Genomic DNA, 115,343 nt, shown 5'->3' on the forward strand with positions numbered 1-115,343 from the left:
AGCGGCGCGACAGTCGGATTTGTCTGTTTGTCGATGATCGTCTGAACCCGGTCTTCCAGCTCCGCTTCGCCAATACCGTAAAACTTCAATACTCTGGATGCGATTACGTCATTCGTTCCCAGCGCGCCAAGCAGAAAAGGGATTGCTTCCTTTTCAAACATTGGTTTCATCTCGTGCGGCGGCCCGGGCAGCAATAGGTAACGTATACCGTCCTTCTCCATTGCCATACCAGGGGCCATGCCGTGCCTGTTCGGCAATACATGAGACCCATCCAGCACAAGCGCCTGCTTTTTATTGTTTTCCGTCATATGGCGGCCCGTGCGTTTGAAATACGCTTGAATTTCAGTAAGAGCTTCCTCATTGCTGACTAGGGACACACCTAACCTTGCGGCGATTGTTTCTTTTGTTAAGTCATCCTTTGTCGGGCCAAGTCCCCCGGTGAAAATGATCGTATTTGCACGTTGCTGGGCTATGACTATCGCCTCGTCCAACCGCTTTGGATTGTCGCCTACGACCGTGTGATAATGAATGTCGACTCCAATTTCCGCTAGCTTTTGTGAAATAAAAGCCCCGTTTGTATTTGTAATTTGACCTAGGAGCAATTCAGATCCGACTGCAATAATTTCTGCTTTCATCACTCATCCGCTCCCATTTACATCGAATCCAAGAGGACCCGTCTATTTTTATAGAAATAGTCAGCACCTGACCAAATGGTGAAAACAAGGGCAATATAGAGCATGATTGTTCCAAATGGAACATTGATGGCTTCAAAGAAGATGTTGTTCAGCAAAAGGGATGCGATCCCGACAAGCTGAGTCGCCGTTTTTATTTTTCCAAGTTGGTTTGCTGCAACTACTTCACCGCCGCCTGCCAAGATTAAACGTAATCCGGTCACGGCAAATTCACGGCTAATAATGATGATGACAACCCAGGAGGGAGCCAAGCCCATTTCAACAAGAATAATCAAAGCCGCCGAAACAAGCAGCTTGTCTGCAAGAGGGTCAAGAAATTTCCCCATATTGGTGACCAAATTATGCTTGCGGGCCAGATGCCCGTCAAACCAGTCAGTTGCCGCAGCGATAATAAAGATAAGAGCACCGATCAATTGTTCAACAGACAGCTCGGTTCCGCCTACTGCCACATTTCCCATGCCGAAATCGACCAGCATGAATATCATGAAAATCGGGATGAGCACGATTCGCGCAACAGTAATCTTATTAGGTAAATTCACAGCTCTCACCTGTCCTTTACAACATTTATGTATTGAAAGAAAATAGTCATCCGCAAAGATGACTATTTTTATTTCTTGTATTCAATAATGATATTCTGCGTCACACGATCAGAAGGATATTTGAGAAGTTCTCCATTTACATAAATCTCAGTATTGATAGTCCTTCCAACCCGGATGCGCACAGATTCTGTATCAGAAACATCTACTTCCAATACTTCGCCCGCTTTTCTAATATCCGCCTTCGGTGTCCGTTCCTGTTGGGCGCTATCTGTAACTGCAATCCAGGAATCACCGCTTGTCTTAATTTCAAGGTTGAACTTTTCAGCATTCGTCAAGGTATAGGTTGAGGTCTCACCTGCCGTATTCACAAAGGCGAGTTCCTGTACTACCGTTTCATCAGCGGGCGGTTCTTCGGTCGCCGCTCCATCCTCTTCAGAAGTGCTGTCATTACCTTTTTCTGCATCTCCATCCGCTTTGCCAGGCTTGGAGCTATCCTCTACAGGCGGTTTGCTCTCCATCGTGACGCCTGCTCCTGAGTCTGGTTCTACAAACGGTTTCTCCGGTCTCTTTTGATATAGAGTCCAGATGACGACGATAATAACAAGAATGAATAACGCCACAATAATCTTTGGAGCCATTTCATTAAACCGGTTGCTTGTACGGAAACTGCGCTTTCTCGACATAGGAGGAGAAGCGACTTGTCCTTCGTCTTCCGGCTTAACATGTGGAGCGGAATCTTTGTAAAGCGCAAGCATTTCATCCGCATCTAATCCGACTGCTTCAGCATATTGCTTAATGAAAGCACGGACATAAAAAGATCCTGGCATCATGCTGTAATCTTCATTCTCAATACCGGAAAGGTACCGTTTCTGAATTTTAGTTAATGATTGCAAGTCATCCAATGAATATCCCTTAGCTGTTCTCGCCTCTTTGAGACGATCACCTAATCCGGTCACTCATATCACCTACCTAAACATTAGAAATTAAACATTCCAAATCCGCCCATCGGTCCACTGTCGGACATCATATGGTTCTTTTCCATCATTTCATATGTAATTTCTTGATCTGGATCTGTTCGTAATTCGATGATGTAGTCAAAATCCTCCATGTCGTACTCGGAATGTTGTACGAACATGTCAGGATGTTCAACAACCTTGATGGAAGGCATCCGCATCATCTCTCGGACTAGCTGCATATGTCGTTCATCACCGGATTTTCGGGTTACAATACCGTCTAGGATGAAGATATTATCTTTGGAAAACTCATCCCCGGCCAAATTGCTGCGTACAGTCTGTTTAATCATAGTAGACGATAAAAATATCCATTTTTTATTCGCACAAACACTGGCCGCCACTACAGATTCCGTTTTGCCCACGCGCGGCATTCCTCGGATTCCGATTAGCTTATGGCCTTCCTGCTTGAATAATTCAGCCATGAAATCAACGAGAACGCCGAGTTCACTTCGGAGGAAACGGAACGTCTTACGGTCATCCACATCCCGCTGGATATACCTGCCGTGTCTCACAGCTAAAATGTCACGCAGCTTCGGTTCGCGTATTTTTTTCACTTGGATCGTTTCCATTGTGGATGCAATCAATTCAAAGCGTTTGATCTGATCATCGTTTTCAGTTCGAACGAGCATTCCACGGTGCCCGCCATCCACTCCGTTAATCGTTATGATATTGACGCGCAACATCCCTAATAGGGAAGCGATATCGCCGAGAAGTCCTGGCCGGTTAACTTGAATTTCGTATTCCACATACCATTCACCCATTCAACTTCCCTCCATCCTTCATAGCAGCCTTCAATAGGACGCATTAGATGCAACATAGTTCTATCATAGCGGATTCCCAACATGAATTAAAGCAAAAATGAAAAGAGGATTCATCCTGCATCTTTCTTCCTTTATATGTACCAACCGCCATTTAATTTTAAAATTTCACCTGTCATATAATCGGCTTTGCCGCTGATCAGAAAATCTGCCAGATCTGCCACTTGCTCGGGGGTGCCTGTTTGCCGAAGAGGAATCTGGTCGATTACCATTTGCTTCTCTTCTTCTGAAAGGGCGCCGTTCATCTCGGTTTCAATCCATCCAGGTGCAATGGCATTGACGGTAATACCTGAATAGGCGGCTTCTTTGGCATATGCTTTTACAAAGGCGTGCTGTGCCCCCTTTACAGCAGAGTACATCACTTCACCTGCTGCTCCAGTATTTCCCCAAATGGACCCAATGAAAACAATATAAGAATGATCAAAACTCCTCAGTTGAGGAGACAGCAAGCTTATTAAGGCAGCGGGATTTTTAACATGGACATTCCACAGCGCATCCATTTCAGGCAAGGATGTATCAGTCAGCAATTTCATGACGGTCTGGCCGCTGGAAACGATAACGGCTTGTACATGACCGACCTGCCGAGATAGGATATCTGCTCCGCCATTTTGGGAAAGGTCTGCATGGACCGGAATAAATTCACTCTCCGGATACTTGGCTAGAAGTTCCCTTTGAAGAGAAACGACTGCCGATTTGCCTGTATGATAATGCAGAAACAGCGACCAGCCGGAAGATGCGAGCTTCCGGCTGATCGCCCTGCCGATGCCTCCCGAAGCACCTAAAATGACCGCATGTTTCATCGCGTCATTTCGCTTGGCCAGCAGGGGTAATTTTAAAAACAGTATGGCTCTTTGGATCTGCTATCGTTCCAAATGCCTCTTTCAGGTCGTTTCCATCCAATTGTTCAAGTACCGGCAGGATATCAAATAAATTCATGTCATTGAAAAGATAATGGGTAAACTGATTGGCAATATATTCAATGGAATTCAACGAGCGCATCAATTGACCGATCCGCTTCTTCCGTGCTCTTTCCAAATCTTCGTCGCTGATAGACCAATTGCCTGCAGTCGACTGAATTGTCGTTTTGATCAACTGCTCCAGTTCATCCATGTGCTCGGTATCTGAATTAATGACCGCAAAGCCGAAGCTTTTTTCTAAATTAAATTCATACCCATACGATTCATCGATCCATCCTTCGGCATAAGCTTTCGAATAAAAATCTGACGATCTGCCGAAAAGGATATCCATTGCTAAACTGACTGCCAGCTCTTGCCGAAGCAATTCGTCGCCAGACAAATTCGTCCGGTCACATTTCATGCCGTAGCTGAATTTCGGTTTGGTGACGTCCATGTTGATCGTTTTAGCCGGGATGCCGGCCTCGGACGGTTCCTCATGTTTATCACGCACCACTTCTTCCGGTTCAGAAAAAGTTTTAGCGGATTGATCTTTCTTGACGAATTCGATCATCTCTTCCGGATCGACCGCTCCAATAGCAAAAAAGACCATATTGGACGGATGATAAAATGTTTCGTAGCATTCATATAAATGATCTGCTGTGATTTTATCGATCGATTCATACGTTCCAAGTATATCTATATGGATCGGATGCTGCTTATACAGGTTTTGAATCGTCCCTAAATAGAGGCGCCAGTCTGGATTATCTTCGTACATCGTAATCTCCTGGCCAATGATCCCTTTCTCTTTTTCGACTGTCTGTTCAGTAAAGTATGGCTGCTGAACAAAGTCCAACAAGACTTTCGTATTGTCATACAATTTTTCAGTCGTCGAAAATAAATAAGATGTGCGTGTATAGGAAGTGAACGCATTTGCTGAAGCTCCATTTTCCCCGAACTTCTGAAAAACGTCCCCCTCTTCCTTTTCAAACATCTTATGCTCAAGGAAATGCGCGATTCCATCAGGCACCCGTACCATTTCTTCTTTACCGCGAGGTACGAATACACTGTCAATCGAACCGTATTTCGTCGTAAAGGTTACATATGTCTTGGAAAAGCCTCTTTTAGGCAGTACGTAGACATCCAATCCATTTTCCAATTTCTCATGGTAGAGAGTTTCCTGCAAGTTTTCAAATGTAATTTTTTCCATCATTCAGTCGCCTCTCTTCCCGATAACAAGTAAACCAATTCCATCTTAATATTGGAAGCCATTTTTGTGACATCTTCTTTTGTAACAGTTGCCCATTTGGAAATTAAATTGTCTGCATTAAAATGCTCGTCTAATTGTTTATATTGATCAAACACTTCGATTTGTCCTTTTGCGGAATCGAATGAGCTTCGGATGCTATTGGAAAGAAGCGCAACCGTTTGAGTGATTTCTAAATCAGAAATTTCCCCATTGCGCATTGCCTCGAGTTGCTCTTCAATTAACTTCACCGCTTTTTCTTCCAGCTCCGCATCAATTCCGGCCAGCACATAAATAATCCCATAATGTGCGGCGTAGGCGCTGTTGACGTAGTAAGCCATACTTTCCTTTTCACGTACATTCATAAATAGCTTGCTGTGTGCAAAGCCTCCGAGTACCCCGTTGGCAACTTGCATTTTAATGAAGTCAGGATGAGTAAAAGTAATCGGTGTCTGATAGCCGACTTGCAATTTCCCTTGCTTCATTTCTTGCTTTTCACGTACGTTGCGCACTTCTTTTACATCAGGAGCTGACACTTCCTCGACTGCCCGGTCAATTGTACGGGCTTTTAATCCTATTAAAGAAGATATTTTTTGGATCAACTCGTCTTCATTGATATCCCCAACCACATAGATATCGACTTCATCTGACGCAAGCATATCATTGTAAGCGTTTGTAAGTGACTCCGCAGAAATTTGATCTACAGCCGATTCATTTCCGTAAGCAGAAATGGAAGCGGGCTGATCAGGTCTCATCAATTCCAGCATCCTTTTTTGTGCATATCTCGTCTTGTCATCATAGACTGAGCGGATTCTTTCTTTGACAACACGTTTTTCCCGTTGCACCACGTCTTCAGCGAATGAACCATTTTCAAAATTAGGCTCGAACAGGACAACGCGCATCAAATTAAGAACCTCTTCAAACACACCCTGCTCCTTCAAATATTCGTCGTTGACGCATTCCGTGTTGACCGACAGGATATGTACGTCTCCCCGCTTCGATACGTCCGTATAATAGACGGTTCCATAAAGAGTATCGAGTGCTCTTTGGAATTCGCTTTGAGACCGGTACACCGCATTAGAGTCCTGCATGACATTTGCTAAGACTGCACGGTTTGCGTTTTTATCCACATTTAAATCGGATTTGAACTTAATTGATAAATTGATTGTTTTAAACTGCTTCGTATTTCGGACATACAGTGTAACGCCTTCTTGCAGAACTGTTTTCCTAAACATATGAACACCTCTTGTTTTCCTAATATTCCAAGTACCCTATTTCACTATACATTCTTATGATCCTGCGTTGCAAAGTAAACGCATCCTGATTGCATAATGTTAGTGTATCCGAAATACAATAGAAAAACCGTCTGGATGAAGTAGAATCTTTCCAGACGGTTTTCTATTTAGCAGCATAATGCCGAAGTGTAGGATGTAAAACTCAAACTTGAGACAGCATATGCATTTTTATTATCTGCTGCCTTTAATATATGGAGTACCGCTCGCTTTCGGTGCGTTCGCTTTACCGATAAAGCCAGCCAATGCCAAAATTGTAAGAGCATACGGCAAGATCAGGAAGACGACGGATGGAATCTTTTGAATGAATTCTACGTCGATCGAACCCGCACTGATTGCAAGGGCTTGGGCAAAACCGAAGAATAATGCCGCAGCCATCGCCCCGATTGGATGCCATTTACCAAATATCATTGCCGCTAACGCCATGAACCCTTGTCCATTGATCGTCGCGTGGCCGAAATCGCCCGTCATCGTTTGCGAATAAACCGCCCCACCAATACCAGCTAATCCACCTGAGATAATAACAGCGACGTAACGGATTTTCGAAACATTGATCCCCATCGTATCAGCCGCCATCGGATGTTCCCCAACAGAGCGGAGACGCAAGCCGAATGGCGTCTTATAAATGACAAACCAAGCGAGAATTGCTACAGCAATTGCAAGGATGGAAGAACCGTAAACTGATTTGAAGAACATAGGACCGAGAACCGGGATATCCTGTAAGAAAGGGATATTAATACGCGGAATCTTTTCTTGAATGAAATCTGTCTGTCCCTTGCCAAAAATCATTTTCACTGTAAATAAAGCAATCGCGATCCCCAGCATGTTGATCGCCACCCCTGATACAACCTGATCCGCACGGAAGGAGATCGATGCTACTGCGTGCATGAGGGAAAATAATGCCGAAACAACCATTGCTACGAGCAAGGCGACCCAAGGTGTCCAACTTCCAAAGGTATCTACAAAAAATAGATTGAACACGATACCGATAAACGCACCCATGACCATGAGACCTTCCAAACCGATGTTAACAACACCGGAACGTTCGGAGAATACTCCTCCAATAGCCGTAAAGATCAATGGAGCCGCATATGCGATGGTCGTTGGAATGATGAAATAGAGAACTTCCAAGAAGCTCATATCATTTCGCCTCCTTTTTCTTTGCCAACCGTTGTAAACCAACACGGATGATGTAACCCGAGGCTACGAAGAAAATGATGAGTGCTATGACTATCGAAACAATCTCCAAAGGAATATTTGCTGCATTCGGCATATTATTCGCACCGTATTTCAAGGAGCCGAATAAGGATGCGCCGAAAATAACGCCAAGCGGTGAATTTGCACCTAGCAAGGCAACGGCAATTCCGTCAAAACCGATTCCGGTAAATCCGCCTCGGTTTGTCATGTTTCCAAAAGTACCTAAAGCTTCCATGGCTCCGCCAAGACCTGCGAATGCACCTGATATAACCATCGCAAGAATGATGTTTTTATTGACGTTCATCCCTGCATATTGTGACGCATGATCGTTAAAACCAACAGACTTCAACTCATAGCCCGTCTTCGTTTTCTCAAGAATGAACCACGTTACAATGACCATCGCCAGCGCAACGAAAATTCCATAATGCAATGTTGAGAAATCAGTTAACTGGGATAAGAAGTCCGAACGCAAGGAAGCGGTCGGTTGAATCTTTTCAGTTTTGTAGCCTCCGCCGGACACCGCTTTGATTAAGGCGTTGACTGTATGGAGGGCTATGTAGTTCATCATGATCGTTACAATAACTTCATGCACACGTAAAGTAGCTTTTAAAATTCCGGGAATGAGTCCCCAAAGAGCACCTGCTACAGCTGCTGCGAGCAATGACAATGGCAAATGAATGATCATCGGCAGCTCAAAAGCAGAACCGACATACGCTGCAGCGAACCAACCGACCATCAATTGCCCTTCTACCCCGATGTTGAACAAGCCTGTTCGGAAAGCGAACGCCACAGCAAGTCCAGCCAAAATATATGGACTGATTTGACGGATCGTTTCACCGATTGCATACGCATCACCGAAGATACCGTTCCATAAAGCAATATAACCAGCTACTGGATCATAGCCGCTCACCAGCATGACGATTGCCCCAACAATAAGGCCTAATATGATCGAAATGACAGGAACGAGTATATTCACAACCTTATTTGACATCATCGTCACCTTCTTTCACAACGGCATTTTCCCCGTCTGTCACGATTTTGTCTCTTGAATGGCCCGCCATAAGCAAACCTAGTTCCTGTTCAGACGTTTCGGCTGGTGTCACCGTATCTATTATGTGTCCATCGTGGATAACTGCTATCCGGTCTGATACATTCATGACTTCGTCCAATTCAAACGAAATGAGGAAGACTGCTTTTCCATTGTCTCTTTGTTCGATTAACCGCTTATGGATGAATTCAATCGCCCCAACATCCAAGCCGCGCGTCGGCAATGCCGCAATGAGAAGATCCGGATTACGCTTCACTTCCCTGCCGATGATCAGCTTCTGCTGGTTCCCTCCTGACAAGGCTCTAGCCAGTTCGTGCTCACCCTGTGTACGGACGTCAAATTCTTCAATGATTTGGTTCGCATGAGAGGAAATGACTTTATAGTTCATTATGCCATTTTTAGAATATGGTTTATGGTAGTACTCCTGCAAAGCGGCGTTGTATCCGACCGAAAAGTCAAGAACCAAGCCGTGCTTATGACGGTCCTGCGGGATATGCCCTACACCTGTTTCGGTAATTTCACGAGGTTTTTTTCCAGTAATATCCTTGCCATTTAGGCTGATCTTACCGCTCTTCACCTTGCGCAGGCCGGTAATGGCCTCAATCAGCTCCGACTGTCCGTTCCCGTCAATCCCCGCTAGGCCGACAATTTCACCAGCCCGTATCGACAAGTTCAAGCCTTTTACCTTTTCAATCCCGCGGTTGTCAGCAACAACCAGCTCCTCGACATGCAGAACTTCTTCTTTCGGATGCGAAGGCCCTTTTTCGGTTTTAAATGTCACTTGCCGGCCAACCATTAACGTGGCGAGCTCTTCGGGATTCGTCTCCGCTGTAATGACGGTTCCGATTCCTTTCCCTTTTCGGATAACAGTGACTCGATCAGAAACATCCATGATTTCTTGAAGCTTATGCGTAATCAGTATTATTGATTTACCTTCAGCTATCAATTTCTTCATGATGGCGATCAATTCTTCGATTTCCTGTGGTGTCAAGGAAGCGGTTGGCTCATCAAAAATGAGAATTTCTGCACCGCGATAAAGCGTTTTCAGAATTTCCACACGTTGTTGCATTCCTACTGAAATGTCCTCAATTTTCGCATACGGATCCACATTCAACCCGTATAACTTCGAAATTTCGGCAACTTTTTTTGCTGCATCTTTAATATTAACAGTTCCCATTTTGGTAGGCTCACTGCCTAGAATAATGTTTTCAGTAACCGTCAGATTTTCAACGAGCATAAAGTGCTGGTGGACCATCCCAATTCCAAGGTCATTTGCTATGTTAGGATTCGATATATTTACCTTCTTGCCCTTGACCCGGATCTCGCCTTCTTCTGGCTGATACAAGCCAAAGAGCACGTTCATCAATGTTGACTTGCCCGCACCATTCTCTCCTAAGAGTGCATGAATTTCTCCTTGCCTCAATTGAAGAGTGATGTTGTCATTCGCGAAGAAATTACCGAACTGCTTTGAAATATTCAGCATTTCAATGACGTATTCCAATCGTTTCACTTCCTCATGTGATTTATTTAAGATTGTTTCAGTTAATTGACACAATAAAAGATTTTTAAGAAAAAATCTTTTACTCTATCAATTCAGTATTCCCAAATGATAAAGGCCGGACTTAACCGGCCAATACCATTCGTACATCAATTACTTTGTGAATTCAGGTACTTCGATTTCACCATCAGCAATTTTCTTTGCATAATCGTCAACTTGCTTTAAGACATCTTCAGGAATTGCGCCACGGGAGTCAGCTAGGGTTACACCATCATCATGCAAACCGTAAACTTTTGTTTCTCCACCTGGGAATTTCCCTTCTTTAGCCAAGTTGGAAATGTCTTGAACTGCTACGTCAACACGTTTCAACATAGATGTCAATGTAACGTTGTCGTCACCGACTTTACCTTCTTCGTACTGGTCGGAGTCAACACCGATTACCCAAACATAAGCATCTTTGTCTGCTTTTTTACGTTCTTTTGCTTCCGTGAATACACCATTACCAGAACCGCCTGCAGCGTGGAAAATAATATCTACGCCTGAAGAATACATACGGCCTGCAGCTGCTTTACCAAGTTCCGCTTTGTCAAATGCACCTGTGTATTGAACATCAACCTTGATGTCAGGTTTTACAGCAGCGACACCAGCTTCAAAGCCAGCTTGGAAACGTTCGATAACTGGAATTTCCATTCCGCCGACAAATCCGATCTTGTCAGACTTTGTCATCAATGCAGCAGCAACACCAGCCAAGAAAGCTCCTTCTTGCTCTTTGAACAGGATGCTTGCTACGTTCGGTTGATCGACTACACCGTCAATAATGGCATAGTTTGTTTCAGTTTGTTGGGATGCAATGGTATCAATCGCATCTTCCATTAAAAAGCCTACGCCGAATACTAGATTAAAATCACGGCGAGTAAGCGCGTTCAAATTGGACGTATAGTCAGATTCATCTTTCGATTGAAGATAATCGAAACCACCGTCACCTTTAGTCATCTCGTTGTCCTTGCCGAACTGTTGGATTCCTTCCCAAGCAGATTGGTTGAACGATTTGTCATCAACGCCGCCTACGTCAGTAACCATGGCTACGGAGAATTCGGATTGATTTCCACCGCTTGAAGATGTGTTGTTGTCTTTCTCTTTGTCTTTGTCCGTTCCGCAAGCCCCTAAAATTGTACCGGCAGCAAGAACCAATGATAACGCAAGACCGTATTTACGTTTGCTCACTGTGTGGACCTCCCTGTTTTTTATAATTTGGTATTTATGCGACGTGCTAAACGTCTTGCAAAGTGTATCCGGCATTAATCCGGACCCCACCTTATACCCGTTTCCTTACAACATGAAAGCTGAATTTATCCGCTCTGAAATAGTTTTTCGAGAACAGGACCATTTCACCTTCTTCGCTGTAATGATGTTGCAGCAGAACTAGCAATGGTACATCGACACCACAGCGTAAGATGCTTGAAGCCTCGTCATCATAGCCGACTGGTTCAATATTCGCTATTGCTTGGACAATTCGGATGTCACCTGATTGCTCAATTGCATTAAAAATGGATTCATTGGCAAGTACATCTTGTCCATTCGGAAGATGTTTAGCCAAGACATGATCGATGCAATATACGACTGGATCTCCATCAGCGGTGCGTACCCGTTTGATTGTGACGAGATTGTCTCCTGCGCCACAGTCAAACTTGTTCATCATTTCGTCATTTGGCAACACATTATCCACTTCTTTGAATATTGTCCCAGGCTCCATGCCAGCATCCGATATCATAGAAGATACGCTAGATAACTGTTCGATGCCTGATGTGAATAACGGCTTGGAGTTGACGAATGTACCAACCCCGTGCTTCCTGACAATGATTTTCTCTTCTTCCAGGACACGCAGCGCTTCTCGAAGCGTAGCTCTGCTAACGCCAAGGGACCGGGAGAGTTCAAATTCAGAAGGGAATTTTTCATTCTCTTTGAAGATTCCATCCTCGATATCCTGTTTTAGCCGCTCAATCACTTGAACATATAAATGTCTTGGATCCGCTTTTATCATCACTGCATTTCCTCCCTCCAGAAGAGGTTAGACCTCTGATGTGTGACATCGTGACTAATCATCCATACTATATCATTTTCACCATACAAAATAAACACCCGATTTTGAAAGCAGAAGAAAAAGAAAAGACTGATAACTATTTCCATTTATGAATGAATATCGGCTTCGCTTCTATCTATTAGGACTTGACGGGGTTTACTGCCTTCGGAAGGCCCAACAACACCGCGCATTTCCATCTGATCAACGATTCTTGCGGCTCTTGAATATCCGATCCGGAATCTTCGCTGAAGCATGGAAACAGAAGCTGTCTGCATTTCCAAAATCAAGTTCACGGCTTCGTCATAAAGTTCATCTGTTTCTTCGTGCGGGGAGATTTCCTCAATTTCCGTCGGGATCATATCCTCCTGATACTGTGCCTTCTGCTGTTCGATGACAAAATCAACGACCGCCTCGACTTCTTGATCGGAAACGAAAGCTCCTTGGATCCTTACAGGCTTCGAGGCACCCGCAGGAAGGAATAGCATATCTCCGCGTCCAAGAAGCTTTTCTGCGCCGACTCCATCCAAGATGGTCCTTGAATCGACGGCAGAGGAAACGGCAAAAGCAATTCTGGATGGGATATTTGCTTTAATAATACCTGTAATAACATCCACACTTGGCCGCTGGGTGGCAATGATCAGATGGATGCCTGCAGCTCTGGCCATTTGGGCGAGCCTAGTAATGGAATCTTCCACATCATTAGAAGCGACCATCATCAAATCTGCCAACTCATCGACAATGACAACGATATACGGCATCTTCGGATGTTTCTCCTCGTTTTCTTCATTCCATTGCTCAATATGTTCATTGTAACCTTCAATATTACGAGTGCCCGTGTGGGAAAAGAGTTCGTAACGGCGCTCCATCTCAGATACGACTTTTTTCAGTGCCTGTGATGCCTTTCTTGGATCGGTTACTACAGGAGCCAATAGATGAGGTATCCCATTATAGACATTTAATTCTACCATTTTCGGATCGATCATCATCATTTTTACTTCATGCGGTTTAGCCCGCAATAAAATACTGATGATGATCCCATTTATGCAGACACTCTTCCCGCTGCCCGTTGAACCGGCAACGAGAACATGCGGCATTTTATTCAGCTCTGCCAGCATCGCTTGACCAGTAACATCTCTTCCAAGGGCAATCATCAGCTTGGAACCAGGCCGGTTATTTTCTTTTGCCTCAATTACTTCACGTAGACTGACGACAGCCACTGCATTATTCGGAACTTCAATGCCAACAGCTGATTTACCTGGGATTGGCGCTTCAATCCGAATATCCCTAGCTGCAAGCGCAAGTGCAATATCATCCGACAGGCTAACGATCCGGCTGACTTTTACACCTGTATCCGGAAGCACTTCGTATTTTGTAACGGCTGGACCAAGATGGACTTCTGTCACTCTGGCCTTGACACCAAAACTTAAAAACGTACGCTCTAGTTTTTGGGCATTGGCTTGAATGGAATTCAATTCCCCTGATTGGTCGTTCTCCGGAGTTTCCTTTAGGAGCCCAGAGGACGGCAATATATAAGAAGTATTCTCCTCTTCTCCGGCAACTCCGTCATAAGGGTTTGCAGGCTCGTCTTGCCGTTCCTCTGCAGCAGGTTTTTCATGATGTTGTGAAACCGGACGACTTTCTTCTTCAGGCGTTTCCGTCCGCCGTTCGTTGAATGCAGAGATAATCGGCTGCGAAACAACCTCTTCTGCTTCAAACGTGGCCAGTGTTTCCTCAGGTTGTTTTTCAATATTCTCGCTGATCTGTTTTCTGGACCTTGACATTCGTGTATCCGCATTCTTCTTACCGGTAGGGACAGGCTTCGGTTTCTTAGCGAAGCGCTCACGCATGGAGGCCCATGCTTTCGGGTATGCCTCAACTAAAATCGGAACGAGCGCTTTGCCTGTAAGCAGCACGATACCGATCAACAATAAGAGGATACCTGCGACCGTAGCACCGGCCGAATCGAACAATGAGTGGAACATAGCGAAAAGGATGGCACCCGCCATGCCGCCGCCTAATGCCCCGGTTCTCGACTGAATCCCTTCATTCGTGATTAATACTTTCCAAGTTTCTTTTAAGGCTGAGTTTGATAGCAGTGTATGACTATTGTGCAGTTCCTTAAATAAGTGAATATGACTGAACAGCAGCAGACTGGCCAGAACGAATAGGCTGCCTGCAACAATCCGGTTTTTCCAGCCGCCTGCCTTCCGTTTGATCATGAATAGCAACGCCTGCACAATTAATAAGAAAGGAACAGCACTATGCCAATTTCCGAAGAGGAATCTTGCAAATGATGCCAGCCCTCTGCCCACAATGCCGAATTCGAAAATGATAATGATGGCGAGTCCAATCATCGTCAAGCCCGACACTTCATAAATCAGTGGGTGCAGTCCGTCCTCTTTTTTCTTTTTAGAAGACGCGCCTTTCTTTTTCTTCTTCGTTTTCTTGGACATGTTCCTCCTCCTTTCAAAAAAGGATTTCCCGCCGCTCGGGTCGGCACGGAAATCCTTTTCAGCATATCATCAGTCGCTATGACAGTTCTGTTCGGTTTTCGCCGGCAAAAATTAATATTCCATAATAATTGGGATAATCATCGGGCGTCTCTTCGTTTGTTGGAACAAATAAGAACTTAGCGTGTCACGTATCTCTTGTTTTATGTTTGTCCATTCAAACGTATCTTTATTCACATATTTCTCGACAATGCCTCTGACGAGCTTCTTGGACTCTTCCAGTAATTCCTCTGATTCTCGGACATAGACGAAACCTCTCGAGACGATTTCAGGTCCTGCCGCAATCCTTTTCTGCTTCCGGCTCAGTGTAATGACAACAGTGAAAATGCCATCTTGGGACAGCAACTTGCGGTCGCGCAATACGATATTGCCTACATCTCCCACACCGATTCCGTCAATGAGGACGTTGCCTGCTTGAACACGGCCGCTCATGCGCATCTTATTATTTTTATATTCTACAATATCCCCTTTATCCGCTATGAATATTTGGGATTTTGCAAGACCGACTTGCTGCGCCAGCTTGGAATGGGCGATCAGCATCTTATACTCGCCTTGAATTGGAATGAAATATTTCGGACGCATTAAGTTAATCATCATCTTTAAGTCTTCTTGGCTTCCATGTCCAGAAACATGGACTTTCTTTATTGATGTAAGAACATTAGCTCCCGCTTTCGAAATTTCATTCATCATTTGGAACATTGAAATTTCCATGCCGGGTGAAGGCGTGAATGTGATAAGTACTGTATCAGAACTCTTCATTTTAATTTCACGGTGATGGTTGCGCACGATTTTTTCAAGCGCATCGAGTGGCTCTCCTTTATTGCCGGTCACGATAATGACGATATCCTTGTCCTCATACTTGCCGATTTCCTTTATCGGAATGACCATCTCTTCATCCACCTGCAAGTAACCTAAGCGCATACCTACTTCGAAATAGCTTTCCAAACTCTTGCCTACGACGGCAACTTTTTTTCCGGTCTCCGCTGCTTTGTCGAAGACTTGCTGAATCCGTATGAAGTTTGATGCATAAAGTGCTACAAGCAATCTTCCATCTGCGGCGTGGAAAGTGCTAGAGAGCTGTTCTTCAATGACCGATTCGGAAGTCGTGTAGCCAGGACGCTCCGCTTCATTGGAATCAGACATCAAAATGAAAACGCCGTCCTCGCCAAGGTTCGCCATCCGTGAAAGGTCTGGACGATATTTACCTTTGGCAGACTGGTCGAATTTGAACTCCCCTGTATGCACGATTGCGCCTTCACTTGTATGGAAGACGATTCCTAACGAATCTGGAATGCTGTGAGTTGTATGGAAAAACGTCACATGCGTGCGTTTAAAATTCATCCGGCTTTTATTTGTCACTTCAAAGAATTTGACTGGCGCAGGAGCCGGCATTTCTTTTAAATGTTCTTTGGCAAGCGCTAACGTAAGCTTCGAGCCGTAAACTGGCGCTTGTACTTTTTGAAGGAGATAGGCAATAGAACCGATCGCATCTTCATGCCCGTGTGTCAGGAAAATACCTTTGACCCGTTCTTTGTTTTCCTCAATGTAGGACATATCTGGAATGACGATATCAATGCCGAGCATCTCACCTTCCGGAAACATCAGTCCTGCATCAACGATGAATAATTCTTCATCTATTTCTACAACATACATCGCTTTCCCTATCTCACCGACTCCACCGAGCGGGATGATTCTAATCAATTCATTTTTTGTCTTTGTCACAATGTTTCCTCCTATTGTAAATTCCCGTCCATTACGACTATGTATCATTATACGTGACGAAACCCCTTAAGCACAAACAAAAAAAGCCGGTTGCAAAGACCGGCTCTGATTCGGCTCTTATGATATTTCACCATATAGCTTATTAAACAGCTAAGCCACTTTACTAAACGAATAGTTTCTGACTTTGCTTAAATTCATCCCAGATAATGTCGAATTGTCTGGCATCTTCACCGAACTCCCTAAGCGGCAGCCGGACGCCTCCAGTTTCAATGCCTATTTTTTGCAAGGCATACTTCACAGGCACCGGATTTGGTGCAGAAAACAAGGCTGAGAAAAGTGGAACGAGCGCACGATGCATCGCTCCCGCCTGGTCCTGTTTTCCTTGCTTAAACGAGTTGATCATTAATTGCATCTCCGGCCCAACTACATGGGACGCGACGGATATAATCCCTTTCCCGCCAATTGCGAGCACCGGCAGCGTCAGTGCATCATCCCCGCTATAAACGGAGAAGCCAGCGTCCGTCCCGGAAATGATTTCGGCCATTTGATCAAGACTTCCACTTGCCTCTTTGACAGCACGGATATTTTTTATTTTTGATAACTCAATGACCGTTGTGGCATGCATATTGACAGCAGACCGTCCCGGAATGTTGTACAGCATGATCGGAAGAGATGTTTCGGTTGCAATGTAGGAAAAGTGTGCGAACATTCCTTTTTGATCCGGTTTATTATAGTAAGGGGCGACGAGCATGATGCCATCTGCCCCCAATTGTTCCGCCTGTTTCGTCAAATACACGGTTTCAGCGGTATTGAACGTTCCCGTTCCCGCAATGACAGGAATCCTCTTTTTTACAATATCAATCGAAAATTTCAGTAGATTTGCCTTTTCCGCATGTGTTAATGTAGGCGATTCACCCGTTGTCCCACAAACGACCAGGGAATCTGTGCCGTTTTGGATTAAGTGCTCGATCAATTTTTCAGTTCTTTCGTAATCGATGTCCCCTGCTTGTGAAAAAGGAGTGACCATCGCTGTTCCAATTTGTCCAAGTTCCATTCTGACCATCCCTTTATTCGTAATACCCTGGTTATCCATCTTGTTACGAATAGGCTGCAGATAATGGAAAACTGATTGCTTAGCGCTCCAATAACTTTTCGGCGATTTGAACGGAATTTAATGCGGCACCCTTCAGCAAGTTATCAGAGACAATCCACATATGAAAACCTTTTGCTTCGTTCGGATCTTTTCTTACTCGGCCGACGAAAACATCATCCTCATCTTCCGCAAATAGAGGCATCGGATAAAACTGAGTGGACGGGTCATCCTGCAAAGTAACTCCAGGGGCGCCAGCCATTGCCTGGTGAAGATCTTCTACAGTAACCCCTTCTTTTTCAACTTCGATATAAACTGATTCTGAGTGGCCAGAGACGACCGGAAGCCGGACGCAAGTGGCAGACACGGCAATGGAATCGTCACCAAAAATCTTTTTCGTTTCGTTCATCATTTTCCATTCTTCCAGTGTATATCCAGCCTCGCCGAACATGTCAATTTGAGGAATGGCATTAAACGCGATTGGATAATGCTTCTCCGCAGAGGCGGATGGCAATATAGCCGCTTCAATGTTTTTTCTATCGCTAAATTGACGACTTTGTTCCTGTAACTCATCGATCGCTTCCGCACCTGCACCGGAAACCGCTTGGTATGTCGAGACAATAATTCGCTTTAACCCAAATTTTTCTCGAATTGGTTGAAGCGCAGCGACCATTTGGATCGTCGAGCAGTTCGGATTGGCAATAATGCCTTGATGCTTTTGCAGTGTATGCGGGTTTACTTCTGGAACGACGAGAGGCGTCTCCGGGTCCATACGGAATGCACTCGTGTTATCGATAACAATCGCCCCGCGGGCAACCGCTTCTTTAGCGAATTTTTGAGAGACAGATCCGCCTGCACTGAAAAATGCAATGTCCACCGACTCGAAAGACTCGGGTACCGTTTCCTCTACGATATATGTTTGGTCTCCTACTTTGATCTCAGTGCCTGCAGATCTTGCGGAAGCCAATAGTTTAACGGACTGCATAGGAAAGTTCCGTTCCACCAGCTTTTCAAGAATTTTTGTTCCAACCGCTCCCGTTGCTCCGACTATTGCAATATTCTTCATTATCATCTCTATCTCCCTTTCGAAAAAAGGATGGGGATTAGGGTTGCTTGCATCCTATATACAAAAATAACCAATAGGAATGTCCGCACCCGCTTACATCCATTTATCCTTATCAATTCATTGGAGGAATTATATCATATTTAAAATATTTCGGTAGTGAATTTTTATATTTTCTCGTGAATAATTAATAATGGCTGCAGCTGTCTTTTTTCAAGTGCTGCAGCTGCGGCGGGAACCATGAGAGTGAAATCGGAGATTAACGAGTTCGGTTTCTTATGCGGGTCATCCTGTCCGAACGGGATAAAATAGATATTTTTTGTATTGAGCAGCTTCATAATATTCATTCCGTTTAATCCGAGCGCATCATTCGTTGAAATCCCGAGCAATACGGGAGATCCATTGCGCAATGTTGCTTTAGCTGCCATTAAGACCGGTGAGTCGGTGGCAGCATTGGCCAGCTTGCTAATTGAGTTTCCAGTCATCGGAGCAATAATCATGCAGTCGACCGGTGACGAGGGACCGAATGGTTCGGCTCCCACTATAGTCGATATTACTTTCTCACCGGTCGCCTCTTCAATTCGCTGTATCCATTCCTCACCCGTCCCAAATCGGGTGGCGGCAGTCAATACCGAGTGAGTGATCACCGGAACGACTGACGCCCCAGCATCTTGCAATTCCTTTATGACCGGCAGGATTTGATCATAGGTGCAGTGCGAAGCGGTAATCCCTAAACCGATCCTTTTACCTTCCAGCATCCAATTCCCCTTTCGTCCGCTATTCCATCCTTAGAAGTGCTTCTGCCAATACTTGTGCGGCATCATCCGGGAAATGTTTCCCGGGCAACCCAAGGTGTATTGTATAGTATTCAGCAAAAGAACCGGGCTTTAGGCACCCCGGAGCGGACGCTAAGTCATAGACACGAAGAGGTGAATGGTTTTGCAGGAAAAGCCATTGTGCGGGAATGGTATTCACTAGAACTGAATCCTCTTCACTTAAGTCCTGATGGATGGATTGAATGGTATACCCTAACGAGATAGCTTCGCTTAATTGGGCCTCGGACCTTGCAATTACAGTCACTTTTCCTCCTAAGGCTTGAATCGCTTTGGCTGTCATCTTTCCGACTTTGCCAAACCCTGTGACAAAAAAGTGTTTTCCTTGGACGCAACGGTTGGAGTCCTTGTAAAACTCACGAAGAAACCCTTCAGCAGTCAGAATCGCATTTTCCCAGATGAACCGCTCCTCATGCAAATATCTGACGACCTGGTAACCACTCGATTGATAAATATCGATCCATTGGTTCGTTGCCACACCAACATATAGCTTCGTGCCGTTTGCCAACAATTCCGGAGGTATGTTCCCTTGCATCTCTAATATGGGAAAAACGATATGTCCGGGTTGAAACGATGTGATCAGTTGGCCTAATTCTTCACTATATGCATTCGAATTGAAATAGGCGGATGGAATGCCCATCCCCTCAAAAAGGGTGCTACAAATTTCCAATCTCCGGTCGCTGCCAATAAACAGCCATTTCTCTTCATGCATAGTCTTCAATATCGAAGTCCCCCAGATGATGCGTTTTTCCAAAAAGAATCCGATTTTCGCCAATTAACACGATTTCACTCCAAGGAATGAATTCAGCTGGTTGTTGATCCCGATTTTTGAAGGGATTTCTGCCAAACTTCTTCCTAATTTCAAAACCAAGGATTTCTCCCGTCTTTTTATTAAAAATCATATCGGTCTCCGCTAAAAAGCCGTATCTAATTCCTTCCTCTACCTGGATCAATTCTTTCTGGGCGAGCTCTGACAATAACATTTTCTCTCCCCTTTCCGCATATTCCCTCTATCATATGAGTCGACCTAGAAAAAACTGCCGGGAAAAGGGATTTTCTATAAAATTATCGGCTTTCTAAAATCAGTTGCGGTCCGAGAATGGATACGGCTCTTTCACGCTTAAGCAGCTTCATTGCCATAGCGTTCACCTTTTCCACTGTCACCTCATCAATTAATCTGACGACTTCATCAATCGACTTATGGTCCTCCAGAATGAGTTCCTGCTTCCCATTCCGATGCATAATTGCCTCAGTACTTTCCAGTCCGAGCAAGAAGCTGCCCTTTAATTGCTCTTTTGCATTCAGCAGTTCCCGTTCGGAGATGCCGTTTTCGGCGATATCACTCAGGATATCCTCGACTGTCTCCATCGCTTCTTGCAGTCGTTCGGGTGAGGTACCACCGTATATGACAAAAGCGCCTGCCGATTCGTAGGCGGAATAATAGGAATAAACCGAGTACGCCAACCCTCGCTCTTCCCTGATTTCTTGAAAAAGCCTGGATGACATCGTTCCTCCAACGATGCTGTCCAACAAAATGAGATCGTGGAGATGTGGATCTCGGATCGTCAAACCTGGAAAACCGATGCAAAAATGCGCTTGTTCAATATCTTTCACTTTCTTTCTGCCAGCGGATTGAAAGAGCGGTGTTTCCGTCATGGCGGAAACGACAGTTCTATGCCTACTTGTATAGGATCCGAAAAGTTGAATAACTGTCTGCAGCAAACCATCATCATAATTTCCTGCTATTGAAATGACAATATTCTCGGGCACGTAATGAGCATTCAAGAACTTTTGGATTTTTTCCTTTGTAAACGTCCGGATCGTCTCTTCCTTGCCGCCGACAGTCCGGCCGATAGGATGCCCGGCAAACATATCAGACCATAATAGTTCGTCGACATCCTCCTCAGGCGTGTCTTCGACTGATGCGATTTCCTCGTAAATGACCATTTTCTCCTTCTCAATCTCTTCCGTATCAAAGGAGGAATTGAAAAACATATCCGCAAGGACCATTACTGCCTTTTCGGCGTGATGTCCTAATACCGTTGTAAAATAGCAAGTCATCTCTTTGGATGTGAAGGCATTGATGTCCCCGCCCATCATATCAAATTGTTCCGCGATGTCCCGAGCACTGCGTTGCGCAGTTCCTTTAAACAGCATATGTTCAATAAAATGTGCCAATCCTGCTTCCGATTCCCCTTCATGCATGGACCCGGCCTTCACCCAGATACCAATTGCAGCAGAACGGACATGTGGCAGCTTCTCGTGAACGATGCGAACCCCATTCGAGCAAGTATATTTTTCGAGCATAAGTACCTCCTGTGACAGAACAAAAAGCCGCCATCTCACACTATGCAAAATGGGGCTTTCCGTATTGTATTATTATGATTCAGTTGTAGGGTTCTGTGCAGCTTCCCGCTCTTTCTCTTCTTTCAAAACGACTTTGCGGGACAGGTTAACCCTGCCTTGGTTGTCAATTTCAATTACTTTGACGAGCAATTCATCACCAAGCTTTAGAACGTCCTCTACTGCTTTTGTTCTCTCTTCTTGAATCTCTGAGATATGCAGCAGGCCATCTTTGCCAGAGAAAATTTCTAGGAAAGCACCGAACTTTTCAATCCGTTTCACTTTACCCATGTAATATTCTCCGACTTTTGCTTCTCTGACGATATCCTCGATCATTTTCTTCGCTTTCTCATTCATTTCTGAGTCAGGGGAAGAAATATAGATAGTTCCATCCTGTTCCGTATCAATCTTGACGTGAGTCTCTTCAATGATTTTGTTAATGACTTTTCCGCCAGGTCCGATGACATCACGGATTTTATCCGGATTAATGCGGATCATGATGATTTTCGGTGCATATCTGGAAAGCTCTCCACGTGGTACAGAAATCGTCGATAGCATATGGTTTAAAATCGCATTACGGCCAATTTTGGCTTGTGCCAATGCTTCCTCCAAAATCTGTTTGGAAAGGCCTTCAATTTTAATGTCCATCTGTAAGGCAGTAATACCTTTTTCGGTTCCTGCTACTTTAAAGTCCATATCCCCAAGATGGTCTTCCATTCCTTGGATGTCGGATAATATCGAGTAGTTGTCATCCTTCTTAACCAATCCCATGGCAATACCGGCAACAGGTGCTTTAATCGGAATGCCTGCATCCATCATGGCCATTGTCGATGCACAAATGGATGCCTGAGAAGAGGAACCATTCGATTCAAGGACTTCCGCAACTAAACGGATTGTATATGGGAATTTTTTTTCGTCTGGAATAACCGCTTCCAGTGCCCGTTCACCAAGCGCTCCGTGTCCGATTTCCCGGCGGCCTGGTCCGCGGATTGGTCCTGTTTCCCCTACACTGAAGTTAGGGAAGTTGTAATGATGCATGAAACGCTTCGATTCTTCGAGGCCAAGCCCGTCTATAATCTGTACTTCGCCAAGTGCGCCAAGCGTACAAACACTCAATGCCTGTGTCTGTCCTCGTGTGAATAGCCCAGAGCCATGCGTTCTTTGAAGAATGCCGACTTCTGAAGACAACGGACGGATTTCATCCAGTTTCCGGCCGTCCGGACGAATTTTTTCATCAGTAATGAGACGGCGTACTTCGTCCTTTATGAGCTTTTCCAAAACATTTTTCACTTGTTTTAGTGTGTCATCATCCGCTTCATTTTCCGTATACTCGTCAATGACACGAGCTTTCACTTCGTTAATGGCATCTTCTCTAGCGTGTTTCTCTTCCGTTTGGATCGCGCTGATTAGATCTTTTTCACATTTTTCTTTAATGACAGCCATCAATTGTTCGTCTAGCTCAAATAGTTCAATCTCCATCTTTTGCTTGCCGACTTCAGCCACAATCTTTTCTTGGAATTCGATCAATTTCTTAATTTCTTCGTGACCGAACATGATCGCTTCTAAGATGATATCTTCCGAAACTTCTTTCGCTCCGGCTTCTACCATGTTGATGGCATCTTTTGTCCCTGCAACGACCAGATCCAGCTCACTTGCTTCCAGCTGTTCAGGTGTTGGGTTAATGATGAGTTCCCCATTGAGTCGTCCAATATGGACACCAGCGATTGGGCCTTCAAACGGAATGTCCGAAATGGACAATGCGAGCGAGGAGCCTAGCATAGCAGCCATTTCTGAGGAACAATTTTGATCAACTGACATGACAAGGGAGATAACTTGTACATCGTTACGGAATCCATCCGCAAATAACGGACGAATCGGACGGTCAATCAGACGGCTTGTCAAAACCGCTTTTTCAGACGGACGCCCTTCCCGCTTGATAAAACCTCCTGGAATTTTACCGACCGCATATAAACGTTCTTCGTAATTGACAGTCAATGGGAAGAAATCAAGTGCTTTTGGATTTTTAGATGCTGTTGCTGTCGATAGTACAGTTGTTTCACCGTATCTGACGAGCACTGCACCATTCGCCTGCTTTGCTAGCTGGCCGGTTTCGATCGTGAGCGGTCTTCCCGCCCAATCGAGGGTGTATACCTTTTTCTGTTCTGTCATGAATGGAACCCCTTTCTAATGTAACAATAAAAGTTCATACGTAGTATGTATTAAGTAGTAGTGTATCAAAAAAGGAAACGTTATGCGAAGTATTTAAAATAATATTGTAAAAGCAGGGGGATGCAGACTAGACTGGATAACGGGTATCACAATCTGTCCGCCTCCATGGAAGTTTATTTTTCATAGAAAAAAGCGGGCAAGGCCCGCTTTTCGTATTTGTCTTATTAACGGCGAAGGCCGAGTTTTGCAATAAGATCACGGTACCGTTGAACTTCAGTTTCGCGTAGATACTTAAGAAGTCTACGGCGTGTACCGACCATTTTGTAAAGGCCACGACGAGAGTGGTGATCCTTTTTATGCGTACGCAAATGGCTGTTCAAGTTGTTGATCTCTTCTGTAAGGATAGCGATCTGTACTTCAGCAGATCCTGTGTCGTTTTCATGAACTTTGTATTCATTGATCAATTCATGTTTACGTTCTTGTGTAATTGCCATCCTTTTCACCTCCTAATTAATAAAAATATCCCCAAATCCCGAGCAATCGTTGGTGATTCGATTTGCCAAGGAACGGTTTGTGCTCTTTGCACTGATTCATCATATCATGGCGCCTGCATATATGCAACTTTCAACTAGTTGAGCACGGTACACGAGATTATTTAACAATTTCTCTTCAACGGAATAAATGCTAGCAAAAGTTTATTGAGCAATAGATTATGAAATGTTGTTTCCCAATATCTTGCGTGCCGTTTCCTTATCCCGCCCGATTTGCGCAACGAGTTCATCGACAGAAGCAAATTTTTGTTCATCCCGAATCGAAGCAATCCAGTCGACCGTGGCAACTTGATCATATAAATCGCCCTCATAATCCAACACATGCACTTCAATAAGCGGTTTCATTTCACCAGGATTTTTAAAGGTGGGTTTAATGCCGACATTGCAAACGCCAAGGTGTTTTTCTGAGTGAGCAGTAAAAAACACAGCATACACACCGTTTTTAGGCAGAATCGTTTCTTCGTCTGTTTCAATATTGGCAGTCGGGAAACCTAGAAGCCTTCCCCTCTTTTCTCCATGAATCACTTTCCCAGTAGTACGGAAAGGGCGTCCGAGCAATTCTGCTGTCTTTTCGACATTTCCTTCCGCTAGCAGTGTTCGTATACGGGTAGAGGAAATTTTCTCGTTCGCATCTTCCACTCTTTCGATTACTGTAGTGCCGTATGAGTCTTTAGAGAGAATCGCCATATGCTCCATGGTTCCTGCGCCTTTTGAGCCGAATGTGAAATCAAATCCGGCCGTGACATGTTTGACATGTAAACCTTTTATGAAAATAGTTACAAATTGCTCAGGTGATAAGGATGCCAATTCCCAATCAAATCGTACGATGAATAGAGTGTCCACTCCCAAATTTTCCAGCACTTTCACTTTTTCTTCATAAGGTGTGATGTAACCGACTTTATCTTTCCCTTTGCCAAAAAGATGGGATGGATGTGGATTGAATGTCATGACTGCAGAACGGATGCCTAGTTCCTTTGCTTTTTGAACCGCACTCTCAATGACCTGCTGATGCCCTTTGTGCAGACCGTCAAAAAAACCAATGGCTAAGGAGTATTCATCCTGCCCGTCTACTGCTGTATTGTTAGGATAGTCCAATTCATAGATTTCCATTTCAATCCTCCTTTCTGGATAGGTATTACGAATGAATAGGAAACATCTTTTCCGGTTTCATCATGCCAGCTTTATCCGGATGATTTTTATAAACGGCTAAAGCTTTTCCATCATGCATAAAAACAACCCTCTTATGATCTTGAAGCAATTTCACACTCTGTAATACTTGCCCGTTCATAATGTTGCCGAGCAGTCCGGCATCCAGTTCAACGGTAGGAAACTCTGCCAAAGCCTCTTCAAGAGGCCTTATGAATGAATGCAGCGTCCCTTTGAGGAATTGTTCTCTTGTCTCTTCCAACGTCAGACATTCAGACTTAGTAAAGGTCCCCGACATGGTACGCACGAGTGAAGACATATGTGCGGGGTATCCGAGCAGCTCGCCAATCTGCACAGCCAGCGTTCGAATATACGTCCCTTTCCCGCAAGCAACCTTGATCATGAATGTAATCTCTTCCCCGTCAAATTGCTCACGCTCATCCAGCAATTCAATGTCATAAATCATGACTCTCCGATGAGGACGTTCCACTTCAATCCCTTTTCGGGCATATTCATATAACCTGCGGCCATTCACCTTGACTGCTGAATACATTGGAGGCACCTGGGTAATCTCACCTGTCAGTTGCTGCAAGGCATGCTCTAGGGATGCTCTAGAAACAGATTTAAAAGAGCTATCAATTGCTACTTTTTCTCCGTCAGCGTCCTCTGTTTCGGTAGAAGAGCCGATACTAACCTCGGCAATATATTCCTTCCCGGCATCTGTAATGTATTCCGCCACTTTCGTAGCCTGTCCAAGACAAATAGGAAGGACGCCTTCCACATTCGGATCCAGTGTCCCCGTATGGCCAATCCGCTTCATGCCCAGTATTTTGCGCAATTTAAATACGCAGTCATGAGACGTCATCCCTTTTTCTTTCCACAATGGAAGAATTCCATCCATGACGTTCCTCCTCGCCAACAGCTTGTATGTAGTAAATAGAGGAAGCCGAAAGCCTCAATGGCGACGACTTCCTCCACTATTATTGTTCGTCATCCCGCACTTGGCGGAGCAATGATTCAATTCGATTTCCGTATTCGACAGAATCGTCAAATGCAAATTCGATTTCAGGTGTTTTCCGTAGCCGGATCCTCTGTCCAATTTCAGAACGAATGAATCCTTTTGCTTTGGAAAGACCTTTTAACGTTTCTTCCTTTTTATAATCGCTGCCTAGTACAGAGATGAAGACAGTCGCTTGTTGAAGATCACCAGTTACATCGACGTCTGTGACAGTCACAAATCCGATTCTCGGATCCTTCAATTTTTGGCCGATGATTTCGCCAAGCTCCTTTTTCATCTGCTCAGCAACTCGGTTCGATCGCATTGTCATGCACGCTCACCCCGATTCTAAATTCAATAGTATTCCAGTTGAAGATCTGTCAGTTCCCATTCCGGATTGGATTCCAAAAAACGTATGGCTCTCCTGACTTCTCCTTCTGCAGGTTCTTTTGCTGAAGCGACACAAACGAGTGCAATGACAGTCCGTTGCCATAGATCTTGATAATCTATTTCGGCAACAGATACATTGAAATCATTTTTCACACGCTCCATCATGCGTTGCAGGACAGAGCGCTTTCCCTTCAGCGAGTTGATGTCAGGAATGAAGAATGAACATTCCGCATAGACAATCATACCCGTTTGACTTCCTCCATTACGTAGGCTTCGATGATGTCGCCTTCTTTAATGTCATTAAAGTTCTTGATTGTAATACCGCATTCGTAGCCTTTCGCCACGTCCTTCACATCGTCCTTGAAGCGTTTTAATGTGTCCAATTCGCCTTCAAAGACAACGATGTTGTCACGGATAATACGCACACCGGAATCTCTTGTGATCTTGCCGTCAATGACATAGCTGCCGGCAATCGTACCGATTTTCGATACTTTGAAAGTCTCACGCACTTCTGCCTGGCCAATGACTTTTTCCACATATTCCGGATCCAACATACCTTTCATGGCTGCTTCAATTTCCTCAATCACTTTATAAATGACGCGGTGCAATCGAATATCGACGCCTTCTTCTTCCGCAGCACGTTTCGCATTGACATCAGGACGAACATTGAATCCGATGACGATGGCATTGGATGCAGCAGCCAATGAAATGTCTGATTCGTTAATAGCGCCTGCTCCCGTGTGGATAATCTTAACGTTAACCCCTTCTACATCGATTTTCATCAATGAAGCTGCCATTGCTTCGACCGTACCTTGAACGTCCGCTTTGACAATTAGGTTAAGCTCTTTCATTTCGCCTTGTTTCATTTGGTCGAATAAGTTATCGAGTGTAACACGCGTTTTTTCAACACGCTGCTCTTGAAGCGCATCTCCCGCTCTCGACTCACCGATTTGACGGGCTGTCTTCTCGTCTTCGAAGACGACAAAACGGTCACCTGCCTGCGGAACATCGTTCAAGCCAGTAATTTCGACTGGAGTCGATGGACCCGCTTCTTTCACCCGGCGTCCTACATCATTGATCATCGCACGAACACGGCCGAATGTATTCCCGACAACGATTGGATCTCCTACATGCAACGTACCATTCTGCACAAGCAAGGTAGCAACAGAACCGCGTCCACGATCCAATTGAGCTTCGATGACTGTACCACGAGCACGGATTCCAGGATTCGCTTTCAACTCTGCCACCTCAGAGACAAGGAGGACCATTTCAAGCAACTGTTCAATCCCTTCGCCTTTTAACGCAGAAATTGGGACGAAGATTGTGTCGCCTCCCCAGTCTTCCGCAACGAGGCCATGCTCGGTAAGCTCTTGCATTACTCGATCTGGGTTGGCACTTGGCTTATCCATTTTATTTACTGCGACGATGATTGGAACTTCCGCAGCTTTAGCATGGTTGATCGCCTCAATAGTTTGAGGCATAACGCCGTCATCCGCTGCAACAACAAGGATGGTAATATCCGTCACGCTGGCACCGCGTGCACGCATCGTTGTGAAAGCTTCGTGACCAGGAGTATCAAGGAATGTGATTTTCTTCCCAGCCTCCTCGATTTGATAAGCACCAATATGCTGCGTGATGCCTCCCGCTTCTCCCTGTGTCACTTTAGTATCACGGATGGAGTCCAACAATGTTGTTTTACCATGGTCGACGTGACCCATGATTGTAACGACAGGAGGGCGTTCCGTTTCACCGGATTCCACTTCCTCATTCTCATCAAAATAAATTTCAAGATCAGTCACATCGATGCGGATTTCTTCCTCAACCTCCACACCATAGTCTGCGCAGATCAATTCAATTGCATCCTTATCCAGCTCTTGGTTAATTGTTGCCATAACCCCAAGCATGAATAATTTCTTAATGATTTCAGATGGTTCCTTGCCTAATTTTTGAGCTAGTTCGCCAACAGAAAGCGATTCATAGAACGTAATTTTTTCCGGCAACGGTTTTTCAACCTTAGGCATTGGAGTCGTTGGACGGTATCTCCGTCTTCCTTGGTTGATCCCTTTTGCTGGTGGACGGCCGCCTCTGCCACCTTGGCGATTGCCACCCTGGCCGCCTTGCGACTGGTTACGGTTGCCGCCTTGACCTTGTGTACGATTGGCGCCGCCTTGGTTATTCGGACGCTGTTGGCCGGATTGCGGACGATTGCCGCCTTGGCTACCCTGGCCGCCTGGTCTAGCTTGGCCTTGGCTTTGTTTATTACCGTTGCCCTGGCCGGCCGGGCGTTGTGGACCGCCTTGGCCTTGACGAGGTTTATTTTGGTTTTGATTTTGATTTTGATTTTGATTTTGGTTTTGGTTTTGATTTTGGCCTTGGTTTGGTCTTCCTTGGCCATTCGAACCGGAACGTTGGCCTGACCGGTTCTCATTTGAGTTTCGGCCTTGCTTTTGATCGCCTCGGTTTGCAGGACGCGGTGCGTTCGGCTGCTTATTTCTTGCAGGAGCACCATTTGCAGGCTGTCCTTCGTTCTTTCTGCCGAACTTTGCATCCAATTTAGCTGTCGCATCATGATCCAGCATAGACATGTGATTGGAAACATTCACATTAATTTTTCCTAATTCCTCAATGACTTCTTTACTCGTCCGATTCACTTTCTTCGCGTATTCGTGTACACGTATCTTCGTCATTAGCCCACCCCCGGTTAGATTCGTTGAGGAGCCCGGATAGTTTCCCGGCAAAACCGGCATCCGTTAACGCGAGAACGACCCGCGACTCTTTACCGATAGCATGCCCGAGTTCTTCTCTGGAACCTAGGACATGCTTCTCAACGTTATAAGAATTACATTTATCCGTAATTTTTTTCATTGTATTTTTTGAAGCATCGTTCGACACAATCACCAGTTTGGCTTTGCCGTTTCTGATTTCACGAACGACCAGCTCTTCGCCTGTGACAATTTTCCTGGCCCGTGCCGCCATGCCTAGTGTTTGATAGATGGCCACTGAGTGACTCATTTGAGAGCCTCTCGGCGAATGGCATGCAGTAAATCCTCAAATACCTGCTCAGGGACTGCCACGCCCAATTGCTTTTCAATTGAATGGTTACGGCGTGCCGCCTCAACAGCGGATTCCGTCTTCGACACATAGGTGCCTCTACCTGATTTCTTTCCGGTCAAATCGACCGAGACTTCGCCTTCCTTCGTACGTACGATCCGTATCATTTCCTTTTTCGGGAACATTTCTCCAGTCGCCGCACATTTGCGCAAAGGCACTTTACGATTATTCGTCATGAGAAGTCAGCCTCCCACATCAATTGTCATCATTTGTATCTGCGTATAGATCGATCGCTTCGTCTGCTTCCGGCTCTTCCATGCTGTATGGATCGTCGTTATACACATCGTCGCCAACTTCTTCCGCGCTATATACGTCCACTTCTTCTTGGAACAAGATGTTTTGGCCGGCAGAAGGATAGATTCCCATTTCGCGAGCATCTGTTTCACTCTTGATATCAATTTTCCAGCCAGTCAGCTTAGCTGCAAGGCGGGCATTTTGGCCTCTTTTCCCGATTGCAAGAGACAATTGATAGTCAGGAACGACAACAGTTGTGGATTTCTCTTCTTCATTTACTTGGACATCCAGCACTTTAGAAGGGCTCAATGCATTCGCAACGAAAACAACAGGGTCTTCAGACCACTCAACAATATCGACTTTCTCGCCGTTCAATTCGTTTGAGATGGATTGCACGCGGGCGCCTCTTGAGCCTACGCATGAGCCGACAGGATCGACTTCTTCGTTATTCGTATGGACCGAAATTTTCGACCGGTCTCCTGCTTCGCGCGCGATGGATTTGATTTCAACCGTGCCGTCATAGATTTCAGGCACTTCCATTTCAAAAAGTCTGCGAAGCAATCCAGGATGTGTACGGGATACGAATACTTGCGGCCCCCGTGAAGTGCGTTCCACCTTTGTGATGTAGACTTTGATCCTGTCATGGGGCTGGTAGGATTCCGATTGAATCTGCTCTGCTACAGGTAGGACAGCCTCCACTTTCCCAAGCCCAACATAAATATTGCGCTGATCGAGCCGTTCTACAATCCCGTTGACAATATCATCTTCCCGGTCCACATACTCATCATAGATTAACCCGCGTTCCGCTTCACGGACACGCTGCGTGACAACTTGTTTCGCTGTTTGCGCTGCAATTCGCCCGAAATCACGCGGTGTCACTTCTTCCTCGACAATATCGCCGATTTCGTAAGCAGGATTGATCATATGTGCATCTTCCAGCGCAATTTCAAGTCTTTCGTCTTCGACTTCTTCCACCACATCTTTGCGGGCGTAGACTTTCATCGTCCCTTTTTCAAGGTTCAAATCAACCCGGACATTTTGCGCTTGGTTAAAATTACGTTTATAAGCAGTCACAAGTGCCGCTTCAATTGCTTCCACTAATACATCCCTTGAAATGCCCTTCTGTTTCTCAAGAGCTGTCAGTGCATCGAGTAGATCACTACTCATTGTTCTTCACTCCCCTAAATTCAATTATGCGGAAAAATCGATCGCCAGACGTGCGAATGCAATCTTTTCCTTTTCAATTTCCACTGTTACTTTTCTAGTTTTTATTCGCATTTGGATCTCCACTTTTTCGGGAGTGTATGAAAGCAGATAGCCTTCAAACTCTTTCATGCCATTCACAGGCTCGTATGTTTTGACGAACACATATTGGCCGACAGCTCGTTGAAAATCCTCTTCTTTTTTGAGAGGACGCTCAGCCCCGGGTGAAGAAACTTCAAGGAAATAGTTTTGTGGGATTGGATCGGTCCGGTCCAACTCTTCGCTCAGCCTTTCACTGACGAGCGCACATTGTTCGATATCGATATTCCCTTCTGGGGTATCAATATAGACACGTAAAAACCAGTCTTTTCCTTCTTTCACAAACTCGACATCGATCAGCTCCAAGTTGAAATCTTCTACAATCGGCTTGACAAGCTGTTCGACTTCTTCTGTTATTTTACTCATTTTAAACCTCCCGAACGTGAATTCTAATCGCTATGCCCCGGCGCACCTGCCGACTCTCCGGCTTTTGTACCTGATACATGGATAGGTCAAATTCAGCCGAGCGAGGTAAAATAAGTATAGACAACAGAAAAGAGCGGGAAACCCCACTCTTTTTACGCGAGACTTATAGCAAAAGTTGCTACAATTATACCACCTGGTGCACTTCTATGCAAATAATGTGCATGGCTGGTGAATTGTAACGCGCTTTCCTGTCTGCAAATTAGAACAGTGACAGTTGGTTCGTATCTGGCATTCCTTCCAAACAACCAAGGGTATCCATATATTCAACGACTGTCTTCGAAACTCTGCCCCGCTGCTGTAAATCCTCTTTCGATAGGAAAATCCCGTCTTTTCGGGCTTCTACAATCATTTTGGCGACGTTCGTCCCGAGTGAAGGAATCGAGTTGAACGGCGGGATGAGCTTATTATCCTCAATAATGAAATCCGTGGCGTCTGACTTGTACAGGTCTGGTTTCGCGATGGAAAATCCTCTTTCACACATCTCGAGTGAAATTTCCAACACGGTCAATAAGCTTTTCTCTTTCGGTGAGGCATCCAATCCCTTGTCGTTGATCTCTTTAATTTTCGCACGTATAGAAGCCGGTCCCTTGGTCATGGTGACCAGGTCATAATCAGTGGCACGAACAGTAAAGTACGCCGCATAATACATGATCGGGTGATGCACCTTGAAATAGGCGATGCGCAATGCCATGAGAACGTAGGCGGCCGCATGGGCTTTCGGAAACATGTACTTGATTTTCTTACAAGAATCGATATACCAATCCGGCACGTTATTCGCTTTCATTTCGGCTTCAAATTCAGGAGTCAGCCCTTTCCCCTTACGCACTGATTCCATGATCTTAAAGGCGATGGACGGTTCCAGCCCTTGGTAAATCAGGTACACCATAATATCATCACGACAGCCGATTACATCAGACAACTCACAAATTTTATTTTGAATTAATTCTTGTGCATTGCCGAGCCATACATCCGTCCCATGCGACAGGCCGGAAATTTGAATGAGCTCTGAAAATGTAGATGGCTTCGTCTCTTCCAACATTTGACGTACAAATCGGGTTCCGAACTCCGGCACGCCAAGTGTCCCTGTCTTGCAGTCGATCTGCTCCTCTGTGACCCCAAGTGACGAAGTGCCGCTGAAGAGTGCCATAACCCCATCGTCATCCGGCGGTATTGTTTTCGGGTCGATGCCTGACAAATCTTCCAGCATCTTGATCATGGTCGGATCATCGTGTCCCAGAATATCCAGTTTCAATAAGTTGTTATCAATGGAGTGGAAGTCAAAATGTGTTGTCCGCCAACTTGAGCCGGTATCATCAGCTGGATACTGGATTGGCGTGAAATCGAAAATCTCCATATGGTCTGGCACAACTATAATTCCGCCCGGATGCTGCCCTGTATTACGTTTTACACCTGTACAGCCTTGAACTAGGCGATCGATCTCGGCACCGCGGAGGTGAAGATTATTGTCGTTCATATACCCTCTGACATACCCATAAGCAGTTTTTTCGGCAACCGTTCCGATTGTACCGGCACGATACACGAAATCCTCACCAAATAGCACCTTCGTATAATTATGGGCGTGCGCTTGGTATTCTCCACTAAAGTTCAAATCAATGTCGGGAACTTTGTCGCCGTTGAATCCTAGGAACGTTTCAAACGGAATATCCTGGCCATCTTTTTTGAACATCGTTCCACATGACGGGCAGGCCTTATCCGGCAAGTCAAAACCGGACCCGACCGATCCGTCATCAAAGAACTCGGAAGTTTTACATGACGGACAAATATAGTGCGGAGGCATTGGATTCACTTCTGTGATTTCCATCATGGTCGCTACTAGGGAAGAACCGACTGATCCACGGGAACCGACCAGATACCCGTCATCCAAAGATTTCTTAACTAGTTTATGAGAAATAAGATAAATAACCGCAAATCCATTACCGATAATCGAAGTCAATTCCTTCTCAATTCTCGCCTCAATAATTTCAGGAAGCTCTTCTCCATATATTTTATGGGCCATATCATATGTCAGCTGGCGAACTTCCTCATCTGCCCCTTCGATAGCAGGCGGATAGAGATCGTCTTTAATAACCTTCACGTCCCCTATGCGTTCCATAATGGCCTTTGGATTATCAATAACGATCTGCTGTGCTATCTCATCACCCAGGAAAGAAAACTCATCGAGCATTTCATTCGTCGTTCTGAAGTGGACGGACGGCAAGGAGTGGCGGTTTAATGGATTGGCACCGCCTTGGGAACGAACAAGAACCTGCCGATACATCCCATCATTTTCGTCAATGTAATGCACATTTCCTGTCGCACAAACCGGAAGGCCTGTCTTCTTGCCCAGTTTGATCATTTTCCGCATAATGTCTTCCATATTCCATTCATCGCGTATCAATTCCAGTTCAATCAAATGGGAATAGACCGGCTTCGGATGTAGCTCAAGGTAATCATAAAACTTGGCAATTTCCTCTACTTCTTCAAGCGATTTCTGCATCAGCCCTTCAAAAACTTCACCTTTATCACAGCCGGATCCAACCAGCAGCCCTTCACGGTGTTTCATCAATAATGAGCGGGGAATCCGAGGCACCCGATAGAAATAGTTAAGGTGCGAGTAGGATACGAGTTTGAACAAATTTTTCAAGCCCGTATCATTTGCAACTAACAACGTGCAATGAGATGGCCGAGATCGTTTATAAGCATCTCCTTCGCCGATGTTTTTATTGAAGTCGTCGAGCCACTCAATTCCTTTTTCAGCAGCATCCTTCATAAGTTTCACGAATAAGTATGCTGTTGCTTCCGTGTCGTAGATCGCACGGTGATGCTGTGTCAATTCAATATCAAATTTCTTGGCCAATGTGTTGAGCCGATGATTTCTTAACTCGGGGTATAGGAAGCGAGCAAGTTCCAGCGTATCGATGACTGGATAATTTTTGTCATGGACGCCAGTCTTTTTGCTAGCTTCGTAAAAGAATCCCATATCAAAAGATGCGTTATGCGCAACGAGTATGGAATCCCCGATAAACGTTTTAAAGTCACGGATAACTTCCTCGACTTCCGGCGCATCTTTCACCATGTCATCTGTAATTCCCGTCAATTCCGTTGTCGTCGAAGACAACGGATGATGCGGATTGGCAAACCGTTCAAAACGTTCGGTGATTTCCCCGTTTTGCACTTTTACTGCAGCGAGTTCGATGATTGTGTCATATACAGCAGAAAGACCTGTTGTTTCCACGTCAAAAACAACATATGTATCGTCTTCCAGCTTACGATGCTGTTCATCGTATACGATTGGAACCCCATCATCGACCAGATTGGCCTCCAAACCGAAAAGGACTTTAATGCCATGCTTTTTCCCGGCTGAATAGGCTTCTGGGAATGATTGGACATTGGCGTGATCCGTTATGGCAACAGCAGGATGGCCCCATTTCGCAGCCTGCGCTACGAGTGCAGACGCGGATGTCACTCCATCCATCTGGCTCATATTCGTATGGGCATGCAATTCAATCCGTTTTCGATCGTCAGGCGCTTTGTCCTTTCTGACAATCGGCGGAACTTCCATGATATCTTGCGCCATCATAATTAGATCCCGCACAAACGTATCGTTTTGAATACTCCCTCTCGCCCGGACCCACGCGCCTTTCTTCATTGTTTTCATCAATTCGGCATCTTCGTTGTCCCTGGAGAACATTTTGACAAGGATGGAATCGGTATAATCTGTTACTTTGATTGTCAGCAATGAACGTCCGCTTCGAAGTTCCCTCACTTCTGCATCAAATACGTATCCTTCGATCGTTACACGGCGTTCTTCGTCTTGTATTGTTTTAATATCAAGGATCGGTTCATCCGGTTTGATTGGTACACCAAGGACAAACGGCCTGTTGTTTTCAGGGCTGTCCTTTTTGGTCGTGTCACGCTCTTGCATAGAAGCCAGTGCTTTCAGGGCATAAGCCTCTTCCTCTGCTTGCCGAGCTGCCATGAATGCGAGGCGCGCTTCTTCTTCCTCCTTGTTTTCTTCTTGCAAATGAAAATCGAATAACAGGGAAGGAAACCCGAACGTGCCATAGACCTCCGCTAGCAATTTTGCATATTTATTCTTCAATGTCTGCATTTCAAACTCGGTACCCGAACCGAGCATGAGCTTTTCCCCTTTGACTTCTGGACGCTGATTGCTGAGGCGCTCACGAATCGGAGGAGACATATCTTGTATTTCTTCCAAAATCAACGGCCAATAGCTGGTGATCAGCTCTTGATCCATCCTTCTCTCTCGGCATGTAACGTGGAGCTGAATGGTCGCAATCGATGCAAAAGCATCCAAAACACGCTGTTTGAGGGTTTTATAGACAGCAATCGGCAATGGCTGGTCATTGACAATTTCAAACCGCCAAATCCTCGATTTTTTATGAATCGCCAGCCGCTCTAACGTGGCATTCTCAAAGTGCACGACAAACTGATCGTCGGTCATATTAATTTGTTGCAACAAAGTCATCAATTTCATTTTTCCGTCCATGGGACATCCTCCTTTCTGCCTGCGATCTTGTTATGCCCGAAGCAAAACAAAAAAGGAAACCACCAGCAAATTGACATTCTTGATGTGTCTGTCCAAGACATGGACTGACCCATCATGCTGTTACGTTTCTGCAGCTTTTCAATTTCCACAGGATCTAATTCTATCTACTCGCTATTATGTAGAAAGCACATTCAGAAACACGAATTATTTGGTCAGGGAAAAACAAGGGAAGCGCTGTTTCGCAGCCTTCCCTTGAGTCAAATCAAACATGGAAGAACGACTGCAATTTTTCGGTCACTTCTTCCTTTTGCCATTCTACTGTTTCTCCTGTCTCCCGGAATTTGATTTCTATTATTCCGTCCGTTGCTCTTTTTCCAACGGTTAGACGAATTGGCACACCGATCAGGTCGGCATCAGCAAATTTCACACCGGGCCGTTCTTGCCGATCATCATACAAAACTTCATATCGATAGGTTCTCAAGAGATAATAAAGTTCTTCAGACAATTGATGCTGTGTCTCATCATCATCATTTACGGTGAGTAAGTGGATGTCAAATGGAGCAAGCTGTTTTGGCCATTTGATTCCATTCTCATCATGGAATTGTTCGACGAGCGCAGCGAGCAAGCGCGATACACCAATGTGATAGGTGCCCAACAGATAAGGCTGATATTCACCTTCGCTGTTTTGAAACTCCGCTTTGGCCGGTTGGCTGATTGCTGTCCCCTTATTGGAGATACTGCCAATTTTTATTCCTTTGGCAAATCGGATGGTTCCTAATCCATCAGGAGAGGGATCGCCTTCTTGGACAAAACGCAAATCCAAGTACGAATCGACCGCAAAGTCCCTCTCCGGATTTGCATGCATGAAATGAAAGCCTGTCTCATTGGCTCCACAAACACCATTGACGACGGAGCCGACTGCCAGATCTGCGATAACTTTCACACCGACCGGCAATTTGATTGGACCAATTGATCCCGCTTCAGCCGAAAAGAGATGTTGAACTTCATCCGGCGTGGCCAGACTGACTCGCATGGCCTTCATATAATGTTTCAATTTCCGTTCGTTGATTTCATGATCTCCTCTACATAGCACGGCTACCATTTCATCATCAATTGTATAAAGTAATGTTTTAATAATTTGGGATGGTAGAACTTGCAGGAAATCCGCCACTTCACTTACTGTATGCACATTCGGCGTGGCGACTTTTTCCATCCCCATCATCCGAATCTCACCCGTCTGTTCTTCAGGCTTCGTTTCCGCCCAATCTAAACTGGCAGCATAAGAAGAGGAATCGCTGTAAGCAATAATATCGTCTCCTATAGAAGACATCGCAATGAATTCAAGAGATCTGCCCATATCCGCTTCCATCCCTATTTGAGCATTTACTTCTCTGTAGTTCAATCCCAATCTAGTGAAAATGTTTGAGTATGCCTGATTAAATTGCTCCTGCATGTCATGAAGACTAGTATGTTCCGCATGAAAGGAGTAAGCGTCCAACGAGATAAATTCCCGGCTTTGCAGCAACCCGAATCTTGGGCGCTGAATATCGCGAAACTTCTTTTGAATTTGATAAAGTGTTACAGGAAGCTGCTTGTAGGAGGCTATATGATCCTGTATGAGAGCAGTCATTGAATTTGCGTCAGATGGACAAAGAGCGTACCCTCTCCCTTGGTGATCATGCAAAGTAAAAGCCTCATCACCAAAGGCTTCGCCAGGATGTTGCAGTATGGGCATAACCGCTTCTGCTGCTTCTATCTTTTCCATTTCTTCATGAATTACATTTTCGATTTTGCGTAATACCTTTTGGGCTAAAGGCAGAAATGTAAAAACACCACTTGCATTCGTACGGATATAGCCTGCTTTTACTAACAGCTGATGTGAAGTGGCATCGATGTCAGCAGGTGTTTGCCTCATTGTCGGTATGAACGTTCGTGATTGTTTCATTATACCCCACCTTTTCACCAATAACTTTGAGTTGTTTTGTTCCAATAAATCGCTTGTTTGGTCAATAAATGCAAGTTGCTCTTTAAGCGACTAATGGAGTCCCGGAAATCCGAGACTCCACCACTTTCGATATCAGTTGAAGAAAAATTTCTGGATATCGTTCCAAGTTACAACGAGCATGAGAACCATCAGAAGCATGATGCCGACAAAATGAACCATGCCTTCCTTCTGTTTATCAACTGGTTTGCCACGCAACCCTTCGAACAGGAAGAACAGCAGCCGCCCGCCGTCTAGAGCCGGCAAAGGAAGCAAGTTCATGATGCCGAGATTGATGCTCAAAATTGCTGCAAAATTCATTAGGCTATAGATCCCGAATTGTGCAACAGTCTCGGTTGTTTTATAAATACCGACTGGTCCTGATAACGCATCGATACTAAATTTACCCGTTACAAGCTGACCTAACAGTTCGAATATCCGCTTAATCCAGTAAAACGTCTGCTCTGCCCCGTATACAAAGGACTTGCCGACACTTTTTTCATAAACAGGCTCCGTACTCACTCCGAGCTGGCCAAACTCCATCCCGGAATCTTCAATGACGGAAGGCGTAACACGCAAAGTCTCTTGCTGACCATTCCGCAGTACAGTGAGCTCGAGCTCCTTGCCAGGATTCTTTTGAACAATATCGGTAAACGCTGTCCATTTCTCAATCTTTTTTCCATTAATGCCGATCACCAGGTCTCCGGCTTGCATTCCGCCACTTGCTGCTGCGGAATTCGGTACGACTTCATTGATGCGTGGTTCGTTTGTCGGAACCCCAATCAGCAAAGCGATCGCAATGAACAGGAAGAAAGAAAGGATAAAGTTGAACAAAGGACCTGCAAAAATAGTCATCGCCCGGCTGCCGAGCGGCTTCGATTCGAATTGCCGATCATATGGGGCAATTAACGTTTCCTGCCCTTTCTCCAGTATGACAGCATTGCGGGCAATCGGGAATCGGACCAGTTCCTCAGAATCATTATATCCTTCAATATAAAGCTTCTTTGACAAGTCGGCTGATTCCGTTTCAAGGAACATAATATTCGGATCCGAAACATTCCGGTTCAAATAAATCTTCTCTACTTCATCTTTGTCATTTAGAAGCAGTCCGACACGGTAGCCCGGCTGGAGTTCAACAGTGTCAAAATCCTGGCCCGCCATCCGCACATAGCCGCCAAGCGGCAACAGACGGATCGTATATAATGTTTCACCTTTTTTTGAATAAAAGATTTTAGGACCAAAACCGATTGCAAATTCCCGGACCATGATGCCCGATTTTTTCGCAAATAAAAAGTGCCCCAATTCATGAAAAAAGACGAGCGATCCAAAAATAACGATAAACGCAATAACGGTTTCCATGTAAAACCACCTTACTGGCCTAACCGGCCTTGTAATCTGCGGGCAAACTCTTCAAAGCTATGACAGCTCCCGCTTGTATTCCTACAGAAACGTAAAAGCTTACTGTAGTCTCGTAACTATATCATACACCATTTTTCGGGAGGCGGCATCTGTCTGGAGTATCGTCTCTAAATCAGGATGAGAGATTTTCTGATGCTTCTCCATGACAGTTTCGACCAGCTCCTCGATTTGAAGGAAGGAGATCCGGCCTTCCATAAATAATTGGACCGCTACTTCGTTCGCCGCATTCATCGCAGCCGGCATAGTGCCGCCTTCTCTCCCTGCATCATATGCGAGGGACAGTGCTTTAAAACGTTCAAAATCCATTTTTTCAAAATGTAGAAGCCCAAATTCCTCAAGACGAAGCCGTTTTGCATTTTGCATCGGTATTCTGTCCGGATACGTCATGGCATATTGAATTGGGACTCTCATATCAGGAGAGCCAAGCTGCGCCATAATGCTTGTATCCTCGAATTCGACCATCGAATGAATGATGCTCTCTTTATGAAGCAGGCAATCGATTTGATCGAACGGCATGTTAAACAGATGATGGGCCTCAATTACTTCCAGCCCCTTATTCATCATAGTGGCCGAATCGATCGTCAGCTTGTTCCCCATCGACCAGTTCGGGTGAGCCAGTGCCTGCTCCACCGTAACGCCCGCTAATTCGTCACGCGAGCGATCTCGGAAACTGCCTCCTGAAGCCGTTAGGATCAAACGAGTGATCCGCTTCGGATTTTCGCCGTTCAAGGATTGGAACAATGCGGAGTGCTCGCTGTCGACAGGCAAGATCGGAACATTGCGCTCCGCAGCCTCTCTCATGACGATTTCACCAGCCGCAACAAGTGTTTCCTTATTCGCAATGGCAATTGGAATATGAGATTGAATCGCTTTCAAAGTAGGCTCTAGCCCCACACTGCCGATGACAGCGTTGACTAATAAATCCGGGCCCGCTTCGCATGCAACGGCCATCAGCCCTTCTTTTCCGTGCATGACACGGATTTCCGGAAAATCACGCTGCAATGATTCGGCGTCTTCCGCCCGCAGGACGGACACAATTTCGGGCTGGTGGTTTCGTGCAATTTCCCTAACTTTCGTAATGTTTGTCCCAGCAGAAAATGAGACCAGCTGGAACTTGTCCCTATTTGATTCAATGATATCTAATGTTTGGACACCGATGGAACCCGTTGCCCCGAGTAAACTAATACGTTTTACCATGTCACTAATGTCATCCTTTCAGTTAACCGACTAGATGTAGGAAATGCAGGAGCGGCAACACGAACAGGAGACTGTCAAACCGGTCCAAAATCCCCCCATGTCCCGGGAGAATTTTTCCTGAGTCTTTTACTTGATAATGCCGCTTCAATGCGGATTCAACTAAATCCCCCAACTGCCCTACGATAGACGCCACAAGGGTGATGAGGATCAGAGATATATAAGACGGAGCTATTGGATATATCGCTTGTAATATGCAGGCGAAAACGATGGCGCAGATGATTCCGCCAATAAAACCTTCGACGGTTTTATTCGGGGAAATTTTTGGCCATAATTTCCGCTTGCCTATTTTTCTGCCGATAAAATAAGCCCCCGAATCAGTGGACCAGATGACGAGCAATGCATACATGACATACTCCAGTCCAAAAAAGCTGGTTTCAATCAGATAATAAAAGCCAATTCCAACGTACAACGCACCGAGTACGGAAAAAGAGGCATCGTCAAAAGTATAACGATTTTTAGCAATGACTGTGTAAATCAACAATAGCAGAACGAGAGCAAAGGTCATTTCCGTTTTTGTCAAACCTACTGCGTGTTCCACGTCCGCGGCCCACTCCGACGGTATAATCAATATGGCCATCGCAAGCCATGTTATCAGGCCTTCGACCGAAAATACGTTCATCTCTTTCATTTTAAATAGCTCATATAGCCCTACAGACGCAATCACATAAATTGCGATGGTAAATGGGAATCCCCCAATTAGCACGAGAGGAACGAATAGGGCTAACGCAACGATGGCTGTTACTATTCTCTGTTTCACTTTTCCCGTTCTCCTTCCACACTTCCAAAACGGCGGTTTCTCATTTGAAATTCTTCGATGGAGTGCAGCATGCATGATTCATCGAAATCCGGCCAAAGCACATCGGTGAAGGAGAATTCAGCATAAGCCAGCTGCCAAAGCATGAAGTTGGATAATCGCACTTCGCCACTCGTCCGGATTAGCAGATCTGGCTCCGGCAAATGTGCCGTCATTAAATGGGAGTTGATCATCGAATCATTGATGTCATCAATTCCTACCTTATCATTCTTAATTAAATCGGCAATTTCCTTCACCGCGTTGACGAGTTCCAATCTACTGCCATAATTCATTGCAAAATTAAGTATAAGACCTGTATTATTCGAGGTTTTTTCGACAGCTGTCATAATCGCTTTCTTCGTATGATCCGGCAGAGCATCAAAGTTGCCGATCATCTCCACTTTCACATTTTGTTCGATTAGCTCAGGTAAATATGTACTCAAAAATTCGCCTGGCAGCTTCATCAAAAAATCGATTTCCATCTTGGGACGTTTCCAATTTTCTGTTGAAAATGCATAAAGGGTCAGTACTTTTATTCCGATTTCGTTTGCAATACGGGTGATCTTCCGGACTGTCTTCATTCCTTCATGATGGCCCGCAATACGCGGTAGATTTCGTTGCTTTGCCCATCTCCCGTTGCCGTCCATGATGATTGCGACATGCGCAGGTATCTGCCTGCTTCTTATGGCTTGCAATCGATCTGTAAGCGAAGCATCCATCTCAACCGTTTTCTTTCGCAATAATTTATCAAGCATCTCGTTTCCTCCACTCGGCAACTTTTTGAGCAAGTACACATTCTATCGTATCAAACTGGATAGGAAAATTCATTTATTAAAACTGATTGTGCCACCGTTTTTGATCACAATATACTTCTGCCGCATCCTCACAGCAGAGATGCAGCCATTTTTAGACGCAATAATCCATTTTTAAATATGTATTTCAAGTTCTAGCTCTCTGATCGGTACTCTTATCGTATGCGCAAAATCATAATAATAGGAGCAGTGAATATGCAACTTCTAAGGCAGTTTTGCTTTCTTATTCCGTCTCCACTCTGCATGGTCCACGGGAGTATAAACATGTGAAAGGGACGTCCTGAAAGTAGGACGTCCCGGAATATAGAAAGTTCTTCTATCAGATTTCCATAATTTCATTTTCTTTATCTTTTGCAATGCTGTCGATCTTTTCGATAAATGAATCAGTCAATTTTTGGATTTCATCACTTTCACGGCGAAGTTCGTCTTCAGTGATATCACCGGCTTTTTCAAGTTTCTTCAATTCGTCGTTACCATCACGGCGAATATTTCGGATTGCGACTTTGGAATCTTCTCCTTCTTTTTTAACCAATTTCACTAGTTCTTTACGTCGCTCTTCTGTTAAAGCAGGGACAGCAAGACGAATGATCGATCCGTCGTTTGATGGTGTAATTCCAATATCCGACTTCATGATCGCTTTCTCGATGTCGCCAAGGATTGACTTGTCATACGGCTGAATGACGAGCAATCTAGGTTCCGGCGTCGAAATTCCCGCCATTTGGTTCAACGGTGTTGGGGCTCCATAGTAATCGACTGTAATTCTGTCTAACAAAGATGCGTTCGCACGTCCTGCACGAATGGATGCCAGCTCTCTAGTCAGAGCGGCGATCGCCTTATCCATGCGGTCCTTCGTTTGATCCAAAACTGCTTTAGACATTACCCTTTCCTCCTGACAACCGTACCAATCGGTTCACCCAGTACGGCTTTTTTAATATTTCCATTATCCATAATCGAGAATACTACGAGAGGGATATCATTGTCCATACATAGGGTCGACGCAGTGGAATCCATGACTTCCAGTCCTTGGCTAATCACTTCCAAGTAGGAGAGTTCGGTATACTTAACAGCTGTCTCATCTTTCATCGGGTCAGCTGAATAGACACCATCCACATTATTTTTCGCCATTAAAATGACGTCTGCCTCTATTTCGGCCGCACGCAATGCAGCGGTCGTGTCCGTAGAAAAATACGGGTTCCCCGTACCTGCCGCAAAAATGACGACACGCTTTTTCTCCAGATGTCGGATCGCCTTGCGCCGGATATATGGTTCAGCTACCTGTCTCATATCGATTGAAGAAGAAACACGTGTTTCAACTCCCAACTTTTCCAACGAGTCTTGAAGCGCCAATGAATTCATGACTGTCGCGAGCATACCCATATAATCAGCAGTGGTCCGATCCATTCCCATTTCGCTACCGACCTTGCCTCGCCAATAATTGCCGCCGCCAACAACAACTGCAACTTCAACACCTAGATCGACGACTTCTTTCACTTGTGATGCAACAGATTTCACGATTTCTGGGGAAAGACCGTAGCCTTTATCTCCCGCGAGTGCCTCTCCGCTAAGTTTCAAGACAATCCGTTTATATTTTGGGACGTTCATATGTACCCTCCATCTACTCAGTTTTCTCGAAAAATAGGGAACACATCGAAGTGTTCCCTACTCCATATAGTATATTGCGTTTCAAAGGATTTTTAGACAGCTTAGTTGCCTTTTACTTGGCTCATTACTTCATCTGCAAAGTTATCTTCGCGTTTTTCGATTCCTTCACCAACTGCGTAGCGGATGAATTCTTTCAATGTGCCGCCAGTTGATTTTACGAAATCGCCAACTTTTTGGTCTGAGTTTTTAACAAACGCTTGGTCAAGGACACAGATTTCTTCGAAATACTTGCCAAGACGGCCTTCTACCATTTTCGCAACGATGTTTTCAGGCTTGCCTTCGTTCAAAGCTTGTTCTGTCAAGATTTTGCGTTCATGCTCAACTTCTTCTTCAGAAACTTGGTCGCGGGAAATGTATTTAGGGTTCAATGCAGCGATATGCATAGCAACGTCTTTTGCCGCTTCTGCATCTGTAGTTCCTTCAAGAACTGTAAGAACTGCAATCCGTCCGCCCATGTGAAGGTATGGACCGAAAGCATCGCTGTCTGTTTTAGTGCGCACTTCAAAACGGCGAAGTGTGATTTTTTCTCCGATTTTTGCAACCGCATTAGAAATGTGGTCTGCTACAGATGAGCCATTGGACATTTTTGATTCGATTGCTTCTTCAATGGATGCAGGTTTTGCAGCCAATAGGTGCTCAGCAAGTTCTTTAACAAGTGTTTGGAAAGCTTCGTTTTTCGCAACGAAGTCAGTTTCTGCATTCACTTCAAGAATGACAGCGTCGTTACCGTCTACTAGGATATATGTTGTACCTTCAGCAGCGATACGGTCTGCTTTCTTAGCAGCGCTAGAAAGACCTTTTTCACGAAGGAAGTCTACTGCCGCATCCATGTCACCATTCACTTCAGTAAGTGCTTTTTTGCAGTCCATCATACCTGCGCCTGTTTTTTCACGCAATTCTTTTACCATTTGAGCTGTAATTGCCATTTTCCATTCCTCCTGATAGTAAGATTATTTTGCAGTTGCTCTTTAAAAAAGACGATAAGTGGATTGGCCGCTTATCGTCTCTTCATTTGAACTATTACTCTGCAGCTACTGTTTCTGCTTCTTCTTCTGCCGTTACTTCTTCGTCTGCGCCTTGTCTTGATTCGATCAACGCGTCAGCCATTTTGCTTGTAAGAAGACGAACTGCACGGATTGCATCGTCGTTTGCAGGGATGACATAATCGATTTCATCAGGATCGCAGTTTGTATCGACAATACCAACTAGCGGAATGTTCAATTTGATCGCTTCAGCAACCGCGATGCGCTCTTTGCGTGGGTCTACAACAAAGATGACATCCGGTAAAGATTTCATGTCACGGATACCGCCAAGGAATTTAACAAGGCGTTCGTGTTCTTTTCTAAGTTGAGAAACTTCTTTTTTAGGAAGTACTGCGAATGTGCCGTCTTCTTCCATAGCTTCGATTTTCTTCATGCGAGCAACCCGCTTTTGGATTGTGCCGAAGTTTGTAAGTGTACCACCAAGCCAGCGTTGGTTGATGTAGTACATGCCAGCGCGTTCTGCTTCTTCTTTAATCGCTTCTTGCGCTTGTTTTTTCGTACCGACGAATAGGACTTTCCCTCCGTCAGCACCAACTTGACGCATAAAGTCATATGCTTCCTCAAGTTTCTTTACAGTTTTTTGCAAGTCGATGATATAAATACCGTTACGCTCTTGGAAAATGAATTTCTTCATTTTTGGGTTCCAACGGCGTGTTTGGTGTCCGAAATGTACACCTGCTTCAAGCAATTGCTTCATTGAAATAACAGACATTTGTTCTTCCTCCTATTTGGTTAGTTTCCTCCGCATGTTTCATCCAGCGAAGCTACCTTCCGGCACCCTCTTCGCCATCCACATACGTGTGTAGTAACACCATTTGATAATATACCATAAGCTTTTGTCGAATGCAACTCGGTTCACTTGAATTTTAAGATCAATTCAATTTCCGTTTTCCCTTTCCCAAGCTCACGGGCGATTTCTTCCACAGACCAGCCATTTTTTTGGAGCTTCAACGCTCTTGACCGATCGTCTTCTTCCTCTTGGTTGTCTGCAACAGATGGTTTTGAGAAGGATTTATATGACTGAAGAGCCACTTGAACCGGAATGACTGGCTTTTGGTTTTGCCCCTTTTCCGATGGTGCAGGAGCCATGTGCAACTTTTCTTTCTGGCTATCCTTTTCAGCCGGCTCCACCTCGTCATCCAATCGTTTTTCCAACAGGCGGATCAACCGATCATTCTCATCCTTTAATTCAGTTAAATAGGCTGCTATGGCATCATCCATTTCGGACATCAGTTTTTGTTGCTTCGTTTCAAGTTTGTCGAATTTAGCCATGCGCATGTAAAGGAGGGCAATAAAATAAAAAGTGATAAGCTGTAATATGAATAAGATAATTAAAAAGATGACCATGTTTGATTACCCCGTAAAGTCGACGAAAGCACCTTTGTATGGATGCGCCATCTCACTTTCTTTGTTGTTTTTCTTCTGCCGGGACTGTTCCCTTGGTGTTTGTTCTGAGTCCCCGTTTTTGGAATCGGAGTCGGTTTTGGCGGAGCGATCTGATTTTATTACCGTTTCCCGAATTTTGGCTTGTTCTTTTTCCGTCAATACACCTGCATGGTCTTGTCCCGCTTGGATCATCTGCTGCTTTTGCTCTGCCATTTTGCCAGCGTCGAAGGTCTTAGGAATCGCGATTTGAAGTTCTATGCCTTTGAGGCTCATAGGATCCCCCCGTCAATAATTTCTGGCGACAGCAATTTCCGCAGTTTAAATAATGCCTTGGAATGGATTTGAGAAATTCGTGAAGTCGAGAGATTAAGAATTTCACCTATTTCTGTCAAGGTCATCTCTTCGGTATAAAACAAACTTAAGACGAGTTGCTCATTTTTGTTCAGCTGCTTGATTTTCAACGATAGATCTCCAACCAGCTCATTCATCATAGCACTTTGCTCGGGTGTTCTTTGCGTCTCATCCTTAATGACAAACGACTTTTGGCTATCCTCATCCTCATCGCTCATCCTTTCATCGATCGATAAGATATTGGAAAAATAATTTTCATGGACAGTTTGGTAAACATCCTCAACCGTCAATCCCAGATGCTGAGCCACTTCTTCCGGAGTCGCATGCCGGAGCAGTTTCTGTTCCAGCCTAATGATTTCCTCTTCCATCTTCTTCGATTTCTCTCTCGCGGAACGGGGCAGCCAATCTTCTTTTCGCAGGCCATCGATGATCGTACCGCGTATTCGAAAAGAGGCATACGTATCAAATTTCAGATCGCGTCCTGGATCGAACTTTGTCAAAGCATCAAACAGGCCTTGAAATCCCAAACTTTTAATGTCGTCTCGCGAAACATTCCGCGGAAGCCCTGAGCTGATTCGCTGCACATGGTAATTAACGAGAGGAGTATACTTACGTACGAGCATATCGCCCGCCTCCGCATCCCTATCCGTTAACCATTGCCTCCAACATTCTTCTTCTGTCATACTCTGGCTGGACATCGAACCCCTCGCTTTCCAGAATGAATCTATTAATATCAGAACAAATTTTATGTATTAAGTATATCAAATTATAGCGAAAAAAGGCGACTGAATCGTTCAGCCGCCACTTACGATATAAATGATCTAATCAGATCTCATGCGTGCCAGCGTTTACTGTCCGGATGCTCAGGATGCTTGTAGCTGGATCGAATTCAATCGTCCGTCCGCTTGACCCGCCTGTATCTTCTGCGACAATTGGAATAGATAGCCGGCTAAGTTCTTTTTTTACGGCTTCCACATTGCGCGGACCGATACGTGTCGTATCACTTGAACCGAATTGAAACATCTGGGCTCCTCCAGCTATTTTTGCTTTCAATGCCAGCGGGCGCACCCCTTCCGCTTTCAACGCTTCCATAAGTGCATAAATTCCGGTATCCGCAAATTTCGCCATATTGATTTTATCTGATTTGCCTAGACTGGAATCAGGCAGCATCACATGCAGCAGGCCGGCAATTTTCTTTTTCTCGTCATATAACACGACACCCACACATGAACCGAGCCCTGACGTCCGGATCGTTTCCGGTACCTTTGCAATGTTCAGATCGGCAATACCGACCCGGACAACCTGTTTCAACGCCTGCATGTTACAACACACCTAACGAACGGAAAATAGTCAAATAGGATGGCGGATCCGGCATCAAGAAGAAATGCCCGTCTACACTCGACGATCCGTCCTCGTCTTCTTCTTGTATTCTTGTATTAATGACTATGACCTCATCACTATACTGTGAAACTTCAATAAGGCCAAAGCTGACAATGGCACCTACCATGTCGACACTTAGCGACGGTACAGTCGGATAGATATTCAGCCCTGTGAAATCCGATAAGGCTGAAAGATAGGAGCCGGACAGAATGTTGCCTAACTCCTGCATCGCAGAAACGCCCATTTCAGGAATAGGATGTTGATTGAAATGAAATGATTCGTCCCCAATAAGCCTTTGAATAAAATGGTTGGCCGATTCGATGGGCAAAACGAAAAACATACTGCCCGATAAATCGCCCTCGATTCGTAAATAGATGCCCGCGACAATCTTTTCGGACCCCCCAGCCATCTCAAACATGTCATCAAAAGAAACTAGCCGCACATTCGGCACATGCATATCAATTTTCCTGCCAAGCAATTGGGATAAAGAAGTAGCCGCATGGGCTGCTCCAATATTCCCAATTTCCTTTAGAACATCCAGATGCATGTCTGTAATCGGATTATTAGTATTCATCTGAAGACACCCGTTTCAACGGCTGCAGCACTTTATCGAGATTCAGCATAACTAAAAGGCGTTTATCCAATTTTACCACGCCTGAAATGAATTCAGACTCTACCGATCCGACCACTTCTGGCTGCGGTTCGATGGAACGAAGAGGGATATCGATGACATCGTTGGCCGCATCAACAATTAATCCAACTTCAAAATCCTGTAAAGAAACTATAATGATCCGGTTATTATCGTCCATCTCTTTCGTTTCAAGACCGAATCGTTCCCGCAAATCTACAATCGGTGTGACGACACCGCGCAAATTGATAACTCCCTTTACATAAGAAGGTGTTTTCGGCACGCGGGTTATGGACATTAATTTTTCTATACCTTCTACGACATCGACTTCCATCGCATATTCCTTATCCAACAATTGAAACACGATGGATTTTACAGTATCTTGTCCGACTAACTCTGGCATTTCAGTCTCCCCTTCCTATTTTATTAATGCATTGCAATCTACAATCAGGGCGACTTGACCATTACCGAGAATAGTCGCTCCTGAAATCGCAAAGACACTTTGCAAGTAGTTGCCCAGGGATTTTAGAACAATTTCCTGTTGGCCAATAAAGGAGTCTACGACCAGTCCAGCCAACTTCTCTCCTTTTCGGACAATAACGACAGACTGGAAGCCATCTGAACGAACGTCTCCGTCTTCCATTTCGAAAATATCCTTCAGGTTGACCAACGGGACAATATTGCCGCGGAAGTCAATGACTTTTTGATTATGCGCATTCATAATATCTGATGTTTGGATGATTGCTGTTTCGATGATCGATGATAACGGAATTGCATAAATATCTTTGTCCAACTCTACCAACATGACCGAAATAATCGACAACGTCAATGGCAGCTGCACTTGGAAAAGGGAACCTTGTCCCTCTTTGGAATCGATGGTAATATAGCCGCCAAGAGATTCGATTGTGCTCTTTACCACATCGAGACCGACGCCTCTCCCTGAAACATCAGTAATCTTTTCAGCAGTGGAAAAACCGGAAGCCAAAATTAATTCAGCCACTTGTTTATCCGTCATTGTTGCTGCGGATTCTTCGGTAATAATGCCTCTCTCCAATGCTTTGGCAAGGACACGCTCACGATTAACGCCAGCGCCGTCATCTTCCAGTTCGATAAAAACATGGTTTCCCGAATGGTAGGCACGCAGCGTGACAGTTCCCTCTTCAGGTTTGCCTTTTGCAATGCGCTCTGCAGGACTTTCAACTCCATGATCCAAAGCATTGCGGATAAGATGGACGAGCGGATCGCCGATTTCGTCAATTACAGTTCGATCCAGCTCCGTTTCCGCACCGATAATTTCCAACTTAATCTTTTTGTCCAAGTCCCTTGCCAATTGTCTTACCATTTTAGGGAATCGATTAAATACCGTTTCCACTGGAATCATCCGCATATTCAAAATGATATTTTGGAGATCTCCGGACACCCGCGTCATTCTTTCCACTGTTTCATTTAAATCCGGATTATGCAGTTCAGTTGCAATGGATTGCAGACGCCCACGGTCAATTACCAATTCCTCGAATAGGTTCATTAATACATCGAGACGATCGATATTCACACGGATTGTTTTATTGGAATGGCTTGCAGCTGTGCTTCTTTTGCTTTGTTGTTTAGCTGTTTCTTCTTTCGCCGGCTTTTGCTTCGTTTCTGCCTCTTCAACGATAAGCTTGGAAGCATTCTCTTCTTTGGCGCGCTTTTCTTCTTTTAAAGACTCTACATAAATCGGCAGAACTTGAACATGTTCTACCTCAGATACTTTCATCACTTTAGCGGAAATGGAGCCGACATCTTCTTTTGTCAATAAAACAACAGTGAATTTCTCATCAAAATCTTCATTCTCCAATTGTTCCACATTCGGAATGGACTTGATTACTTCACCGGACTTCTCCAATATTTCAAAGACCATAAATACACGGGCCGCTTTGAGAAGGCAGTCTTCCCGCAATTCTACAGTTACTTCATACGCTGTAAACCCTTGTTCTGCTGATTGCCCGATAACAGTTAATTCGAATTCATCATAGTCCATTGCAGGAGCAGCCGGAATATCCGTTGCTTCCTCTAAGACAGCGGCTGCAGTTTCAGCAGCTGAAGATGCTTCAGCAACATGTTCTCCCGCTTCGATGCGATTGAGTATGGAGACGAGCTCAGATACATCCTTCTTGCCTGTACCGCCAGCTTCTATATCTAGAACCATTTCTTCTAGATAATCAACTGCTTTAAACACAACATCCAAGATTTCGGTCGTCACTTCAATTTTGGAATTCCGAATTGCATCCAATACGTTCTCCATTTTATGTGTCAAATCGGCTATGTCTTCGTATCCCATTGTTGCAGACATGCCTTTCAAAGTATGAGCAGATCGGAAAACTTCGTTTACAATCGCTAAATCTTGAGGATTGTTTTCGAGTTCCAGCAAATGTTCGTTGCATGATTGAAGATGCTCTTTACTTTCGTCCAGAAACATTTCCAAATATTGATTCGTTTCCATCACTAAATGCCCCCTTATTGTTTTAGGCTTTGCACGATTGTCGATGCAATGTTTTGTAAATCAACGACTTGATCGGCAAGTCCTGATTCAATGATCGCTTTTGGCATCCCATAAATGACAGAAGTTTTCTCTGACTCGGCTATGCAAAAGGCATTCCTTCTTTTTTTCAATATTTGCATGCCTGCTTTTCCATCATGGCCCATGCCTGTCATAACGACTGCGACAAATCGGGCATCCTGGATTGCGGCGGCTGATTCGAACAAAACATCCACAGATGGACGATGTCCCATTCTCGGCAATTCCTCAGAATCAAGACGGACACAAAAAGCGGTACCAATTTTAACGATTTTCAAATGTTTACCACCGGGTGCAATATAAGCCGTCCCACCTGAAAGCAACTCTCCGTCTATAGCCTCTTTAACGTGAATGCCGCTCAGACCATCCAATCGATCTGCTAAAGACTTCGTAAATCCGGGCGGCATATGCTGCACTACTAGAATAGGCACACCGATATCGGATGGGAGTTTTGTCAGAACTTCTTGTAGTGCTCTAGGCCCACCAGTCGATGTACCTATTATAACAAAAGTATTAGTTGATTTGGTAAACTTTTTCTGCGTCACTGCAGAATTTAACTCGACTTCTTTAGGAACAAATTTCTCTTGTGCAAGCGAGTTTAACGTTTCCGGCAATACTTGCTGGCTACCGCCTGCTTTTGCAGTAAGCGTGGCAATTTTGACCTTTGAAGCGGCAACAACTTTCTCGACAATTTCTCTTTCTACATCCTTTAAATTCAGTGAAATGGGTCCACCGGGCTTGGCGACAAAGTCGACAGCACCATATTCCATCGCTGTCATTGTGTTGGTTGCCCCTATTTCCGTCGTACTGGAAAGCATGACAATTGGCACTGGATTAGTTTCCATAATCAGTTTCAGAGCTTCTAAGCCATTCAAAACGGGCATTTCGATGTCCATAGATACAACATCAGGTTTCATTAATTGAACTTTTTCCAATGCATCTTTGCCATTTCGCGCAGTCGCAATCACTTCCAGATCAGGATGGGAAGAAAGCATTTCCGAAATCAGTTTCCTCATAAAAGCGGAATCATCTACTACGAGCACTTTTTTACGCACGTCTCGCATTTTTAATCACGCCCTCTCGAAAAAAGACTTTTTAACCTGCCTAGGAAGCTTTGCTCCCTTGAAGTCTCTTGTTCCCTCGATATCCCTGCGAATGCGGTCGCGATGGTTTTCATCTTTCTGGAGACTGGTGCATCCGGAAAATAAAGAAGAAATGGCTTCTGAGCAACAACAGAGGTATGAACAGCCGGGTCCTCTGGCAGAAAGCCTAATATAGTCGTTTCTTTATTTAAAAACTTCTTCATGGCAAACTGTAGTCTTCTCGCAGCTTCCAACCCTTCTTCCTGTTTAGCCACCCGATTGCTGACTAAGTGGAAGCGTTTCTCAGGATCCTTTAAATAGATGAATTTCATCATGGAATAGGCATCCGTGATGGATGTTGGTTCTGTTGTCGAAATAACGATGACCTCATCAACAGCAATAATTAGATCGATTGAACTTTGGGTAGCTCCAGCCCCCATATCAAAAAGAATGAAGTCGTATTCTTGCTGCAATTGATCAAAAGCTTCCAACAACCGGTTAAACATTTCTGCAGACCAGTCCAGGACACTATCTAGACCAGAACCGCCCGAGATAAAAGCAAGCCCTTCTGTATCCATTGTGATGACCTCTTGAAGGGTTTTCTGGCCGCTTACATAGTCTTTCAAGCTATAGGCAGGCGAAGAGCCTAGCAATATATGAATATTGCCCATTCCAATATCCATATCGACTATGATTACTTTTTTCCCGGAATTTTGAAGGGCATAAGCAAAGTTAGTCGAGAAATTTGATTTGCCTACACCACCCTTGCCACTGACTACCGCAATGGATCTGGCTAAACCGCCCTGGGCTCTCAACATTTTAAGGCGCAATGCTTCAGCTTGATCACGCATGGGAAACACCTTTCATCAGCAGGGAAATGAGAGAATCCAAGTTTGCTTCTACAAGATCCTCGGGCACTTCCTGACCGTCCGTATAGTACGCAACGCCCATCTGATATTCTTTCATTAAGTTGAAAATCGGTCCGATGGAGCCTGTTTCATCTACTTTGGTAAAGATGAAACGCTGGATCGGCAATGATTTAAATTGATCAATGATTGCTCTCATGTCTTCCTCTTTGGAGGTAACCGAAAGGACTAGATACAATTCCATTTCCAACGAGAAATCGACGAGTGACTGGAGGTCACGGACAAATTTCTCTTCCTTATAATTGCGGCCTGCTGTATCAATGAATAATAAATCGCGGTCAGCCAGTTTTTCAATTGACGTTTGAAAATCACTTGCATTATAAGCAACTTCGACTGGTGCTTGTAATAGATTTGCATACGTCCGCAATTGTTCGATCGCAGCAATTCGATATGTATCCGTCGTGATGAAGCCTATTTTCTTTTTTCGTTCCAATAAAGCGCGAGCCGCAATCTTCGCAATGGTTGTTGTTTTGCCAACACCTGTCGGCCCTAAAACATTCACATATTTCTTTGTAAAATCCGTACCGCCGAATGACAGATTTCCAAACTCCTCATGAAGAATCGCCTTTGCAGCTTCGACCTGCTCAGTACGAGTAAAATCTCTTTTCTCTGCTTTCATCTTCGAGAAGATTTCATTTCCAATGCGATCAATTAAACCACGGTCTAAGCCTTGATTTTCTAAATGGACTAACAATGGTTTAAGGTCATCCGGATACTGATCCATGTTACCCGATTGCTGCATTTGCTTCAGCAGCCGTTTCATTTCTTTCATTTCTCTTGATAAATCGAGATCGGGTTTAGATGCCATCTCGGTAACTTGTTGCGGAACAATCGACACTGCTGGCTGAACCGGTTTTGCAGCAGGCTCGTCAAAGCCTGCTACTACTTCGACCGATTTCTTTTGAAACAGTCCTAAGAAGCCTTTTGATTTCACTACAGTCGAACTCAGAATGACCGCATCTTCCCCAAAGTCCGTCCTGACTTTTTTCATCGCTTCGACCATTGTATTGGCAGTATACTTTTTCATTTTCATTAAATATCCACCACCCCAACACTTTGTACTTCTATTGAAGCCTCCAGCTCATTGTAGGATAGGACTGGAATTTGCGGAAAGTATCTCTCCGTTATTTGCCTTAAATACATACGGATTGCCGGGGAACACAAGATGATCGGCGATTGATCCAGCAGAGCAACCCTCTCCACTTCTCGAGCAATCGATTCCAATATATTTTGGGAAATGGATGGATCGATAGAAAGATAGTTCCCTTGTTCCGTTTGTTGGATATGATCTGCTATCAGTTTCTCTACTTTTCCTGAAACCGTCAGCACTTTCAATGATTGGCCGGCTGTCGAATATTGATTTGTGATTTGTCTTGCTAATGACTGCCGTACATACTCTGTCAAGAGATCCACGTCTGATGTATACTTCGAATAATCGGCTAATGTTTCAAAAATAATCGGTAAATTACGGATTGAAACATGTTCATTTAATAACTTAGCCAGTACTTTTTGAATTTCTCCGATGGATAACGGAGTAGGTGTGAGTTCATCCACAAGAATCGGATACGTTTCACGAACATGGTCAACAAGCTGCTTGGTTTCTTGCCGTCCGATCAGATCTGCCGCATTTGCACGGATTACTTCCGTCAAATGAGTGGATACCACACTTGGTGGATCGACAACTGTATACCCCATAATTTCTGCGTCTTCTTTAACAGATTCAGTGATCCATTTTGCAGGAAGTCCGAAAGACGGTTCAATCGTATCAATGCCTTCAATGGAGTCATCTCCACCAGGGCTCATCGCTAAGTAATGATCCAACAGCAATTCTCCCCGTGCCATCTCATTTCCCTTAATTTTAATTCGATATTCGTTTGGCTGCAGTTGGATATTATCACGAATTCGAACAACCGGGATAACTAGCCCAAGTTCCAGTGCCAGCTGTCTGCGGATCATAACAACTCGGTCCAGAAGATCCCCACCTTGCTGGGCATCCACAAGAGGAATAAGTCCGTATCCAAATTCAAATTCAATCGGATCCACATTCAGCAAGTTCACGACATTTTCAGGACTCTTCATCCCTTCCGTCTCAACTTCTTCCTCCATCTCGAACAATTCTTCCGGATCTTCCTGTGGCTTGCGGGTCATGAAGTAGGCACCCGCTGCCAATGCCGCGGCAATTGGAATCGTTACGACATCATTAATCGGCGTCGCCAATCCGAGTAATCCGATGGTAGCCGCAGCGACATAGAGTAATTTCGGCTGTCCTAAAAGCTGCTTTGTAATATCCATACCAAGATTGCCTTCAGATGCAGCCCGGGTAACAACGATACCGGTAGCAGTTGAAATTAGAAGCGCCGGAATCTGCGATACGATACCATCACCAACGGTCAGGCGAGAAAATTGTGTAGCCGCTTCTGCAAATGGCAATCCCATTTGAGCGACGCCGATAATCATTCCGACAAGCAAGTTGATCATAACAATGATGATCCCGGCAATCGCATCCCCTTTTACGAATTTCGTGGCACCGTCCATGGCTCCGTAGAAATCTGCCTCGTTGCTGACCTTTTCGCGCCGCATGCGTGCCTCGGTTTCAGAGATCATGCCCGCGTTCAAGTCTGCATCGATACTCATCTGCTTCCCAGGCATTGCGTCGAGTGTGAAGCGGGCAGCTACTTCAGAAACCCGTTCAGATCCTTTCGTAATAACGATAAACTGGATGATGATTAATATGACAAAGACGACGAGCCCGACTACAATATTGCCGCCTGTTACGAATGTTCCAAACGTATCTACAACCCCGCCTGCATCCCCTTCGGACAAAATGGCGCGGGTAGTTGATACATTCAGGCCAAGACGGAAGAGGGTCAGCAATAATAAGAGCGAGGGAAAAATCGAAAACTGCAATGCTTCTTGCATATTCATCGCAGTCAATAGTACAAGCAAGGCCAATGTGATATTGATAATGATCAAAAAACTTAGAAGCCAAGGCGGCAACGGGATGACGAGCATCGCAACAATCATAATGACCGCCGCTAACACTCCAATATCTCTGAACTGCATGTCATACCCACTTTCTCAAAATGATTTCATATTTTGCGTTGTATCCGATACACATAGGCCAATATCTCAGCGACCGTCTTAAAAAACTGCTCCGGAATGCGGTCCCCTATCTCCGTCTCATCATAAAGAGCCCGTGCCAATGGCCTATTCTCCACCATGACAATATCATGCTCTTTGGCAATTAATTTGATCTTTTGGGCAACGAAATCGACGCCTTTTGCCACGATGACCGGCGCGTCCATATCCTTGTCATCATATTTAAGAGCAATCGCGTAATGGGTCGGGTTTGTAATGACGACGTCCGCCTTCGGAACTTCCTGCATCATACGCCTCATTGCCATTTCACGCTGGCGCTGTTTGATGCGCGACTTGATGATAGGATCGCCTTCGGTATTTTTATATTCATCCTTGATGTCTTGTTTAGACATGCGAAGGTTCTTTTCGTAGTCATATTTTTGATAGAAGTAGTCCAAAACCGATATAAATAATAAAACAAATGATGCGACGATCCCCATGAGAGCGACTAGCTGCCCAACTGTCACGAGTGTGTCGTGGGGCGTCTTAAATGCAAGCCCAAGGACTTTATCAATATTCATCATGACAATGAAGGTGGTGACAGAGCCGATAAACGTTATTTTTAATAACGACTTCAGTAATTCAACTAATGCTCGAACGGAAAATATCCTTTTTAGACCCTTAATGGGATCAATTTTTTTAAGATCGAACTTTAACGGTTCCCCTGTAAAAAGCAAACCGAATTGGACCAAATTGCCTGCAACTCCTGCAATCACGGCAATTAACATGACAGGCAGGAGAATGTAAGCCATTTGCTTGACCATTTGTAAGTAGATGAGCATGACGCCCTCGTGATCCAATTGATCAATAGATAAATATTCATTGAAGGTGTGTTCAAAGAAAACGAAAAAATGGTCTCTCATAAAGCCAGCTGCAAAAAATAAAAAGAGAAAGACAAACAACAAGACTATGGCACTTGTCACATCTTGGCTTTTTAAGACTTGTCCCTTTTTCCGAGAGTCTTGACGCTTTTTCGGCGTGGCCTTTTCTGTTTTTTCACCGGCAAAAAATTGCAAATCAAGCCGCAGCAACAAATCAGCCACCTCCTAAAATGATCATCAACCCACGCATCGAGGACATCATCACTTCAAACAACTTCTGCATGACAGCAATCATGACGCCTGCCATAGTTGCAAGAACTAGAAAACTAACCCCGATCTTAATTGGAAAACCGACCACGAAAATATTTAATTGAGGAACTGTCCGTGCTGTAATCCCAAGTGCCAGATCCACTAAAAATAAAGTGGCCACTATCGGGATGGACATTTGAAAAGCGATGGCAAATGTCATAGCAAACGTTTTGACAACAAATTCGATTAATCGTTCATCCCCAAAAGCCGGCACCAGATGATCTACCGAAATGAATTGATAACTATAAAAAATGCCATCCAGCAGCATATGATGACCATTCAGCGTCAGCAGCAACAGTAGCGCTAACACGTTGAAAAACTGGCCGAGCAACGGCGACTGAGCACCAGTTTGCGGATCAATAACGTTGGCGATCGCAAACCCCATTTGAAAGTCGATAAACCCTCCAGCAATCTGGATGGCAGAGATGACAATATAGGCGATCATCCCGATAAATAATCCGACCATCGCTTCTTTCATGACGAGGAGAAAATAAGCCCCATCTATTTCAATCGGCGGAACATCCATCGTAAAGACAATCATCCATGCGAGCAGCGCTGCAAAAATAATGCGGTGCGTAGCGGGGATCGCACGGTAGGAAAATAACGGAACGGTTAATATGAATGCTGATACTCTCGTCAAAATTAGCAGATACAACGGGATGGATGGTAAAAACTGTTCCATTCAATCACCCGATAAACCGAGTCAGATTATCAAATATATCAGAAGCGAACGATGTAACGCGGGATAACATCCAAGGGCCGAAAAAGATGATGGCAACAAGGACTGCTATGATTTTGGGGACAAACGCCAAGGTCTGTTCCTGTATTTGTGTCGTTGCCTGGAAAATACTGACGAGCAACCCCGTCACCAGCGCAACTATTAATAATGGGCCTGAAGTCAATAGAATGACCCAAACCGACCGTTCGGCGATGGAAATGACCATTTCTCCCGACATACGGACCCTCCTGACTACTCCTGTTTTATCTGTTCATTTTGCTAAAAACTTTGCAACAAGGATTTTATGATCAAATACCAACCATCAACTAATATGAAAAGCAATATTTTAAATGGAAGAGAAATCATGACAGGCGGCAACATCATCATCCCCATGGACATCAGTATACTTGCCACAATCATGTCAATCACAAGAAAAGGGATAAAGATCATGAAACCCATTTGAAATGCTGTTTTCAGTTCACTGAGCGCGAACGCAGGAACGAGCATAGTGAGCGGGATATCCTCCATCTTTTCCGGTCGCTCTGCTTCATTATATCGGAGGAAAAGCTCCAGATCCTTTTGCCTTGTATGCTTGCTCATGAACTCTTTAAAAGGCAGGCTCGCTTTTTCATAAGCTTCGTCCAATGTGATTTCCTCATTGAACAAAGGAGTCAAAGCGGTTTCATTCACCTGCTGAAAAGTCGGTGCCATGATGAAAAAGGTTAAAAACATAGCTAGTCCGACTAGCACCTGATTCGGAGGCATCTGCTGCGTAGCCAATGCAGTTCTAACGAACGACAGCACGATAATGATCCTTGTAAATGAAGTCATGAGAATAAGAATAGCCGGCGCTAAAGTTAAAACTGTGAGCAAAAGCAGCATTTTGATGGATGTCGAAACATTTTCCGGATTACTATCCGAAAAGAATTGCACAAACTCATTCATCTTTTCTGCTCTCCTTTTCCTCCAACCGCTTAATATGCTGCTTTCTTTCTGCTTTCATTTGCTCAATCCGCTCAGAAAAAAGCTTTCCAAACTGACTTGTGCCCGCGCCCTCTTTTGGGATTGTAGGCGCCTCCTTTTTAAAAGCTTTTGTGAGGAGACGGTCCAATAATCCACCAGCCGGTACATCATCACTTTCCTCAAAATATTGTTGAAGACGAGTGATTTCGTCTGGATCTGTTACCTCCTTGAGCAACTCAACATTTTCGCCAACACCTACGATATAGAAGGCGTCGCCAATGCTGACAAGTTGAATAGATTTCTGTTGGCCCAATGCCAAGCCGCCTAAGTTTTTCATTAATTTGTTTGATTGATAGGATCTATTTTTGCGGTTAATGAACTTTAACAAGGCGAATAACAGGCAGATTACGAAAACAAAGGCGACTAGTGTCCTGCCAAAATCTTGCCAAGACGCACCGACAGCTGCCCCGTCATCCGGACGGTCAGCAGCTGGCATCTCATTTTCGATATCAGGTTTTTCGTCTTGTCCAGTATTTTTACCATAGTAATCCGAAACAAATTTGCTTGAATCGGACGCCGCTAAGACAGTGGTTGATTCGTCAAGAATGTAGACTATGGCAACTAGCAAGAGCGCTGATAACAAACGGAAAATGATTGATTTCTTCATTCGTTTATCCTAGGGCTTTTTGAATTGCTTCGACTACCCGGTCTGCCTGGAATGGCTTAACGATAAAGTCTTTGGCACCTGCTTGGATTGCATCGATTACCATTGCCTGCTGGCCCATCGCTGAGCACATGATGATGGTAGCAGAAGAATCCTTTGCTTTAATTTCTTTAAGCGCAGCGATTCCATCCATTTCCGGCATTGTAATATCCATTGTGACAAGATCCGGTTTCAGTTCAAAATACTTTTCAACCGCTTGTGCGCCATCAGCTGCTTCGCCGACAACTTCAAAATTGTTTTTTGTAAGAATATCTTTAATCATCATGCGCATAAAAGCTGCGTCGTCTACTATTAATATACGTTTACTCATGTTAGGGAGCCTCCTAGATTCTATCGTAAATTATTCAATCGTTCAGTTTGACTTAAAATATCTGTGATCCGCACGCCAAAGTTTTCATCAATGACAACGACTTCACCTCTGGCGACATGCCGATTGTTAACAAGAATATCAACCGGTTCTCCAGCCAGTTTATCCAGCTCGATAATGGAACCGCTGGACAATTCCAGAATCTCCTTGACGGAGCGCTTCGTACGGCCAAGTTCAACCGTCACATTTAGCGGAATATCAAGCAACATATTCAAATTGTTCGATTCCGCTTGGCTAAGAGAAGGTGTTTCGAAATTCGCGAATTGAGCCTGTTGAACATGAACTTGCGGCTGCGGACTTTGCTGCCGTGGCGGCAATTGCGTTGCGGGCTGTCCGAAGCTCGGTAAGCTTTGCTGTTCCTGCTGGTATGAATATGGGTCGTGAGCAGTCTCATACGCCGGTTGCTGCTGACCATACGGCTGTTCATTCACCGGTCTCGCTGGCGCTTCCACCGCTGCCGCCGCTTCATCGCCTGAACTGTCGCCCAACAAGGAACCTACTAATTTCTTACCAAAATCTAACGGGAATAATTGCATAATATTCGAGTCGATTAAGGTGCCGACTTTTAATTCGAATGAAACTTTAATAAGTGGATTTTCATCTGGGATATGTTGCATCCCCTCATCCGCTTGAACATCCATCAGATCGATCGACGGAGGAGAAATATCGACTTTTTTATTAAAGACTGTCGACATCGAAGTCGCGGCTGATCCCATCATTTGATTCATCGCTTCTTGAACCGCACTTAAATGTATCTCATTCAGCTCTTCTTGTGGACTGAGACCATCACCACCTAGCATCAAATCAGCAATAATAGCCGCATCACTCTGTTTAATGACAAGTAGATTGATTCCATTCAAGCCTTCTGTATATTCCACTTGGATTGCAACATAAGGATGAATAAATTCGGATTCCAAGATGGAACGGTCGATGACGGAAATAGAAGGCGTTGTAATCTCTACCTTCTGTCCTAACAAGGAGGAAAGTGCGGTAGCAGAGCTGCCAAATGAGATATTTCCGATTTCGCCTAACGCATCTTGTTCAATTGCACTTAAATGATCTTCGGTACGAATGTCTGCTGGTGAATCCTTTGTCGTATCAGCAGACGGCAAGGGCTCCCCTCTGAGCAGAGCTTCAATTTCTTCCTGGGAAAGAATATTATCACTCATCATCTTCATCCCCTCCATTCCATGTATCTATTATTTGGACGGCCATACGATTCCTCAGATGCCCTGGTTGTCCAATGAACTTCGGCAAATCGCCAACTTTTATTGTTAGTGGATCATCAATTTTGCTATTCAGCGAAATGACATCCCCCTGTTGCAAATAAAGGAAATCTTCTACAGATATTGTTCCTTGGCCGAGCTCGGTAATGACAGGCAATGTCGCCTGCTTCAACCGCTTTTCCAGACGCTGGCTCTGTTCTGGTGATGGTTCTTTCTTATTGGTTTGCATCCAATAACGAACCGATAAATTTGGTACAATCGGTTCCAAGACAACATGCGGAATACAAATATTAATCATTCCACTCGATTCACCAATTTGAATATTGAACGAGATGACCACGACTGTCTCATTCGGCGAAATCATTTGGAGAAATTGTGGATTGACTTCCATTTCAGTCAAATACGGATCAATTTCAATAATGCCTGACCAGGCTTCCCGTAGATTGTCAAATGAACGTTCAAATAGATTCGTCAAAATCTTCGTTTCTATTTCGGTCATATTATCCACTTTGCCTGGTCCTTCACCCATGCCTCCCATCAATCGATCCAGCATGGAATAGGCAACATTCGGATTTACCTCCATAAGGATATTCCCTTCCAAAGGAGGAACTTCAAAAATATTGATCAGCGTCATGTTCGGAATTGAACGGATGAACTCCTCGAAAGGGATCTGATCGACAGAGGCGACATTAATTTGAATATACGTCCGCAGCTGTGCAGAAAAATAAGTCGTCAACAACCGGGCGAAATTCTCGTGAATTCTCGTTAAACTGCGGATTTGATCCTTCGAGAACCGAAGAGCACGCTTGAAGTCATAAACTTTCACCTTACGGGTCTCTTCATCTTTTTTCATGTCTTCCGCCGACATTTCTCCTGTTGACAACGCGGACAACAGAGCATCAATCTCACTTTGGGATAAAATATCTCCCGACATAAGGCCACCTCCCCCGGTACTTACTTCAACAAACCCACTCTACATTTACTGGATGATATAAGAAACGATATATACTTTTTCAATTTCCCCCGATTGCATGAGCGGGTTCAATTGCGACTTGATCGCGTCCTCAAAAGCCTGTTTCCCGGCTTTACCTTCCAGATCTTTCGGAGTCATTTCAGAGAGTTCCTGAATGACGATGTTGTTCACTTGAAAATCCCGTTTCGCCAATTCTTCTGCAGCCTTTTTATTATCCGTTTGAATTTTTAATGAAATGCGGATAAACTGGCTGCCGGATAAATTCGTCGTAATTTCTGGTACATCAACAGACGCTTCAATAATCTCATCAATTGATGGTTCTTCTGGTCCGTTTGCACCTTTATTGAGCTGCAAAGCGAGAATGAGGCCGACAATCCCAACAAGTGTAATTACAACTAGAATGATCAAGGTGATCGTAAGAGCTTTATTCTTCATCTTCTTCCCCCCGGATGTGCGGATTCGATAAGAGCTGAACCGACTGATAAAATGCGATGATACGGCGATTAACTTCGTCTATCGGATCAAGGACGACATATTTGGAGCCTGTCGTCAACGTGATCGTCGTATCGGGGAACGATTCGACTTTTTCTATGTACAATGCATTCAACGTAAACGTCGTGCCGTTCAATCGTGTAACTTGAATCATATGTAAGGGGCCGGGCGCAGAGCCGGCCCGACCCTCCTTTTATACCTATTATAAGTGTTAGTTGATTAGTAGTATATAAAAAAATAAATAATTTCTATAAGAAGTTTTTTGAAAAAATTAGTAATTAGACTGTAACAGCCAAGCTGCATAGGTTCCCGCAATCAATCACTCTGCTGCTTGATTTCAGCACAAGGCGGTTGCTTTCGTAAGTGAATAACGTGCTTCTATTTTAAAAAGGATTCACACTGCTTTAAAAGCCGCCGCCCTGGCTCCAATCAAATGATGCTATTTTAGTAGATTAACTAGGATTATCGTTTCAAGTTAACAAGTTCCTGCAAAATTTCATCTGAAGTAGTAATAATACGTGTATTTGCCTGGAACCCACGCTGTGCAACGATCATTTCCGTAAATTCTTCGGATAAGTCAACGTTGGACATTTCTAGGAAACCGGATTCGATTTTACCCATTCCCTGTTCTGTAGCAACAGAATAAAATGGAGTTCCGGAGTTCGATGTTTCTCTAAAATAATTCGCCCCCGATTTTTCCAGACCCCCTGGATTCGGAAACTTTACCATTACTAGTTGCCCTGCATAACGTAATGTACCCTCCGAATCCACAAATGTTACGGTTCCATTTTGACCAACGGACATACTTTGAGCATTAGTAGGAATTCGAATTGGCTTTTCCGCAGCTCCACCACTAAATGTAGGTTTTGTCCCAGTCGCAGTTGTTGTTGCTACAGGAGCACTATCAGCTTTTGTAAAAGCTGTGTCAGCTGCAGTAGCTGCAGCAGGATCGGCAAAACCATAGATATATTTACCGTCAGAGTTCACCAAGAATCCATCATTATCCATATAAAAATTCCCAGCTCTCGTGTATTGCGGATTGCTAAATGCTGTTGGAGGCGTAGCATTGCCGTCTGCCACTACAAAGAAGCCATCACCTGCAACAGCTAGGTCAAGAGTATTACCTGTAAACTGTGTAGAACCTCCGGAATGGATTGTATCAATTGCTGCAATTTGGGATCCTAATCCAACTTGTTTCGGGTTAACCCCACCTGTTGTGGCAGTTGAACCGGAAGCCCCAGCAACAGTCTGAGAAATTAAGTCTTTAAATATTGTCCGGCCTTTTTTAAACCCATACGTATTGACATTCGCAATATTATTACCAATTACATCTAACTTAGTTTGAAAATTTTTGAGCCCTGAAATCCCTGAGTACATTGAACGTAACATCTTTATTTTCCCCTCTCGGATTGTAAGTTGTAGCTGCCTCTGTCGGTCGGCAGTACGATGGCATCCTCTACTTGAGGTCCTGCCTTAGTTCAGCACAATCGTGCCGTCAATATTTGTGAATAGTTGATTTTTCGCTTCCATGCGATCCATCGCCGTGATGACTGTTGCATTCTTCGCGCTGACAATTAGTGCGGCTTTATCCATGAGAACAAGTGAGTCCTTAATTCCCTTTTGCCTGGCTTCGTTCACTTTTTCAGTGACATGCGCCCATTCGGCATCCGTAATTTGAATGTTCCGATCACGCAATCTTTCGCTGGCATGTTTGCTGATTTTCAATGGCTGTGTTTGAATGGCGTCATTGAGCTGTTCCAAGAATGACTGCTTCGGACTTGTTGCCGGCTGCAGCGGCTTTCCTTGGCGGATAAACGGCTGAGATGGAACGCGATGGATGTTCAATTGATCCATACGATCGCCCCTTTTCTATTGGCTGATGGAAACGAAGCTATTTCCGTTAATGCGGCTTCCATCGGCTAAAATGTATTCCAGTTTTCCTTCTTTATTCGAGACAGAAGTGACAACGCCTGTCTTTTCTACTTCTCCATCCATATAACCAACTGTCTTGCCAATCAGCAGGCTCGCTTCCACCAAACTATTACTGCCTGTTCCTCCAGACATGATTTCAGAAATGTTGCCAGGTGTCAGCTCCTTGCCATCCGCCATTGTGAACACAACTGATCCATCTACATATTTCAAGGATTTGATAACGCCTGTTCCTTCATTTACAATCAGCTTTCCATCTTCGTCCTTTTTATCCGTTAGCTCGTGCCAACGCACATTTTTACCAACAAATTCGTTATATTGGATAAGCTGTGACTGATTTTGCGCCTCCGCGAATTTCTGAAATGAGTTTGCTAAGTTCATCGACTGTTCCAAAGAAGAAAACTGAGCCATTTGAGCAATGAATTCGTTATCTTTCATTGGATTGGTCGGGTCCTGATTTTGCAACTGTGCGATTAGGATTTTCATAAACGCATCTTTATCCATCGTTCCAGGTCCGGTTTTTCTTTGATCTCGTTGTTTGTTAATTAAAAACATCGATTCCGTTATAGGTTTCTGTTCTACCACTGTTACACCTCCAATTCGATTAAGTATTCCTCAAATGAAGTTTCTGCTTCAGTTGTTTGCTCGTTGTTGCTTTCGTCACCTTGCTGTTCACGCTTGTACTGTTCATTGAAAGCTTGTTCTCGTTCTTTTGTCGGTTCCTGAACCGACTGCGTAATATCGATACGATCCACTTGAACGTTCTGTTGGTTGAATGCCTGTCTCAATTGATGCATCTGGCTATCAAGCATTTCTTTTGCAAGTGCTGTAGAAGCAAGTATTCTCGCAGAAATGATCCCATTTGTTTCATGCAATTCAATTCGAATTTGCCCCAAATGTTCTGGATACAACTTAATCAGCATTCTGTTCGAACCGCCGGCTTGACCAAAATTGGCTCTCTTGAACAGCAATTGCATTTCCTTCATCAGTGTCTCACTTCGATTCTCCTGCGTTTGCCCAGACTGCACAGTCACCATTTCGCTCTTAGTGACGGTTTGATGAACAGCCTGATGTGCAGATTGAATTGGCTGCTCTGATTTGCTTTGAGAATTCGACTGATCCTTCGGCTGTTCACTTGGATTTGAATCTGTCATGATACGGATTGGTTGTGTTTTTTGCATCAGATGCATGAAATCAACCTTATTACTTGATCCTTTTTCCAGAGTCTCCGAAATCCGTGTGCCCGATTGTGACAAGCTAAATTGCACGCTGGCTAATTTTTGCTCTTGTGATAGAATCATATCTGTTTTCGGAGCAACAATCTCAAACGCTTTTAACAAAGTCAAAACCTGAATTGAGGATGCCGCCTTTATGTTCTTTGATGTTTGAGACAGTGAGTCGGACAAGTTTGTGAAAAAATGGGGAGCGACTTCGTCTACGAATCCGATTAGCGTCCATAATGGTGTTTCACCATCCAATTGTTCCAACTTATCCTTTGAAAGACCTGATTCTTGTAATAATGTCTTCAAACTTCCCATTAGGTTGTCTATATCAAGTGATAGCGAATCTGCAAACTCCTTGATCGTCTTAAAAACGACTGGTCCATTTTCCGGTAATGTTAATTCAGTTCCATCGATCGCTTCCAAAGCCTCTTCAAGTGAAGGTAGATCCAATGCGTTAAATATCGCTTGAATGGCATCGATTTGATTACCAGCTTCTGTTTGTTGGTTCGCTGAATTATTGATTGTAAGAGATGATGCACTTGCAAAAACAGACCCAAACGATTGGCTGCCCTGGCCGGCATTTGTTCCAGGAGATGATGTCATCTGTTGAGATGTAGCACCCAATAGATTCTGCAATGCGCCGATATTCAATTCTTTTTCACCTCCCTTCAAGTTCCCACTATTAATATCGTCATTTCGTCAGAAGGCTTGTATACTTTGCGGCATCTTCCGGTGACATTTTTTCTAAAATTGACGCCAATGTGTCCGGTTTTAATTTTGACAGAATTTGAATTGCCTCTGCATCACTCATTTTTGTCAATACCGGGGCAGCAGACTTGGGTGACATGCTCTCAAACGTCGTTATGATTTCTTTCATGTCTTTTTGGGAATCGTTTTTTGCCGACTTCAGCATTTCGATTTCCGCAAGCAATTCTTGTTGTTTTGCCAGCAAGTTGACTTTGTCTTTATTCGCATTTTCCAAATCGCTCTGGATTTTTGTCAATTCCGCTTCTTTATTTTGTATTTCGGCTTGGAGGGAAACGACCCGTTCACCTAAGACAAGATCCGTCTGAGTCTCCTCTTTATCCTCGTCTTTCTGTAAAAAAGGAATTGATTTTGTCCATTCGCCTGCTTTATCGAACACATTGACATCAGCCACTTTGGCGATGATTAGAAGAACAGCAGACGCGAAAAGGAGGGGGATTAAGACCCAAAGCAGCAATACTTGAAATATGCCGATTGACTTCTTTTCCGTTGTGGAAAACTCCCCTGTCTTTTGTTTCGTTTGTTTGACCACATTACCACCCATTTTCTTTTCTAGTGAATTGCTGAGTGGAAAGTTCATCTAATCGATTCGCTTCGGATTGTTGCATCTCAAATTGATATCGATTGAGATCTTTTTCCTTCATCTTCTCGTATTTCTTCACTTCAATCGTCTTTTCAAGCAGCTTGTTCTCGTACCAGATCATTTTGGAACGGGCTTTCATGACGAGCGGCTGCAAGGTATCAATCCGCTTTTCCAAACTATCGATGAAGCGTGCATAATGATGGATATCTGTTATGAAAAAGCCTGTCGCCATTTTTTCCTGCTGCTCTTTCAAAATATCCTCTTTTTTCTTCAGCAAGTCGTAAAGCTCCGTAGCCACTGTTTCAAATTCCTCAATAGCCAGCTTATATTCACTTTCGGTTTCGTTTTTTTCTTGCTCACGATATGCGAGCACTTTTTCAAATCGATAATGATAAGGTTTCATCACATACCGCCTCCCATAGCAAGTGAAACCAATTCATCAATACTGTCTTCCATTTGCACATTTTCGTTATAGCTTTGCTTCAAGAACTTCGTGATGAGCGGCTCGTATTCTATCGCATCATCAATTTCTTTCGATGTTCCCCGCTTATAGGCGCCGATATTGATAAGGTCTTCGGACTTATCGTACGTATAATATAGTTCCCGTAACTTTTCAGCTGCCTTGACGTGTTCCGGGCTGGCAATATGATTCATTAACCGACTAACGCTTTTAAGCACATTAATGGCTGGATATTGTCCTTTATTGGCCAGTGTCCGATCTAAAACGATATGGCCATCAAGGATCCCACGCACCGCATCTGCAATCGGTTCATTCATATCATCACCGTCGACAAGAACTGTATAAAATGCCGTGATGGCCCCTTTATCATTCGTTCCGGACCGCTCAAGCAACTTTGGCAGAATCGAAAAAACAGAGGGCGTATAGCCTCGGGTTGCAGGCGGTTCTCCAACAGCCAATCCGATTTCCCTTTGTGCCATAGCAACACGGGTAACCGAATCCATCATGAGCATGACATTCATCCCTTTGTCACGGAAGTATTCTGCAATGGCTGTTGCAGTAAATGCTCCTTTGATACGCATCAATGCAGGTTGGTCGGAGGTAGCAGCCACAACAATTGTTCTTTTTAATCCTTCTGGGCCTAAATCCCGTTCAATGAACTCCCGAACTTCTCGTCCCCGTTCACCAATCAATCCGATGACATTCAGATCAGCTGTTGTATTTCGCGCGATCATGCCAAGTAATGTACTTTTCCCAACGCCTGAACCCGCAAAGATCCCGACACGTTGCCCATTACCTACTGTTAGCATCGAATCTATCGCTTTCACACCTACCGCCAGTTTTTCATCTATCGGTTTCCGGCTCAAAACATTGGGCGGTTCCTGTTCTGTTCTTACAGTCGCCAAGCCTTTTGGCAATGGACTCTGATCGATTGGTCTCCCTAAGGAATCCAGCACTTTACCGATCAAATTCATGCCGACTTTTACTTCCAGTGGTTTGCCGGTGCACTCGACCAAGCAGCCGCTTGAAATATCATGGATGTTTGAATAAGGCATCAGGATTACAATTTCTTCACGGAAGCCGACAACCTCCGCCATCATGACTGACTCACCGCTACCTTTATGATTCAAATGGATAAGACAGACATCACCGATGGAACTCTCCGGGCCTTGTGATTCAATCATTAGTCCGACGACACGTGCTACCCTGCCGTATTTCCTCAACGTGTTCAGCTTTGGAATGATTTCGGCTAACTCTCCCGCTTTTTTCAAGTCATTCTCCGCCTTCCAAGATTTCCACGAGTTTTTCTTTTAATTCATTCAACTGTTCATCGACAGAAACGACAATCCGTCCGTGATTCGTTTCAATCGCACATTCAGTGGAATCAAAATCCTCATTGGCAAAAATCAGAAAAGGTACATCTGGTGGGAAGATCGCTGCAAGTTCTGAACGATTTTCAGAAAGCAATGGGTAGTACTCTGATGAAACATACAATTTAACTTCTTTCATTTCCCGCGCTTCCTTCAACCCTCTTTTGACGATTGATAAGAATACTTCCTCGTCTTCTTCCAGCTTTAAACCTAAAATTCGCTCAGCTGTTGTAATAGCGAGATCTAAGATGACCCGTTCTTGGCTCTCTAAATATCTTTCCGCATTTTCATGTGACATGCGGGTGACCTCATTGGCCTGATGAATTGCTTCATGCATCTCGGCTAACGCTTTGTTCCGGCCTTCTTCGAAACCTACCTGGAATCCTTCTTCGTAAGCTTGCTGTTGCAGGACATCCTTTTCTTGCTGCCACGCTTCCTGCATAGCAGCAATATCTGATGAAGCCATTTCAAGCATTTGTTCGATTGCTTTCTTTTCGAGTTCGATCGCTTGCCTTGCTTCGCTCAATAACAAATCCCGTTCTTTCAGCACTGCATCCATTGTCAGTTCCTCTTTCACGCCTTCCGTTACAGGCGGGCGCAGATTTCGGATTGCAATCTCTTTTACATTCGCCGCCTCGGAAATCGTGTGGATAGATCGAAAGATTTTAGACAATGACGTCATCCCCTCCGCCTCGAGCTATAATAATTTCACCGGAGTCTTCCAATCTACGGATGATCGAGACAATTCTGCTTTGCGCTTCTTCCACATCACGCAAACGAACCGGCCCCATGACATCCATTTCCTCCTGGAATGATTCCGCCATGCGCTGGGACATATTTTTGAAAAGAATCTCTTTTACTTCTTCACTGGATACTTTCATTGCTAAAATAAGATCCTCATTTTCACATTCACGGATGATGCGCTGAATGGAACGGTTATCCAACGTGACAATATCTTCGAATACGAACATTCTTTTCCGGATTTCTTCTGCCAGTTCCGGATCTTGTATTTCGAGCGCATCGAGGATTGTTTTTTCCGTTGCCCGGTCCACCCCGTTCAACACTTGAACAACCGCGTCGACTCCGCCCGTTTCTGTGAAGTCCTGCGTCACGGTAGAAGACAGCTTTCTTTCAAGTACCGCTTCAATTTCACTGATGACTTCCGGTGACGTCGAATCCATCGTAGCGATCCGCTTGGCAATATCCGCCTGAACCTCTTGTGGCAAGGAAGAAAGGATCATTCCGGCCTGCTCCGCCTCTAAATAAGACAAAATAAGCGCAATGGTTTGTGGATGTTCGTTTTGAATGAAATTCAATATTTGCCCTGGATCCGCACGTCTCGCAAAGTCGAAAGGACGAACTTGCAAGGATGAAGTCAAACGATTGATAATCGCTTGGGCGTGTTCTTTCCCTAACGCCTTTTCCAGTACGGTCTTCGCATAGCCAATACCACCCTGTGTAATGTAATCTTGCGCAAGTGCGATATTATGGAATTCCTCAATAATCTCTTCTTTTACAGAACTATCCACTTTTTTAACGCTGGAAATTTCGAGTGTCAACCGTTCAATTTCTTCCTCATTTAAATGCTTATACACAGCCGCAGACACTTCAGGTCCGAGCGAGATGAGGAGGAGTGCCGCTTTTTGTTTACCAGACATACCCTTTTCTTTCTTTACCACGATTCATCCCTCCATCAATCCTCGGCAATCCAAGTCCGCAATAATTTTGCAAACTCTTCCGGCTTGTCTTTTGCCATCTTTTCGAGCTGCTTTCTTCTTACTGTTGCTTCTGTTTCATGTTCGACATTAATGTCATCTACATTTAACGTTTCACGTTGTTCTTCCATGATTAGTTCTTCTTCCAGCTCGCGCTCTTTTCTTCGGTTGCGGAAGTAAGCAAAGACGAGAATGCCAATCACCACAAGGAGCGCAGCACCAATCGCATAGACCCACCAAGGGATGCCAACTGGCTCTTCGGAAGTAACATTCGCCTTCCCGTTAAATGTTTGAACAGACAATGCGATCTTGTCATTCCAATAAGCGTCATCCGCTTCAGAAGGAACCATTTCCTTGTCCATCGATGTCTGAATGATAGTTCGCAAAATGTCTTGAATGTCGTTTCTAACTTCTGCCGTCATAGTAGCAGGATCTTCTGGATTCGGCGGTTCCACCATTACTTGTAAACCGATGTCACGGATTTTATATGGACTTTCAATGATGTCCTTTCGAATCCGGTTCACTTCATTGTTAATGGTTTCTTCCATGCGCTCGTAATCGCCATTCGACATATTCCCCTCGGTAAAACCTGTACGGTTATCTGTCGGGTCTTCACCTTCAGGTGTTCCGCCAGCAACTGTACCATTTCCTGAGAAAGTCTCAGTTACCCGCTGAATACTAATGGCCAAACTGTCTCGCTCATCATCAATCGGTTCAACTCGGTTCTCTTCCCGGTTTTCTTGCTTAAAATCGATATCCGTCGTGACGGAGACGACTACTTTATCTTGTCCGACCATCGTACCAAGCATCATCTGCACTTTTCGCTGAAGCTCGCGTTCAATGGTCTTTTTAATAGCCATTTGGTCCGTAACGTTCGGACCACTCGCCATATTATTGGACTTCAAGTCGTAGTATTCGAAGTATTGATTCATAATGACTATGTCATCAGTTGATAAATTCGGTAAGCTTTTCGATACTAAATTATATAGTCCAGTAATCTGCTGTTCTGTAAATTGATAACCAGGTTCCGTTTTGAGCACGATGGATGCACTGGCATTTTGAACACTTTCATTCAAGAAAACGGATTGAGTAGGCAGCGTGATCATTACCTTGGCATCCTGAACGCCTTGGATTCCTTTTATCAAGTTGGCCAATTCCGTTTGCATGGCACTTAGTTTGATCATATTGAATTCATTGTCAGTTGTTCCAAACCCAGCATTTTGCGAGAAAAATGAGTAATCTATCGTGCCGGAATGAGGAAATCCTTCTGCAGCTAAGGAAACGAGCAAATCATCCACTCGCTCTTTTGGAACAAGGATCGAAGCACCGCCAGGCGCAATTTCGTTCGGAACCCCTTGGGCGTCCAATTCTTCTTTAATCCGGCCGATTTCTGCACGAGAAACATCTTTATAGAGCGTGACATACTCCGTTCTTGACAAGAAGTAGGTTAAAAACGCAGCCAGTGCGATCACTGCTACAGTAGAGCCGATATATACAGTTTTTTGAGTTTTTGTCCGACTGGACCAGAACTGACTGATGTCAGCTCGGATCTTCGCCAATCTTTCTTTCATTCTAATCCCCCGGTCAGCTTACATAATTAAGAAATCCGTACCTGCTTATCATTTCATCAGACTGGCATACGAATGATTTCTTGGTATGCTTCGACAACTTTATTTCGGATTTCCATTGTGGCATTCAAAGCGACAGAAGCCTTTTGTGCAGCAATCATCACATTATGCAAATCGACTTCCTGACCCATTGCCAGTTTTTGTGTCAGCCGATCTGACTCGATCTGTTGGTTATTGACATCCTGGATCGCATCTTTTAAAAATGCGCCAAAGCTTTTCTGTGCCTCATGGGGTGTTTGTTGAACAACCGGCTTCATCAAGTTTGCAATATTTCCGGAATTCAGGACTGATTGTACAGGCATTTTACTATCTCCTTATCTATTATTCTCATTTGCCAATTTCCAGAGCTTTCATCAGCATTGCTTTATTAGCATTCAACACAGTTACGTTTGCTTCGTATGATCTTGTCGCGGACATAAGGTCGATCATTTCACGGAGTGGATCTACATTTGGCATTTGTACATAGCCATCTTCATTTGCATCGGGATGGGAAGGATTGTAGACAAGTTGGAAGGGGGTTTCAGTGTCTTCCTTTATAGAGGAGACCGTCACTCCATATCCCGCTGACCCTTTGGACTGTTTCCCCATAGCCGCTTGTAGCATGGAAGAAAATTGACCTTCGCGAGGCTGGAATGAGACGGTTTTACGGCGATATGGCTGCCATTCCCCATCGACCATTTCCCCTCGCGTCGTCTCAATATTAGCCATATTGGATGAAATGACATCCATCCGAAGACGCTGTGCAGTCAATGCGGATGCCGATGTATTTAAACTATGAAAAATGCTCAATCTCAACGTCCTCCCTTAATAACATTTTGCAGTGTATTGAATTTACCATTCAGCCTGTCGACAAGTGCATTGTAGTAAATTTGGTTCGCTGCTAAGTCCGCTTGCTCTTTATCCATATCGACTCCGTTTCCGTCTTGCCGATAGCGGAGATTCGAATAATTGAAGACGCCTGCATGGGGTGTTCTTTCGGCAAATTCCAAATGCAGCTTATCAGTTCGGTACGCTTTGACAACATTCGACTTCTCTCTGTCGAAAACTTCTTGAAAGCTCACGCTTTTCGCCTTGTAATTCGGTGTGTCAACGTTTGCGATATTTTGAGCAATTGTCTTCCCTTTCGTAGAAGAAAAATCCAGCCCACGTTCCAACAATGACATGGTCGAACCGAATAAATTCATAAAGCCACCCCTTCATATACTAGTAAACTATTATTAAGAAAATTATTTTTTTATATATAAATCTACTTAATACGACATATAATTCATTGTAGCGGATAAGGAAGGAATTTGTCTATAATTTATGATGAAATTCTTATGGTTCCAAACAGCCTTTTTAATTATATAAACGCAAATCCGAATGGTTCTTAGGTACAAAAACTCAAGTTAGACAGCAATCATTTTATAGTATTTAAGTACTATTTATTATTTTTTCGACAAAAAAAGACCTCACCCAGTTGGATGAGGTCTTTTCATTTTTAGTTTTTATGTTTTTCTAACTCTTCTAGGAATTTGCTGTTTAAAACTTTAATGTATGTCCCTTTCATTCCTAAAGAGCGGGATTCGATTACGCCAGCGCTCTCCAATTTACGAAGGGCATTGACGATAACGGAACGAGTAATTCCAACGCGGTCCGCAATCTTTGAAGCGACAAGCAAACCTTCATTGCCATCAAGCTCTTTAAAGATATGCTCAATTGCTTCATGTTCACTGTATGACAAGGAATTGATCGCCATTTGAACAACTGCTTTGCTGCGGGCTTCGATTTCGATCTCTTCTGCCTTTTCACGAAGGATTTCCATGCCAACTACAGTAGCGCCATACTCAGCAAGGATCAAATCATCTTCAGTAAACTCTTCTTTCAGTCTTGCCAATACTAATGTGCCAAGACGCTCTCCGCCTCCGATGATCGGAACAATAGTAGTCAATCCGTCTTTGAACAATTCGCGCTCTTCTTCCGGGAACACTGTATATTCGCTGTATACGTCAATATTAGAAGACGTCTCATTTACTTCAAATAATTTTTTTGTATATTCTTCAGGGAACTTGCGGTCTTCAAACATCTTTTTCATCCGCTCATTCTCAATTTGCTGATGAATTTCGAGACCAAGCAATTTTCCTTTTCTGCTGACGATAAATGCATTGCACTCAATGACAGAACTCAATTTTTCTGCCATTTCTTTGAAATTGACTGGTTTCCCTGCTGATTCCTGTAACATTGCATTAATTTGACGTGTTTTAGCTAATAAAGCCATTTTTATTTTCCTCCTTAAAATTATGGACATCCCACTAAGAATATTCTAAAGCTTTTTAATCATTAAATAAACTAAAATGTTCTTCTTAAAGGATAAAATGTGACAAATCTTTGTTTTTTACGATGTTTTTCAACTTTTCGTCGACATAAGCTACTGTAATCTTAATGGTAGAAGGTCCAATTTCGGCCGCTTCATACGATAGATCCTCCAACAGCTTTTCGAGTATGGTATGAAGGCGTCTCGCCCCAATGTTTTCGGTATTGTCGTTTACTTCAAATGCAATCTCAGCTACCCGTTCAATTGCATCTTCGGCGAATTCAATATGGACTTCTTCAGTTGCGAGGAGTTTTTCATATTGTCGAATAAGGGAGAAATCTGGCTCCTTTAAAATCCTGACAAAGTCATTTTTCGACAATTTATCAAGCTCTACCCGGATCGGAAAACGCCCTTGCAATTCCGGAATAATATCAGAAGGCTTTGACATATGAAACGCACCTGCTGCAATGAACAAAATGAAGTCTGTCTTGACCGCTCCGTATTTCGTAGTAACCGTGGATCCCTCAACTATAGGCAGGATGTCTCGCTGTACACCTTCCCGTGAAACGTCTGCTGAAGACCCTCCACCGCCGCCTTTGCTTGCGATCTTATCCATTTCATCGATGAAAATAATGCCCGATTGTTCCGCCAGTTCAATTGCTTTTCGAGCAATCTCATCTTGATCAATCAGCTTATCCGCTTCTTCAGCTTCTAATACCTTTCGAGCATCTTTCACTTTCATCTTCTTTTTGGCTGTCTTCTTCGGCATGAGAGAGGAGAGGGCATCTTGCATGCTCGCTCCCATTTGCTCCATTCCTGAACCTTGCAAGGCGTCAAACATGGAAGGCTGCTGCATTGTTACATCAACTGTAATTAATTCTTCTTCCAAGCTCCCTGCTCGCAGACGAGCCAATATATCAGATCGCTTCTGCTTTACTTCATTTAATTCGGATTGGTCTGGCTGTTCTTGCTCGACTTTTTGGCCAAATAGCATTTCAAAAGGGTTTTGCATATTCCCCTTTTTCTTCTTTTCAGGAACAAGCAATTCCACAAGTCGTTCTTCTGCATGCTTCGCCGCTTGATCTTTTACTGCTTCTCGTTGTTGTTCCCGAACTATACGGACACTCGCTTCTGTCAAATCACGCACCATTGATTCTACATCGCGTCCGACATATCCCACCTCAGTGAATTTTGTCGCTTCCACTTTAACAAATGGGGCATTGACAAGTCTCGCAATTCTTCTTGCTATTTCAGTCTTCCCAACACCGGTCGGACCAATCATTAAAATGTTTTTGGGAATAACTTCCCTTCTTTCCTCTTCATCCAGCAGGCTGCGCCGATATCTGTTCCGGATCGCAACGGCAACCGCTTTTTTGGCATTATCCTGTCCAACAATATAACGATCTAGATAGGCGGTTAGTTCCCGAGGTGTTAATTCTTGTTTTCTCATCAATCAAGCACCTCCACTATGATCTGATCATTCGTGTACACACAAATTTCAGCCGCTGTTTCAAGTGCAGCCTTCGCTATTTGTTCAGCAGTTAATGAGTCTCCGCTATATTTAGCTAGTGCTCTTCCAGCTGCGAGCGCATAATTGCCGCCGGAGCCGATGGCAAGAATACCATCATCGGGCTCAATGACTTCACCTGTCCCCGATACTAGTAATAACCGGCTCTCATCCGCCACTAGCAGCATAGCCTCCAATTTTCTAAGGATCCTATCTCCCCGCCATTCTTTGGCCAGCTCGACAGCAGCACGTTCAAGATTTCCGTTGAATTCGGCTAATTTCCCTTCAAAGAGATCGAACAGCGTAAATGCATCAGCGACAGACCCTGCAAATCCAGCCAGGATTTTTCCCCCAAAAAGCCTTCTCACTTTTTTGGCGGTATGCTTCATGACAACGGATTCACCCATTGTCACTTGTCCATCTCCTGACATAGCACATACTCCTTTGTGCCGTATTGCAAAAATAGTCGTTGAATGGAATTCCATCACTTCACTCACCCTCCTATGCACGCGGATGTGTATTCATATACGTTTTCCGCAAGTGCTCTTTCGTAATATGTGTATACACTTGAGTTGAAGATATATGGCTATGCCCAAGCAATTCTTGGACTGTTCTCATATCCGCCCCATTTGCCAGCAAATGTGTTGCAAACGAGTGTCGGATCATATGTGGATGGATCTTCGTATGGAGAGAGGCACGCTTCATCAACTCATTCAATACATGCCGTACGCCCCGATCGGTCAACGGTTCGCCTCGCATATTGACAAACAAAGCTTCATGCTGTCTGTTTTTCATTAGCAGCGGCCTCCCATCAGCGAGATACGTTTCCAAAGCTGATAAGGCAAAACTGCCAAAAGGTATGTACCGCTCTTTTCTTCCTTTCCCCATTACAAGAACAATCCCAAGCGACAGGTCGATATCCCTTATTTTCAAGGCGACCAATTCACTGACACGCATCCCAGTCGCATAGAGCAGCTCTAAAAGCGCCCGATCGCGTAATGATTTTTTGTCATCTAGATCACAGGCAGCCAAAAGCTCCCCCATTTCCTCCTCATAAAAAAAAGCCGGAAGTCGCTCTTCCTTCTTCGGATGATGCAACAATCGGAATGCATTATCGTTTACCCCGTAACGAGCATTGGCAAACTTGTAGAACGAGCGCAGCGAGGAGATCTTTCTGGATATGGTCGTCCGTGAAAATCCGTTATCATACAGTTTCGTTACATATAACCGCGCCACTGGATAAGTAACATCCGAAAGGGTAGAAATCCCCTCTGCATCCATAAATGCAAAAAACTCGACTACATCCCTTTCATACTCCGAAACAGTGAAAGATGAAAAGTTTTTCTCAAGACGAATGTAGGAAATGTACGCAGCAAAAGCTTCTTTGGTCACATCGGTCAAGCAATTCACCTCCAGAATGAATCACTCACATATACATTATAACAAAGTTTGAAAAGATTTGAATAGTTTTTAAATAGTAATTTGTGGTAATCTTTAGAATCCAACTTTTTACATGAATACTCGAAAATGTCGACTACTTACTCTATTCAAAAGTCATCCACGATTCACTATACAGCAATCGATACTCATGCCGCAATCAATTCGTATTGAGTTAATAGGGTTTATGTTACGTATTCACCGGATCGTCACAATTTATTCAAATTAGGAATGCTTCCCTCTAGCTAATGCTAGGAGAGCTACACTATTTAATTTTCCACAATAGGAAAGAGCTGCCCCACTAACCAGGGGCAGCCCGCTATCACAATGTAACGGATGTACGGAAACTTTCTAGCGCATCCAGCGCCCTTCCTGCATGTTTCTCGGCTCTCTCCACTTTAGACTTGACGCGTTCACCCAAGTCAGGAAATAAACCAAAATTGACATTCATCGGCTGGAAATTCCTCGGATCGGCTTCTGTAATATACCGTGCCATGCTTCCAAGTGCCGTCTCTTCAGGAAAAAGAATCGGTTCCTTGCCAAGCGCCAGCATAGCGGCATTGATTCCAGCAATTAACCCAGAACCGGCAGATTCCACATATCCTTCTACTCCAGTCATCTGGCCAGCGAAGAACAAATTCTCTCTAGTTCTTAATTGATATGTCGATTTTAGCACCTTTGGAGAATTGATGAAAGTATTGCGATGCATGACACCGTAACGAACAATCTCCACGTTCTCCAATCCGGGAATTAATTGAATGACTTCCTTCTGTGCTCCCCATTTCATGTGCGTCTGGAAGCCGACGATGTTGTAGAGTGTTCCTGCCGCATCATCCTGCCTTAGCTGGACGACCGCCCTTGGACGTTTTCCGGATTTAGGATCTTCTAGGCCGACTGGCTTTAACGGCCCAAACAACAATGTCTTTTCTCCTCGCTGGGCGAGTACTTCCACTGGCATACAAGCTTCAAAATACACTTCTTTCTCGAACTCTTTCAATGGGGCTACTTCAGCAGATATGAGTGCATCGTAAAACCTTTTAAATTCCTCATCGTCCATAGGACAATTTAAATAGGCCGCTTCTCCCTTATCGTAGCGGGATTTCAAATACACCTTTTCCATATCAATGGAATCCTTTTCAATTATCGGCGCAGCCGCATCGTAAAAGTATAAGTATTCTTCCCCCGTCAGCTCTTTGATCTTCTCTGCTAATGCAGGAGATGTCAGAGGACCGGTCGCAATCACTGTAATCCCTTCCAGCAGTTGTGTGAGATCCGTCACTTCTTCGTTAATCACTTCAATCAGCGGGTGATTCTTTATTTGTGCGGTCACATTGCCTGCAAATTCATGACGATCTACGGCAAGTGCCCCGCCTGCAGGCACTGCACATTGATCAGCGGACTCGATGATGAGGGAGCCCAGCCGTCTCATCTCTTCTTTGATAATCCCGACAGCGTTCGTTAAATTGTTTGCGCGCAGTGAATTGCTGCATACTAGTTCCGCAAACTTATCCGTATGATGTGCGGGTGTCTGTTTGACAGGACGCATTTCATACAAACGGACATTTACACCTCGGGATGCAATTTGCCATGCCGCTTCACTTCCTGCCAGGCCGGCTCCTATTACGTTTACGACTGGTCGCATTTCCTCACTCTTTTCCTGCATTATTCTTGCACGTTCTCTTTATAATCACATTCCGTACATTGTATCTGAATGCCTTTTTTCAATCTCTTTTCAACTAATGTATTTTGACATTTCGGACATGGACGTGCAATCGGTTTATCCCATGACACATATTCGCATTCCGGGTAACGGTCACAGCCATAGAAAATCCGTTTTGTTTTGCTCTTTCGTTCAACGACTTGGCCTTCTTTACAGGAAGGACATGTGACCCCGATCGGCTTTACGATCGCTTTCGTATTTCTGCAATCCGGGAAATTAGAACAAGCCATAAATTTCCCGAAGCGACCCATCTTAAATACCATCGGAGAGCCGCACTTTTCGCAATCTTCCCCGGCAGGCTCGTCTTTGATTTCGATTTTCTCCATTTCTTCGTCAGCCACTTGGACATGTTTTTCGAAATCCCGATAGAATTCATCGATGACTTGCTTCCATGGAACCTCACCCTCTTCAACATCGTCCAGGCTCTTTTCCATTTCAGCAGTAAATTCAATATTAATAATATCCGGGAAGTACTGATTGACCGCTTGATGGACAATCTCACCTAACTCGGTAGGAACGAATCGTTTGGCATCTAATGTGACGTAACCTCGCTTTTGAATTGTATCAAGAGTTGGCGCATATGTCGATGGTCTGCCTATTCCTAGTTCTTCCAGCGTCTTGACGAGCCTTGCCTCTGAATAGCGTGGAGGCGGTTGGGTAAAATGTTGTTTCGGCTCGATTTCAAGACTTTTTACCTTTTCACCCGTGTCCAATGGCGGGAGAATAGACTCCTTTTCCTCCTCTTGGTCTTCGTCGCTTTCAATGTACACTTTCATAAACCCTGGAAATTTCACTTCGGATCCAGTCGCCCGGAACTTCACATCTCCGTTTAGCAAGTCCGCAGTGACAGTATCCAAAATAGCAGGAGACATCTGGCTGGCAACGAACCGTTCCCATATTAATTTATACAGGCGAAGCTGATCTCTAGAGAGGTATTCCTTCATTGATTGAGGCGTTCTCATGACAGAAGTCGGACGCACCGCCTCATGCGCATCCTGCGTATTGGCTGATTCTTTGCCTTTCGGCTTTCCAGGAACAGAGACAAACTCCTTACCGTACATCGTCTCAACAAATGAAACTGCCTCAGATCTTGCTGTTTCGGAAATACGGGTAGAGTCCGTACGCATATAACTGATCAAACCGACGCTGCCTTCCTTGCCTACATTTATACCTTCATACAGCTGTTGAGCAAGCATCATTGTTTTCCGTGCGCGGAAATTCAATTTTCGTGCGGCCTCTTGCTGCAAAGAAGATGTAGTAAATGGAGGCGAAGGATTTCTTTTCCGTTCCTTTTTGATAACGTTTACAACTTCAAACATGTCCCCGTTCAACGTCTTCAGCGCCTCGTCGACTTGTTCCTTTGTCGATAATTTGACTTTTCCTTCGATATTGCCATAGTAGGCAGCTTCAAATGAACTGCCATCTTTTTGGAATTTACCGCCGACGGACCAGTATTCTTCAGGCTGAAAAGCTTTTATTTCTTTCTCCCGATCAACAATCAAACGAAGAGCAACAGATTGAACCCTACCTGCTGATAGTCCCTTTTTAACTTTTTTCCACAGGATCGGGCTGATGTTATAACCGACCAGACGATCCAATACACGCCTTGCCTGCTGGGCATCCACCCGATTCATATCAATCGGCCGTGGATGTTTAAAAGATTCCTTAATGGCATCCTTCGTTATTTCATTGAATACAACGCGGCAATCCGAGTCAATATCGATGCCGAGCTGATGAGCTAAATGCCAAGCAATGGCTTCCCCTTCGCGATCCGGGTCAGCCGCGAGAAAGACTTTCTTAGCTTTTTTCGCATCTTTTTTTAACTCTTGCAGAATAGGCCCTTTTCCGCGTACCGTAATATATTTCGGTTCATAATTATTCTCGGTGTCTACACCCATTTGGCTGCGCGGCAGATCTCGCAAATGACCGATCGATGCCCGAACCTTATATTTCTTCCCCAAATAGCGCTCAATTGTTTTCGCTTTTGCCGGGGATTCCACTATTACTAAATAATCCGCCATAACTTTGCTCCTCCTCAAGAGGTACCCTTTTAATCAAAAAAGTTTTGTATTTGTTATCTTCTGACCAGCATACCTTTTTCTGCTGGCAACTTAAAAGAATATCTGTTGCAAAATGTATAACAGATTTGAATTAAAATCAACCTTTTCAATATCAAGGCCTCCAAAAAGCCCCTTCTCAGAAGGCAGTTTCAATGATTTGAAAGCCGTTCCAGACAGGGCTTGCCCCTTCTTCGATTAATTTATTCGGACCAATCGATAAAGGAGAGGTTATAGGCCCTGGAACTGCGTATACGACCTTTCCGTGATCGAGGGCATGTTCTACTGTACTCATCGTGCCGCTCCTCTCCGCGGACTCTGTGACGACCACAGCATCCGCTAATCCACTTATGATTCGATTTCTCATAGGAAAGGTCCATCTGGCCGGCTGCACATATGGAGGATATTCCGTTATCAGCAAATGATCTGTTGCAATTCGGGAAGAGAGCATTGCGTTTTCTTTAGGATATACATGAAAATGGCCGCTGCCAAGCACAGCAATTGTTTGACCGCCATACTCAATTGCCGCTTCATGGGCAAATGCATCAGCGCCTTTTGCCAGTCCTGAGACGATAACTATACCATGTTTTACCAGTGGAGGAACAATCATAGAGAGGGCCGTTCTGGAATATTCCGAAGCCTTTCTTGAGCCGATGATCGATATTTTTTCAGGGGCACTGAACAATGTAATGTCCCCTTTTACATAGAGGACTGCCGGAGGATCAATAAGCCGCTTTAAATCGTTCGGGTAGTGGGAATGTGTGATAGGAATGGGGGTAATGCCTTCTTGGCGATACAGGCGATCTAAAGGGGTTTGGTCAAGTTCTCGCAGCCGATTGCTCAATCGCTCGGCTTTGCTAATAGGTAGTCGCAACAATCGGGATAGCAGTTCCGGCTTCATCGCAGCCAGCCTTTCCAGATCGGGGTCTATCTCGAACAGCGGCTGGATCCGATTCCAAGGAACAGGATAAATATAATGCAAGCGGAGCAGCTGGCGCTCCATTGGACTGTACAATTGGTCAACCTCCTTAGAAAATAATAGTAAAATGCAGTATGCCATTACAGCATACTGCATTCGTCATTAATGAGTTTTACACTTGTCGTAGATGCCTTTTTCCTTAATGACTTTAATTAATGTTTCGCCGATAACAGATGGTGTATCCGCTACTTCAATACCTGCTTCTTTCATCGCTTTGATTTTTTCAGCAGCAGTACCTTTACCGCCGGAAATGATAGCGCCCGCATGGCCCATACGCTTTCCTGGAGGTGCAGTTTGTCCACCGATGAAGCCTACAACCGGCTTCGTCATGTTGGCTTTCACCCACTCTGCCGCTTCTTCTTCAGCAGTACCGCCGATTTCCCCGATCATCACAACAGCGTATGTTTCAGGGTCTTCATTGAATGCTTTTAGAACGTCGATGAAGTTCGTGCCGTTAACAGGGTCTCCGCCGATACCGACAGCTGTCGTCTGGCCGATTCCAGCTTGGCTCAATTGGTGAGTCGCTTCGTACGTTAGAGTTCCAGAGCGGGATACAACACCAACATGGCCTTTCGTATGGATATAACCAGGCATGATGCCGATTTTACACTCGTCAGCCGTGATGACACCTGGGCAGTTCGGGCCGACAAGACGTGTTTTCTTGCCTTCCATGTAACGCTTTACTTTTACCATATCAAGTACAGGAATATGTTCAGTAATACAAATTGTCATATCCAATTCTGCATCCACTGCTTCCAAAATCGCATCCGCTGCGAATGGAGCTGGTACATAAATAACAGAAACGTTAGCACCCGTAGCTTTTACAGCTTCTTCAACTGTATTGAAGACAGGTACGCCTTCCACTTCTGTGCCGCCTTTACCCGGTGTTACACCCGCGACGATTTTAGTACCATACTCAAGCATTTGTTTTGTATGGAAAAGTGCTGTAGATCCTGTAATACCTTGTACAATCACTTTTGTATCTTTATTAATATAAATAGCCATTGTTTGTCCCTGCCTTTCTTAGCCTACGAGTTCAACAATCTTTTGTGCACCATCAGCCATCGTATCGGCAGCGATGATGTTAAGTCCTGATTCGTTCAATAGAGCTTTACCTTTGTCGACATTTGTCCCTTCAAGTCGAACAACAAGAGGAACTTCAAGGCCGACTTCTTTAGCAGCTGCGATGACACCTTCAGCAATTACGTCACACTTCATGATACCACCGAAGATATTGACGAAAATTCCTTTTACGTGCTCATCAGAAAGGATGATTTTGAACGCTTCTGTAACTTTTTCAGCTGTCGCGCCGCCCCCAACGTCAAGGAAGTTTGCGGGTGAACCGCCGTAGTAGTTGATTGTATCCATCGTAGCCATCGCAAGTCCTGCACCATTGACCATGCAGCCGATATTGCCATCAAGGGAAATATAGCTTAGGTCATATTTTGACGCTTCGATTTCTTTCGCATCTTCTTCATCAAAGTCGCGAAGTTCTACGATGTCCTTATGACGGTACAAAGCATTGTCGTCAAAGTTGAACTTTGCATCCAAAGCGAGTACATTGTCATCCCCAGTTACGACGAGTGGGTTGATTTCAACAATGGAAGCGTCCTTCTCAACGAATACTTGATAAAGGCCCGTCATGAATTTTGCCGCTTTATTCACAAGATGGGATGGGATGTTCATGTTGAATGCCATGCGTCTTGCTTGGAAACCAGTAAGGCCGACAACCGGATCGATTACTTCTTTGAAAATCTTTTCCGGTGTTTTTTCAGCCACTTCCTCGATGTCCATACCGCCTTCTTCTGATCCCATCAATGTTACGCGATCAGTGGCACGGTCAACGACTAGGCCGATGTAGTATTCTTTTTTGATATCAGAGCCTTCTTCAATTAGAAGTCTCTTGATTTCCTTGCCTTCTGGACCTGTCTGGTGAGTGACAAGTGTTTTTCCAAGTAATTCTTTTGCATATTCACGCACTTCATCAAGATTCTTAGCAATCTTGACTCCGCCCGCTTTACCACGGCCGCCTGCATGGATTTGTGCTTTTACAACGACAACATCCGTACCGAGTTCCTTAGCCGCTTTTACAGCTTCATCGGGAGAGAATGCTACCCGACCGTTCGAAACAGCGACTCCATAGTCTCTTAGCAGCTGTTTTCCTTGATATTCATGGATATTCATCTTACATCCTCCAATCGAACTTGTAACTATTATTTACTGCCCTATCTATTGTAGTAAACCTGTCATATAATGTCCACAATTGTCTTTCGCATATTTAATGATTTTCGACAGATTTCACACTGTTTTTTCCATATTCTCTATCCAGTTGGTAAATGTATACAAACACTTCGGCTACTGCCTGGTATAATGGCTCCGGAATTGTTTCATTTACATCTAGATTTCCAAGAAGTTCAATTAACGTAGGATCCTGTTGAACGGGTACGCCATGCTCCATCGCTTTTTCCAAAATATTATCTGCGATCTTGCCTTTCCCCTTCGCAACCACTTTGGGAGCCTCTAATGAACCCGGATCATAGGATAAGGCAACAGCTTCATGCCGCTTATGTTTGTTCTCATTCATATCCTAAAATCAATCCCGTTCTCCCTGCTCTGATCGACAGGTTTTTTTCTCATCTCTTCGGCAAATGGTTTAAAAAAAACACCAGACAGATGATAATCCGCACTTTCCAAACCTTCTCTCAATCTATCTGTAAATAAATCACCAACAGGTTTAAGCTCTGTTTTTTCATTAAAAATTGTTACAGTCACGATCCGGCTTTGCACTTGCATGTCTACAATCGTTTTGTCAAGCGCTTCAAGATCCAAATAAAATAATATTCTTGCATATTCCGGATCGATTTGATCGTTTTCTTTCATTCTCCCGTTCCATTGCAGTGTAGCGTCGATTTTTTTACCGAAGAAAGAAAGGGGCACCTGCATGATCAATTGATAGTTTAAGGATGTCTCGCCAGATAGAAGCGAAGGTCCATTGAACCTGGCAATGACTGCTTCCGCCAAGTCCCGCACAGCCGGAGATGCAGCGGGGTCATGGAGGAGCGAGAGCAATTGCGGTTTTAACGAGCGCGCTAGCTGGGCTGCTGCCTCGGAGTCCTTATTCGCAAGACCGGCTTCATACTGAAAGCCAAAAGACTTTGCGATCGTTTGCATTGTATCCTTTATTAGATGGCCATTGAGATTCTCAGCCAACTTCTCATTCGTTTCCCCTGCCAACCCTTGAACAGCCGGGTAACTGGACTCTGCTGCCATTTGAAAGAGACTGCGTAGCTCCTGCCCCGTCTTATTGCCTGCCAGCAGGGAGGTCATCGGATCTGCCTCTTGCAAGAGCGGCTGCGCAGTATGGTGCGCTACGACTGCACGGACAACCAATTCGGTCACTCGTTGCAGGGGCTCTGTAAGGGATCCTGCCGGGGTTGATTGCAATCGTTCTATCGCCATGTTAATAGAAGCCTTTTGTTCGTTAGAGAGCCAGGTCGCCAACTTCAGCTCATTTTTCATTAAAGTAACAGCTGCCGGATCCGTTCCGGATGAATGTAGTACATTTTGCAACATGGCCACGATTCGTCCTGTGCTGCCAGGAGGCACTGTCTGTTGCGTCATACGATCAACGATGCCTGTTTCCAACGCGTTTATTCCAGAGTGGTTTTGGAGGACTGAGGCTGGCGCTGATTCCCCACGGCCGGCAACTATGTCTTGGAGAATGTTTGGAAAGTTAGCTAGCGATGTCCTGGCAGGTAAGAGATCCGCCTTTTTCAGCCATTGTAATACTTGGAATCGTTCCTCATTCGGTATTGTTTTATCCATTAACTTTAGGATCGCATCGTTTAGAATTAATTTCGCTGCAGCTTCATGGCCGCCTTTCGTTACAGCTGCCAAGGAGTCCAATAAGTTATTTTTTGTAACGGGAGGAATGGAAGAATCGTCATTTACCACTACTTGCAATGCTTGAAGCAAAGGGTGCAGCGGTTCTTTTCCCACTACACCGAGAATGGCACTGAAATTGTTTACCGTTAAGGGTAATTTCAATTCCATTAGTTTTTCGATAGCTGTAAGGGCGGCAGTCTGTTGCTTGCCGGAAATGGTTACTAGCAATTTTTCAGCCTGTATTAATTGCTCCTTCGAAACAGGAATCTTATTTTTCAACATGAAAGCAAGTAGACTTTGCATCTCCTTTGTTTTTGGAAGGTCCAAAGATTCCAGTAAACCCGCAATCTGCTTCCCTTGACTTTCACCCGATTGCATGGGACCAGAAACGATTTTCAATTGCAACTCCGGTTCAACCGATTCCACTTGAAAATAATAGGCGTCGCCCGCTTTCATCGGAACTTCTAATCGTGCAAGCATTCGGTTGTTTCCGATTTGGATTTCAGCCATTTGTCCGGGGAATAATTGTTTGACACTCCCGTGGAACATCTGTCCTTCCCGTAGAACAATCGGCTTACCGTTATTTTGTGTGTAGGATCCTCCTGTGACTTGATTGATCATCGGATGGCTCATCAGCAAACAAGCCCCTTTCCATTACTGTTTTTACCGGTTCAAACGTTTTTCTGTGAATTTCACATGGGCCATAGGCATATAGGGCTTCGACGTGCTCTTCCGTTCCATAGCCTGCATTTTGTTTAAAATTGTACATCGGATACTTTTCATGGAACTGTTCCATCAGGTCATCCCTCGTGGTTTTCGCGAGGATTGAAGCCGCGGCGATCGCCAAGCTTTTGGCATCCCCTTTTATGACAGATACAGCCTCACAGCCCGTGTTAAGGGGCATTGCATCAGCAAGGACTACATCAGGACGTACCTGCAGCTCTGCGATCGCAGTCTCCATTGACGCTTTTGTGGCAGAATATATATTCAGTTCATCTATGCGCTCTGCAGTTTGTATATGTATTGAATAACTAATGGCGATTTTTTTTATTAATTCCGCCAGACGGATACGTTCGTGTTTAGGAATTTTTTTCGAATCGTCCAGTCCTATCAGAACTTCCGTTTCTTTTGGCAAAATGACTGCCGCACAAACAACCGGTCCTGCAAGAGGCCCTCTTCCGGCTTCATCAATTCCTGCCAGCATTGCACCTTCAAACCGTTTATACGATTTATCAAATTCAACTTTTTCCATGTATGCCGCTTCTTTAATCAATCGTTTTTCATATCGGCGTTGCCAGCGCTTCAGCTCATTTTTCACTCCTGCCCGTGAATCTTCTGCTAATTCATCCATCCACGACTCAGGCACTTCCGTATTTTGCAGACGTTCTGCAATTTCCTTTACTGTTCTCATGCGTACACCTTCTGACACTAGAATTGTTCCTTAACCTATTATATCGACAAAATAACGTAAGAATCGATACCCATTCTAAGAAAAGGCCCGTTTACCCATCCCGCAGCCTATGACAAATCAAAAAAGCTGATGCAATTAATCCATCATTGCATCAGCTTGCTCTTCCAACTCGCTCACGAAATCGAATGTCAACTTCCCTAGAAGTTCATTTCGAATATCTTGTACAATTAACTCAGCCACTTTTTCGTAATCAATTTCTCCGCCCGCGGCATACACTTTCCGGTTTTCGCCGACTTTATCGAACACAGCGGCGATGTCTTCGCCAACCGTACTGATATGATAGCGTTCCGTAAGCCTTTCAGGATAGTGTTGTTCCAGAAACCGTAAGCCATAGACAGCAAGGTTTTCCATATTGACAATCGTATCCTTAATAGCACCAGTCAGCGCCAGCTTGTAGCCGACCGATTGATCCTCAAATTTAGGCCAGAGGATTCCCGGAGTATCGAGTAGTTCCAGTTCCTTTCCGAACTTGATCCATTGCTGTGCTTTTGTCACGCCGGGTTTATTTCCGGTTTTGGCAATATTCTTCTTTGCCAGCCGGTTGATCAACGTGGATTTTCCCACATTCGGAATGCCGACGATCATTGCCCGTATCGCTCCCGGCCGTATTCCTCTCCGTTTCATCCGCTCAATCTTAGGGGCCAGGATTTCTTTTGCAGCCTTAGTAACGGCTGTCAGCCCTTTTCCTTCGAAAGAGTTGATGGCGACCGCATGGATCTCTTTACTTTCAAAATAACGGATCCATTTCGCTGTTTCCCTGTCGTCAGCCAAATCCATCTTATTCAGTATGAGCAGCCGCGGCTTTTGCCCTAGCACTTCATCAATCATCGGATTTCGGGAGGATAGCGGTAATCTCGCGTCAATTAACTCAAAAACAATATCGACCAGCTTCAGCTGCTCGGTAACTTCCCTTCTGGCTTTTGCCATATGACCTGGAAACCATTGTATGGTCATTTATCATCAAACCCTTTCCATCATTTCACCATGCCGAAGTCTTCGATGGGCCAAAAGATAAATTTTGTACTGCCAATGATTTCATCAATTGGCACAGCGCCAATATGTCTGGAGTCTTTACTTTTTCTTCGGTTATCACCCATGACGAAAACATATCCCTCCGGAACGGTTTTCCTGTCAATCTTCTCTTCCAGTGTAAAGTCTTCTGTCAACGGACCATCTGTGACCGTCTTTTTGTATTCATCCAAATAGGGCTCGTCATATGCTTGGCCATTCACATACAATACATCATCCCGGTATTCCACTGTATCTCCCGGCAAGCCGATGACCCGCTTGATATAATCCTTTTGTTCGGGTGCATGAAAGACGACGATATCGAAACGGTTCGGCGTCCCGATCGTGTAGCCGATTTTATTGACGATCATCCGATCCCCGTCCTCCAATGTCGGCATCATAGAAATGCCGTCCACTACGATAGGCGTAAATAAGAAAATACGTATGATGGCAGCAAGCCCGAAAGCAATCAGTAAGGCTTTTACCCATTCCAGTGTTTCATTTTTCGTCTTTTTCTCTTTCATTTTCTGAACCTCCCGAGTACTTCCTACAGTTATTGTACCTTTTATCCGTACTCCAGGCAAAAAGAAAGAAGGCCATATTGCAGGCCTTCTCTGATGTTCGTATGATTAGCGAATTTCTTTGATACGTGCAGCTTTTCCGCGTAGGTTGCGAAGGTAGTACAATTTCGCACGGCGTACTTTACCACGGCGTGTCACTTCGATTTTGGCAATCTTTGGCGTGTGTACAGGGAATGTACGTTCAACACCGACACCACCCGAAATTTTACGGACAGTGAAAGTTTCGCTGATTCCGCCTCCACGACGTTTGATTACAACACCTTCGAAGATTTGGATACGTTCGCGAGTACCCTCGATGATTTTCACGTGCAAGCGGACAGTGTCCCCAGGACGGAAACTTGGAAGATCAGAACGAAGTTGATCTTTTGTTACTTCTGCAATAATGTTTTGCATGTTTTTCTCTCCTTATTCACAGATGCTCTTGCAACATTTTCTGTGCAGCGGAACACCAGTCAGTACGGCTTCACATAGAAGCACATAGTAGATAGTACCATAGAATGTACTATGGCGCAAGGCATCGCATTCAATTTTCTTGCCGTTTTAGCTGTTCCAAAACCTTTTGCTGATGAGCCGTTAACGGAGCGTTCTCCAGCAGATCTCTTCTACGTTCGTATGTCCGTCTGAGCGACTGTTCTTCACGCCATTTTTCAATTTCCGCATGATTTCCAGACAACAGCACTTCCGGCACTTTCATCCCTTCAAAATCCGCTGGGCGTGTATACTGAGGGTGTTCAAGCAGGCCGGTAGAGAAAGAGTCGAGCACAGGAGAATCGGAATTCCCAAGCACATTTGGAAGCAGCCTGACGACGCTGTCGATCATCGCCATGGCGGCAAGCTCGCCGCCTGTTAAAATGAAATCTCCAATCGACAGCTCATCTGTGACCAAATGTTCGCGTATTCTTTCGTCGTACCCTTCATAATGGCCGCATAGGAAAATGAGCTGCTCTTCCGAAGACAGCTCCTCCGCCTTTTTCTGGGTGAACGTTTCGCCTTGCGGGCACATCAAAATGATGCGGGGACGCTTCTCAGAGTTTGCAGTCAACTCCTTAACCGCAGCAAAGAGAGGCTCTGGTTTCAATACCATTCCAGCCCCTCCGCCGTATGGATAATCGTCAACCTTTTTATGCTTATTTGGAGAATATTCCCGGAAATCGACGACTCCGAACGAGACAGCTCCGTTCTCTTGCGCCTTTTTCATGATAGAAGAGTGAAGAACCCCCTCAAACATCTCAGGAAATAACGATAACACATCGATTTTCATCATGAGAGGAGGCCTTCCAATGGCTCAATAATTATTTTCTTCTCTTCAATATCCACTTCTTTTACGACGTCTTCAATATACGGAATATAATGTGGTTTTCCTTTTTCAGGGGTCACTGTCCAAACATCATTGGAACCCGTTTCCAATATTTCAGTCACTTTCCCGAGTTCTTCTCCTGAATCCGTAAAGACCGTACAGCCGATGATTTCGTGGTAATAAAATTCGCCTTCTTCCAAATCGCCCAGCTGTTCTTCAGACACTTTCAGGATACCGTCTCTATATTTCTCTACATCACTAATATTCATATGCCCCTCAAACGTAAGAAGGTCGAAATTCTTATGGCGACGGTGCGTCGCCACTGTTAACGTCAAAGGTTTCTTTTCATTCGGAAGAAATAAAGCCAGCTTACTTCCGACCGCATACCGTTCCTCCGGAAAGTCCGTCCGTGAGATGACCCGGACTTCACCGCGAATCCCATGCGTATTCACTATTTTTCCGACATTAAACCATTGCATGCTGCTCACCTTCCTTTAAGTCCTATACTTAGGAGCCGATCCTCCAATGCTTTGATTGGACAGGATCAGTGTAGACGAAAAAAGGAAGAAACATAAGTTCCTCCCTTTAGTCGACTATGTCTAGGTAAACTTTCTTACCGTGGTGACTTCCTGCTGCTGAATAAACAATAGTACGTATCGCTTTCGCCACACGTCCCTGCTTCCCGATCACCTTTCCCATATCTTCGGGATTCACGGAAAGTTTGTACGTAATCCGATGTGTCTGTTCATCGACATCGATTCGAACATCTCCCGGATGATCGACTAACGGTTTGACAATTGTTTCAATCAGCTGCTTCATGTCCACCCCTCCTGATTATTTACCGTATTTTGCGTTGTGGAATTTCTCCATGATGCCTTGTTCAGAGAACAGATTACGTACTGTATCTGATGGTTTCGCACCATTTTGAAGCCATTTAAGCGCTAGTTCTTCATCGATTTTCACTTCAGCCGGCTTCGTTAGTGGATTGTATGTTCCCACTGTTTCGATTTGACGGCCATCACGTGGTGAACGTGAATCTGCTACTACAATACGATAGAAAGGAGTTTTCTTTGCTCCCATACGTTTAAGACGAATTTTTACTGACATTTTTACTTGCACCTCCGAATAGTTTCACACAAGATAGTATATTATCAAGCTTTCTCATGTTTGTAAAGTGTTTTTTCTTAACACCCTGCTGATTGTTCTATTATCACTTGAAAAACGAATCAAGACCAGGCATTTTCATCTTCTTTTTGCCTTTTTGCTGCATATTAGTCATCTGTTTGACCATCTTTTTCATTTCCTCAAATTGCTTTAACAGACGATTTACTTCCTGAATGGATGTCCCAGATCCTTTGGCAATCCGTTTGCGCCGGCTGGCATTAATCATTTCAGGCGTCGTTCTTTCTTCCTTGGTCATGGAATAAATGACCGCTTCGACTCTGCCCATTTGGCCTTCGTCGACCTGGGCGTTTTCGAGGCCTTTGATTTTATTAAATCCAGGCATCATCTTCAATAATTCATCAAGGGGGCCCATTTTGCGGACTTGCTGAAGCTGATCCAGAAAGTCATCCAGCGTAAAGGTCTGCGTTCTGAATTTCTGCTCCAGCTCTTTCGCTTTCTCTTCATCAACATTCGCCTGCGCCTTCTCGATCAGCGACATGACATCGCCCATACCTAGTATGCGGGAAGCCATGCGCTCCGGGTGAAATGGCTCCAGGGCATCCATTTTCTCGCCCATCCCGACGAACTTAATCGGTTTTTGTGTAACCGAACGAATGGAAAGCGCAGCTCCACCACGGGTATCCCCATCAAGTTTCGTCAGCACGACACCCGTTATGCCGATTGCTTCATCGAATGATTTCGCTACGTTAACAGCATCTTGCCCTGTCATCGCATCGACAACGAGAAAAACTTCGTCCGGTTTGCTTAATTCCCGGATATCTTTCAATTCTTGCATCAGTGCTTCATCGACATGCAGACGTCCGGCTGTATCGATAATGACGACGTCATGATGATTCTCTTCTGCTTCCTTCAATGCTTGTCGCGTAATTTCCACAGGAGAAACATCGGTGCCCATCGAAAAGACAGGGATTGTCAGTTGCTTCCCTAATGTTTCCAACTGTTGAATAGCGGCAGGCCGATATATATCGGCAGCGACGAGAATCGGCTTTTTATTATGCCGTTTACGCAAAACAGTCGCAAGTTTACCGGTCGTTGTCGTTTTACCTGCCCCTTGCAATCCGACCATCATAATAACAGTCGGCGGTTTGCGGGAGAATTGGATAGGGTTTTGCTCTCCGCCCATCAGGTTAGTTAGTTCATCTTTTACTATTTTTACAACTTGCTGGCCAGGTGTCAGGCTTTTCATGACATCTTGCCCGACGGCCCGCTCGCTGACCGTCTTAATAAATTCTTTAACTACCTTTAAGTTGACGTCTGCCTCAATGAGCGCAAAGCGTACTTCACGCATCATCTCTTTGACGTCTGCCTCGCTGATCTTGCCTTTACCTGTAATCTTTTGAAGCGTCCCTTGCAGGCGCTGGGCTAAACCTTCAAATGCCATGCACAGACTCCCCCTACTCGTGTTCTTTTAATCGGCTCACCAATCTCCGCATTTCCTCGGATGTATCTTGCTGATTATTGAGCAATTCTTCCAGTCGCTCAATGATGTCCATCCTGCTTTGGAATTTCGAAAATAGATTTAGCTTTTCCTCATAATCTTCGAGCATCGATTCCGTCCGACGTACATTATCATAGACGGCTTGCCGGGAAACACCGTATTCCTCGGCGATCTCGCCAAGAGATAAATCGTCCAAATAATATAATTGCATATATAACCTTTGCTTATCGGTCAACAGCGATTGGTAAAAATCAAAGAGGAAATTGACGCGAGTCGTTTTTTCCAACATAGTTGCCTACCTCCTCGCCTAGCCTTCCTCTGTATATTAGTATTCAACTGCATATCTGTCAAGTAAAATTACTTGTCTCACAGAGATCATTGTTCTTCTTCCCGTTCCAAACCTTCCGCAAAAAGTCCATAGACATACTTTTCCGGATCGAAAGGCTGAAGATCATCCATGCCTTCCCCAAGTCCCACAAACTTAACAGGAATATTCAACTTGCTCCGGATAGCCAAGACAATACCGCCCTTTGCAGTCCCATCAAGTTTCGTCAGCACAATTCCAGTCACATCTGTCGCTTCCTTAAACGTCTGCGCTTGGATCAAAGCATTTTGGCCTGTCGTTGCATCAAGCGCAAGAAGCACTTCATGTGGCGCTCCTTCAATCTCCCTGCCAATGACACGATGCACTTTTTCAAGCTCATTCATCAGATTTACTTTATTTTGCAACCGGCCGGCTGTATCGCAAATCAACACATCCACGTTCCGGTTTTTTGCCGAACGAATCGCGTCGTACATAACAGCCGCAGGATCAGAACCTTCCGATTGCCTGATCACTTCCACGCCGACACGCTCTCCCCAAACGACAAGTTGGTCGATTGCACCTGCACGGAATGTATCGCCTGCTGCAAGCATGACCGACTTCCCTTCCGCTTTGAACCGGGCTGCCATTTTGCCGATCGTTGTCGTTTTCCCTACTCCGTTTACGCCGACCATTAAAATGACGTTTAACCGCCCGTCCTGCAAGTTAAGCTCATTTGTTTCTTCGTCGCCGGCATTATAGATTTCCACCAGTTTTTCCGAGATGATCGACTGGATGCCCGCTGTATCCTTAATGTTCTTACGTTTGACTTCAAACTTCAACTCGTCGATCAATTCCATAACCGTTTCTACGCCGACATCCGCCTGTAAGAGGAGTTCTTCCAGCTCTTCGAAAAATTCCTCATCCACTTCCCTAAATCGGGCAACAAGGTCATTAACCTTCGAAGTAAATGAATTCCGGGTTTTCGATAATCCATCTTTGAATTTTTCTGTTACGGTTTCATTCGTTCCCGTTATTTTTTCTTTTAATTTCTTGAAAAAAGACAATGCACTCTCTCCTCTTATCCATTCATTTTCAGCTCATCGCTTCAACCGGCACTTCTGAAAGCTTCACCGATATCAGCTTGGAGACACCTGATTCCTGCATCGTAATGCCATATAGGACGTCCGCCCCCTCCATCGTCCCCTTCCGGTGTGTGATGACGATGAACTGCGTGTTGTCTGAAAACTTCTTCAAATATTTACTGTACCTTATTACATTCGCTTCGTCGAGAGCGGCTTCCACTTCATCCAATATGACAAATGGAACAGGACGGACCTCGATGATGGAAAATAACAGTGCAATTGCGGTCAGCGCCCGTTCCCCGCCAGACAGCAGGCTTAAGCTTTGCAATTTCTTCCCGGGCGGCCGGGCTACTATTTCAATTCCCGTTTCCAACAAATTCTCCGGTTCGGTCAGAATCAAATCCGCATCCCCGCCACCAAACATTTCTTTGAAAACAATATGAAAACGGCTTTTTACAGCATGGAAAGTAGTCGCGAACCGGCTTTCCATTTCACGGTCCATTTCAGACATCGCCTCAGTCAACGTCTTCTTCGCTTCCAGTAAATCGTTACGCTGCTCCGTCAAAAACTGATGCCGTTCCGACACTTCCTTAAATTCCTGTATGGAGCTTGGGTTGACGGCTCCGAGCTCTTCCAATTCTTCTTTCAGCCCGTTAACTTGGAGACGGATTTGCTGTGCGTCAAAATCCTCCAGAACGGATTCCATATCAGGGAATAAGCCATACTCGTCCAGCAATCTACTTGTGACCGATTCATATTTTACTTCCAGCCTGGAAAGCACGACATTCAGATCGTTCAACAGTTTGACGAGCCTATCTGATTCTGCACGCAGTTTCTTGAGCGTTTCCTCTTTTTCCTGCAGTGTTTCCGCAAGAAGAACCCTAACTGCCCGCTCCTCATCCACTTTAGATTCAATCGATTTTTTCGCGGTAGCCGATTCTTCAATCTGCTTTTCAATCTCCTCGGGCGTATAGTCGTTCCCTTTTCCTTTGCCGGAAAGGAATTGGCGTTCTTCTGTTAAGCGATCGACTTTCCGTCGAATGTCGAGTAAAAGTCTTTCCATATCGGACACGGATGTCTGATGGAAGTTGACCTGTTCTCTAAGTACAGCCGCCCGTTCCCGTAATTCAGAATTACGGGCTAGCAATGCAGCCTCTTCCGTCCTGCGATCAGAAGCAAGCCGTTCCAATTGTGCTATTTCAGCCTGCAACGTTTCCAGGTCATTTTTTACTGTTTGATGCTTTTGAAGCAAGTGCTGACGTTTAGCCGCCAGCTCTGAACCGGCCGTCTCCGCCCCTTTCATGCCGATTTCCGAGGTGGCGATTTCTGAGTCTACCGTACGGATCTCCATCATCGTTTCGCGCATGCGGTTTTCGACTGTGGCCTTCTCTTGCCTTATCTTTTCTAGTTCCTTCTGCAAACTGTCCGCTTCATGCATTTGTTGAGCGAGTCTCATTTTTGAATCACTAATTTTTTTAGTTCCAATATCGATTGATTTGGACATTTTATCAAGATGGCTCTGCAGCGATTCCAGCTCCGCTTTCCGTGAAAAGACGGAGGATTGTCCTTTCACCCCGCCGCCAGTCAATGATCCGCCCGCATTCACGACATCGCCGTCCAGTGAAACGATCCGGTATTTATAGCCGATCATCTTGGCAATTGCCGAAGCGCCAGCTAGTGTTTTCGCGACTATCGTGTTTCCAAGAAGATTGGCGGCAATGACACGATAGGCATCCGCAGTGGAAACGAGCGAGTCTGCCGTTCCGACATATTCCGGATGCTGTTTCGCAATCTGTAAGGACATCTCAGGAAGTACTCTGGGCTTCATGACGTCTCTCGGCAAAAAGGTCGCTCTGCCGGCATTTTTTGATTTCAGATAGCCTATTGCCTTTCGAGCATCCTGCTCGGTTTCCGTAATAATATGTTGCATTGCGCCTCCAAGTGCGATCTCAATTGCTTTGGCATAAGGAGTTGAGACGGAAACTAGTTCAGCGACCGCTCCGTCAATTCCAGTCAACTTGTCCGCTTTCCTGGCAACTAAGATTTCTTTAACACCTGAATAGAAGCCTGAAAACTCCGATTCTAAACTTCGCAAAGCACGCAATCTGCCTTGCATTTCATGTTGTTTATTCAAAGCTGTTTGTATTAATTGCTGTTGTTCCGCCAAATCATTTTCGGTAGAACGCAATGAATCCATCGCCGACTTGTACTGATCTTCGCTATCCTTCAGACGGGCCGTCAATGATTCGAATTTCGACTGCCGAATTTCCCGTTCCTCTTCCAACTGTTTGCGGCGGTCTATCAATAAGGCGGTTTGCTGCACGATCCGATCGGTTGACAGCTTTTCTCCCTGCAGTCGTTCTTCAATATGCTTTACATCATTCCGGATGGTCGCTTCTTCATTCAACCGTTCGATATAGGTCGATTTAAGTTCCTCAATTTCTTTTTCTGTCTCGCTGACAGAACGCTTCAGAACTTGAGATATTTCGTCTATTTCTTTTTTTACTGATTGGCTCTCGGTTAGTATTTTCTGTAACTTTTCTTTCGTTTGTACAAGTTTATTGCTAGTTTCCTCATTTTCAACTTGTGCATCTGATAATTCATGCGTAATACGCTCCAAATGCTGCTCGGCATTCCGTTGCTGTTCGAGTGATAGAAGACGGCGTCCTTCCCATTTTTCGGCTGCCGCACTCAAATCGATTAATTGCTTTTGAAGTGCATCCAGCAGTTGATCCTTTTCAGCAAGGGATGCTTTTGTTTCCTCCGCCTCGCCCTCCAGCTTTGTTAGCGCACTATCCACCTCAGTCTTTTGAGCTTGAAGTTTATCCAACTCTTCCATCTCACCGATGAGGTCATTTTTCAACTGAAAAGCGTCAAAATTCAATAACTGCACATCTGCTGCACGCATTTGCTCAGACAGGGCGAGATGTTTCTCAGCTGCTTCCGCATTCTTTTGCAACGGCCCGATTCTCGTATCAAGCTCTTTAAGAATATCAAGCACCCGATCTAAATTATCTTCCGTCTCAAACAGTTTGTGCTCCGCTTTACGTTTGCGTGTCTTGTATTTTAATACACCCGCCGCCTCATCAAAGATGCTTCGGCGATCTTCTGGTTTGCTATTGAGGATTTCATCGACTCGGCCTTGGGAGATGATGGAGAAAGCTTCTTTGCCGAGTCCTGAATCCATAAAAATATCGTTAATATCCTTCAGACGGCATTGTTGGCCATTCAACAAATACACACTTTCGCCTGAACGGAAAACCCTTCGACTTACACTGATCTCAGAGTAATCGAGGGGAAAACGACCTTGCGTATTATCAAGAATTAACGTAACCTCAGCAAAATTCAGTGGTTTACGCGAATCGCTGCCAGCAAAAATAACGTCTTCCATTTTGGATCCACGCAACGATTTTGCCGATTGCTCACCGAGCACCCAACGGATTGCATCTGTTACATTGCTCTTCCCGCTTCCATTCGGCCCAACAACTGCTGTCACTCCCGGTACAAAGTCAATGCCGACCCGTTCTGCAAACGACTTGAATCCAATGATTTCTAATCTCTTCAGAAACACACTCAGTTCTCTCCTTCGTTGCCTTTCCCCTGCAATACTTGGATTGCCTGGCAGGCAGCCTGTTGCTCGGCCTCTTTCTTCGATTTTCCAATGCCTGTTCCAAGCTGTCGATCATCTAATCTGACAACGGTCACGAACTTTTTCGCATGCGCAGGACCCTTCTCCTCAATAATTTCGTAATGAAGCTGTCCATTATCATTTTGCTGGACAATTTCCTGCAAACGGCTCTTATAATCCATCACATGCGAAAAAGCACCGACGCCAACCTTTGGAAAAACGACTTTCTCCAAAAACTTTGTCACAATTTCCATTCCTTGATCTAAGAATAAAGCACCAATAAATGCTTCAAACACATCGGCCAGCAGAGCAGGACGCGTTCTTCCTCCTGTCTGTTCTTCACCCCGCCCTAATAAAATATAGTCACCAAATTTTAGTTCATTTGAAAAAGTGACGAGAGAGGGTTCACAAACGATAGCCGCTCGAAGTTTTGTCAATTGGCCTTCTGACATATTGGGTTCTGTAGAATATAAAAATCGGGAAACGCCTAATTCCAAAACGGCATCTCCTAAAAATTCCAGTCGTTCGTTGTCGGTAAATCGTTTTCTGCGATGTTCATTTACATAGGACGAGTGCGTGAATGCGTTGTATAGCAGTGAGGCATCCTTGAATTGAATTCCTAATGCTGTTTGGAGTTCCTCAAATTTTTTCCGCTCTGCCACAGGCAAAGAGCCTCCAGTCGATTTGCTTTTTTGATTCCGATTTTGTGTCATATACCGATCTGCCTTTCTTTCATGGTGTTTTCATTTTACCTCGTTCACGCAGCACATGCAAAACCGAAAAGAGACACTTTCAATTCAATCCGGCAGCCGGTTAAATGAAAGGGTCTCAATCGGAGAAAAGTATTTTCTTATTTTGTTTTTTCTTCGATATAATTAACTGCGTCGCCGACAGTGCCGATTTTTTCAGCATCATCGTCAGAAATTTCCATATCGAATTCATCTTCTAATTCCATAACTAGCTCAACGACATCCAAAGAGTCTGCGCCAAGATCATCACGGAAAGAAGCTTCAGGTTTCACTTCGCTTTCATCGACACCAAGACGGTCGACAACCACTTTCGTTACGCGCTCAAGTACAGTAGACAAATTAGTCACCTCCTTTCAAAGGTAGTGCTCGCCCACATACCCAGTAGCAAAAATTGCCTGAGGATATGAACAGAAAATCAATTATTCATTGATAAATTACATGACCATGCCGCCGTCCACATGAATCGTTTGCCCCGTGATGTAAGCCGCTTCATCAGAAAGAAGAAATGCGACTACATTCGCAACATCTTGCGGATCCCCTAATTTGCCAAGAGGGATTGTTGAAAGCATTTGTGTTTTCACATCTTCCGGAAGAGCATCGGTCATATCCGTTGTAATGAACCCTGGTGCCACGGCATTCACTGTAATATTGCGGGAGGCAAGCTCCTTAGCCGTTGTCTTTGTCAGTCCGATGACACCAGCTTTCGCCGCAACATAGTTGGCTTGACCCGGATTACCTGAAACGCCTACGATAGAAGCGACATTAACAATTCTGCCGGCTCGCTGCTTCATCATTTGACGGGTAACAGCCTTCGTGCACAAGAAGACACCTTTGAGATTAATGGCCATCACATCATCCCATTCGTCTTCCTTCATGCGCATTAATAAATTATCGCGTGTGATCCCTGCATTGTTTACTAGATAATCAATGGAGCCAAATTGCTTCATTGTCTCGTCCATCATTGTTTTCACACTTTCCGCGTCCGCAACATTTGCCTGGACGGAGATCGCCTGGCCGCCTGAGGAAGTGATTTCTGCCACCACTTCTTCCGCTTTCCCTTGGCTGCCACTATAGTTGACGACTACCTTCGCTCCCTCTTTTGCAAGACGCAGAGCGATTTCTCTTCCGATTCCCCGGGATGCGCCCGTTACAATCGCAGTCTTTCCATCAAATTTCCCCATTACGACCATCCTTTCGAAGCTTCCATGACAGCATGCAATGTATCGTTGTCATAAACCGGCATTACCGTAACACTTCTATCAATCTTCTTAACTAAACCACTTAATACTTTTCCAGGCCCACACTCAATGAAATGGGTGACGCCGAGGTCAATTAATTGTCGGACAGATTCTTCCCAGCGAACAGGCGAATAAAGCTGTTCAACTAATAATTTCTTGATTTCCACTGATTCTATCACTGGTTCTGCTGAAACATTAGCCACAACTGGAATCGCTGCATCATGCCAAGTCAACTGGTTCAATGCCTCCTGAAGCTTTTGAGCTGCCGGCTGCATTAACGCTGAATGGAATGGCCCGCTGACATCCAGAGGGATTGCCCGCTTTGCCCCAGCTTCTTTCAGCTTCACACATGCCAGATCCACTCCTGCTTTCGTTCCTGAAATAACGATTTGACCAGGGCAGTTCAAATTAGCCGGCTGAACGACATGGCCATCCTTTGTAATCGCGTCCGTCACCACTTTCACTGCATCCGCGTCAAGGCCTAGTATCGCTGCCATCGCCCCTTCTCCTGCAGGGACCGCTTCATTCATAAAGAGTCCCCGTTGGTGGACGATGGATACCCCGTCTTCATACGCAAGCACGCCTGACGCAACAAGAGCCGTATATTCACCAAGACTATGGCCGGCTGTATAATCCGGCACAATGCCCGCATCGTTGAGCTTGGAAGCAATCATAGCACCGACTGCAAGCAACGCAGGCTGCGCATGATACGTCAATGTCAACTTCTCTTGTGGACCTTCTTCGATCAGTTCACTCAGGCTGAAAGGTAGTGCGTCATCCGCACGGCGGAGGAGGGTTGCGCTGTTTTCATCAGCTGCAGCCAGCTCTGTGCCCATCCCAACCGATTGAGATCCTTGTCCCGGAAAAATAAATGCTAGTTTCATGACTCTTTCTCCGCCTCTCTAACTGTATCCTGTATTGTTTTGCAAACATTATGCTGCACCATGGTTCTTGCTTGCCGGATGGCATTCAGTATGGCATTGCTATTTGACGAACCATGAGCTTTTATTACGGGAGCTGCCAGCCCGAACAGGCCGGCGCCTCCATATTCTGTGTAGTCCATTTTATGCTTTAATTCACGCAAGCCATCTTTGATGAGAACAGCGGAAAGCTTCGATTTGAATGAAGCTCCGTATACGCCCTTCAGCATGGAAAAGAATCCAGCTGCTGTTCCTTCAATCGTTTTTAAAACCATGTTTCCTGTAAAGCCGTCCGTCACTACGACGTCCGCTACACCTTCCAGCAAATCACGCGCTTCCACATTGCCGACAAAATGGATCGGTGCTTCCGAAAGGATATCAAAAGCAGCCTTCGTCAATTCATTTCCTTTCCCTTGTTCGGTACCGATATTCAGCAGGCCAACCCTCGGATTGGAGATGCCTCTCACTTTTTCCGCATAAATGCTTCCCATTACAGCGTATTGGCCAAGATGAGCTGGCTTAGCATCCGAATTCGCGCCGACATCCAACAGGACAAAACCTTTCCCATCAAGGGTTGGAAGTGTCGGAGATAGAGCGGGTCGATCAATACCATCAATGCGACCGACAATGAATAAGCCTGCCGCCATAAGGGCACCGGTATTACCAGCCGATACGCAGGCATCCGCTTCTCCATCTTTGACAGCCTGTGCCATTTTCACCATGGAAGCGTCCTTTTTCCTGCGTATTGCACGGACGGGTTCGTCTTCTGCCTCAATCTTTTCACTGCAGGGAATGACTGTCAGCCGGTCATGCGTTTCCAGGAACGGGGCCATGGCCTTCTCATCCCCATAAATATGTATATGTATATCTTCAAATGCACGAAGGCTTTGAAGCGCTCCGGCTATAATTTCCTTAGGTGCGTGGTCTCCGCCCATTCCATCCAAAGCGATGATCATTTTGTTTCCCTCCTCGTATCTGTACCAGAACGATACATTTGAAACTCACCTGAAAACACCAGTTCATTTTCAACGGAGGAAGTAATTTCGACAACCGTCCGTCTTCCGGTTGAAAGATCATAGTTTACGATCGCCCTTGCAATTACACGGTCGCCGGCTCGAACAGGACGATGAAAATGCAATTTCGAATCAACTGTCAAGGCCAGATCATCGTTCAACACCGCAACCGCCAATGAATTCGCCTGAGCAAATAAATGATGCCCGCGAGCTATACCGCTGCGTTGAAATACATGATCCGAAGTGACGTCAAAAATGGATACCGCACGCCGGTCCAGCTCAATATCGACGATTTCACCGAAAACCTCATCAGACTGCATCGACTTCAGTTCAGCCTCCAACGAACGAGTGGCTACACTTTTCAGACGCTCTCGCAACTCAGGTATGCCGCATTCCAAGCGATCCAAGCGAATTGTCTGCACGCTGACTCGAAAATGTTTGGATAACTCCTCATCAGTCATAAACGGATTTTCATCAAGCAACGCCCCGAGACGATGTTGCCTTTCCTTTTTAGGAATCCTCAAACCATTCACCCTTCCGGATTAGCACTTGGTACTAATATCAGTATATAAAGAGTAAAATAAGATTGCAAGTATGAATCGGATTGGCTTGGCCCATTTTCATATGCCACAACAGCATTTCAGAAGGTTTCATGTTTAATCGCTGGAAGTGGTTATCTATTCCTAGCGCTCCCATCAGAGAACGATAGGAAAGCAGATTTATTAGGTAAAAAGCAAGATGGAGGTATTCATTGAATGGCCAAACCAAACAAAAAAGTGACGGGTGAACTAGTTGTTTTCCCGTCACTTTCCCACAATACAATTGAAACGGCAAAGGATTCCTTCAGTCGATCCGCTCACCGCTTAAAGCGCCGGATGCCTGCAAATAATCCCGCAACTGCGCGTATTCCGGCTCTTCCCAAAATGCAGGCATCTCGAGCAATCGCTCCGCATCGTGTCTCGCTGTATCAAGCGCACGAAAATCATGGACAAGATCTGCCATTTTGAATTCCGGTAAGCCGCTTTGCCTTCTTCCGAAGAATTCTCCTGCGCCTCGCAACTCCAAATCCTTTTCAGCGAGCACAAAGCCGTCGTTTGTCTCCGTCATAGATTGCATTCGTTCTTTGCCTTCCTCATTTTTCGGATCCGCCAGCAGCACACAAAACGATTGATCCGCTCCACGTCCGACCCTTCCTCGCAATTGGTGCAACTGCGCCAGACCAAACCGAGTCGCGTCATAAATGAGCATGAAGGTCGCATTCGGCACATTGACCCCAACCTCAACAACGGTCGTGGACACTAAACAATTAATCTTGCCCTCACTGAAATCCCTCATGATTTCATCCTTCTCATCCGCATGTAGCCTGCCATGCATCAAGCCGATTTTATACCTTCCCGCAAAATGGGCAGTGAGCTGTGCATGCACATCAACTGCGTTTTGAACGTCAAGTTTATCCGATTCCTCAATAAGTGGGCAGATGACGTATGCTTGACGGCCAGCATGCAATTCCTTCTCCATTTTCCTCAAGACGGGGAGAATCGACGATTCTTTCAGCCAGAAGGTTTGCACTTTTTTCCGACCCGCCGGCATTTCATCCAGAATCGATACATCCATTTCGCCAAATGCGGTAATTGCCAATGTTCTAGGAATCGGCGTCGCCGTCATGAATAAAACATCAGGGCTTATCCCTTTGTCCCGCAGTACCCTCCGTTGCTCCACACCAAAGCGATGCTGTTCATCCGTAATCACTAAGCCAAGTTTACGAAAGGTGACCTCCGGTTGAATCAAGGCATGTGTTCCAATCAAAATATCTATCTCTCCGGCCTCTAGCTGCTCTAAAATGATCCTTCTCATTTTGCCTTTTGTCGACCCTGATAAAAAAGCGATGTTCACGCCTAATGGCTGAAACCAGGCGGAAAGAGATTCCGCATGCTGTTCCGCCAATATTTCTGTCGGAGCCATCAAGGCGCCTTGAAAACCGCCCGTAACTGCCGCGTAAAGGGCAATTGCCGCAACGACTGTCTTCCCGGATCCAACATCGCCTTGCAAGAGGCGATTCATGCGTGTTGGACTTTTTAACTCAGCACAGATTTCGTTGACGACTTTCTTTTGTGCATTTGTCAATTCGAATGGCAGTGCTGCAATAAAGGTTTTTAGTTTGTTGATATCATAGGGTATCACGGTACCTGGATCCCGGTCTTTACGGACTTTTTTCATCCCAACCATTTTCAGCTGGAATTTGAGCAATTCCTCATAAACAAAACGCCGCCTTGCCTGTTTGACATCCTGAAGACTGGTTGGAAAGTGGATCAATTCCAATGCGTCCGAAAGAGGTGGGAGTTTATAAGCTGTTTGGATATCGGAAGGAATGGGATCTTGTAATTCATGCGCCGTTGTATCGAGAGCAATCCTCATATACTTCCTGAAGGTTTTCTGATGCATCACGCCTTTTAAACTGTAAACTGGTTCGAAGTCATTTTGAGATGTTTTAGGTCCTTCGGAAAAATTGCTCACATTAATAACTTGCCGTCCCCGATCCCATTTTCCAGCAATGGTCACAATCATGCCAATCTCCAGCCGTTCCTTCAAATAGTGCTGATTGAAAAAGACCGCCTTGATCAGATGATTTCCGACGAGTAAACGAACTTGCAACCGGGAACGATTTTTTCCAACGAAAAGAACGGAAGGCTCGCTTTCGACCCTTCCTTCTACGGTTACTTTTTCGTTGTGAGGTGTAGCTGCTAAATCTTTGATCCTAAAATCCTCATGCCGATAAGGGAATGTCAGAATCAGATCTTCAATCGTTTCAATGCCCAATTTTTGAAACTGTTCAGCCGTCGCTTTACCGACACCCTTTAACGTTGTGACAGGATCAAGACTTGACAGTGTCACGGGCAGACTGATCCTTTCCGAAGATTTCCGCTTCCAAAGCCTTTCCTGTCGGAGTCGCAGCAAGACCGCCTTTTGCAGTTTCTCTAAGTGCTGAAGGCATTGACTGTCCAATCCGGTGCATAGCTTCGATCACTTCATCTGTCGGAATTCGGCTGACCACACCAGCAAGCGCCATATCAGCACCAACAAGTGCTTTGGCAGCGCCCATCGCATTACGTTTCACACAAGGGACTTCAACGAGTCCGGCGACCGGATCACAGACGAGCCCAAGCATATTTTTCATGACGATGGAAAAGGCTTCCGCACTCTGCTGCGGTGTGCCTCCAGCCATTTCAACAATAGCAGCGGCCGCCATGGATGCAGCAGAACCTGTTTCTGCCTGGCAGCCGCCTGCCGCACCGGAGATCGATGCATTATTCGCAACGACAAAACCGAATGCACCAGACGTAAATAAATAGTTGATCATTTGCTCGCGAGTCGGATTCAATTTATTTTTAACGGCAAAGAGAGTTCCAGGGACAATTCCTGCCGCGCCGGCAGTCGGTGTTGCACAAATCATGCCCATAGCGGCATTTACTTCATTCGTAGCAACCGCCTTGCTCACCGCATCCAGAATCAAATCACCCGAGAGCGATTTGCCGCTTGCAATGTAGTTCTGCAAAAGTACCGCATCTCCCCCCGTCAAGCCGGAAGTCGATTGTACGCCTTTCAACCCTTGTTCCACCGCTTGTTCCATAACCGTCAAGTTCCGGTCCATCTGGGCAATGATTTCCTCACGCGAACGGCGTGTAATAAGCATTTCCTGCTCAATCATAATTTCAGAGATCGGTTTATTTTGAGTTTCCGCCAAAGAGACAAGCTCTTTCACGGAGCTGAATAAAATATCCATTTCGAGTCCTCCTTAGTTTGCCAATGTAGATACTTGTGTGACATTCGGCAAGGATTGCAATTGATTGATTAACGTTTCGTCAAAAATTTGATCAACTTCAATAACCATTAAAGCCATTTTTCCTTTTTCTTTCCGTCCCACTTCCATATGGGCAATATTCATGCCTTGTTCTGCAATGGCATTGGAAACGCTGGCAATGACTCCTGCACGATCTTCATGGACGACGAGCAAAGCGGGATAATGTCCAGAAAGCCGCAATGGGAATCCATTCAACTCTGTCACTTCCATCGTTCCACCGCCAATCGAGATGCCAACCAGCTCCATTTCTCCCTTGCTGTCTCCAATGACAATACGTGCGGTATTCGGATGATCCGCTTCTTCCTCTTCAGGAATAAACTCAAAGGTCATGCCGGCTTTTGCAGCATCCTCGAAGGCGGTTTTGATACGCTCATCATCTGTATCATAATCCAATAGGCCGCCGATGATCGCCACATCTGTGCCGTGACCTTTGTACGTTTCGGCGAATGAACCGTATAGATGGATTCTTGCCCACTTCGGCTGCCTTCCAAATAGATCCCTCGCCACTCTGCCGATTCTGGCAGCACCTGCTGTATGTGATGATGAAGGCCCAATCATGACTGGACCGATAATCTCAAAAACCGATCTGTATTTCATGCCATTTCTCCCCCTTATGAAAGCCAAAACTCTACTCTTCATTTTACACGATATAATAGTTTCTGACAAAAAAGAATGAACGACAAACGGTTCACACTACTTATGGAGAGATTAAGGAAATGGCCTCACAAGGAATGTATGTTCTATTTTATTATATCATACTACTTTTCCACATTCCTCTATAACGACTGATGAGATCAATAAAAAACGGCATGCCGATTTACTGGCATGCCGTACGATTTATTCAACTGAAATAATATATGGATAAAGCGGCTGCTTCCCATTATGGAGTTCAACTTCGACATGATCATGGGTAGACTCAATATAGTCTGCCATTGCTGACGCCTCTGTTTCTGTAACGCCTTCTCCATAAATAAGAGTAACAATTTCATCGTCTTCGTCAATCAAAGAATCGATCAATTTCTTCATTGCTTCCTCCAAAGAAGGTGTGGAAATGACAATCTTTCCTCCAGCGATTCCCATAAAGTCATCTTTGTGAATTTCTATTCCATCAATGGACGTATCACGGATAGAATGGGTCACCTGCCCTGTCTTCACACCGGAAGCTGCTTGAATCATCGATTGTACGTTATCGTCAACAGAAGCTTCTGGATTGAAAGCAAGAATAGCAGCAAGACCTTCCGGAACTGATTTTGTAGGCACTACGCCTGCTTCGATGCCTACAATTTCTGCTGCTTGATTGGCTGCCATCACGATATTTTTATTGTTTGGCAAGATAATGACACGCTCCGCTTGGACATCCTGAACTGCTTTGACAATGTCCTCCGTCGATGGATTCATTGTCTGTCCGCCTTCAATCACAACAGAAGCCCCGATGCTCCGCAGCAAGTCGGCAACACCTTCTCCCATCGCCACAGTCACAACCGCATAAGGATGTTTTTCAGTACCTTTACCGGCAGACGGAGCGGTTGCATTGGATCCACCTACAATATTCGCATGTTGTTGGCGCATATTTTCAATTTTTATATTGATCAACGAGCCATACTTTTGACCATAATTGAGCGCTTCGCCCGGCTGCTCCGTATGAATATGAACCTTGGCAAGCTCATCGTCTGAAATGACAAGAAGAGAATCTCCGAATTGGCTGAGATCCTGACGGAACGTATTTTCCTCAAAAGGCATTTCCGCTGTTTTCTCTGTCTCAAAACGAACCATGAATTCCGTACAATAACCGAACTCAATATCTTCAGTATTCATAAAATCTTGAACACTCCGATGGTGCTCGGCATTCACCAGTTCATCCATCGAATCGATGACAGAACGCTCCGGCAGCGGCTCTCCCCGCAAGCATGCAAGGAACCCTTCATATACAAAAACGAGACCTTGTCCACCACTATCGACGACGCCAACTTCTTTCAGAACGGGCAACAGATCAGGAGTGCGTTTCAAAGAAGCTTTCGCCTCCGTGACGACCGCTTCCATCACTTCGATTAGATCTTGGGTTTTCGCCGCTGTGGCCACCGCTTGTTTGGCAGCATCCTTGGCGACCGTCAGAATGGTCCCTTCTACCGGCTTCATTACAGCTTTGTACGCCGTTTCCACGCCATATTGAAGGGCATCCGCAAATGATTGGCTTGTCAATGTCGCTTCATGCTCCACAGCTTTTCCAAACCCACGGAACAGCTGAGACAGGATAACACCCGAGTTGCCCCGTGCCCCCATCAGCAACCCCTTGGATAGAGCTTGTGCAGTTTTACCCAAATGCTCCGATTGATTCGCTTCCGTCTCTTTCGCACCGGACGTCATAGATAGATTCATATTCGTCCCCGTATCGCCGTCCGGCACCGGAAACACATTTAACGAATCAACATAATCGGCATTTTCATGAAGGTGATGAGCACCCATCTTCACCATTTCCGCAAATTTCAAACCATCTACTGAGATCATCGAAATTAAATCCTCCTTCTAGTTCGTTACCCGAACCCCTTGAACAAATATATTGACTGATCCGACCGTTAGCGAGAATGTCTTCTTCAACGTATAGATCACTTTGGATTGCACTTGGTAAGCAACTTCCGAGATTTTCGTCCCATATCCGATAATGACATACATATCGATATGCGTCTCATCACCAATATTTCGAACGATAACGCCACGGGCATAATTCTCTTTGCGAAGAATATCAGTAAGCCCATCACGAATCTGGTGCCGAGAAGCCATACCGACAATACCGTAACATTCCACAGCCGCTTCTCCAACCACTTGGGCAATAACGTCATTCGTAATATCGATTCTACCGTACTCGTTCTTCAATTCGATTGACATAATTACGTCCCTCCTGCATCCTTTATAAACTTCCCTAATTGTACTATACACTAAATAAAAGCGGAAGTGCCCGTTTAGCGTCGTACAGACTGGAGACTTTCCTTCAAGATAAAGGAAACACGGTACGCAAAGCGGACCGATGTTGACTTATCGAAGAAGGAACAGTCGAAGTCTGCTAGACACTGGGCACTGGAGCTGGATACTAACTGTATAGAAGAATCTACATCGAGTTAAGAATAAAAGCGGAAGTGCGCGTTTAGCGTCGTACAGACTGGAGACTTTCCGGCAAGATAAAGGAAACACGGCGAAGTGAAACGAGCCGATGTTGACTTATCGAAGTCGGAACAGTTGAAGTCTGCTAGACGCTGGGCACTGGAGCTGGATACTAACTGTTTTTCGGTCATCGATAACTGGTGCTCAGCTGGAGATATTGGCGTTCAACTTGAGTTATTGGCGTTCAACCGAAGTTATTGGCGTTCACCCAGAGTTATTGGCGTTCAGCCTATATTACCGGCAATCATTCTATTTTTTTCACATTAACCGATATTTCTATGTAGTATTGTCGAACTTTTCCGCAACATATAGATCTTCTTTACAACAAGAAGTGTAAAGTATTACTCCTTGAAAGAGTCTCCAAAAAAGGTTGCAAGCCTATAGGTCCTATGATAAAGTATTATGGTATGCGAATGATAAAGTGAATCGCTTAATCAACAATAGCGAGGAGGAAATAAAATGGCTAAACAATGCGTAGTTACTGGTCGTAAAGCACGTTCAGGTAATTCCCGTTCACACGCGATGAATGCAAACAGACGTACATGGGGTGCAAACCTTCAAAAAGTCCGTATTCTTGTAAATGGTAAACCAAAACGTGTTTGGGTTTCTGCTAGAGCCCTTAAATCAGGTAAAGTTCAACGCGTTTGAGGATAATCTCAACGCACTTTTCCTTCAAAACAAAAAAGTAAAACGCCAAGCCGATGGAAATCAGCCTGGCGTTTTTTCTTTTTTCTTCTTCTTTGTCCGATTGTTAGAAGACGCTGTCGCTTGCTTCTCTTCTTTGTTCATGACGACCATGCATTTTCTAACAAAACTACTGAGAAACTTTGGCATTGTGAACGTATAGACTCTCAATTCCCCGGCTCCTTTCAGGAATCTGAACTCCTTACCATTAAACATATGCCCTTTCGGAACGAGATAGTACAAACTTCTGAAATTGCTTCATTGCTTGTGAATCGAGTCATGCCTGTTTCAAGCAGTGCATTGGCGACTTCATATTTAAAGCCGGTCAATGTCATGCCTTCCACTGTTGCCCCGCCAAAAGAAAAGAACGATACATACTCCAGCTCATCCTCTTTGTTCATCCGATGAACCCCTGGAAACAAAATAGCCAGTTCATTGGATTTACTACGGATGGTAAATCTTTTTTTCGGATGCGTCCGCTGCATGCGATACAGCAGATGGAGGGCCGATTCAAAATGGTCCAATCGCCCTCCAGTCACACCTGTTATCAAAATATGTTGCGGGTCGTGAGTTAATGCACGCTGTATGGCCAATTCCGTGTCCGTTTCATCTTTTTCCGATTCTACTTTCGTCACGACCGGTACAAAATGAGAAATTCTTTCGTATTCCACGTTCGTGACTGAATCAAAATCGCCGATTGCCTCGATTGGAAGGATTCCCGCGTTTAACAGATAAAGGGTCCCACGATCGGCTCCAATGAATACGGTCTCTTCTTTTGGCATTACACTCAAATCATATAAATCCTCTTCCGGGCCGCCTGAGCAGACGACGACCTGGCTCATTCGTTTAAAGCTCTTTCGCCGGCTGACTTGATGCGCTGCAATGCCTCCGCCCGGGCCGCCTCATTGTAGATCGCCGATCCTGCCACAAAAATAGTGGCACCCGCCTTCACACAAGGAACAATCGTTTCTTCGTTGATCCCTCCATCGATTTCTATCTCAATGGATAAGTTGCGCTCCCGAATGATTGTTGCGAGCTGTTCCACTTTCGGCAACACCGAATGTATAAATTTCTGTCCACCGAACCCAGGATTTACTGTCATGAATAAAACCATGTCAATGTCCTCCAGCACATGCTGGATCGTTTCGACAGGCGTATGCGGGTTCAACACGACCCCTGGCTTCACGCCATAGGATTTGATTAATTGCAGCGTACGATGCAGATGGCGGCACGCCTCTACATGGACCGTTATATAATCTGCACCCGCTTTTGCGAATTGTTCAATGTAATTGTCTGGATTTTCGATCATCAGATGAACATCCAATGGCAGGGTTGTAACAGGACGTAGAGCTTCCACTACAATTGGGCCCATTGTAATATTCGGGACGAAATGGCCATCCATGACATCGATATGGATGAGTTCTGCGCCTGCCTTTTCAACTTCTTTCACTTCTTCCCCAAGCTTTGAAAAGTCAGCAGATAAGATGGACGGAGCAATTTTAACCATGATTACATATACCTCGGCTTTCGGTCTGTGATTTCTTGTAGAAATTGCAAATAGTTGTCGTACCGCTGTTGAAGTACCTCCCCTTCCTCAACAGCTTGTTTTACTGCACATCCTGGCTCTTTTAGATGGAGACATCCACGGAATTTGCATTCGGAGGATAGTCGATCCATTTCAATAAAATAATTGCGCAGCTCTTCCCGTTCGATGTGTTCAAAATCCAACGAGCTAAAACCAGGCGTGTCCGCGACAAGACCACCCGCCACTTTCATCAATTCCACGTGGCGTGTCGTATGCCGCCCCCTGCCAAGCGCTTCTGATATTTCACCAGTTTTCAGCTGCAGTTCAGGCAACAGCGTGTTTAATAAAGTAGATTTGCCAACGCCGGACTGGCCGGCGAGAACGGACGTCTTTCCAGAAAGATAAGGTTGGAGCGATGCCAAAAGAGACGAATCATCCCGATGGGTTTCCAGCACATCATAGCCGATCTTTTTATAATAGGATACAGCCGTATCAGCAAAAGCAAGTTGCTTTTCCCCTGCAATATCCCTCTTTGTCAGGCAAATAATCGGCTCAATTCCAAGCGATTCCACGATGACAAGAAATCGGTCCAACAAGTGAAGGCTCAAATCAGGTTCTATGATCGAAAACACAAGCAAAGATTGATCGACATTCGCAATGGGTGGGCGCACGAGCTCATTTTTTCTATCATGTACCTCTGTAATCGTTGCGTCGTTATCGCCCTCTTGATGGAAAGTTACCAGATCGCCAACAAGCGGACTGATCCCACGATTCCTGAAAACTCCCCTGCCTTTGCATTGAATCACTCTTCCTTCATGCTCAACATAATAAAAACCACTGATCGCTTTAACAATTAATCCTTCCGGCATCCAATCCCTCTTTCTGAATCATTCTTTATCGTCGTAATTGATTGTAACATTTTCTATGATTTGATTGTCGCGCACAATGCGATATCCGCCCGTTTGGCCCTCGTCCAAATTAATTTTAATCTGTTTTTTCGTATCCTCATAAATCTCGAACTCATCATAGACATCGTCCATGGAGTGTGTTCTGTCTTTTAGATAAATTTGAACCGATTGAGGTTTAGGTGAATCTTCTTCCTCGTCGCCGTCCTCATCGGAATTATCATTGTATTGAGTTTCATACGGGATAGTTACTGTTTTGAAAAAAGATTTCATCGGCAATTTTTCTTTGCCTTTTGAGACGACTACTTTCACCGCTTCCCCTTTTCTCAACTGGGCGCCGGAACTAGGAGTTTGCCTGATAACCTGTTTTTCAGGCACATTTTCGCTATATTCCTCACTGACGACCCTGATTTCTAGTCCACTCTCTTTGCGATACGACTCGAGTTCACTCTCCGTATAGCCTTCTAAGTTTCTTACGGTGACCAATTCAGGACCTTTACTGACCGTGAATACGAGATCCGTTTCTTCAGGGACGACTTCTTCGCTTCCAGCTGGCGACTGACCAATAATGGTTCCTTCCGGCTCGTCCGAATATGCCGTTTCCGACTTGATCGTTCTGAATCGTTCGGAAAGAAGATTACTCACATTATCATAGCTTTGCCCTCTGTAATCTGCCATGACCATCGTTTCCTTGCCCTGACTGACATAGATCACTATGGCAGTGCCGACATCTCGCTTCTTGCCGCCTTCCGGGATCGTGCGGATTACTTTTCCTGCTTCCACTTCATTCGAAACTTCTTCAATTTTTTCATCTACTTTGAACCCTTCCGACTCCAAGATCTCTATTGCGGCACGCTCTTCTTCACCGGCTACATCCGGGACAAGAGCCTTTTTCGGTCCAAGCCATCCAGGAAGGAACAGCAGGAGCATGACAACGAGAAGAATCCCGCCGAGAATACCAGCGATAATCGGCCCTTTCTTTTTCTTCTTTTTCTGCTTCTCTTGCGGTGCAGGAGCTGAAGGCGTTACAGGTTCTAATTTTCTTGTTTCCTCTGCATGATCAAATTTCTGCGCTTCATTAACAATCGGGATGGCACGTGTTTTATCATCGTCAACCGGTTCCGTAAATTTCTCTTCGTTTGCTCTCTCGGGTGATAAAACAGTCAGTAGATCCTCGTACATTTCATCTGCTGAGCGGTACCGGTTAAATGGATCCTTCGCCGTTGACTTCAAGATGGTATTCTCAACGCTTTGCGGAATTGATGGGAATTGCGCGCGTACAGAAGGCGTCTCTTCCTGCAAATGCTTTAAAGCAATCGCAACAGCTGTTTCCGCCGAGAACGGAAGCTCTCCGGTCAATAATTCATAGAATACGATGCCGAGCGAATAAATATCGGACTTCTTTGTCGCCATGCCACCCCTTGCCTGCTCGGGAGACAAATAATGGACCGTTCCGAGAACCGAATTCGTCTTCGTATGTGCGGTTGAATTCAAAGCCATCGCAATGCCAAAATCGGTGATCTTCACATCTCCGTTTTGATCCATTAAGATATTTTGCGGTTTGATGTCCCGATGGATAATCCCGTTATGATGGGCGTTTGCTATCGCTGAAACGAGTTGTTTCATAATATGGACAGCTTGATCAGGGCGAAGCGGACCGTTCGTCTGGATGAACTTTTTTAATGTCCGCCCGTCGATGTACTCCATGACGAGATAGTGCAGCTCATCTTCTTCTCCGACATCGAAAATATTAACAATATGCGGATGTGTCAGGCTTGTTGCGGATAAGGCTTCCCGCTGGAATCTTCTTTTTAAATCTTCTTCGTTTGCAAAATCATAATCAAGCACTTTGATCGCTACATCACGATCCAAAATGATATCGTGGGCCAAATAAACCTTCGACATGCCGCCTTCGCCGATGCCTCTTATGATTTCATAACGTCCACCAATTCGTTTGCCAATCACTGTTGACTCACCTCCGAGCGGAACGGGCCGACTAATATGACCGAAATATTGTCTTCTCCGCCC

General features: G+C 44.8%; 117 protein-coding genes (1 of these 117 running past the window's edge). 2 read left to right on the forward strand and 115 right to left on the reverse strand.

The features are described 5' to 3' along the window. The 109 genes from NCCP2222_RS07555 to NCCP2222_RS08095 all read right to left on the reverse strand — a co-directional run. The coding region (locus tag NCCP2222_RS07555; protein ID WP_248511809.1) for a CinA family nicotinamide mononucleotide deamidase-related protein at nt 1-635 on the reverse strand (635 nt) is incomplete at its 3' end. Between the two features lie 17 nt (nt 636-652). After that, on the reverse strand, nt 653-1,231 hold the full coding sequence (gene pgsA, locus NCCP2222_RS07560) for a CDP-diacylglycerol--glycerol-3-phosphate 3-phosphatidyltransferase (protein ID WP_248511174.1): 579 nt from the start codon (nt 1,229-1,231) through the stop codon (nt 653-655). Nucleotides 1,232-1,299: 68 nt separating this feature from the next. Beyond that, nucleotides 1,300-2,187 carry a helix-turn-helix domain-containing protein gene (locus NCCP2222_RS07565; protein WP_248511176.1) on the reverse strand — a complete coding sequence of 296 codons (888 nt, stop codon included), beginning with the start codon at nt 2,185-2,187 and terminating at the stop codon, nt 1,300-1,302. A 20-nt stretch (nt 2,188-2,207) separates the two neighbouring features. Then, nucleotides 2,208-3,005, reverse strand: a complete 798-nt coding sequence (locus NCCP2222_RS07570) for a YmfK family protein (protein WP_238083942.1) — start codon at nt 3,003-3,005, stop codon at nt 2,208-2,210. A 131-nt stretch (nt 3,006-3,136) separates the two neighbouring features. Then, complete coding sequence (ymfI, locus tag NCCP2222_RS07575) at nt 3,137-3,862, reverse strand: elongation factor P 5-aminopentanone reductase (protein WP_248511178.1); 726 nt, start codon at nt 3,860-3,862, stop codon at nt 3,137-3,139. 4 nt (nt 3,863-3,866) lie between these two features. Then, nucleotides 3,867-5,165, reverse strand: coding sequence for an EF-P 5-aminopentanol modification-associated protein YfmH (yfmH, locus tag NCCP2222_RS07580; RefSeq protein ID WP_248511810.1), 1,299 nt, complete (start codon nt 5,163-5,165; stop codon nt 3,867-3,869). Further along, nucleotides 5,165-6,436 carry an EF-P 5-aminopentanol modification-associated protein YfmF gene (gene yfmF, locus NCCP2222_RS07585; protein ID WP_248511180.1) on the reverse strand — a complete coding sequence of 424 codons (1,272 nt, stop codon included), beginning with the start codon at nt 6,434-6,436 and terminating at the stop codon, nt 5,165-5,167. Before yfmF ends, yfmH begins: the two co-directional genes overlap by 1 nt. A gap of 231 nt (nt 6,437-6,667) precedes the next feature. Then, the gene (locus NCCP2222_RS07590) at nt 6,668-7,633 is read right to left on the reverse strand and encodes an ABC transporter permease (protein WP_248511182.1); all 966 of its coding nucleotides are present in this window, start codon (nt 7,631-7,633) and stop codon (nt 6,668-6,670) included. Between the two features lies 1 nt (nt 7,634). After that, the gene (locus tag NCCP2222_RS07595; protein ID WP_248511184.1) at nt 7,635-8,681 is read right to left on the reverse strand and encodes an ABC transporter permease; all 1,047 of its coding nucleotides are present in this window, start codon (nt 8,679-8,681) and stop codon (nt 7,635-7,637) included. After that, nucleotides 8,671-10,239 carry an ABC transporter ATP-binding protein gene (locus tag NCCP2222_RS07600; RefSeq protein ID WP_248511186.1) on the reverse strand — a complete coding sequence of 523 codons (1,569 nt, stop codon included), beginning with the start codon at nt 10,237-10,239 and terminating at the stop codon, nt 8,671-8,673. The genes NCCP2222_RS07595 and NCCP2222_RS07600 overlap by 11 nt, the downstream gene beginning before the upstream one ends. Before the next feature lie 150 nt (nt 10,240-10,389). Next, nucleotides 10,390-11,460: a BMP family lipoprotein gene (locus NCCP2222_RS07605; RefSeq protein ID WP_248511187.1), complete on the reverse strand. Its 1,071-nt coding sequence runs from the start codon at nt 11,458-11,460 to the stop codon at nt 10,390-10,392. Between the two features lie 91 nt (nt 11,461-11,551). After that, a complete protein-coding gene (locus tag NCCP2222_RS07610; RefSeq protein ID WP_248511189.1) occupies nt 11,552-12,280 on the reverse strand; it encodes a GntR family transcriptional regulator in 729 nt (242 codons plus the stop codon). Nucleotides 12,281-12,423: 143 nt separating this feature from the next. Beyond that, a complete protein-coding gene (locus NCCP2222_RS07615) occupies nt 12,424-14,769 on the reverse strand; it encodes a DNA translocase FtsK (protein WP_248511191.1) in 2,346 nt (781 codons plus the stop codon). Between the two features lie 111 nt (nt 14,770-14,880). Then, complete coding sequence (locus NCCP2222_RS07620; RefSeq protein ID WP_248511193.1) at nt 14,881-16,548, reverse strand: ribonuclease J; 1,668 nt, start codon at nt 16,546-16,548, stop codon at nt 14,881-14,883. A 163-nt stretch (nt 16,549-16,711) separates the two neighbouring features. Then, on the reverse strand, nt 16,712-17,602 hold the full coding sequence (gene dapA / locus NCCP2222_RS07625; protein WP_248511199.1) for a 4-hydroxy-tetrahydrodipicolinate synthase: 891 nt from the start codon (nt 17,600-17,602) through the stop codon (nt 16,712-16,714). A 79-nt stretch (nt 17,603-17,681) separates the two neighbouring features. Then, entirely contained in the window at nt 17,682-18,710 is a 1,029-nt protein-coding gene (locus tag NCCP2222_RS07630; RefSeq protein WP_248511201.1) for an aspartate-semialdehyde dehydrogenase, read from the reverse strand. Nucleotides 18,711-18,868: 158 nt separating this feature from the next. Next, nucleotides 18,869-19,459 (reverse strand): dipicolinate synthase subunit B, encoded by a 591-nt coding sequence (locus tag NCCP2222_RS07635; protein ID WP_248511203.1) that lies wholly within the window; start codon nt 19,457-19,459, stop codon nt 18,869-18,871. Between the two features lie 19 nt (nt 19,460-19,478). Continuing rightward, the gene (locus NCCP2222_RS07640; protein ID WP_248511811.1) at nt 19,479-20,246 is read right to left on the reverse strand and encodes an NAD(P)-dependent oxidoreductase; all 768 of its coding nucleotides are present in this window, start codon (nt 20,244-20,246) and stop codon (nt 19,479-19,481) included. Continuing rightward, the gene (locus NCCP2222_RS07645; protein ID WP_248511205.1) at nt 20,239-20,517 is read right to left on the reverse strand and encodes a YlmC/YmxH family sporulation protein; all 279 of its coding nucleotides are present in this window, start codon (nt 20,515-20,517) and stop codon (nt 20,239-20,241) included. The genes NCCP2222_RS07640 and NCCP2222_RS07645 overlap by 8 nt, the downstream gene beginning before the upstream one ends. 82 nt (nt 20,518-20,599) lie before the next feature. Next, entirely contained in the window at nt 20,600-21,841 is a 1,242-nt protein-coding gene (locus NCCP2222_RS07650) for a M16 family metallopeptidase (protein WP_248511207.1), read from the reverse strand. 72 nt (nt 21,842-21,913) lie between these two features. Further along, the gene (gene pnp / locus NCCP2222_RS07655; protein WP_248511209.1) at nt 21,914-24,046 is read right to left on the reverse strand and encodes a polyribonucleotide nucleotidyltransferase; all 2,133 of its coding nucleotides are present in this window, start codon (nt 24,044-24,046) and stop codon (nt 21,914-21,916) included. Nucleotides 24,047-24,270: 224 nt separating this feature from the next. Continuing rightward, a complete protein-coding gene (rpsO, locus tag NCCP2222_RS07660) occupies nt 24,271-24,540 on the reverse strand; it encodes a 30S ribosomal protein S15 (RefSeq protein ID WP_248511217.1) in 270 nt (89 codons plus the stop codon). A 216-nt stretch (nt 24,541-24,756) separates the two neighbouring features. Then, on the reverse strand, nt 24,757-25,707 hold the full coding sequence (locus NCCP2222_RS07665; protein WP_248511219.1) for a bifunctional riboflavin kinase/FAD synthetase: 951 nt from the start codon (nt 25,705-25,707) through the stop codon (nt 24,757-24,759). Nucleotides 25,708-25,732: 25 nt separating this feature from the next. Next, on the reverse strand, nt 25,733-26,644 hold the full coding sequence (truB, locus tag NCCP2222_RS07670; RefSeq protein ID WP_248511221.1) for a tRNA pseudouridine(55) synthase TruB: 912 nt from the start codon (nt 26,642-26,644) through the stop codon (nt 25,733-25,735). A 79-nt stretch (nt 26,645-26,723) separates the two neighbouring features. Continuing rightward, nucleotides 26,724-27,071, reverse strand: a complete 348-nt coding sequence (gene rbfA / locus NCCP2222_RS07675) for a 30S ribosome-binding factor RbfA (protein WP_238083986.1) — start codon at nt 27,069-27,071, stop codon at nt 26,724-26,726. Nucleotides 27,072-27,094: 23 nt separating this feature from the next. After that, nucleotides 27,095-27,373: a DUF503 domain-containing protein gene (locus tag NCCP2222_RS07680; protein ID WP_248511223.1), complete on the reverse strand. Its 279-nt coding sequence runs from the start codon at nt 27,371-27,373 to the stop codon at nt 27,095-27,097. Next, nucleotides 27,370-29,817, reverse strand: a complete 2,448-nt coding sequence (infB, locus tag NCCP2222_RS07685; protein WP_248511225.1) for a translation initiation factor IF-2 — start codon at nt 29,815-29,817, stop codon at nt 27,370-27,372. The genes NCCP2222_RS07680 and infB overlap by 4 nt, the downstream gene beginning before the upstream one ends. Beyond that, a complete protein-coding gene (locus NCCP2222_RS07690; protein WP_248511227.1) occupies nt 29,765-30,142 on the reverse strand; it encodes a YlxQ family RNA-binding protein in 378 nt (125 codons plus the stop codon). Before NCCP2222_RS07690 ends, infB begins: the two co-directional genes overlap by 53 nt. After that, nucleotides 30,139-30,417, reverse strand: coding sequence for an RNase P modulator RnpM (gene rnpM, locus NCCP2222_RS07695; protein ID WP_248511229.1), 279 nt, complete (start codon nt 30,415-30,417; stop codon nt 30,139-30,141). Before rnpM ends, NCCP2222_RS07690 begins: the two co-directional genes overlap by 4 nt. Nucleotides 30,418-30,436: 19 nt before the next feature. Next, nucleotides 30,437-31,642 (reverse strand): transcription termination factor NusA, encoded by a 1,206-nt coding sequence (gene nusA / locus NCCP2222_RS07700; RefSeq protein ID WP_248511231.1) that lies wholly within the window; start codon nt 31,640-31,642, stop codon nt 30,437-30,439. A 24-nt stretch (nt 31,643-31,666) separates the two neighbouring features. Beyond that, entirely contained in the window at nt 31,667-32,143 is a 477-nt protein-coding gene (gene rimP / locus NCCP2222_RS07705) for a ribosome maturation factor RimP (RefSeq protein WP_248511233.1), read from the reverse strand. A gap of 259 nt (nt 32,144-32,402) precedes the next feature. Next, nucleotides 32,403-36,713 (reverse strand): PolC-type DNA polymerase III, encoded by a 4,311-nt coding sequence (locus NCCP2222_RS07710; RefSeq protein ID WP_248511235.1) that lies wholly within the window; start codon nt 36,711-36,713, stop codon nt 32,403-32,405. Nucleotides 36,714-36,975: 262 nt separating this feature from the next. After that, nucleotides 36,976-38,658: a proline--tRNA ligase gene (locus NCCP2222_RS07715; RefSeq protein WP_248511237.1), complete on the reverse strand. Its 1,683-nt coding sequence runs from the start codon at nt 38,656-38,658 to the stop codon at nt 36,976-36,978. 132 nt (nt 38,659-38,790) lie between these two features. After that, complete coding sequence (gene rseP, locus NCCP2222_RS07720) at nt 38,791-40,053, reverse strand: RIP metalloprotease RseP (protein ID WP_248511239.1); 1,263 nt, start codon at nt 40,051-40,053, stop codon at nt 38,791-38,793. Nucleotides 40,054-40,152: 99 nt separating this feature from the next. Further along, on the reverse strand, nt 40,153-41,310 hold the full coding sequence (locus NCCP2222_RS07725) for a 1-deoxy-D-xylulose-5-phosphate reductoisomerase (RefSeq protein WP_248511240.1): 1,158 nt from the start codon (nt 41,308-41,310) through the stop codon (nt 40,153-40,155). Nucleotides 41,311-41,332: 22 nt separating this feature from the next. Further along, entirely contained in the window at nt 41,333-42,127 is a 795-nt protein-coding gene (locus NCCP2222_RS07730; protein ID WP_248511242.1) for a phosphatidate cytidylyltransferase, read from the reverse strand. After that, nucleotides 42,124-42,918, reverse strand: a complete 795-nt coding sequence (locus tag NCCP2222_RS07735) for an undecaprenyl pyrophosphate synthase (protein WP_282570679.1) — start codon at nt 42,916-42,918, stop codon at nt 42,124-42,126. The genes NCCP2222_RS07730 and NCCP2222_RS07735 overlap by 4 nt, the downstream gene beginning before the upstream one ends. Before the next feature lie 376 nt (nt 42,919-43,294). Continuing rightward, nucleotides 43,295-43,852, reverse strand: a complete 558-nt coding sequence (frr, locus tag NCCP2222_RS07740) for a ribosome recycling factor (RefSeq protein WP_248511244.1) — start codon at nt 43,850-43,852, stop codon at nt 43,295-43,297. Then, nucleotides 43,852-44,577 (reverse strand): UMP kinase, encoded by a 726-nt coding sequence (gene pyrH / locus NCCP2222_RS07745; RefSeq protein WP_238084016.1) that lies wholly within the window; start codon nt 44,575-44,577, stop codon nt 43,852-43,854. Before pyrH ends, frr begins: the two co-directional genes overlap by 1 nt. A 101-nt stretch (nt 44,578-44,678) precedes the next feature. After that, entirely contained in the window at nt 44,679-45,563 is an 885-nt protein-coding gene (gene tsf, locus NCCP2222_RS07750) for a translation elongation factor Ts (protein ID WP_238084019.1), read from the reverse strand. Between the two features lie 94 nt (nt 45,564-45,657). Further along, nucleotides 45,658-46,392, reverse strand: coding sequence for a 30S ribosomal protein S2 (gene rpsB / locus NCCP2222_RS07755; protein ID WP_248511245.1), 735 nt, complete (start codon nt 46,390-46,392; stop codon nt 45,658-45,660). Between the two features lie 143 nt (nt 46,393-46,535). Continuing rightward, nucleotides 46,536-47,027 (reverse strand): DUF6115 domain-containing protein, encoded by a 492-nt coding sequence (locus NCCP2222_RS07760; protein ID WP_248511246.1) that lies wholly within the window; start codon nt 47,025-47,027, stop codon nt 46,536-46,538. A 6-nt stretch (nt 47,028-47,033) separates the two neighbouring features. Continuing rightward, on the reverse strand, nt 47,034-47,339 hold the full coding sequence (locus tag NCCP2222_RS07765; RefSeq protein WP_248511247.1) for an RNA polymerase subunit sigma: 306 nt from the start codon (nt 47,337-47,339) through the stop codon (nt 47,034-47,036). Continuing rightward, nucleotides 47,336-48,115 carry a FliA/WhiG family RNA polymerase sigma factor gene (locus NCCP2222_RS07770; RefSeq protein WP_248511248.1) on the reverse strand — a complete coding sequence of 260 codons (780 nt, stop codon included), beginning with the start codon at nt 48,113-48,115 and terminating at the stop codon, nt 47,336-47,338. Before NCCP2222_RS07770 ends, NCCP2222_RS07765 begins: the two co-directional genes overlap by 4 nt. Before the next feature lie 127 nt (nt 48,116-48,242). Continuing rightward, nucleotides 48,243-48,737 carry a chemotaxis protein CheD gene (locus NCCP2222_RS07775; protein ID WP_248511249.1) on the reverse strand — a complete coding sequence of 165 codons (495 nt, stop codon included), beginning with the start codon at nt 48,735-48,737 and terminating at the stop codon, nt 48,243-48,245. Between the two features lies 1 nt (nt 48,738). Beyond that, complete coding sequence (locus NCCP2222_RS07780; protein ID WP_248511250.1) at nt 48,739-49,371, reverse strand: chemotaxis protein CheC; 633 nt, start codon at nt 49,369-49,371, stop codon at nt 48,739-48,741. Beyond that, nucleotides 49,361-49,828: a chemotaxis protein CheW gene (locus NCCP2222_RS07785; protein ID WP_238084038.1), complete on the reverse strand. Its 468-nt coding sequence runs from the start codon at nt 49,826-49,828 to the stop codon at nt 49,361-49,363. Before NCCP2222_RS07785 ends, NCCP2222_RS07780 begins: the two co-directional genes overlap by 11 nt. Nucleotides 49,829-49,843: 15 nt before the next feature. Continuing rightward, nucleotides 49,844-51,907, reverse strand: coding sequence for a chemotaxis protein CheA (locus NCCP2222_RS07790; protein ID WP_248511251.1), 2,064 nt, complete (start codon nt 51,905-51,907; stop codon nt 49,844-49,846). Nucleotides 51,908-51,921: 14 nt separating this feature from the next. After that, complete coding sequence (locus NCCP2222_RS07795) at nt 51,922-53,046, reverse strand: protein-glutamate methylesterase/protein-glutamine glutaminase (protein ID WP_248511253.1); 1,125 nt, start codon at nt 53,044-53,046, stop codon at nt 51,922-51,924. Nucleotides 53,047-53,048: 2 nt separating this feature from the next. Continuing rightward, a complete protein-coding gene (locus NCCP2222_RS07800; RefSeq protein ID WP_248511255.1) occupies nt 53,049-53,915 on the reverse strand; it encodes a MinD/ParA family protein in 867 nt (288 codons plus the stop codon). Continuing rightward, nucleotides 53,908-55,023 carry a flagellar biosynthesis GTPase FlhF gene (gene flhF, locus NCCP2222_RS07805; protein ID WP_248511257.1) on the reverse strand — a complete coding sequence of 372 codons (1,116 nt, stop codon included), beginning with the start codon at nt 55,021-55,023 and terminating at the stop codon, nt 53,908-53,910. The genes NCCP2222_RS07800 and flhF overlap by 8 nt, the downstream gene beginning before the upstream one ends. Then, nucleotides 55,023-57,053 (reverse strand): flagellar biosynthesis protein FlhA, encoded by a 2,031-nt coding sequence (gene flhA, locus NCCP2222_RS07810; protein ID WP_248511259.1) that lies wholly within the window; start codon nt 57,051-57,053, stop codon nt 55,023-55,025. Before flhA ends, flhF begins: the two co-directional genes overlap by 1 nt. Nucleotides 57,054-57,079: 26 nt before the next feature. Continuing rightward, nucleotides 57,080-58,171, reverse strand: a complete 1,092-nt coding sequence (gene flhB, locus NCCP2222_RS07815) for a flagellar biosynthesis protein FlhB (RefSeq protein WP_248511261.1) — start codon at nt 58,169-58,171, stop codon at nt 57,080-57,082. Continuing rightward, nucleotides 58,164-58,940, reverse strand: a complete 777-nt coding sequence (fliR, locus tag NCCP2222_RS07820; protein ID WP_248511263.1) for a flagellar biosynthetic protein FliR — start codon at nt 58,938-58,940, stop codon at nt 58,164-58,166. The genes flhB and fliR overlap by 8 nt, the downstream gene beginning before the upstream one ends. A 4-nt stretch (nt 58,941-58,944) precedes the next feature. Further along, a complete protein-coding gene (gene fliQ / locus NCCP2222_RS07825) occupies nt 58,945-59,214 on the reverse strand; it encodes a flagellar biosynthesis protein FliQ (RefSeq protein WP_248511265.1) in 270 nt (89 codons plus the stop codon). 41 nt (nt 59,215-59,255) lie between these two features. Beyond that, nucleotides 59,256-59,921 carry a flagellar type III secretion system pore protein FliP gene (fliP, locus tag NCCP2222_RS07830; RefSeq protein WP_248511267.1) on the reverse strand — a complete coding sequence of 222 codons (666 nt, stop codon included), beginning with the start codon at nt 59,919-59,921 and terminating at the stop codon, nt 59,256-59,258. Next, nucleotides 59,914-60,606 (reverse strand): flagellar biosynthetic protein FliO, encoded by a 693-nt coding sequence (locus NCCP2222_RS07835; RefSeq protein WP_248511269.1) that lies wholly within the window; start codon nt 60,604-60,606, stop codon nt 59,914-59,916. The genes fliP and NCCP2222_RS07835 overlap by 8 nt, the downstream gene beginning before the upstream one ends. A 4-nt stretch (nt 60,607-60,610) precedes the next feature. Then, nucleotides 60,611-60,973: a response regulator gene (locus NCCP2222_RS07840; protein ID WP_248511271.1), complete on the reverse strand. Its 363-nt coding sequence runs from the start codon at nt 60,971-60,973 to the stop codon at nt 60,611-60,613. A gap of 20 nt (nt 60,974-60,993) precedes the next feature. After that, a complete protein-coding gene (gene fliY, locus NCCP2222_RS07845; RefSeq protein ID WP_248511813.1) occupies nt 60,994-62,199 on the reverse strand; it encodes a flagellar motor switch phosphatase FliY in 1,206 nt (401 codons plus the stop codon). After that, a complete protein-coding gene (gene fliM / locus NCCP2222_RS07850) occupies nt 62,192-63,190 on the reverse strand; it encodes a flagellar motor switch protein FliM (protein WP_248511273.1) in 999 nt (332 codons plus the stop codon). The genes fliY and fliM overlap by 8 nt, the downstream gene beginning before the upstream one ends. Nucleotides 63,191-63,235: 45 nt before the next feature. Further along, nucleotides 63,236-63,664 carry a flagellar basal body-associated protein FliL gene (gene fliL / locus NCCP2222_RS07855; protein WP_248511275.1) on the reverse strand — a complete coding sequence of 143 codons (429 nt, stop codon included), beginning with the start codon at nt 63,662-63,664 and terminating at the stop codon, nt 63,236-63,238. Continuing rightward, nucleotides 63,654-63,875 carry a flagellar FlbD family protein gene (locus tag NCCP2222_RS07860; protein ID WP_184207140.1) on the reverse strand — a complete coding sequence of 74 codons (222 nt, stop codon included), beginning with the start codon at nt 63,873-63,875 and terminating at the stop codon, nt 63,654-63,656. The genes fliL and NCCP2222_RS07860 overlap by 11 nt, the downstream gene beginning before the upstream one ends. A gap of 308 nt (nt 63,876-64,183) precedes the next feature. Beyond that, nucleotides 64,184-65,110, reverse strand: a complete 927-nt coding sequence (gene flgG, locus NCCP2222_RS07865) for a flagellar basal body rod protein FlgG (RefSeq protein WP_248511277.1) — start codon at nt 65,108-65,110, stop codon at nt 64,184-64,186. Nucleotides 65,111-65,194: 84 nt separating this feature from the next. After that, the gene (locus NCCP2222_RS07870) at nt 65,195-65,575 is read right to left on the reverse strand and encodes a TIGR02530 family flagellar biosynthesis protein (protein WP_248511279.1); all 381 of its coding nucleotides are present in this window, start codon (nt 65,573-65,575) and stop codon (nt 65,195-65,197) included. Nucleotides 65,576-65,590: 15 nt separating this feature from the next. Next, nucleotides 65,591-66,235 carry a flagellar hook assembly protein FlgD gene (flgD, locus tag NCCP2222_RS07875; protein WP_248511280.1) on the reverse strand — a complete coding sequence of 215 codons (645 nt, stop codon included), beginning with the start codon at nt 66,233-66,235 and terminating at the stop codon, nt 65,591-65,593. Nucleotides 66,236-66,237: 2 nt separating this feature from the next. Then, the gene (locus NCCP2222_RS07880; protein WP_248511282.1) at nt 66,238-67,524 is read right to left on the reverse strand and encodes a flagellar hook-length control protein FliK; all 1,287 of its coding nucleotides are present in this window, start codon (nt 67,522-67,524) and stop codon (nt 66,238-66,240) included. Between the two features lie 40 nt (nt 67,525-67,564). Continuing rightward, nucleotides 67,565-68,170 carry a MotE family protein gene (locus NCCP2222_RS07885; protein ID WP_248511283.1) on the reverse strand — a complete coding sequence of 202 codons (606 nt, stop codon included), beginning with the start codon at nt 68,168-68,170 and terminating at the stop codon, nt 67,565-67,567. A gap of 1 nt (nt 68,171) precedes the next feature. After that, nucleotides 68,172-68,624 (reverse strand): flagellar export protein FliJ, encoded by a 453-nt coding sequence (fliJ, locus tag NCCP2222_RS07890; protein ID WP_248511285.1) that lies wholly within the window; start codon nt 68,622-68,624, stop codon nt 68,172-68,174. After that, entirely contained in the window at nt 68,624-69,952 is a 1,329-nt protein-coding gene (fliI, locus tag NCCP2222_RS07895; protein ID WP_248511287.1) for a flagellar protein export ATPase FliI, read from the reverse strand. Before fliI ends, fliJ begins: the two co-directional genes overlap by 1 nt. Before the next feature lies 1 nt (nt 69,953). Continuing rightward, nucleotides 69,954-70,733, reverse strand: coding sequence for a flagellar assembly protein FliH (gene fliH / locus NCCP2222_RS07900; protein WP_248511289.1), 780 nt, complete (start codon nt 70,731-70,733; stop codon nt 69,954-69,956). After that, nucleotides 70,717-71,730, reverse strand: coding sequence for a flagellar motor switch protein FliG (gene fliG / locus NCCP2222_RS07905; RefSeq protein ID WP_238084082.1), 1,014 nt, complete (start codon nt 71,728-71,730; stop codon nt 70,717-70,719). Before fliG ends, fliH begins: the two co-directional genes overlap by 17 nt. Before the next feature lie 14 nt (nt 71,731-71,744). Then, complete coding sequence (gene fliF / locus NCCP2222_RS07910; protein ID WP_248511291.1) at nt 71,745-73,337, reverse strand: flagellar basal-body MS-ring/collar protein FliF; 1,593 nt, start codon at nt 73,335-73,337, stop codon at nt 71,745-71,747. 56 nt (nt 73,338-73,393) lie between these two features. Further along, complete coding sequence (fliE, locus tag NCCP2222_RS07915) at nt 73,394-73,696, reverse strand: flagellar hook-basal body complex protein FliE (RefSeq protein ID WP_282570680.1); 303 nt, start codon at nt 73,694-73,696, stop codon at nt 73,394-73,396. 25 nt (nt 73,697-73,721) lie between these two features. Continuing rightward, a complete protein-coding gene (gene flgC / locus NCCP2222_RS07920) occupies nt 73,722-74,183 on the reverse strand; it encodes a flagellar basal body rod protein FlgC (protein WP_248511293.1) in 462 nt (153 codons plus the stop codon). Nucleotides 74,184-74,185: 2 nt separating this feature from the next. Further along, entirely contained in the window at nt 74,186-74,578 is a 393-nt protein-coding gene (gene flgB, locus NCCP2222_RS07925) for a flagellar basal body rod protein FlgB (RefSeq protein ID WP_248511295.1), read from the reverse strand. 296 nt (nt 74,579-74,874) lie between these two features. After that, on the reverse strand, nt 74,875-75,651 hold the full coding sequence (gene codY / locus NCCP2222_RS07930) for a GTP-sensing pleiotropic transcriptional regulator CodY (protein WP_184206761.1): 777 nt from the start codon (nt 75,649-75,651) through the stop codon (nt 74,875-74,877). 85 nt (nt 75,652-75,736) lie between these two features. Continuing rightward, nucleotides 75,737-77,137: an ATP-dependent protease ATPase subunit HslU gene (gene hslU / locus NCCP2222_RS07935; RefSeq protein WP_248511297.1), complete on the reverse strand. Its 1,401-nt coding sequence runs from the start codon at nt 77,135-77,137 to the stop codon at nt 75,737-75,739. Beyond that, a complete protein-coding gene (gene hslV / locus NCCP2222_RS07940; protein ID WP_238084092.1) occupies nt 77,137-77,682 on the reverse strand; it encodes an ATP-dependent protease subunit HslV in 546 nt (181 codons plus the stop codon). Before hslV ends, hslU begins: the two co-directional genes overlap by 1 nt. A 13-nt stretch (nt 77,683-77,695) precedes the next feature. Continuing rightward, nucleotides 77,696-78,586 carry a tyrosine recombinase XerC gene (xerC, locus tag NCCP2222_RS07945; RefSeq protein ID WP_375709174.1) on the reverse strand — a complete coding sequence of 297 codons (891 nt, stop codon included), beginning with the start codon at nt 78,584-78,586 and terminating at the stop codon, nt 77,696-77,698. 367 nt (nt 78,587-78,953) lie between these two features. After that, nucleotides 78,954-80,273, reverse strand: a complete 1,320-nt coding sequence (gene trmFO, locus NCCP2222_RS07950; protein WP_248511301.1) for an FADH(2)-oxidizing methylenetetrahydrofolate--tRNA-(uracil(54)-C(5))-methyltransferase TrmFO — start codon at nt 80,271-80,273, stop codon at nt 78,954-78,956. Between the two features lie 20 nt (nt 80,274-80,293). Next, nucleotides 80,294-82,372 (reverse strand): type I DNA topoisomerase, encoded by a 2,079-nt coding sequence (topA, locus tag NCCP2222_RS07955; protein WP_248511303.1) that lies wholly within the window; start codon nt 82,370-82,372, stop codon nt 80,294-80,296. Between the two features lie 175 nt (nt 82,373-82,547). Further along, nucleotides 82,548-83,423, reverse strand: a complete 876-nt coding sequence (gene dprA / locus NCCP2222_RS07960; RefSeq protein WP_309295950.1) for a DNA-processing protein DprA — start codon at nt 83,421-83,423, stop codon at nt 82,548-82,550. A 66-nt stretch (nt 83,424-83,489) separates the two neighbouring features. After that, complete coding sequence (gene sucD / locus NCCP2222_RS07965) at nt 83,490-84,392, reverse strand: succinate--CoA ligase subunit alpha (RefSeq protein ID WP_248511305.1); 903 nt, start codon at nt 84,390-84,392, stop codon at nt 83,490-83,492. Between the two features lie 18 nt (nt 84,393-84,410). Continuing rightward, a complete protein-coding gene (gene sucC / locus NCCP2222_RS07970; RefSeq protein WP_248511307.1) occupies nt 84,411-85,571 on the reverse strand; it encodes an ADP-forming succinate--CoA ligase subunit beta in 1,161 nt (386 codons plus the stop codon). Between the two features lie 94 nt (nt 85,572-85,665). Next, nucleotides 85,666-85,971 carry an EscU/YscU/HrcU family type III secretion system export apparatus switch protein gene (locus NCCP2222_RS07975; protein ID WP_248511309.1) on the reverse strand — a complete coding sequence of 102 codons (306 nt, stop codon included), beginning with the start codon at nt 85,969-85,971 and terminating at the stop codon, nt 85,666-85,668. Next, entirely contained in the window at nt 85,968-87,905 is a 1,938-nt protein-coding gene (locus NCCP2222_RS07980; protein ID WP_248511311.1) for a hypothetical protein, read from the reverse strand. The genes NCCP2222_RS07975 and NCCP2222_RS07980 overlap by 4 nt, the downstream gene beginning before the upstream one ends. Then, nucleotides 87,853-88,683, reverse strand: a complete 831-nt coding sequence (locus NCCP2222_RS07985) for a ribonuclease HII (protein WP_248511313.1) — start codon at nt 88,681-88,683, stop codon at nt 87,853-87,855. The genes NCCP2222_RS07980 and NCCP2222_RS07985 overlap by 53 nt, the downstream gene beginning before the upstream one ends. A gap of 135 nt (nt 88,684-88,818) precedes the next feature. Further along, entirely contained in the window at nt 88,819-89,697 is an 879-nt protein-coding gene (ylqF, locus tag NCCP2222_RS07990; RefSeq protein ID WP_248511318.1) for a ribosome biogenesis GTPase YlqF, read from the reverse strand. Nucleotides 89,698-89,717: 20 nt separating this feature from the next. Further along, nucleotides 89,718-90,275 (reverse strand): signal peptidase I, encoded by a 558-nt coding sequence (lepB, locus tag NCCP2222_RS07995; RefSeq protein ID WP_248511319.1) that lies wholly within the window; start codon nt 90,273-90,275, stop codon nt 89,718-89,720. Nucleotides 90,276-90,380: 105 nt separating this feature from the next. Continuing rightward, nucleotides 90,381-90,725, reverse strand: coding sequence for a 50S ribosomal protein L19 (rplS, locus tag NCCP2222_RS08000; RefSeq protein ID WP_184206775.1), 345 nt, complete (start codon nt 90,723-90,725; stop codon nt 90,381-90,383). A gap of 130 nt (nt 90,726-90,855) precedes the next feature. Next, entirely contained in the window at nt 90,856-91,593 is a 738-nt protein-coding gene (gene trmD, locus NCCP2222_RS08005; protein ID WP_248511818.1) for a tRNA (guanosine(37)-N1)-methyltransferase TrmD, read from the reverse strand. Then, the gene (gene rimM / locus NCCP2222_RS08010) at nt 91,593-92,108 is read right to left on the reverse strand and encodes a ribosome maturation factor RimM (protein ID WP_248511320.1); all 516 of its coding nucleotides are present in this window, start codon (nt 92,106-92,108) and stop codon (nt 91,593-91,595) included. Before rimM ends, trmD begins: the two co-directional genes overlap by 1 nt. A gap of 106 nt (nt 92,109-92,214) precedes the next feature. Beyond that, nucleotides 92,215-92,448, reverse strand: a complete 234-nt coding sequence (locus tag NCCP2222_RS08015; RefSeq protein ID WP_248511322.1) for a KH domain-containing protein — start codon at nt 92,446-92,448, stop codon at nt 92,215-92,217. 15 nt (nt 92,449-92,463) lie between these two features. Beyond that, the gene (rpsP, locus tag NCCP2222_RS08020) at nt 92,464-92,736 is read right to left on the reverse strand and encodes a 30S ribosomal protein S16 (RefSeq protein ID WP_060209070.1); all 273 of its coding nucleotides are present in this window, start codon (nt 92,734-92,736) and stop codon (nt 92,464-92,466) included. Nucleotides 92,737-92,839: 103 nt separating this feature from the next. Beyond that, nucleotides 92,840-94,195, reverse strand: coding sequence for a signal recognition particle protein (gene ffh / locus NCCP2222_RS08025; RefSeq protein WP_248511323.1), 1,356 nt, complete (start codon nt 94,193-94,195; stop codon nt 92,840-92,842). A gap of 13 nt (nt 94,196-94,208) precedes the next feature. Next, entirely contained in the window at nt 94,209-94,541 is a 333-nt protein-coding gene (locus NCCP2222_RS08030; protein ID WP_248511324.1) for a putative DNA-binding protein, read from the reverse strand. Nucleotides 94,542-94,627: 86 nt separating this feature from the next. Next, complete coding sequence (ftsY, locus tag NCCP2222_RS08035) at nt 94,628-95,620, reverse strand: signal recognition particle-docking protein FtsY (RefSeq protein WP_248511325.1); 993 nt, start codon at nt 95,618-95,620, stop codon at nt 94,628-94,630. Between the two features lie 28 nt (nt 95,621-95,648). Further along, a complete protein-coding gene (smc, locus tag NCCP2222_RS08040) occupies nt 95,649-99,209 on the reverse strand; it encodes a chromosome segregation protein SMC (protein WP_248511326.1) in 3,561 nt (1,186 codons plus the stop codon). A gap of 2 nt (nt 99,210-99,211) precedes the next feature. Beyond that, entirely contained in the window at nt 99,212-99,979 is a 768-nt protein-coding gene (gene rnc / locus NCCP2222_RS08045) for a ribonuclease III (protein WP_248511327.1), read from the reverse strand. Nucleotides 99,980-100,116: 137 nt separating this feature from the next. Further along, nucleotides 100,117-100,353 (reverse strand): acyl carrier protein, encoded by a 237-nt coding sequence (locus tag NCCP2222_RS08050; RefSeq protein WP_184206791.1) that lies wholly within the window; start codon nt 100,351-100,353, stop codon nt 100,117-100,119. A gap of 96 nt (nt 100,354-100,449) precedes the next feature. Beyond that, complete coding sequence (gene fabG / locus NCCP2222_RS08055) at nt 100,450-101,196, reverse strand: 3-oxoacyl-[acyl-carrier-protein] reductase (RefSeq protein ID WP_248511328.1); 747 nt, start codon at nt 101,194-101,196, stop codon at nt 100,450-100,452. Further along, nucleotides 101,196-102,137: an ACP S-malonyltransferase gene (gene fabD, locus NCCP2222_RS08060; RefSeq protein ID WP_248511330.1), complete on the reverse strand. Its 942-nt coding sequence runs from the start codon at nt 102,135-102,137 to the stop codon at nt 101,196-101,198. The genes fabG and fabD overlap by 1 nt, the downstream gene beginning before the upstream one ends. Continuing rightward, entirely contained in the window at nt 102,134-103,129 is a 996-nt protein-coding gene (gene plsX / locus NCCP2222_RS08065) for a phosphate acyltransferase PlsX (RefSeq protein WP_248511332.1), read from the reverse strand. Before plsX ends, fabD begins: the two co-directional genes overlap by 4 nt. After that, nucleotides 103,126-103,710, reverse strand: a complete 585-nt coding sequence (fapR, locus tag NCCP2222_RS08070) for a transcription factor FapR (RefSeq protein WP_248511334.1) — start codon at nt 103,708-103,710, stop codon at nt 103,126-103,128. Before fapR ends, plsX begins: the two co-directional genes overlap by 4 nt. 319 nt (nt 103,711-104,029) lie before the next feature. Further along, nucleotides 104,030-106,138, reverse strand: a complete 2,109-nt coding sequence (gene recG / locus NCCP2222_RS08075) for an ATP-dependent DNA helicase RecG (protein ID WP_248511820.1) — start codon at nt 106,136-106,138, stop codon at nt 104,030-104,032. Beyond that, the gene (sdaAA, locus tag NCCP2222_RS08080; protein WP_248511336.1) at nt 106,059-106,967 is read right to left on the reverse strand and encodes an L-serine ammonia-lyase, iron-sulfur-dependent, subunit alpha; all 909 of its coding nucleotides are present in this window, start codon (nt 106,965-106,967) and stop codon (nt 106,059-106,061) included. Before sdaAA ends, recG begins: the two co-directional genes overlap by 80 nt. Before the next feature lie 12 nt (nt 106,968-106,979). Then, complete coding sequence (gene sdaAB / locus NCCP2222_RS08085; protein ID WP_248511337.1) at nt 106,980-107,642, reverse strand: L-serine ammonia-lyase, iron-sulfur-dependent subunit beta; 663 nt, start codon at nt 107,640-107,642, stop codon at nt 106,980-106,982. A 240-nt stretch (nt 107,643-107,882) separates the two neighbouring features. Further along, nucleotides 107,883-109,550, reverse strand: a complete 1,668-nt coding sequence (locus NCCP2222_RS08090; RefSeq protein WP_248511338.1) for a DAK2 domain-containing protein — start codon at nt 109,548-109,550, stop codon at nt 107,883-107,885. Between the two features lie 18 nt (nt 109,551-109,568). Then, nucleotides 109,569-109,928 carry an Asp23/Gls24 family envelope stress response protein gene (locus NCCP2222_RS08095; RefSeq protein ID WP_238084145.1) on the reverse strand — a complete coding sequence of 120 codons (360 nt, stop codon included), beginning with the start codon at nt 109,926-109,928 and terminating at the stop codon, nt 109,569-109,571. 309 nt (nt 109,929-110,237) lie between these two features. Between NCCP2222_RS08095 and NCCP2222_RS08100 the strand changes: the two genes are divergently transcribed. Together NCCP2222_RS08100 and rpmB are read left to right on the forward strand one after the other, a co-directional pair. Then, nucleotides 110,238-110,468, forward strand: a complete 231-nt coding sequence (locus NCCP2222_RS08100) for a hypothetical protein (RefSeq protein ID WP_248511339.1) — start codon at nt 110,238-110,240, stop codon at nt 110,466-110,468. Between the two features lie 192 nt (nt 110,469-110,660). Then, nucleotides 110,661-110,849, forward strand: a complete 189-nt coding sequence (gene rpmB, locus NCCP2222_RS08105) for a 50S ribosomal protein L28 (protein WP_184206806.1) — start codon at nt 110,661-110,663, stop codon at nt 110,847-110,849. Between the two features lie 60 nt (nt 110,850-110,909). Here the strand turns inward: rpmB and spoVM are convergent, their stop codons facing one another. The 6 genes from spoVM to NCCP2222_RS08135 all read right to left on the reverse strand — a co-directional run. Further along, nucleotides 110,910-111,056 (reverse strand): stage V sporulation protein SpoVM, encoded by a 147-nt coding sequence (gene spoVM, locus NCCP2222_RS08110; RefSeq protein ID WP_207962124.1) that lies wholly within the window; start codon nt 111,054-111,056, stop codon nt 110,910-110,912. Between the two features lie 14 nt (nt 111,057-111,070). Then, nucleotides 111,071-111,727 carry a thiamine diphosphokinase gene (locus NCCP2222_RS08115; RefSeq protein WP_248511340.1) on the reverse strand — a complete coding sequence of 219 codons (657 nt, stop codon included), beginning with the start codon at nt 111,725-111,727 and terminating at the stop codon, nt 111,071-111,073. Then, nucleotides 111,724-112,392, reverse strand: coding sequence for a ribulose-phosphate 3-epimerase (rpe, locus tag NCCP2222_RS08120; protein WP_248511345.1), 669 nt, complete (start codon nt 112,390-112,392; stop codon nt 111,724-111,726). The genes NCCP2222_RS08115 and rpe overlap by 4 nt, the downstream gene beginning before the upstream one ends. 2 nt (nt 112,393-112,394) lie before the next feature. Further along, nucleotides 112,395-113,279, reverse strand: coding sequence for a ribosome small subunit-dependent GTPase A (gene rsgA / locus NCCP2222_RS08125; RefSeq protein ID WP_248511347.1), 885 nt, complete (start codon nt 113,277-113,279; stop codon nt 112,395-112,397). An 18-nt stretch (nt 113,280-113,297) separates the two neighbouring features. Then, nucleotides 113,298-115,280, reverse strand: a complete 1,983-nt coding sequence (pknB, locus tag NCCP2222_RS08130; protein WP_282570681.1) for a Stk1 family PASTA domain-containing Ser/Thr kinase — start codon at nt 115,278-115,280, stop codon at nt 113,298-113,300. Continuing rightward, the coding region annotated (locus NCCP2222_RS08135; RefSeq protein WP_248511349.1) for a protein phosphatase 2C domain-containing protein crosses the window boundary (this coding region is incomplete at its 5' end): on the reverse strand, nt 115,277-115,343 show 67 of its 569 nt. The annotated region continues 502 nt past the right edge of the window. The genes pknB and NCCP2222_RS08135, both read right to left, overlap by 4 nt.

This window comes from Sporosarcina sp. NCCP-2222, from assembly GCF_023168145.1.
Taxonomy (GTDB): domain Bacteria; phylum Bacillota; class Bacilli; order Bacillales_A; family Planococcaceae; genus Sporosarcina.

What these genes read in the sequence shown, in the direction of transcription:
- NCCP2222_RS07570 (WP_238083942.1), bottom strand. Translation starts at nt 3,005, where the DNA reads ATGGGTGAATGGTATGTGGAATACGAAATTCAAGTTAACCGGCCAGGA.
- ymfI (WP_248511178.1), bottom strand. Translation starts at nt 3,862, where the DNA reads ATGAAACATGCGGTCATTTTAGGTGCTTCGGGAGGCATCGGCAGGGCG.
- yfmH (WP_248511810.1), bottom strand. Translation starts at nt 5,165, where the DNA reads ATGGAAAAAATTACATTTGAAAACTTGCAGGAAACTCTCTACCATGAG.
- yfmF (WP_248511180.1), bottom strand. Translation starts at nt 6,436, where the DNA reads ATGTTTAGGAAAACAGTTCTGCAAGAAGGCGTTACACTGTATGTCCGA.
- NCCP2222_RS07590 (WP_248511182.1), bottom strand. Translation starts at nt 7,633, where the DNA reads ATGAGCTTCTTGGAAGTTCTCTATTTCATCATTCCAACGACCATCGCA.
- NCCP2222_RS07595 (WP_248511184.1), bottom strand. Translation starts at nt 8,681, where the DNA reads ATGTCAAATAAGGTTGTGAATATACTCGTTCCTGTCATTTCGATCATA.
- NCCP2222_RS07615 (WP_248511191.1), bottom strand. Translation starts at nt 14,769, where the DNA reads ATGTCCAAGAAAACGAAGAAGAAAAAGAAAGGCGCGTCTTCTAAAAAG.
- dapA (WP_248511199.1), bottom strand. Translation starts at nt 17,602, where the DNA reads ATGGAACTTGGACAAATTGGAACAGCGATGGTCACTCCTTTTTCACAA.
- NCCP2222_RS07630 (WP_248511201.1), bottom strand. Translation starts at nt 18,710, where the DNA reads ATGATAATGAAGAATATTGCAATAGTCGGAGCAACGGGAGCGGTTGGA.
- NCCP2222_RS07635 (WP_248511203.1), bottom strand. Translation starts at nt 19,459, where the DNA reads ATGCTGGAAGGTAAAAGGATCGGTTTAGGGATTACCGCTTCGCACTGC.
- NCCP2222_RS07640 (WP_248511811.1), bottom strand. Translation starts at nt 20,246, where the DNA reads ATGCATGAAGAGAAATGGCTGTTTATTGGCAGCGACCGGAGATTGGAA.
- NCCP2222_RS07645 (WP_248511205.1), bottom strand. Translation starts at nt 20,517, where the DNA reads ATGTTATTGTCAGAGCTCGCCCAGAAAGAATTGATCCAGGTAGAGGAA.
- NCCP2222_RS07650 (WP_248511207.1), bottom strand. Translation starts at nt 21,841, where the DNA reads ATGCTCGAAAAATATACTTGCTCGAATGGGGTTCGCATCGTTCACGAG.
- pnp (WP_248511209.1), bottom strand. Translation starts at nt 24,046, where the DNA reads ATGACAGAACAGAAAAAGGTATACACCCTCGATTGGGCGGGAAGACCG.
- rpsO (WP_248511217.1), bottom strand. Translation starts at nt 24,540, where the DNA reads ATGGCAATTACACAAGAACGTAAACATGAATTGATCAATGAATACAAA.
- NCCP2222_RS07665 (WP_248511219.1), bottom strand. Translation starts at nt 25,707, where the DNA reads ATGGAAATCTATGAATTGGACTATCCTAACAATACAGCAGTAGACGGG.
- truB (WP_248511221.1), bottom strand. Translation starts at nt 26,644, where the DNA reads ATGGATGGAATTCTTCCATTGTGGAAAGAAAAAGGGATGACGTCTCAT.
- rbfA (WP_238083986.1), bottom strand. Translation starts at nt 27,071, where the DNA reads ATGACAATGCGATCGAACCGAGTTGCTGAGCAGATGAAAAAGGAGCTT.
- NCCP2222_RS07680 (WP_248511223.1), bottom strand. Translation starts at nt 27,373, where the DNA reads ATGATTGTCTATGCGGAATGTTCATTCTTCATTCCTGACATCAACTCG.
- infB (WP_248511225.1), bottom strand. Translation starts at nt 29,817, where the DNA reads ATGACGAAGATACGTGTACACGAATACGCGAAGAAAGTGAATCGGACG.
- NCCP2222_RS07690 (WP_248511227.1), bottom strand. Translation starts at nt 30,142, where the DNA reads ATGAGTCACTCAGTGGCCATCTATCAAACACTAGGCATGGCGGCACGG.
- rnpM (WP_248511229.1), bottom strand. Translation starts at nt 30,417, where the DNA reads ATGACGAATAATCGTAAAGTGCCTTTGCGCAAATGTGCGGCGACTGGA.
- nusA (WP_248511231.1), bottom strand. Translation starts at nt 31,642, where the DNA reads ATGAGTAGTGATCTACTCGATGCACTGACAGCTCTTGAGAAACAGAAG.
- rimP (WP_248511233.1), bottom strand. Translation starts at nt 32,143, where the DNA reads ATGAGTAAAATAACAGAAGAAGTCGAACAGCTTGTCAAGCCGATTGTA.
- NCCP2222_RS07710 (WP_248511235.1), bottom strand. Translation starts at nt 36,713, where the DNA reads ATGGACGGAAAAATGAAATTGATGACTTTGTTGCAACAAATTAATATG.
- NCCP2222_RS07715 (WP_248511237.1), bottom strand. Translation starts at nt 38,658, where the DNA reads ATGAAACAATCACGAACGTTCATACCGACAATGAGGCAAACACCTGCT.
- rseP (WP_248511239.1), bottom strand. Translation starts at nt 40,053, where the DNA reads ATGGAAACCGTTATTGCGTTTATCGTTATTTTTGGATCGCTCGTCTTT.
- NCCP2222_RS07725 (WP_248511240.1), bottom strand. Translation starts at nt 41,310, where the DNA reads ATGGTAAAACGTATTAGTTTACTCGGGGCAACGGGTTCCATCGGTGTC.
- NCCP2222_RS07735 (WP_282570679.1), bottom strand. Translation starts at nt 42,918, where the DNA reads ATGCTTGATAAATTATTGCGAAAGAAAACGGTTGAGATGGATGCTTCG.
- frr (WP_248511244.1), bottom strand. Translation starts at nt 43,852, where the DNA reads ATGTCTAAAGCAGTTTTGGATCAAACGAAGGACCGCATGGATAAGGCG.
- pyrH (WP_238084016.1), bottom strand. Translation starts at nt 44,577, where the DNA reads ATGAACGTCCCAAAATATAAACGGATTGTCTTGAAACTTAGCGGAGAG.
- tsf (WP_238084019.1), bottom strand. Translation starts at nt 45,563, where the DNA reads ATGGCAATTACAGCTCAAATGGTAAAAGAATTGCGTGAAAAAACAGGC.
- rpsB (WP_248511245.1), bottom strand. Translation starts at nt 46,392, where the DNA reads ATGTCTGTTATTTCAATGAAGCAATTGCTTGAAGCAGGTGTACATTTC.
- NCCP2222_RS07760 (WP_248511246.1), bottom strand. Translation starts at nt 47,027, where the DNA reads ATGGTCATCTTTTTAATTATCTTATTCATATTACAGCTTATCACTTTT.
- NCCP2222_RS07765 (WP_248511247.1), bottom strand. Translation starts at nt 47,339, where the DNA reads ATGAGCCTCAAAGGCATAGAACTTCAAATCGCGATTCCTAAGACCTTC.
- NCCP2222_RS07770 (WP_248511248.1), bottom strand. Translation starts at nt 48,115, where the DNA reads ATGTCCAGCCAGAGTATGACAGAAGAAGAATGTTGGAGGCAATGGTTA.
- NCCP2222_RS07775 (WP_248511249.1), bottom strand. Translation starts at nt 48,737, where the DNA reads ATGCAGGCGTTGAAACAGGTTGTCCGGGTCGGTATTGCCGATCTGAAC.
- NCCP2222_RS07780 (WP_248511250.1), bottom strand. Translation starts at nt 49,371, where the DNA reads ATGAATACTAATAATCCGATTACAGACATGCATCTGGATGTTCTAAAG.
- NCCP2222_RS07785 (WP_238084038.1), bottom strand. Translation starts at nt 49,828, where the DNA reads ATGCCAGAGTTAGTCGGACAAGATACTGTAAAATCCATCGTGTTTCAA.
- NCCP2222_RS07790 (WP_248511251.1), bottom strand. Translation starts at nt 51,907, where the DNA reads ATGGAAACGAATCAATATTTGGAAATGTTTCTGGACGAAAGTAAAGAG.
- NCCP2222_RS07795 (WP_248511253.1), bottom strand. Translation starts at nt 53,046, where the DNA reads ATGCGAGACGTGCGTAAAAAAGTGCTCGTAGTAGATGATTCCGCTTTT.
- NCCP2222_RS07800 (WP_248511255.1), bottom strand. Translation starts at nt 53,915, where the DNA reads ATGCGTGATCAAGCTGAAGCATTGCGCCTTAAAATGTTGAGAGCCCAG.
- flhF (WP_248511257.1), bottom strand. Translation starts at nt 55,023, where the DNA reads ATGAAAATGAAAAAGTATACTGCCAATACAATGGTCGAAGCGATGAAA.
- flhA (WP_248511259.1), bottom strand. Translation starts at nt 57,053, where the DNA reads ATGCAGTTCAGAGATATTGGAGTGTTAGCGGCGGTCATTATGATTGTT.
- fliR (WP_248511263.1), bottom strand. Translation starts at nt 58,940, where the DNA reads ATGGAACAGTTTTTACCATCCATCCCGTTGTATCTGCTAATTTTGACG.
- fliQ (WP_248511265.1), bottom strand. Translation starts at nt 59,214, where the DNA reads ATGTCGGGAGAAATGGTCATTTCCATCGCCGAACGGTCGGTTTGGGTC.
- fliP (WP_248511267.1), bottom strand. Translation starts at nt 59,921, where the DNA reads ATGAATGAGTTTGTGCAATTCTTTTCGGATAGTAATCCGGAAAATGTT.
- NCCP2222_RS07835 (WP_248511269.1), bottom strand. Translation starts at nt 60,606, where the DNA reads ATGAAGAAATCAATCATTTTCCGTTTGTTATCAGCGCTCTTGCTAGTT.
- NCCP2222_RS07840 (WP_248511271.1), bottom strand. Translation starts at nt 60,973, where the DNA reads ATGAGTAAACGTATATTAATAGTAGACGACGCAGCTTTTATGCGCATG.
- fliY (WP_248511813.1), bottom strand. Translation starts at nt 62,199, where the DNA reads ATGAGTGATAATATTCTTTCCCAGGAAGAAATTGAAGCTCTGCTCAGA.
- fliM (WP_248511273.1), bottom strand. Translation starts at nt 63,190, where the DNA reads ATGTCGGGAGATATTTTATCCCAAAGTGAGATTGATGCTCTGTTGTCC.
- fliL (WP_248511275.1), bottom strand. Translation starts at nt 63,664, where the DNA reads ATGAAGAATAAAGCTCTTACGATCACCTTGATCATTCTAGTTGTAATT.
- NCCP2222_RS07860 (WP_184207140.1), bottom strand. Translation starts at nt 63,875, where the DNA reads ATGATTCAAGTTACACGATTGAACGGCACGACGTTTACGTTGAATGCA.
- flgG (WP_248511277.1), bottom strand. Translation starts at nt 65,110, where the DNA reads ATGTTACGTTCAATGTACTCAGGGATTTCAGGGCTCAAAAATTTTCAA.
- NCCP2222_RS07870 (WP_248511279.1), bottom strand. Translation starts at nt 65,575, where the DNA reads ATGGATCAATTGAACATCCATCGCGTTCCATCTCAGCCGTTTATCCGC.
- fliJ (WP_248511285.1), bottom strand. Translation starts at nt 68,624, where the DNA reads ATGAAACCTTATCATTATCGATTTGAAAAAGTGCTCGCATATCGTGAG.
- fliH (WP_248511289.1), bottom strand. Translation starts at nt 70,733, where the DNA reads ATGACGTCATTGTCTAAAATCTTTCGATCTATCCACACGATTTCCGAG.
- fliF (WP_248511291.1), bottom strand. Translation starts at nt 73,337, where the DNA reads ATGAAAGAAAGATTGGCGAAGATCCGAGCTGACATCAGTCAGTTCTGG.
- fliE (WP_282570680.1), bottom strand. Translation starts at nt 73,696, where the DNA reads ATGCCTGTACAATCAGTCCTGAATTCCGGAAATATTGCAAACTTGATG.
- flgB (WP_248511295.1), bottom strand. Translation starts at nt 74,578, where the DNA reads ATGAATTTATTCGGTTCGACCATGTCATTGTTGGAACGTGGGCTGGAT.
- codY (WP_184206761.1), bottom strand. Translation starts at nt 75,651, where the DNA reads ATGGCTTTATTAGCTAAAACACGTCAAATTAATGCAATGTTACAGGAA.
- hslU (WP_248511297.1), bottom strand. Translation starts at nt 77,137, where the DNA reads ATGAGAAAACAAGAATTAACACCTCGGGAACTAACCGCCTATCTAGAT.
- trmFO (WP_248511301.1), bottom strand. Translation starts at nt 80,273, where the DNA reads ATGCGACCAGTCGTAAACGTAATAGGAGCCGGCCTGGCAGGAAGTGAA.
- topA (WP_248511303.1), bottom strand. Translation starts at nt 82,372, where the DNA reads ATGGCGGATTATTTAGTAATAGTGGAATCCCCGGCAAAAGCGAAAACA.
- sucD (WP_248511305.1), bottom strand. Translation starts at nt 84,392, where the DNA reads ATGGCTATTTATATTAATAAAGATACAAAAGTGATTGTACAAGGTATT.
- sucC (WP_248511307.1), bottom strand. Translation starts at nt 85,571, where the DNA reads ATGAATATCCATGAATATCAAGGAAAACAGCTGCTAAGAGACTATGGA.
- NCCP2222_RS07975 (WP_248511309.1), bottom strand. Translation starts at nt 85,971, where the DNA reads ATGAATGAGAACAAACATAAGCGGCATGAAGCTGTTGCCTTATCCTAT.
- NCCP2222_RS07980 (WP_248511311.1), bottom strand. Translation starts at nt 87,905, where the DNA reads ATGAGCCATCCGATGATCAATCAAGTCACAGGAGGATCCTACACACAA.
- NCCP2222_RS07985 (WP_248511313.1), bottom strand. Translation starts at nt 88,683, where the DNA reads ATGAGAACAGTAAAGGAAATTGCAGAACGTCTGCAAAATACGGAAGTG.
- ylqF (WP_248511318.1), bottom strand. Translation starts at nt 89,697, where the DNA reads ATGACCATACAATGGTTTCCAGGTCATATGGCAAAAGCCAGAAGGGAA.
- lepB (WP_248511319.1), bottom strand. Translation starts at nt 90,275, where the DNA reads ATGAAAGAGAAAAAGACGAAAAATGAAACACTGGAATGGGTAAAAGCC.
- rplS (WP_184206775.1), bottom strand. Translation starts at nt 90,725, where the DNA reads ATGCAAAACATTATTGCAGAAGTAACAAAAGATCAACTTCGTTCTGAT.
- trmD (WP_248511818.1), bottom strand. Translation starts at nt 91,593, where the DNA reads ATGAAAATCGATGTGTTATCGTTATTTCCTGAGATGTTTGAGGGGGTT.
- rimM (WP_248511320.1), bottom strand. Translation starts at nt 92,108, where the DNA reads ATGCAATGGTTTAATGTCGGAAAAATAGTGAATACGCATGGGATTCGC.
- NCCP2222_RS08015 (WP_248511322.1), bottom strand. Translation starts at nt 92,448, where the DNA reads ATGAAGCAGCTGATTGAAACAATTGTCAAACCGTTAGTCGATCATCCG.
- rpsP (WP_060209070.1), bottom strand. Translation starts at nt 92,736, where the DNA reads ATGTCAGTAAAAATTCGTCTTAAACGTATGGGAGCAAAGAAAACTCCT.
- ffh (WP_248511323.1), bottom strand. Translation starts at nt 94,195, where the DNA reads ATGGCATTTGAAGGTTTAGCCCAGCGCCTGCAAGGGACGCTTCAAAAG.
- NCCP2222_RS08030 (WP_248511324.1), bottom strand. Translation starts at nt 94,541, where the DNA reads ATGTTGGAAAAAACGACTCGCGTCAATTTCCTCTTTGATTTTTACCAA.
- rnc (WP_248511327.1), bottom strand. Translation starts at nt 99,979, where the DNA reads ATGACACAAAATCGGAATCAAAAAAGCAAATCGACTGGAGGCTCTTTG.
- fabG (WP_248511328.1), bottom strand. Translation starts at nt 101,196, where the DNA reads ATGGGGAAATTTGATGGAAAGACTGCGATTGTAACGGGCGCATCCCGG.
- fabD (WP_248511330.1), bottom strand. Translation starts at nt 102,137, where the DNA reads ATGAAACTAGCATTTATTTTTCCGGGACAAGGATCTCAATCGGTTGGG.
- plsX (WP_248511332.1), bottom strand. Translation starts at nt 103,129, where the DNA reads ATGATCATCGCTTTGGATGGAATGGGCGGAGACCACGCACCTAAGGAA.
- sdaAA (WP_248511336.1), bottom strand. Translation starts at nt 106,967, where the DNA reads ATGGATATTTTATTCAGCTCCGTGAAAGAGCTTGTCTCTTTGGCGGAA.
- sdaAB (WP_248511337.1), bottom strand. Translation starts at nt 107,642, where the DNA reads ATGAAATACAGATCGGTTTTTGAGATTATCGGTCCAGTCATGATTGGG.
- NCCP2222_RS08090 (WP_248511338.1), bottom strand. Translation starts at nt 109,550, where the DNA reads ATGATCTCAGTAGATGGTTTGAAATTTGCGGAAATGGTGAAGATGGGT.
- NCCP2222_RS08095 (WP_238084145.1), bottom strand. Translation starts at nt 109,928, where the DNA reads ATGTCAATCGAATTGAAGAACGAGTACGGTAGAATCGATATTACGAAT.
- rpmB (WP_184206806.1), top strand. Translation starts at nt 110,661, where the DNA reads ATGGCTAAACAATGCGTAGTTACTGGTCGTAAAGCACGTTCAGGTAAT.
- NCCP2222_RS08115 (WP_248511340.1), bottom strand. Translation starts at nt 111,727, where the DNA reads ATGAGCCAGGTCGTCGTCTGCTCAGGCGGCCCGGAAGAGGATTTATAT.
- rpe (WP_248511345.1), bottom strand. Translation starts at nt 112,392, where the DNA reads ATGGTTAAAATTGCTCCGTCCATCTTATCTGCTGACTTTTCAAAGCTT.
- rsgA (WP_248511347.1), bottom strand. Translation starts at nt 113,279, where the DNA reads ATGCCGGAAGGATTAATTGTTAAAGCGATCAGTGGTTTTTATTATGTT.